Source organism: Rhodopila sp. (assembly GCF_035548095.1).
Taxonomy (GTDB): Bacteria; Pseudomonadota; Alphaproteobacteria; order Acetobacterales; family Acetobacteraceae; genus Rhodopila.
On sequence record NZ_DASZUV010000030.1, the window covers coordinates 1 to 115,343 of the forward strand.

Here is a 115,343-nt window from a genome sequence, read left to right on the forward strand (position 1 = left end):
GGAGATCCGAGGCCTCATCGCCAAGCTGTTGTTACGATCGCCCTGGCGCGCCGTTCGTCTTCGCATGGTCTGGCTGGCGACAACGTCACCAGTCCGGTGCCGCCAAGGCCCATTACCATGCGCATAAACCCACCTGTAGTACTAGTCTGACACCCTCTCAAGACCCGCGGCAGCTTTCCATCCGACGAAGCCGCGCTGAAGCTGCTCTATCTGGCGATCCAGCACGCCGGGTTACGCTGGAAACCCGCCATCGCCTGGCCTGAAGCCAGGCTGCAATTCCTGATTTTGTTCGTGGATCGTATCGCTGTGATCAAGCCACGGAGCTATTTATGGAGCTATTTATACAGATTATACAGACGTTCGGACACTCCCGGACGAACGGCGGATCGAGGCCCATATCCGCATCGCATTCCTGGCCTATTGCCTACAGGTCACCTTTGCAGCGCCGTCTGCATGCCCTGGCGCCAGGACTGACCGCGAGCAGCGCCCTGGAGACATTCACCGCCGTATAGCTGATCGATGTCCATCTGCCGACCACCGACGGACGCGAACTGCTGCTGACCCGCTACACCCCAGCCCGAGCAGGAACTCCAACTTCTGATCCGGCAACCCAAGCTCCAGTTGCCGCCCCAGCCACCCCCAAAATCGCCACCACCGCTGTCGCCTGCGCCACCTGATGTTGTGAAGACTTTTGCATCCAACTCGTTGATAAACAATGAGCAGCCCCCCTGAAAACCGCGAATCCGCGGAGACGGGCTAACGGCATCGATCATTGAGTTCGATACCGCCAGCGTGTCCGTCGTACCCGCAACCTCCCGAACAGGTCACGAACGTTTCGGACATCTCGTGCGCTACGTCAGGCGGACAAATCACGCGCTCCCGACAGAGTATGTGCACGATCTTGATTCGTGCCGCGCGTTCCGCTCTGTTACCGGTGTCTATCTACACCGAATTGTTTCCCTGGATGAGGGATTATCGCTGGCCACGAGTGTTCGCTGGTCACGGATCTGGTGGAACAGAGTCTCAGAGCCTGAAGCGCGATCGCCCTGGATGAAGGGCGAAACACGTGAATGACATTCTCGAATAAGACTTGCGGAGCATGACGGGGGTTAGCTTTGACCCCGTCGTGCCCCAGCTGGAGGCCAGTATGACTCTGCAACTCGCGATAATCCTGATCATGCTGGCGGCCTCGGTCGTCATGTTTGTCGTTAACCGTCCGCGCATGGATGCGGTCGCACTGCTGATGCTGGTCCTGATGCCGTTCACCGGCGTTGTGACGATGAACGAGGTGCTGGCTGGTTTTGCCGATTCATCCATCATCCTGATTGGCGCGCTCTTCGTTATCGGTGAGGGGCTGGTGCGGACCGGCGTGGCGCGGCGTCTGGGTGATTGGCTCGACGCCAAGGGCGGCGACAGCGAGATGCGGCTGGTCGTCCTGTTGATGGCCTCGGTTGGGGCGCTGGGATCGCTGATGAGCTCCACTGCCGTGGTCGCCATGTTCATCCCGGTGGTGCTGCGGATCGCCCAGAACCGCCGGATCCCGCCTGGTCAGTTGATGATGCCATTGAGCGTCGCCGCACTGATCAGCGGCATGCTGACTCTTGTGGCGACGGCACCGAACATGGTGGTGGACGCCGAACTGATCCGACAGGGCGCTGAGGGCTTCCGTTTTTTCAGCTTCGCCCCGTTTGGCGTTCCGGTGCTGGCCCTGGGCATCCTGTATATGCTGGCCGCGCGGCGCTTGCTGCGGGCTGACGCCGCTGCTGCGGACACCAGTGGCGGCCGGCCGACCTTGCGGGATTGGATCGAGCGTTACCATTTGGCCGGACGCGAGCAGCGGGTGCGAGTCCTGGCGCGCTCTCCGTTGGTGGGGATCGGTTTTGGCCAACTCAAAACCCTACCGCGAGGCATCAGCCTGCTGGCAATCGAACGCGGCGGCGCCCGCGCGGCCGAGATGTTGCGGCCGACGCCGGAGACTAGGTTCGCCGCAGGCGACGTTCTGCTGATGGATGTCCGGGTATCGGAGGCCGAGGCCGCCGCCCTCCGATCGAATTATGGCCTGGAGGCGATTCCGTTTGGAGGGCACAACGACTACCTCAGTGACCGTACCCAGCAGCTCGGCATGGTCGAGGTCATCCTGCCCTCGGAATCACCATTGATCGGCCAGACGATCCGGCAGGCGCGGGTGCGGTCGGAATTCCGAACGACGGTGATCGGCCTGCGCCAAGGCAACAAGGTGATCACGGACGACCTAGCGGAGCGACAGCTGAAGCTGGGGGACACGCTGTTGCTGACTGGCTTCTGGTCCGATATCCGCGCTCTGCGCGACGATTGGGATGATCTGGTCGTGCTGAACATGCCGGCGGATTTCGATGAGGTGCTGCCGGCCGCCAGCAAGGCGCCATTCGCGCTGGGGACGTTGGGGCTGGTTGTCGTGCTGATGGTCACGGGCATCTTGCCGAACGTGCAGGCGGCGCTGATCGGTTGTTTGCTGATGGGACTGTTCGGCTGCGTGGACTTCAACAGCGCTTACGGCTCCATCAGTTGGAAGACGCTGATCCTGATCATTGGCATGCTGCCATTCTCGCTCGCGCTACAACGCACCGGCGGGGTCGATCTGGCAGCGAACGCGGTGATCAATGCGGTGGGCGCGGCGTCCCCCCGCATCGTGCTGGCGACGCTGTTCGTCGTCACCGCTGGGCTGGGCCTGTTCATTTCGAACACGGCGACGGCGGTGCTGATGGCACCGGTCGGACTGGCGGTGGCGAAGGACCTGGGGCTGTCACCCTATCCGTTCGCCATGGTCATCGCGCTAGCCGCATCAACCGCGTTCATGACGCCGATTTCCTCACCGGTGAATACGCTAGTGGTCGGGCCCGGCCGTTACGTGTTCGCCGATTTCGTGAAGATCGGCGTGCCGTTTTCCATCGTCGTGGCGTTCGTCTGCGTGTTGTTGGTGCCTCTGTGGCTGCCGTTCCGTCCATAAGCGCCGGTAGGGTCACCCCGACGCGCTGTTATTGCTTCGGCGGATCCAAGCGTGACCCCTCGGCAGTGGTGCGCTGAGCCCGGCCATCTGGCCGTGACGAAAAAAAGCGAGCGGCGGGGTGGGAGCAATCAGGCGCTGCGGGCCCGGTGGAGGAGCCCGCCTGTCTCCCCGCCCATGCCGGAGATCAGCCGCCCAGGATAGTCCCGACTTCCAATCCCGCCTCGACGGCAGCGATCTTCTTGCCTCCGTCCCAGCGCAGGCGATGTACCTCCAGAAAACCACCCTGACCGTGGATGGTGACCCCGGATGCATCAACCTTCACCACCTGGCCGATCTTCTTGCCCCTGACCGAGCTGAAGGTGCGGGCGATCCGCTTGCGGCAGTCGAACAGGAACAACTTCTTGCCGTCCAATGTAGTCCAGGCTCCCGGCGCGGGGTTGCAGCCGCGAATCAGATTGAAGGTCAGGTCGACATGGCTTGCCCAGTGGATCCGGGATTCCGCATCTCGGATGATGCCTTCGTAGCCGGCGTTCGGTTCATATTGTGCGATGGCCGGCGCCGTCCCCCGCACTACTAGGTCCGCGACCTCCAGCAATCCGGCCACGCCCATCGGGAAAATTTTGCCGAAATATAGGCTGCCCAGCGTGTCCTCAGGCTCGATCGGCACGCGATAGGTTCGAATGACCGGGCCTTCGTCTAGCCCGTCGGTCGGACGGAAGATGCTGAAACCAGTTTCTTGCCGGCCTAGAATGATCGACCAGCTCATGGACGACGCCCCGCGATGCAACGGCAGCAGGCTGGGATGGAACTGGATCGTCCCGAACTTCGGGATGTCGCAGAAATCCTGAGGCACGAGCTGGGTGACATAGGCCATGACGCCAATATCCACGTTGGCGGCCCGCAAGGCATCTCGCGCCGCCAGATCAGTCAGCTTGGGGAACTGGTGCGTTGGCACGCCCGCCGCTTCCCCGGCTAGACGCAGCGGGTCCGGCCGCCCCTTTTCCGGGGCGCAGAACACAGCGGCCACAGTGTCGCCGCGCGCCAAAAACGCCTCAAGAGTGGCCTTGCCGAAATCCTGCTGGCCGATGATCGCGACGCGCATCCGTTCCCTCCGTTTCTTGCCACAACCAGCATGCGGGGTCGGCGGCCCGGCTGTCGAGAGGGCGGCCGACCCCGTTGCCCGCGGACAGGCGGCATGAGACGGTGTCGCCGGGGTGAGCGGGCCATGTCGGAGCCGGAATGGCGGCGTGCGCACCATGCCAATTGGGATAAGCGGGTGCCGCTGCACGCTGTCAGCACCCCGCGCTATGGGCGGATGGCGCTGCGGGCCGGGCGCGGAAACCTCGGCCCGATCGTCACCGAGATCCTGGGACCGCTGCAACGGCTGACGGTTTTGTACCTGCAATGTCATTTCGGCAAGGACGCTCTGACGTAGGAGCTCGACCTAACAGACCGGGCGCTTCGTCCCGTCGAACGTATATCAGGCGCCAGCCACGCTGAGGTCGGTGCGACGTTTTGATCGGGCCTCGTTTCTTGGGGCGCCCCGGATTGTGAACGCCGTATTCGACCGGGCACTGCGGATCGAGGACAAAGGCTCTGATCATGTCGACCCTGATGCTACGTTGGCCAACGTCCAGACCTATAAGTGGTTGCATCCGCTAGCCGATGTCATCGGCGCCCCCAACAGACTAACCTAATCCTGAATCGTTTCAGCGCACCCGACATCGTTGCATGGCAAATATGTGATTCCCTGGTCTGGGACAGAACGGCTTCCACCGCTGGTCGCACCGCCGTGGCTGCCGCTGTCTTTATTCGCTGTGGGCGCGGCGGCTGTCCCGCTGATCGTCGTCGCGGACCGAGGTGCGTAACCGGAATGCACGGGCGGAGCGGAAGTGGGTTGGGCAGCCTTCACATCGGCGCACGGTGCCGCTAACACGCGAGCCAACGCCAGGAGATCAGACCGCATGACCGCAGAACCAACCGTGATCGCCCGCCGCGATGGCCGGGTGGGCCGCATTCTGCTGAACCGCCCGCGTGCGCTGAACGCGCTGAATCTAGACATGATCCGAGCCTGCGATGTCATCTTGCGCCAGTGGCGGGACGACCCGCATGTTCATGCAGTGATCATTGAGGGCGCGGGTGAACGCGCCTTCTGCGCTGGCGGTGATATTATCGAGCTGCGGGAGGCCCAGATAAGTGGCAATCGCCCCGTCGCGGATGCCTTTTTTCAAGAGGAATACGCACTGAACCTGCTGATCGCGACCTATCCGAAGCCGTATATAGCGCTGATCGACGGCATATGTATGGGTGGCGGCATCGGCATGTCGGTGCACGGGGCGTATCGCGTCGCGACGGAGCACGCGAGCTTCGGCATGCCGGAGACTGCCATCGGCTTCTTTCCCGATATCGGCGCCACTTTCCTGCTGCCGCGCTTGCGCGGACATCTGGGCCTGTATCTGGGCCTAACCGGCCTGCGGCTGAGTGGCGCCGATGCCGTGCATGCTGGTTTGGCGACGCATTTCGTGCCGCACGCCAAGCTGGTCACCCTGTCGGCGGCGCTGGCTCAGGACGGGCCGAGCGTTCTGGCCGAACACTCCGAGGCACTGCCTCCCTTCTCGTTGGCGCCGCATTTAGCCGCGATCGAGCATTGTTTTACCGCCGACACTGTCCCAGGGATCGTCGCTCGGCTGGAACAGCAGGAAGACGATTGGGCCAAGAGGGCGCTAAAGGCGCTACGTACGGTCTCGCCCTCGGCACTGTTCTGGACATTGCAGGCGCTGCGCAATGGCGCCGACCTGACCTTGCCTGCGGCGCTGGACGCCGAATTCCAGCTAACCCGGACGACGATGGCCCATCCCGATTTTACCGAGGGCGTGCGGGCTATGGTCGTGGACAAGGACCGTAAGCCGGCCTGGAAGCCGGCACGGATCGAGGACGTAGATCCGGCGTCGATCGCTGGGCTGTTCACCGGTTGATGGCGTCCGCCAGTCTGCATGCGGATTGGGTGGGCCTTCGCCTGGAGCGGCGTAGTCGCCGGCATCGGCCGTTCCTTCAACGTTACGCTTACGGCCTGTCTCAGTCTCCGAAAGCGGCATGTCGTTCCCGATCGCCTGCGTTTGCGTACGCCATGACGAAGGACGCGTGGCCAGGTGATCCGTCGGAAGCGCGATCGCCGAAGGCTGATCATGAGACTGATGGCTGGTGGCATCAACCGCGCGTGCCCGTCGAGAAGGCGTGAGGGATGTTGGTACGGATCCGACCTGCCTGCCCCCGCGCCAAGCTTATGCGTGCTCGGTGTTCCGCGATATGCACATGTGGTCTACTGTGGCAACCATCGATTGCGAGGTTGTATGCCCGCCTTCATCTGCACGACCTGCGGCGCCCAATACTCGAACACGCAGCAGCCGCCAGACGGCTGCCTAATCTGCACGGACAGCCGTCAAAACGTTAATCCGGCCGGTCAAAGTTGGACGACGATGGATGCGTTGCGGAAGACGCATTTCAATGCATTCCGCCGCCTGGAACCTGGCCTGATAGGAATCGGCACTTTCCCCGCTTTCGCTATCGGTCAGCGTGCGCTGTTGCTGCGTACATCGGCCGGCAATGTGTTGTGGGACTGCATCAGCTTTCTGGACGACGCGACGATCACGCTGGTTACGGCGCTGGGGGGGCTGGCGGCCATTGCCTGTTCGCACCCCCATTTCATTGCCTCGGCGGTGGCTTGGAGCCACGCGTTCAAAAGCGTCCCGGTCTTTGTCCATGGTCGTGACCGCAAATACGTGCCGCGGCAGGACGCGGTGATCCGGTATTGGGTCGAGGACCAGGTGCCGCTGGCCGACGGGGTCACGCTGATTCGTTGCGGCGGGCATTTTCCTGGCAGTGCCGTGCTGCATTGGGCAGCGGGTGCGAGCGGTGCCGGCGCGCTGCTGACCGGGGACACGTTGCTGGTCCGGCCGGACAAGAAGGCCACCTTCATGCACAGCTATCCGAACCTGATACCGCTGGACCCCGGATCGGTGCGGCGCATCGCCGACAGGCTGGATCCATGGCCGTTCGAAGCAATTTATGGTGGTTGGTGGGAGCGAGTCATTCCGTCCAACGCCAAGAGAGCGCTGGCAGAGTCGGTGGCGCAATATCTCAACGCCATCGGAGGAATGCTGGCGGAGGATTGACGTCGCATACGCGAAAATCGATTCCCGCGACCGCCGCAGCGGCCGCGGGAACGAAACCATCAGCGAACCGACGTAGTGGCGTTACGATTCTGCGCCCAGGCTTCCTCGTTGCTACCCAGCGCGACCGGCCGGCTCTTGCCATAGCTGATCGTCGCGATTCGCGCGCCGGCGACGCCCTTTGCGCGCAGATAGGCGGCGGCCGAATCGGCCCGGCGCTGACCAAGCGCGAGGTTATATTCCTCGGTGCCGCGTTCGTCGGTGTTGCCGGCGACCTGGACGTTCACACTGGGATACTTCGCCAGCCAAGCGGCCTGCTTGTCGAGCGTATCCTTGGCATCCTGCCGTAAGTTGGAGCGGTCGAAGTCGAAGAAGACCCGATCGCCCACATTCGCGACCAGATCCTCCTGGCTGCCCGGCACGATGGTGGAGGCCGACGTTGCGGCGGAGGTATCGGTGGTGGGTTCGGGAGTCTTGGCGCAGGCTGCCAGCAGGGCAAGGCCGGCTACCGCGCCAAGGATCTTCATGCTGCTCATAGATCTACGTCCCTGTACTGTGATGCTCACAGGAGCACAGGCGAGCCTGTACGAACGGAAGCGGGCATCCGTTCCATCTCCGCGAGCGATTAACGCGCGCCTTGTGCTGCGGTCAAGGTCCAGCGCGCGGTCTGCGGGCCAAAGTCGCGAAACGTTCTGCGTAAATACGGCGAGCAATGTCCCGTTACGCACTCAGTCCTGCCCGAGGTCAACAGCGGGATCGGCGAAGCGGGAGAAGGCTCGTCCGGAACGCCGACGTGCTCGGTGTCCATCCCGCCCCATCAGGGTGAAAAGCCATTCGGCGTGAGCGGCGGTTCAGCCGCCGAGCGGTGACCAGGCGGGCGCCGACGCGTCGGTCGGTGTCGGCACCGGACGCTCATTGAAACCAGTGATATCGACCGTCACAAGCTGCTGACCGAACCCGCCGCCCCGCGCGTCGCGGGAGCGGGATTCACGATAGAACATCAGCACGCGGCCATTGGGCGCAAAGGTCGGTCCCTCGACGTCCCAACCCTCAGAGAGGATTCGTTCCCCTGACCCGTCGGGGCGCATGACGCCGATCGCGAAGTTCGATTCGCTGCTGCCGTAGCGAGTGAAGGCGATCAGGTCGCCGCGCGGCGACCAGACCGGCGTAGCGTAATTGCCCGCCCCGAAACTGATCCGCCGCGCCCCGCCGCCGCCGGCGCCCATCACATAGATCTGCTGATTGCCGCCGCGGTCCGAGGCGAAGACGATCTGGGAACCGTCCGGGCTGTAGCAAGGACTGACGTCGATCGCACCCGACTGGGTCAGCCGCCGCGAAGACCGGCTACCTAGGTCGACCGAGATGATATCGGAGCCGCCGGCCCCGTTGGTCAGCGCCATAATGACGCTGTTGCCGTCCGGGGCGAAGCGCGGGGCGAAGGTCATGCCGTTGAAATCGCCCAGCAGCGTCTGCCGTCCCGAGGATAGGTCGAACAAGTACACCCGCGGCTTGTTGTTGGCATAGCTCATGAAGGCGATAATATCCTTGGTCGGGTGGAAGCGCGGCGTCAGCGCCATCCACGACCCGTCGGTTAGCATCCGGTTGTTGGCACCGTCTTGATCCATGATTGCCAGCCGCTTGGTGCGTCGGTCGCGTGGACCGGTGGAGGAGATGTAGACGATGCGGGTATCGAAATAGCCCTTCTCTCCCAGCAGCCGTTCATAGATCACGTCGGCAATGATGTGGGCAATGCGGCGCCAGTTGGCCTCGGTGGTCGTGTAGGCGGTGCCCTGGATCTGCGTGCCGGGCAGGATATCCCATAGGCGGAACTCTACCTTTACTTGGCCGCCGCCGCCCGAGACGCCGCCGGTCACCAGCGCCTGCGCGCCGGTCACTTTCCAGTTCTGGAAGTTCGGGGTGGCCCCCGCCAGCGGGGCACCCTGGATGAAGGCAGCCTTGTCGATCAGGCGGAACAGGCCGCTATTGGCAAGGTCGTTGCGGATGACGCCGGCGATCTGCGTGCCCAGGTCGCTGCCGGGGAAGTCGGGGACGGCGATCGGGATCGGCGCCGACCGCGCGCGATTCACGTCGATAACGGCTGAAGGAGCCGACTGTGCCAATGCCTCCGACAGGACCGGCACCGGCGCAGTGCTGGCAAGCAGACCTGCCGCGCCCGTTGCCAGCAGATCGCGCCGCCGGACGTTCGGGTTCGGAATATGGATCATGCGTATTTCTTCCCTGTGCGAGGTGTGGCAGGCGCCGGTCCTGCTGCATGGCGGCGGCCCGGCATGGTCCGGTTCGCGTCATGGCGAGAACCGGAAGGTGAGCGTGTTAACCTTGCCGAGCTGATTGTTCGGCAAGGGCAGACTGGCGCACCGCACGTCCATCACCGCGCGGATCGCTCGTTCGGCGAAGGCCCGGAAGCGCGGATCGCTCATGCGGCCAATGTCGGGACCGGCGACCTCTGCGTGGCGGGCGACACCGGCGTTATCGGTCATCACCGTCAGCAGCACGCGCTGCTTATCAATATCCAGCGCGCCGGCGTCCTTGGTCCAGCACTCTCGCACATGGTCGCCGATCGCCGCCCGCTGGCCATCGGTCAGTGCGCCAGTAATGTCACCACCCGGCACACCACCTCCCCTGGGGGCGCCACCCGCCTGCGGGTTGTAGCGCGCCTTCGGCGGCGCCGACTGGGCAAGTTGCTGGCGCAGCCTGTCCAGCGTGTTCTCCAGCGCGGTACTGTTCGGAGCCGGATTCTTCGTAAGGTTCGGCTGCGATGTCGTCGATGGCGGGGTCGGCGGCGGCGGGGTCGGCGGCGGCGGGAGCGGCAGGGGCGGCTGCTCCTGCGGCGGCGTCGGGGTGGGCGGCTGCGGCTTCGCCGGCGGTGGCGGGGCCACCTGCGTGGACTCCGCCGACGGAGTGGGCGGCGGTGTGAAGATGGGCTTCGGCTGCGGTGGCGCGGGTTCCGACGGAGGCGGCGGCGGAGGCGGTGGAGGTGGCGGAGGTGGGGGGGGCGGTTCCGGCGGCTGCGGCTTCGGCGGTTCGGTGGTGGGCGGAGCGGGCGCCGCTGCCTCGGTCGACGGGGCGGCGACCTCGCCTGGGGTCTCGGCCTGCATTGCGCTCTTGGCGGAACCCTGGAACACCATAGCCACCTGGGTTTCCGGCAGGATTTCGTCCTTGATCTCTCGTGTCGGCAGGCCGATCAGAATCACGACGATGACCGCAATGTGCAGCGCGACGGAGACGCCAAGGCAGCGGCGCATTCCCGGGGTCATCCCACTGATGCGATCGGTGGTCCGTTCCGCTGCCTTGTAGACGCGCTGCAGCATAAAGACGACGACCTATCGGGTCTTGCCGGAAGCGGGTTTCGCGGCAGGGCGGGCGGCTTGCACTGGGACCGCTCCGCCGGCGGGCTGCTCCGCCAGCAGCGCGACCTTGGTGAAGCCGCCCTGGGTAATCGTGCCCATCACCTCCATGATCCGGCCGTATGCCAGGTCCTTATCGCCGCGGACGAAGATCCGGCGGTCAGGGTTGTTCTGGGCGATCGCCTGCAGCTTGGTCACTAGGTCGGTCAGGTCGGCGGCCTGGTCCTGCAGGAAGATAGTGCCGTCGGCCTTGATCGATACGGTCAGCGGTTCGCTGTCTGAATTCAGTGGTTGGGCCGAGGTCTTCGGCAGGTCCACCGCCACGCCGGACGTCATCAGCGGCGCCGTCACCATGAAAATGATCAGCAGCACCAGCATGACGTCGACTAGCGGGGTGACGTTGATCTCGGCCAGCGGCCGATAGCGGCCGCGCCGCCCCCGTTCGCCCTGATTCATCGCGAAGGCCATGGCCTAGGTGCGCTCTTCGCTCTGGCGTGAAAGGATGGCGCCGAACTCGCTGCCGAAATTCTCTATCCGGCCGGCGAAGCGGGCCAGCGAGGTGCTAATCTGGTTGTAGGCCAGCACCGCGGGGATGGCGGCCACCAAGCCGATCGCGGTGGCGAACAGCGCCTCGGCGATGCCGGGGGCGACGACCGCAAGGTTGGTGTTGTGCATAGCGGCGATGGCGGAGAAGGAGTGCATGATACCCCAGACTGTGCCGAACAGGCCGATGAATGGCGCGGTGGCGCCGACGCTGGCCAGAAACACCATCCAGCGCTCCAGCCGCTCCATCTCTCGCTGCACGGTCACGTTGATCGCGCGATCGATGCGATCGCGGACGGATGTGTGGGAGATGTCGGCGCCCGCCACTTTGAGGGAACGACGCCATTCGCCCATCGCGGCAGCGAATACGGATGCCATCGGATTGGACGGATTGACGCCCTCGCGGTCGAACAAGTCGTCTAGGCTGCCGCCGGACCAGAACCGGTCCTCAAACCCATCGGCTTCCTTATTGATCTTGCGTAGCGTCGTCCATTTCTCAAACACGATCGCCCAGACCCAGACGCTGGCGCACAGCAGGCCGACCATGATCAACTTAACGACGATATCCGCCTGCACGAACAGGCCCCAGAGCGACAGGTCGCCGCCAGCCGCCGCCAGGTTTGCCGCATCCACTGCCCGATCCACTGCCCTTTATCCCCCGTCAGGTATCCTCGTCATCGTCACGGCGCATCGAATCCAGCACGCCCCGCCACCGTGGCGGAATTCGGGCTGGCTTCTGTCCTCCGATTTGCACGCAGGCGAGCTTGATCCGCACCACGACGCGGATGCCGTCGGAGCCCCGCATCGTCTGGCGCAACGCCACCGTCGCGCCGCCCACGTCCGTCACTCGCGTTTCGATCACGAGCGTATCGTCGAGCCGCGCTGGGCGCATGTAGTCGATTTCCGCGCGATGCACCACGAACATAAGGTTATGATCGGTTACCAGCTTCGCATGGGGGATTCCCGCCTCTCGCAATGCTTCGGTACGGGCGCGTTCCGCGTAGCGCAGATAATTCGCGTGGTAGGCGACCCCGCCAGCATCGGTGTCCTCGTAATAGATGCGGATAACGTAATGGTACGTGGAGGGAGGATTAGGGTTCATTCATCCGGCTCCGGCGTTGAAGGGCGGATGGAGCGGCGAATCGCAGGCGGACATCACGAGGTGAACGGACGGCGGCCTGTCCTCTCAGGCATTGATCGACGGTGGTCGGCTTTTTCACGTTCATGCTTCGGACTCCAGCCCGTGCAGCAGCGGCAAGGCGGAGCAGGGCGGATTCAGTCCCAGATGCCGCCATGCCGGCTCGCCCAGCATGCGGCCGCGGCTGGTCCGAAGGATGAGGCCCTCCTGGATCAGGTAGGGTTCGACCACGTCCTCCAGCGTGTCGCGAGCCTCGGCTAGGGCCGCGGCCAAGGTGTCCACGCCAACCGGACCGCCGGCGTGTTGGTCGGCGATTCGGCGTAGATAGCGGCGGTCCATCGCGTCCAGGCCCAAACGGTCGACCTCCAGGCGGGTCAGGGCCGCATCGGCGACGGCGCGGTCCACCGGTATTTCGCCCTGCACCGCCGCGAAGTCACGCACCCGACGAAGCAGTCGGCCGGCGATGCGCGGCGTGCCACGCGAGCGGCGGGCGATCTCGGCGGCGCCTTCGTCGGTCAGGGCGAAACCCAATAGGTGCGCGCCGCGGGCGACGATCAGGCGCAGTTCCTCAGGCGTATAGAACACGAGGCGCAGCGGGATGCCGAACCGGTCGCGCAGCGGTGTCGCCAATAGCCCGGCCCGGGTGGTCGCGCCCACCAGGGTGAAAGGTGGCAGGCCAATGCGCACGCTACGCGCCGCCGGCCCCTCACCGATGATCAGGTCGAGCTGGAAGTCCTCCATCGCCGGATACAGGATCTCCTCGATCGCCGGCTGCAGGCGGTGGATCTCATCGATGAACAGTACGTCGCGCGGCTGCAGGTTGGTCAGGATGGCCGCCAGTGAGCCCGCCTTATCGATCACCGGTCCCGACGTGGCCCGGAAACCCACCCCCAGCTCATGGGCGACGATCTGCGCCAGCGTAGTTTTACCAAGGCCGGGCGGCCCGTGCAGCAGCACGTGGTCCAGCGGTTCATCACGAGCCTTGGCGGCAGCGATGAACACCGCCAAATTCTCGCGCGACGTCTTCTGGCCGGTGAACTCGGCCAGGGTCCGCGGCCGCAGCGGCGCGTCCGCCGGATCGTCTGGTAGCCGTTCGGTGGAGACTACGCGCTTTGGGTCGCTCATGTCCGCGTGGCTCCCGCTCGGCCCTTCATGTTATTCCCTTCGGCGCGAGGTCTTTCAGGCTGTCACGAATCAGCGCGTCCAGTGTGGCGGCGTCACCCAGCCGGGCATGAACGCGGGCGACAACAGACTGCGCCTCCGGCCGGCGATAACCCAGATTGGTCAAGGCCGACAACGCGTCCTCAGCGATGCCGGTCACGAGGGCCGGCGTGTGCGTGATCCCGGCGATGCCGTTGGGTATGGCGCCCGCCTTGTCCCGCAGTTCCGTGACCAGCCGGACCGCGAGCCTGGGACCGACCCCAGACGCCCTGGTCAGGCTGGCCTTGTCGGCGGCGGCGATCACGCCGACCAGTTCAGCCGGCGACAGAGCGGATAGGATCCCCAGCGCGACTTTGCCGCCGACGCCCTGCACGGTGGTCAACAGGCGGAACCAGTCGCGTTCGGCCGGGTCTAGGAAGCCATAAAGGATGATCGCATCCTCTCGCACATGGGTCTCCACCAGCAGCCTGATGGCAGCGGGCGGCGATGGGAGCGCTGCCAAGGTGCGGGAAGATGCCTGCACCAAGTAACCTACGCCGCCTACGTCGATGACGCACGCACCGTCGGACAACTGGTCGACGCGGCCGGTGAGCTGGGCAATCATGCCAGGCTGGAAACCCCGTTGCCCGCGAATCGGGCTTACAGCGCAATATACCCTGTCTTCCGCGAGAAGCCGTTCGCGTTTTTGTTCGCAGGCTGGCAGCCTCGGAAAACTGCACCCGATTGATCCGGATCAAAGTGACCAAGCGGCTCTGTGTCTATCGTTACCTTCGTCAGTGGAGGTGACGGAAAAAGACGATGACTCACGGTAGTATGCTGTATCTTCTTATGTGCGTAGCGACATTCGCCGCCTTCTCAGTGGTGCTGGCGTATAACTCATGGCAGCAGTCCAAGCTGGGGCCGGAAACGGTGCCCGCGCCAGAGCAACACCCTGAGACCACAGCGCAGTCCGTTCACGCCTGATTCCGAATAAGACACCAAGCTGGCCGCGGGCGGCCGGTCTCCCCACTGTGTCGCCCGCGTACTTTGTTTATCTGCTCTCCAAGACACCACGTTCCGCCCCCGCTGCCGGCCGCGGTGTCTTTTGACTTTGTGTGAAAGGGCCCTTGTCAAACGGCCCTTCAATGCAGCGGAAAGCCCATGGCATGCAGCGCCGCGACCATTTTGTCGCGGCCGCTCATGGCGGCAATTTTGCTCATCCGGTTGATCACTCGCTTCGTCCAGGTATCCGCTGTCATCTCATTACGGGCCGAGAAGGCCGCCATTAGATGGTCATATGCGGCTCGATGTTCGGGCTCTCCTGCCGTGTCGTAGATCTCATGGTGCAGCACGACAGCCTGCGGTAGGCGCGGCTTCACCTCATTCGCCGCAGTCGGTGCCGCGTAGCCGATGCACATCCCAAAGACGCCAAAAGCTCCCTGCGGTAGGCCGACTACCTTCGCGACCTGTTGCGGATGATTGCGTAACGCACCAATATAAACAGTCGATAGCCCAAGGGATTCTGCCGCCACCACGGCATTCTGAGCTGCTAGGGCCGCGTCGATCACGGCGACCAGAAAGGTCTCCTGATACGGCATCGTTTCCAGTTCCACCCTTTCCTGCGCGCCCAGGCGTTGGTTGCGGGAGACGTCGGCGACCCAGACCAGGAACAGCGGGCATTGTTCAATATGCTTCTGGTTGTTGGCCAGCTTCGCTAACTCCGCCTTCTTGGCCGGATCGGTCACCGCGATCACCGACCAAGTCTGGAGGTTGGAGCTGGTCGCGGCGGATTGCGCTGCAGCGATCAGAGTTTCCAGTGTCCCTTCAGGCAATAGATTCGGCCGGTAGCCACGAATCGAGCGGTGCGACAACAATAGCGCAATATGCTCATTCCAGGGACCGTGGGTCGGGGCTTGTTCCGCGCCATAGCGTAAGGCAAGAGCGTCCGCCGCTGATAGAGCGGCGTGGGGGGACATATTCATAGGATGTTCCTGTATATAGGACTTTGCGAGTCCACAGATCCGGCAACCAATTATTTCCTACCGCAATGTGCCGCTCGGGCCTCAGCGGCTGCGCCCGTTGCAAGAATTAAGAGGCAAGATGATCAACTACGGTACATCACCGGCACTGCCTGCATTGGGGCTGCCCATCGCTCCACCGGGATTAAACCGGCCGATGTTGCCGAGCAATTGCTGTAGGAATGATGCTTCGGTACCTGGTGATGGAGTTGTACGAGATACTACGCGCACTGGTAGGGCGTCCTCCTTGGTCTTTTCGTCGATCGACTTAAGCACACCGTTCTGATCGAATGTCATAACCACCACGTGCTGCGATAGGTCGCCAAGCGTCCGGCCAATGCGGGATTGTGTCATTTCGCTTATATAAATCCATGTGTTGTCATCAAAAGTAGCTCTCGCAGTTGGCGAGCCGGCAACCGCGGTCACGTCGGCCTTGGTCGAAACCCCGGGGGTCAACTCCTTCATTTGATCAGGATCGATCTTGTTCCCGCGCAGTTGGGGAGGGTTCATGAGCCAGCTACATCCTCCTAAAGTGAGACAAACAACGAGGGTCAGGTGGCGAATGGTTGGCCAGAAGGACATGGGCGGAGGTGGTTCTCGCGAATGGCTTGTTATAAGGATCGTCGGGCCGGCCAGTTGGAGGCGCCAGGACAACGTTCTATAGCTGTGCGTGTCACGGTCGGCCATGCCGTGTCAATCGGCGCAGCTTCTTCATGATCGAGGTGTCATTGGCGGGATTTCTTTCTCTCGGCCGCAGGGGCCTCTACGAGCGCACCGGCTTCGTTCTCTACGGAGCCGCAGTGGCGGCCGGACGCGACCCGTATCTTTATGCAGAGGTGGGGATACCTGACACACTCGACGGACGCTTCGATGCAATCTGTTTGCACGTGATCCTGGTAATCCGTCGGTTGAGCCGAGAGCCCGAGCCAGGCCCTTCATTAGCGCAGGCGGTGTTTGACGCCATGTTTTCGGACATGGATGTGAACTTGCGGGAAATGGGCGTTGGCGATATGGGTGTTGGAAGGCGTAATAGAGCGATGTGGGAAGCCTTACATGGCCGTGCCGCCGCATATCAGGCGGCATGGGAGAATGAAGAAAAGTTAATTATCGCTTTAACGCGGAACATTTGGCGCGGTACCGAGCCTCCAATGGGAGCGCCAGTTGCGTTGTATCGACTAACTAGAGCACAGGACGCGACGTTAAGTAAGCAAGATATGGCGTCACTCGAAGCTGGACGAATTAGCTTTCTGCCCGTCCGCTTGGCGATAGGTGGGGTTTATCAGCATGATAACGCCTGAACTGAGCCGGCCTGTCTTCTTGAATCAGATAGGGCCATCGGACTTGTTCTTTGGATCGGCGAACCATGCGGCCACCTCGGCGTGCTGAAGCGGCCGGTTGGCCTTTAGCGTGAAGAGCCATTTGCCGCCGCGCTGTTCGATCAGCCGGGCGGTTTCGCCCTGACAATGCAACGCATCGCCGGTGACCAGTATATCGGTCAGGTCGAACAGGCCCAAAAATGTGCGGGCCGCGGTGATCTCGCTTTCCTTGTCGCCGGCCGCCACTTGGCCGATCGTCACCCGAGTGCCAACGACGAACGCGGTGACGACGTGCAGGGCGGATCGCCCGGCCGCGCTCCTCGAAGGAGCGGCGCAGTGTCTTGCCGTCGATGGCAACAACCCGGGCGCCGTCCTCGCCCAGAGCGTCAAGGAAGCTCTGAAAGCAAGTCGCGAAGGCGGACGGATCAAGCAGCCGAAACACACGAGAGAATGTGTCGTGGCTTGGCTGGCCAGCGGGTCATTCCAGGAATTCGCGAAACAGCGCCTCGCGATCGCGCGCGAAGTCGGCGAAATCGACGCAACTCTCGGCGCCGGAGATCCAGGCGATCAGCTCGATGCTCAGGATATCGAGCAGCTTGTGCCGCTGCGCATTGCCGCTTCGCGGCTCTGGTACGTCGGCGAGGCTCGACCAGATGAATGCCATCGGAGGTCCTCCAGACAATAGGAGGACAGACAAGAATCCAGCTTTGCGAGCCGTGTCGAGGAAGAAAATTCCTTATGCGATTCGCCTGGCACCAAATGGCGCGGTATGCATTTCATTTAATTCGCGAAGACCAGCACCACTCTGCCGCCCAAGGGAGATTGTATGCAAGGATCGTTCAAACATGCATCATAAAAGCGGAGGATTTTGAGGTGAGCGTCGAGGAGGTCTTCCGCATTCGGTCTATCCCGAGCGGAGAAGAGACCAAGGTTGTCATCGATCCAGATGCGGATGACGACCTTCCTTATGAAAGGAATGTCATTGATCTAGGTGAAATTACTGCCGAACAGCTCGGATTGGCTATAAATCCGTAGCCGCGCATACCGGAAGCCGAGTTTTCCCCAGATGCTAGCGAACCGGCTACGAGTTCGGGTCCCTCTACCGTCCTGAAAACACGGCGCACATTGAGATCTGAATGCCAGTTGTCAGGACGTCAGATTTCCGAGGAACCGCTTTGCCGTAAAAGCAGCTAACGCGTCGGGGAGCGCTCCGTTCATGATTGCTGGAGCGAGGGCCAGTGCATGCGCTCCGGCAAGAGTGACGCCACTATGGCATGTAGCGGAAAAGGCGCCAGGGTAGCGTATCGATTGATCGTAGATTGGCAGCCCGTCCGGCGACATAACCCGCAATGCGGCCCAAGCCCGTGTGACCGATGCTTCGCGCAATGCCGGAAAGACCCTCATGTTGCGGTCTACGATGGTTCGCAGCGTCCTTACGCGGGTAGTAGTATCGAAACCAGCGTCCTCAATGCTGTCACCGAGCATGACAGTGCCCTCATCAGTCTGTCGAAGAGTGTGGGTAGGAAAGTCAAGGAGTTTGCGCAGGCGCTCGGTGATTACTATTTGACCCTGCTGCGGCACCACAGGCACCTTCAGTCCGACAGTGGGTGCAAGATTCCGGCTGCCAAGGCCCGCAGCGATCACGAGCTTCGGAGCAACATAAGAAACGCCCGCTGCATGGACGGTGAAATCCTGGACTGTCGCGTCAATGCGTTCCACGCTCTTACGTGGGTGATAGGCGGAGCCCAACGCTTGATGAAGTCCGCGCAGAAGATATGACGGGTTGGCATGGCCATCGATTGGGCAAAAAGATGCGCCGGTCACCTCGTCACCGAGACCGGAAACCATGGTTCTTAGTTCCTCACGATGGACCATTCGTGTGCCAATATCGCCGCTCTCCCTCTGCATGCGGCGCAGCATGTCGTCTCGATAGTAGAATTCTTCATCTGATAAGCAGAAAGCCAAACCGCCTGGCTGATGTAACGCTGGTTCAATTCCGACCGTCCCTTGGATGGCTGCAGCCAGTGCTGGCCAGCAGGCAGCAGAGCGGCGGGTCCAGAGCGCGTAAGGCGCCACGCCATCTCCTTTACTCTGAACCCAAACTAAGCCAAAATTTCCACGGGCGGCCCGGTAAGCATCGTCGCCTTCGTCCAACAGAATGACCGAGGCACCTAACGCATGCGCTCCCCACGATATGGCTGCACCAACCAAACCGCCACCGATGACAATCAGGTCGCATACGCGGAGCATAGGTGAGCCGGCCCTTTATTGAGAAGTATGAACTATCGCAGAGCGTGTAGTCGAGGTCGATGTTTAGTGTTGCAGTTGCGCTGAGATCCGATCCCCGAATTGATGCAGAATCGCGGTTCGGATATTGTGGTATCAGGTGTTGCATCGAGCCAGACGCAGGGCTGGCAGTGTTTATCGGCCGGTAGTGGCGTCAGGTGCTGCGTTTGGATGATTGATGTTATGTAGGACTTCTCGATCTTGCCGCTGGCTGGCATGGCAGCAACGAAAGCGAGATCTGGATACATAGCTTGCCAATTCGTCGTCATATTGCTGACACCACGCAATGCCTTTCTCTATATAATGTCTCGCTGGCGCGTTGATTTTGACGCTTATTAGCTACAGAATCAGCGTGCTGCGGCCGGGGCACTGGCGGGCGCCGGTCAATACTGATGCGGCGCTATCCGGCGGCAGAAATGCGGGCAGCGAAGTGGACAACGTGCGGATAGCGCCGCATCAGCGGCATGGCGAGCGCAGTTGATCTGCTTGACGTTGCTACTACTGGCGACGTTTTTCTTCATATCGGAATGATCGACAGCGACGGACTCCTGGCGCATAGGATAGAGCTGGCGCGGGATTTTTTGATATCAGATGACACCTTGTTCCCGTAATCGATTGATCTCGGTATCGGACAGACCAAGCTGACCCTGATAGACTTCCTCATTGTGCGCGCCTAGAGCGGGGCCGGCCCATTTTATCGATCCAGGCGTCGAAGATAGGCGCGGCACCAGGTTCGGCAGCACCAATTCGCCCGCCCTCGGGTCAATGACCCTGATCAAGTTGTTTCGCGCTGCATAGTGTGGATCCTCAAAAATTTCATCGATCGCGTATACGGGACCACACGGCACCTGGGCTTGCTCGCATAGCATCATCAACTCAGCCCGGTTCATCGTTGCGGTCCAAGCCCCAACCGTCTCGTCCACCAGCGCGCGGTTCGCCTCCCGAGCCGCCAGTGTCGCCCACTCGCAGGCAAGGTCGGGGCGGTCCATTGCCTCGGCGAGGCGCGCGAAGATCTTGTCATTGGTGCAAGCGATGGCCACCCAGCGCTCGTCTTTCGTCGGGTAGTGGCTGTGCGGCACAACGTTTACCGTGCCGGGTCCCATACGCTGCCGGACATAGCCCTTATAGGCGAACGCGGGTGCCAGCTCATCCAGGATACGAAAGATCGGCTCATACAGGCTTATATCGACGACTTGACCCTCCCCGGTCCTCTCTCTGGCTTGCAGGGCTAGCAATGTTCCCAACGCGCCGTATAGTCCAGCCATATAGTCCGGGATCGTCGCCGATCCCGGAGTCACCGGTGCCCGATCCGGGTAACCCGCCAGGAAGGATAGGCCACCGAATGCATTGCCGATCCGACCGAAACCGGGCCGATCCTTATAAGGACCAGTTTGTCCATAGCCCGTAATTCGTACCATGATCAGGCGCGGGTTCACCGCTGACAGCACGTCGAAGCCCAATCCCCATTTCTCTAGCGTACCAGTCTGGAAGTTTTCTATCAGCACATCCGCATCGGCTACCAGCCGCTTCAACAACGCCGCGCCGTCCGGCTTACGCAGATCAAGCGTGATACTGCGCTTGTTGCGCGCTTCCGACAGCCAAGGCAGTGAGTCCCCGCACTCCGTCATAGTACCAAAACGGCGTGTGGCATCGCCGACGCCAGGCAATTCCACTTTGATAACATCGGCACCGAACTCACCGAGCTGAGTCGCGCAGAACGGGCCGGCAAGGAAAGTGGCGATGTCCAGGACCCTACAGCCTTCTAACGCTTGCGTATCGATCATCGATGGTCTCCTTGCGCCAACACCCGCTTGGCCCGTTCGACGATCGGATAATCAATGAACTGGCCGTCGAGTTGGATCGATGCCAAACCTTGTGCCTCGGCGGCGTCGAAGGCCGCAACAATTCGCCGCGCCTTGTCGACTGCCTCCTGGTCTGGTGTAAAGGCAGCATTCGCGCCGGCGATCTGATCCGGATGAATGCACATCTTGCCTTGGAAACCCAATGCCGCGGCGTGGCGGGCGGATGCGATGAAGCCATCAGGATCACGCAAATCAGCCCAAATGGTATCCAGCGGTGGTTCCAATCGGGCGGCACGTGATTCCATCACGCAGGCCGATCGGAACGGCAATAGCTCGGCCTCTCCTCGCGTCCACACCATGCCCATGTCCAGGGTAAAATCACCTGCCCCGAAAGCCAGCCGGCGTACGCGCGTGCCGGAACGGCAGAGTCGCGCTAGTCGAGATAGACCCAAAGCCGTTTCAACAATAGGAATCAGATCCACGCTTCCCACAGGTAGTCCACGCTCCCGTTCCAGATTGGTAAGCAGCCAGTCTGTCATGCGGAGCTCATGTACCTGTTCGATCTTCGGCAGTATTATCCCGTCCAGGCCCGGCCGGACTATGGCTGCAATATCGCCGTGGCACCACTCGGTGGTCATACCATTGACCCGGACGTAGAGCTTGCCGGTCCGCGGCTTCGTCAACGCCTCTACCACGATCGAGCGGGTCGCCGTTTTTTCGCTGATGGCAACGGCATCTTCTAGATCCAGAATAACGCCGTCCGCTAGCAGGCTCAGCGCGTTCTCGACACGACGTTTATGGTTGCCGGGGGCGAACAGCAGGCTTCTCATTCGGCAGTCCTCCGCGCGTGATAATCGACGGCGCGCGGGATCGGCAGGCCCAGGTTCTCCCGCAACGTGGTGCCGCGATACTCCTTCTGGAACAGACCGCGCCGTTGCAGTTCCGGCACCAAAAGGCGCACCACATCTTCATAGGCTCCGGGCATATGGGTTGCGGCCAGAACGAAGCCGTCGCAGGCAGGCGCGGTGAACCACTCCTCCATCTGATCGGCAACGGATTTCGCAGTGCCGCAGAACACTTTGTGCTCTTTGATCGTCCCACGTCCAGACACCTCTACGAAGTCACGCACGGTGGGGTTCTTCTTGCCGGAGAACTGCACCACCCGCTCCCGGAATCCGTGCCAGGAAAAGCTGGCAAGCTCCTCATCGGTGAACGGCTCATCGTAGCCTTTACTGCCAAAATCGTAGTTCAGCACCTCGGAAATCAGAACCAGCGCATCAACGGGCCGAGCGGTAGCCTCGATGGCGGCGCGCTTCGCCTGTGCCGCGTCTTCGGATTCCCCGACGATAACATAACAAGCCGGCGCAACCGCGACGGAATTCGGGTCGCGTCCGTTGGCTGCCACCATGGCCTTGAATCGCTTGTAGTGCTGCTTGCCGGCTTCTAGATTGTGGTGGATTACGAACACCAGCTCCGCCCAGCGCGCCGCGAAGGCTTGACCGCGACCGGATTGACCGGCTTGAATCAGCAGCGGATGGCCCTGCTGTGAGCGCGGCACACTAAACGGCCCACGGGAGCGGAAATTCGCTCCGGCATGATCCAGCCGGTGCACCTTTGTGGGATCGGCGAAACGGCCGCTTTCCTTGTCCAGGACCAGTGCATCATCTTCCCACGTATTCCAGTGGCCCAGCACGACTTCCATGAACTCGTCCGCCCGATCGTAGCGGGAATCATGTTCCATGTGTGTGCCATGACCGAAATTCAATGCCTCGGCGCTATTGAGCGAGGTCACGATATTCCAGGCGACACGGCCTTTCAGCATCAAATCCATCGTTGCGAAGACGCGCGCCACATGAAACGGCTCGAAATAGGTGGTAGAGTAGGTTGTTCCCAACCCCAGCTTGGACGTCGCCATCCCCATTGTCATCAGGATCGTGGAAGGGTCCATCTTCACCGCGCGCACGCCACCCGCGATCATTTCATGATGGTTGCCGGTGTAAAGATCAGGCAACGCCAGCCGATCATCGAAGAAAGCAAGCTGGATCTTGCCGTCTTCCAAGGTTCGGGCGATCCGCTGATAGTATTCAGGCGTGAAAAAATCAAGCTGTGTCGACGGGTGCCGCCATGAACCCGGTAGGTTGGAGCAATTCTGCGCCTGAAGGAAGGCAACCAGGGTCATCATGCGATTCATCGAATTGTCTCTCTTTCAGATTGGAATCTCAAGATCCAGTAGCGGGGCATGCTGCTGGCAGCCATAGACATCGGTGTCACCGAACTCACCCGCAGGCACCAGGCGCGGCAAGGTCGCTTTGAAGGCAAAAGCGGCGTCATAAGGCGTGAACAGCACATATTCCTTGGGAACGTTATACAACCGGGCAAACAGCGCCGCGCCCAGCACGCCAGTTTCTTTTACGCGGTGGAACGTGTCGGCATCCTCGAACACCACATCGATTGTCAATTCGAATGGACCAGCATTTTTGCTTTTGCAGACCGTGGCAATGGATTTAAGCTGCGGCATATCACAGTATCTCATACTGAATAGGGAATGGTTCACATGGATCGTCCAGTTCCGCGACATGGTAGATGCTGAACCGGTAGACAGGACCAACTTCGATATCTGATGGGGAGAACGGAAAGGCCATGTTGCCTTCTCGACACAACCGGCCGGGGAAGTCGGTGTGCAACATGTTGGTCCGCACCATGGCCAGCACTGCGCTCGCCATTTCCTGACTTTGTCGCGACACTACTTCCAGTACGAATCCCAACTCATGCGGCAGGGCTGCGCGCAGTGGCTCCCGCTCTGCCATCACGCCGTCCCGGCCATAAACACGCAGACCCACCCTGTACGACTCAGGATCGGCGCCAAACGCCGCAGCCTTGATGGCCACCTCTGTGCGCACAGTCTCCAAAAAATCGTCGAGCCTCGCGATCAACAGCGGGTCGCGCGTGCCACAGAGGCAGATGGAGCGGTAGCCGGCCATTTCCACCCCTTCCAGCTTTACCGTATACCGATCTGCCGCCGTCCACCGCATCCCGGAAATCCGCACCGCTCGATCTGTTACCGCCTCGAACCGGCAATCCGATGTGTCCAGCATACCACCCGGCTCGATGTGGTGGATTGGGCTACTATTCTCGTGCAGGGAATGATTGGCGATCGACAGCGGGGTGCAGCGACGGGCTGGGTTCAACGGCTCGCATTCCACATGATCCTCTCGCACCGTCACGAACAGGCAATCATGGCCTTTCGGGATTGAGGGGGTGGCGCCGCATTCCAGCATCTTTCCAGCGTACCAGGCTGGGGCCGGCGGCAATTGCGCGCGGGTCGCGGCTGCCGCCCAACTGGCCGGATCGCTTGCCCGACCTGCCAGCACTATCTGTGCGCCATTGTCCAGCGCGGCAATGAACGGTTCCGGCCCCATCATGCCGACGATGCGCTCCGCCCGATCGACCGTGGCATCGGTCAGCACCGGTTGATGCGCCAGCGGGGAAACCCTTCCGGCGGCGATACGGCGCTTAACGGAGCTTTTGTCCTGCTCCGCCTGGATCAGCGCCATCTTGAAGTGCAAACCATCCTCCCGCGCAATCTGCCGCGCCATATCCGCGACCATCGCCAGATGCGGCGCGCCACCGGCCCCGCCGCTGGTACCGATCACCACCGGCACGCCCGCGCGAATCGCGGCGTTCAGCATCAGGCGTAGATCGCGGCGGATGGCGATGGGAGAGCAGAATGGCTTGCCCGACCCCAAATAATGTGGGCCGGGATCGACGCTGCCACCATCCACGCCGATGACATGGGGCTGACGATGCATGCCAGCGTTCAGCGAGGCTTCCGGGAAGCCGTATCCCAGGATCGCGCTGGTGGACAGCAGGCGGATCTCTTTTTGCGGTGTCGCCATAAGCACTCCCTCCTGCCTTGCAGATGCACCGTTCCGCGCGTTCCGGCAAGCGAAGGCGATCCTGGTCAGGCCGCGCCGGACGCGGTAAGCCGGATCCCGTCCGCATCACCGGGCGCGCATGCGGCGTTCCGGGGGACAATGAAGATGGCGCTCTACGAGTTGCGGACCTACACGTTATATATGTGGGTAAGAGGGCGGAAGCGGTGAAGCTGTATCAGGAGTTCGGCTACCCGGCGCTGCAGAAGGGTGGACAGGACAAGAAGCTGATCGGATATTTCCAAAGCGACACCGGCATGATCAACCAACTTGTGCATCTGTGGAAGTTCGATGACGACGCGGACAGGCGCGCGCATTGGACTGGTGTCTTCTCCAACGGCGATTTCGTAGACGGGTTCGCCGCCAAATTCCGGCCGCTGGTGATGTCGCAGGAAGTAAAGCTGCTGCATGCTGCCCCCTGGGGACCGCATCTGTAACGGCCACCCCAAAACAGTCAGATCGAGGCTCGCCGGTAGAATCCGGTTTCCGCCGGCGCGTTGACGATCTCCTCAACGATGCTGACGACCTCGGCCAACTTCGGGCCTCGTCGGCACAAGCGGGCCATTTCCTCGACTGCGTCGACATCGCCGAATATCAGCGCCTCCACCATGTCGTCGGCCTTGTTGCGGACCCAACCGGACAAGCCCAGCGTTCCAGCCTGGGCTACCATCCAATCCCGGTAGCCGACGCATTGCACTCGCCCCTGGATCAGCAACAGTTTGGCGATCATCCGCCACCCTCCCGGCTCAGTGCCATGAAGCGCCCCGCCAGCGCGATTTCAGCCCGCACGGCGCCCCGACGCCGCTGCGCCTCCTCATCCTCGCCCCATAGCTCCACTTGGAACAATTCATCCAGCGCGCCCAGGTCTGCGGCCGTATCCGCATCTAGCGCGCCTTGCGCCAGGGCCAATCCGAGCACCAGGCTGCCCAGCGCCGGCACCGCAATACCCAATCCGGCAAGTACGTAGGCATCCTGTGCGGCCACGATCCGCTTCAGCGTATCGATACTGTCGTGGTGCTGTTTGATATAGCCCACGCCTGCAGTGACACGCAGCGGCGCGCCATGGGCGCGGGCTATCCAATCCAGCCATGGCTGCCAGGATGCGGCCTGGCGATCCACCAGTGCCTGTGGTGACTCTGCGCGGTAGCATAACAGGTCGCTCTCCCCGTATCGCGCGATAGCATCGATCGTCGGGTCGGGGTTGGGCGCGATGCGCTCCTGCGCTGTGCCGGCCAGGCGAGTTAGCGGCGTGTTTTCAAATGACATCTCGCCACCCTTCGCCAGGCCGGCCTGTTGCCATTCGTCAGCGATGGCCCGCGCCAGGCGTTCCGGCCGGAGGGTGAGGACGTTGCCACCCGGCAGGCGTATCGGCCGTCCATCCAGATGGATGCTATAACCGTCGGCTTCGGCCTCTATCGTGGCCACCTCCCAGAAACGTTTCATCGCAGCAGGTTCCGTAATGTCTTGGTGGGATCCGGGAGGGCGGGGTGGGGCAGCTTTGACAACGGCTCCAACGGCTTTGCCGCGGCCGGTGCTCTGGCGGCTGGTGCGGCTTGGCCGCGCGCGGCGGCTAGAGCACTTGGACAAGCGGCAGCACCCGCGCCGTCCACGCGACCCGACGCCAGCAGGCCGCCGATGGCGCCCAAGGGCGTGGCGCTGCCCAGCAGCGCCCCCGCAATCGTGCCGGCATTCGCCTCTAGCGACTTGATCTCATTCACCCGGGCCGCCGGCTTGCGCATCGGTCCGGTTAACCGGACCGGCACGACGATGACGTTGCGACCGATCCGGGCCTCGGGACGCAGGGTGAGGTCAAGGGTCTCGGCTCCGAGATTCACTGTGCCGGTGCCTGTAACCGTCGCCAGCGAGGAACTCAGCACCAGCGCGGAGAGGGTGGCCACGCCTTGGCGTATGTCCATGCGTGCAGCCAGACAGTTCAAGTCGCTGGCGCCGCCGCGACCGACAAGGTCCAGAACGTTGATCTGACTCATCACCTGGCCGAGGATGCTTCCCAGCAGGCGATTGTCGATGGTGCCGCCGGGCATGGCGATGCCCAACGTACCGCTGACCGTGCTGGCCAAAGCGCGCGGGGATGTGCCAACGCCGCTCAGATCGGCATAGATCTCAGCATTCCCCGAGATCACCGCCGGCTGGTGGAGCGCCGTCAACACTGGCCGCAGCGCTAACCCGGGCGCACGCAGACGCAGCCGCGCCGGTGGTGCTGCTTGGCTGGCATCGATGGTTAGTGTGCCTTCCATCCGCCCCTCCGGCAGAGTGCCGGATAGGGGATCAATCATCAGCTTCGCGTCATGCAGGACGATATGCGCATCGATGTTGCGGTAGGTCTGGTCGCCGCTGAGCAGTGTGCCGATAGTTAGACGCAGATCGGTATCCGCTAGCCGCAGCCGATCGAAAGGCAGCGGCTTATCCGGAAAAATCCAATCTGGTTGGACATGCCGATCTACCGGAGTCGGCACGGCACCCCTCGCTGTCCCAGGGGGTAATGCATCAGGGGCTGATCCCCCAGGAGGCGCCGGCTGGATGGTCAGCTTGTTGGATAGCGCCAGCAACCCGTTCAGGTCGGCGTGGTCGGCGTTCACCGAGCCGGTCACGGTGGGAAGAGGGGATGGCGCCAGGCTGACATCGCCGCTCAGCGCCAGGAGCTTGCCGTCGATCGCTAAGTCTCGCAGCGCGACGCCGCTGCCGAACCCGTTCGGCGCTGCCGTCAGGTTGCCCTTCGCCGAGAAGGAATCGTCGGCCACGCGCAGCGAAAGATCAAACGCAATGGGTTGGCGCAGCCAGGATCCGACGATACCCCTGACTGCGACGGGTAGGCCGTTCATCGTCCCCTCGGCGTCCAGCATCACCGGCTGATCGATTGCCGTCGTCGCGAGGTCCACCTTGGTCACCACCAGACCACTGCCGAGTTCGCTGCTGCCGGTCCGCACCGTGACGTCAGTGATACGTGGATGGTCACGATCGTCGGCTGCGGCCTTGAACGCGAAACGGACGTCGCGGATCGAGGGCAGCGTAGCGCCCGGCATTAGCTTGGCGAGATCGGCGGTATCGCCGACATGGCCACTCACGGCCAGATCATAGCCGCCGAGTTGGGTCGGACGCCGCAGGGTCCCTTGTGACTCGATCCGGGCAGAGGCGACTTCCAGGACCGTGTGGACAGGCCAGGGAGCGGTGTCAGCAGGATTTTGCAACCGCCCCAGCGCCCCGAGATCCGCTGTGAACGACACCGGCGAAGCGTTATAGACAGCGGTGCCCTCGATATGGACCGGGGTCTCCAAAGAGTCTGTGCTCATGATGGCCGACACACTCGCGAGCGTGGTCACCGCAGCGGATGCATCGTCGCGATACGCCAAAGTGCCGTTCTCGATCGAGACGGTCTGCGCACCGATCGTCACCCGGCGGCGCGGCGACGCAGTGTTTGCCGCCCCGCCGGGATTGTTCGAAGGATTGGTTTCGCGCTTAAAGTGCCAATTGGCTTCGCCCGCGGCGGTCCGCTCCAGCAGGATGTTCGGGCTTACAAAAGTGAGGCTGCCGATCTCCACCTCGCGCGATAGCAGCGGCAACAGAGCGAGCGATAGGCGCAACCCCTTCAGGGTCGCCATCTGTGGGCGGGAAAAGCCTGGCGGGTTGGACAGGCTGACATCTGATATTTCCACGGTCGGCCACAATGACGCGCGCAGATGGATGTCGCCGGCGATAGTCAGCGTCCGTCCTGTTGCCTGTTGCACCGCCTCGGCGATACGCGGCTTAAGGCTGTTCGGATCGAAACGTAGGGCGGTGATGCTGATGCCAGCGGCACCCAGGACCACGACCCCGGCGGCGGCCAGCAGGCCGGCCCGCAGCGATCTTCTCACCGCGATTTCCCCATCGCGATCTCCTCAGGGTGATTTTCTGGGCGGCTGTGCTGGCGGCGCATGAAAACCCAGGGTCTGAAACGTCGCTCTCATGTGGGGAGCCAAGTCCGCTTCCACCACCAGGCGCCCGCCTGCTGGATGCGGCAATTCCAGACGGCGGGCATGCAGGTGCAGATCATTGGAAAGCCCTTGGATGACCGCTGAAAAGGCGTTGTTCTGATCCGGCTTCTCATACTTCTCATCGCCCAGGACCGGTGTACGCAGGGCAACGCAATGCACGCGCAATTGGTGGGTGCGACCGGTCAGCGGCTTTAGCTCCAGCCAGGCCAGTTTGCGGGCGGCGTGGTCCAAGGTGCGGTAATCTGTAATCGCGCGTGCGGCATCGGGATCGTCGCGATCGGCTGGCGCGGTGCGCTCGCCGCGGACGCCGCCGATGCGCTTCAGGGGTAGATCGATGCGGCCCTCCGGTGGAACCGGTCGGCCAGCGACGATCGCCCAATAAGTCTTATCGACATCGCGACCGCGGAACAGCGCCGCCAGACGAGCGGCGACGCCCGGCGTGCGGGCCAGCAACAGCGCGCCGGTAGTGTCGCGGTCCAGCCGATGGACAAGGCGCGGCCGGTGTTCGCTGCCAAAACGCAGTGCATTCAGCATACCGTCCAGATGGCGCTTGATGCCGGGGCCGCCCTGCACCGGCAGCCCATAGGGCTTATTCAGCACCAACACCTGGTCGTCGCAATAAATCACCAGCCGTTGCAGGTCGCGCGCATCCTCGTCCGAAACCTCAGCCACCGGTTGCGCAGCCGATATCTGCTCCGCCAGCGGCGGGACCATCACGGTCTGGCCGGGCGCCAGCCGGGTCGCGGTATCGGCCCGTTGACCATCGATCCGGATCTTTCCAGTGCGGCACAGTTTCTGGATCGCGCTTTGAGGCACGCCGGAAAAGTGTCGGCGCACCCAGCGGTCGAGCCGAATGCCGGCTTCATCCTCGGTTACGATATGCGGTTCCTGCGCCATGTGCCGGGGTGTGGAGCGCGTAACGCGGGGGGTCAAGGCACTTTGCGCGGGCGAATTCCGCGCGACGAAACTCCGTGACCAACATCCTCTGGCGCAGCGGATGGCGATACCTATCTCTTCAACCGCCCTGACACGGAGGATCGCTACCATGAAGGCCACCCTGAATGGCCGCGTAATCGCCGATAGCGACGATATCGTCGAAGCTGCTGGCTACGCCTATTTTCCTGCCGCCGCCACGCATCTGGATTGGCTGGAGAAAGCGGAGAAGACCGACAGCGACAAGGCCTGCCCCCACGGCGTGCAATTTTATGACGTTGTGGTGGATGGTGCGCGGCATCCACGTGTAGCCTGGAGCTACGAACGGCCGTTGCCGGCCCTCCAGGCAGTTGGCGGTCGCTTCGGCTTTTGGAAGGATGTGCATGTCGGCTGAAATGTCTTCCTCTTGGCCGCCATTGCGTTTCGCGGATTGTTGACCTTCATCTTGCTGATGCAAGCTCGGAACGGTGTAGTCGTATCCCGCGCCGGCGGGGTCCCGATGAGCGTTTGATGCAGGTTGCGCTGGCGGGATTCGCCGCCACGTCCTGGTCGACCTGGATCGTTGCCGGGATCGCCACGGCTGGGGTAATCCTGCGGCCGTTCGCCTGGCCGGAATTCATCTGGGCAGTCGCCGGGAGCGGCGCCCTCGTCATGCTGGGCCTGCTGCCGTGGCGCGAGGCATTGCACGGCGTTGCGCGCGGCACCGACGTTTATTTGTTCCTGGTCGGCATGATGTTGCTGGCTGAAGTCGCGCGGCTGGAGGGCTTGTTCGACTGGCTCGCGGCGAAGGCGGCCAGGCTGGCCGAAGGTTCCGCGCCTCGATTGTTTGCGTTGATATTCGGCGTGGGCACTCTGGTGACGGTGTTTTTGTCCAACGATGCCACCGCCGTGGTCCTTACTCCGGCGGTCGCCGCGGTGATCCGGGCCGTCGAGGCCAAGCGGCCGTTGCCCTATCTGCTCATCTGCGCGTTCATCGCCAACGCGGCAAGCTTCGTATTGCCGATCTCCAACCCGGCGAACCTGGTGATTTATGGCAGCCAGATGCCGCCTCTGTTGCGTTGGCTGTCGTTCTACACGCTGCCGTCGGCGTTTGCGATTGGCGCGACCTTTGCCGTTTTGCGCTGGACGCAACGGACGCAGTTGCGGGAAACCCTGGTGGCGGCGGTGACCGTGCCAGTCTTGTCAGCCGGCGGTATGATGGCGGCGACGGGGATTGGCCTGACGGCGATAGCGCTGCTGGCAGCCTCGGCAGCAGACTGGTCGCTGGGGCTATCGACCTTTCTGGCCGGCATCGCGACCCTATTCCTAGTGCGCATCCGCGCCCGTATCGGTCTGTTTGCCTTGGTGCGCGACATTCCCTGGGGTGTGATACCACTGGTGGCGGGGCTGTTTGTGCTGGTGCAGGCATTGGACCGGACTGGGGTGACCGGTGAGTTGGCAAAGCTGGTGGCAGCGCTGGTGCAGCGGTCAGAGGTGGAGGCGGCATGGCTGATCGGGCTGACGCTCGGGTTCGGCTGCAACCTCATGAACAATCTGCCGGCCGGATTGCTGGCCGGACGGGTGGTTGAGCTGGCACAGGTGCCGGAGAGCGTGCGTGCGGCGGTGCTGATCAGCGTCGATGTCGGTCCCAACCTGTCGGTGACCGGGTCGCTGGCGACGATTCTATGGCTGACAGCCTTACGACGCGAGGGCTTGCATGTTGGCGCGTGGCAGTTCCTGAAGCTGGGTGCGTTGGTGATGCCGCCCGCCTTGGTGCTGGCAATCGGCGGCATGCTGCTGGTCCGTTGACCCTGGACGACCTGGACCCTTGAACTGTCCGGCCCCGCGCTGATCCGTCCCGAGCGGATTCCGACAACCCGGCACGCCAATGTTGACGGGACGCCACCACGGCGTCATAAGCCGCCGATCCGGGTCAAATCGTCGCCCGGTCCCCACACGTACCGGGGACTACGCCGCTCCGCGAGGGTTCGCGCAGCGGCGCGTCATCGTTTGGAGCCATACTGCCGTGTTCGAAGCCCTTTCGGACAAGTTATCCGGCGTCTTCGACCGCCTGCGTGTCCGCGGACGGCTGAGCGAGGAGGATGTGTCTGAAGCGCTGCGGGAAGTCCGTCTCGCGCTGCTGGACGCCGACGTGGCCCTCCCGGTGGTACGTGACTTTATCGCCAAGGTGCGCGAACGCGCGGTGGGCGCCGAGGTGCTGTCTTCGGTTACGCCCGGCCAGCAGGTGGTCAAGATCGTCAACGACGTGATGATTGACGCCTTGGGCGGCGCCGGCGCGGTGCCGATCAATCTGAACGCGGCAGCGCCGGTGCCAATTCTGATGGTGGGCCTGCAGGGCTCCGGCAAAACCACGACTGCAGGCAAGCTTGCCCGCCGGCTGAAGGAGCGGGAACGCCGCAAGGTACTGCTCGCCAGCCTGGATACCCAGCGCCCGGCCGCGCAGTTGCAGTTGGCGCAACTGGCCGATCAGGCCGGCGTGCCTAGCCTGCCCATCGTCGCCGGCCAGACGCCGGTGCAGATCACCCAGCGCGCCATGGAGACGGGCCGGCGCGAAGGCTATGACATCATCATCCTGGACACCGCCGGCCGGCTGTCCATCGATGAGGAGCTGATGCAGGAGGTGCGGGACGTCCGCGCCGCCAGCAGCCCGGCTGAGACGCTGCTGGTCGTTGATGCCATGACCGGTCAGGACGCGGTAAACACCGCCAAGGCCTTCAACGATGCTTTGACCGTCACCGGCGTGGTTCTCACCCGCATGGACGGTGATGCCCGCGGCGGTGCGGCGCTGTCAATGCGCGCGGTCACCGGCGCTCCGATCAAGCTGATCGGCGTGGGAGAGAAGCAGGACGCGCTGGAGGATTTCCACCCCGAACGCGTCGCAGGCCGCATCCTGGGCATGGGCGACATTGTCGGGCTGGTAGAGCGCGCGACCGAGAACATAGACCAGGAAGAAGCCGAAAAACTTGCCCAGAAGATGATGAAGGGCAAATTCGACCTGGAGGACTATGCGGCCCAGCTCAAGCAAATCAGCAAGATGGGCAGCATTTCGTCCATTCTGAGCATGCTGCCGGGGGCAGGGAAAATCGCCCAACAGCTCGAGGGCAAGGACCTGGATACCAAGGTGTTCAAGCGTCAGGCGGCGATCATTTCGTCCATGACGATGAAGGAACGCCGCAATCCCGACATCATCAAGGCAAACCGCAAGAAACGCATTGCCGCCGGGTCGGGGACATCGGTGCAGGATGTCAACAAGCTACTGAAGCAGTTCGACGACATCTCCACCATGATGAAAAAAGTCGGAAAGCTGGGCCAGAAGGGTCTGATGCGCCATGGCCTAAACGCCCTGATGCCGAAGGGCATGATGCCGGGTGGTGGCAACCGCCGGCCGTACTGAAACCATGAACCGTTTCGATAGACAGGAGAACACACTTTGGGCCTGAAAATCCGCCTCGCCAGGGCCGGCGCTAAGAAGCGCCCCTACTACCACATCGTCATCGCCGATAGCCGTAGCCCGCGCGACGGCCGCTTCATCGAGCGCGTCGGCAGCTACAATCCCATGCTGCCGGCTGAGCATGCGGACCGCGTGCGCCTGCAGGAGGAGCGGCTGGTACACTGGTTGGCACATGGCGCCGTCGCGACGGACCGTGTGGCGAAGTTCCTGGGCAAGGCCGGGATGATCCCGATGCCGGACTGGAATGAGCAGCCGAAGCAGTCGGCGCCGAAGAAGAAGGCGCAGGAGCGTGCCAAGGCCGCCGAGGCCGCTGCCGTCGCTTGAGATCGACCGGTGCCGGACAACCGCATCCAGCTTGGAGTGATCGGACGGCCACATGGTGTGCGGGGGCTAGTGCACGTCACCAGCCATACCGCCAACCCGGCCGATCTGACAGCCTATGGCCTGCTCTCCAATGGGAGTGGGCGGCACTTCCTGCTGCGCTGGAAAGGCAATGGCATAGCCGAAGTGTCCGAACTGATTGGCGGCACCCCGGTGAAAATCGCCGACCGTACAGCCGCCGAGAAGCTGACAAATGTGCGACTGTTCATCGACCGCGCCGCGCTGCCGGCGCCGGATGCAAGCGATGAATTTTATCTCGCCGACCTGATCGGCCTGCGCGCCGAGGACAAGGACGGCGGCCGTATCGGTACTGTCACCATCGTGCACGACTATGGTGCCGGTGCGTCGCTGGAGATCGAACCGCCGAACGGCGGCGAACCGCTGATCCTGCCGTTTACCAAGGCCTGCGTGCCGGTGGTGGATCCAGTCGGTGGAAGGGTGGTCGTGACGCCACCCGATGAGGTGGTTGTTGCACCATCGAAGGAGGGTGCAGCGGCATGAGTTGGCGCGCCTCCATTCTGACGCTATTTCCAAGCATGTTCCCCGGTCCGCTGGGCCAATCACTCGCCGGCCGGGCGCTGGAGAACGGTGTCTGGGCCCTAGACGCGATCAATATCCGTGACTTCGCCCGGGATCGGCATCGCACGGTCGACGACACGCCGTTCGGCGGCGGTGCCGGCATGGTGCTGCGGCCCGACGTGGTGGATGCGGCGGTGGCTTCGGTTGCCGATGATCGGCCGGTCGTTTGCCTGACGCCACGCGGTCGCCGGTTCGACCAGACGGATGCGCGATGTTTCGCCACCGGTTCGGGTGTCGTGCTGGTCTGCGGCCGTTATGAAGGTATCGATCAGCGTGTCATAGACGCACGCGGCATGCTGGAACTGAGCATCGGCGATTATGTGCTATCTGGTGGTGAACTCGCCGCGCTGGTGCTGCTGGACGCGACTGTCCGACTGCTACCCGGCGTGATGGGCGCGGCGGACAGCGCTGTGGAAGAAAGCTTCTCCGCTGGATTGCTCGAGTATCCGCATTATACGCGTCCGGCCGAATGGCAGGGCAGGACAGTGCCCGAGGTCCTGCTGTCCGGCCACCATGCCGCCGTCGCCGCGTGGCGGCAGGCGGAAGCAGAACGCATTACCCGCGAGCGGCGCCCTGACCTATGGGCCGACGCGGCTTCAATCCATCGCGCGGCGCAGGCCGCATCCTGATACAGATGAGAGGATGAATAGCATGAATATCATTCAGCAGTTTGAGGCGGAGCAGATGGCGCGCCTCACCAGCAGCCGTCCGGTGCCGGAATTCCAGCCGGGTGACACGCTGCGCGTCTCGGTGAAGGTGGTCGAAGGGGAGCGCACCCGCACCCAGGCGTTCGAGGGCGTGTGCATCGCGCGCTCCAACAAGGGGCTGAACAGCAACTTTACCGTGCGCAAGATCAGCTATGGTGAGGGCGTGGAGCGCGTATTCCCGCTCTATTCCCCGACGATCGCCGAGATCAGCGTGGTTCGCCGTGGTGATGTGCGCCGGGCCAAGCTGTATTACTTGCGCGGTCGTAGCGGCAAATCGGCTCGTATCGCGGAGAAGGCCCGCACGGTTGGGACGGCGGCCCAGGCAGAGGCGCCTGCGGTGGCGGAGGAAGCCGCGTCAGAGTAATTTGATCAACCGTGCGGTCGATGGTGCAAAACTTGGGTGTCGGCCATTTCCGGCCGACAATCCGCATATCCAATCCATGGTTCCGGCCTAAGGAAAACCATAGATTTGCGGACGCTTTCCCGCGCTCTGCGTGCAGGCGGCAGCCATAGACTCCGCCTCCCACTGCTTGGACGACAGCCCAACTCCTACTCGCCAGCATCGGCTTGATGCGGTCATCAGGGTACGTCGGTCGTATCAGCCCTAATCCGAGATGGCGCGGTGGATGGCATTGTCGGGGTTGCCGCGGTTGGCACCACGCCGGCCGTCGCCCATTCATTCATCAGCGTGAATCCAATGCCCAGCAGCACGGGGCCGAGGAAGATGCCCAGAAAGCCAAACGCGATTGCACCGCCGAGTACACCCAGGATCGTAAGCAGGAATGGCAATTGCGCGCCGCGCGCAATGAACCAGGGGCGAATCAGGCTGTCCGCTCCCGAGATCACACCGGTTCCATATATGGCCAGGAAGATCCCCCACCCCAGATGACCGCTTGTCATCAGCCAGATCGCGGCTGGGATCCAGACCAGCGGCGCGCCCACGGGTAACACAGCCAGCAGGCCGGCAATCGTTCCCAGCAGGACTGGCCGCGGAACGCTGGAGATCCATAAGCCAAACGCAGTCAAGAAGCCCTGTACGACGGCGGTGCCGAGGATGCCGAAGACCACACCGCGCACGGTTGCGCCGGTAACCCGGATCAGGCGGTCTGCCCGCGGCCCAGCGATCCGCTCCAGGATCAGGCGCAGCCGAGCAGCAATGTTGTCTCCATAGAAGTAGAAGAAGAAAGCGATAAAAAGCGCCAGCAGGAACATCAGGACGCCGTTGGCGATCCCCACCAGCAGGTTGAAACTGCCTTCCACCACAATGCCATAATAAGGACGCAACGCCTCCAGCGCCTGACTGATGTCAGCCGACCAGCGGTTGAGCAGATCACCGATTGTCGGGCCGATCAATGGAATCTCGAAGACCCATTGCGGTGCGTCGGGTAGACCGGCGTGCAGCCAATCCATCACCATCTTCCGCAGCGTGGCAGCGTCCGAGGCGCTGTTGGGCACGGCAACCGCAATCGGCAGCACGAGTACCACGGCGGTGAGTGCGACCATCAGCGCCGCGGCCCAGCCCCGGCGCAGATTGAGGTGGTGGCGGAACCAGCTGAACAGTGGCCAGGTGGTGAATACCAGGATCGCGGCCCACAGGAGGGAGGACCAGAAGGGCAGCAGGACCCAGACGCACCCGATCGCCACGCCGCCCAGCAGCAGCCCCATCAAAATTCGCTCGGCGATCATGGTTCCCCTGTCTGTCGCCGCCTCGCCTCAGGCAAGATGAGGCCGGCGGGTCGAACGGTGTCATCGGCGCGGTCCGCGTGATCGCGTCTCCGGCGGCGTCCCACTTCCGATGCACATACTAGCCAATCCGGAGGGAGGTCTGTAGCCTGCTGGTAGCCGACTGAAATGCCGATCATAATAGAGGGAGGGTTCCAGTGCCCCGCTTCGCCGCGAACCTGTCGATGATGTTCAATGAGGTACCGTTCCTGGACCGCTTCGCTTCCGCGCGCGCGGCAGGGTTCGAGGGCGTAGAGTTCCTCTTTCCATACGAGTTCCCGGCCGACGAGTTGCGCAAGCGACTGAATGGAGAGGGCCTGACCCAGGCATTGTTCAACCTGCCACCGGGTGACTGGGCCAAAGGTGAACGCGGAATGGCGAGCCTGCCCGGTCGGCAGCAGGAGTTTCGAGATTCGGTGAAAAAGGCTTTGGACTATGCCGCGACCCTGAATTGTCGGCTTCTCCACTGCATGGCCGGCTTAGTGCCGGCTGAGGTATCGCTAACAACGGCAACATCTGTCTATGCGGCGAATCTCGCATGGGCAGCCGAGCAAGCTGTGCCCGCCGGCGTGAAGCTGGTGATAGAGCCGATCAACCACCGGGATATGCCCGGCTATTTTCTGAATACTCAAGCACAGGGAGCGGACATTATCGCCGCGATCGGCAGCGACCGGATCGGCTTGCAGTTCGATGTCTACCACGTGCAGGTAACGGAGGGCGACATCACCAAGCGGATGGAGCGCTATATGCCTGTCATCGCTCACATGCAGATTGCCGATGTGCCGGCTCGCAACGAGCCAGGGACCGGCGAGATCGGCTGGTCATATGTTTTTCATCGCATGGACGAACTGAACTACCAGGGGTGGGTCGGCTGCGAGTACCGGCCCGCCGGGGACACTGTTGCCGGACTGAGCTGGCGGGAGCGCTTTGCCCGCTAAGGCGCAGCACGGCGCTTCGGCCCGCGCTGCTGCCATCCTGCTCCGCACTCCGCCAATTTCCTGAGGCATTCGCTGCTCGGGTGGACATCATCAGCATGGATTGCCGCAACCGTACTTGAGGGGAGATCAGACATGAAAATCGGTTTCATCGGACTGGGCATCATGGGGCGCCCGATGGCGCTGCACCTGAAGAACGGCGGTCATGAGCTGGTCGTGCCGGAGCGGGCAAGCCTGACCGGGGAAATCCGGGCAGCAGCCAAGGTTGTCCCGAACGCCAAGGCGGTGGCAGCGGAATCCGAGGTCGTCATTCTGATGGTGCCGGATACACCGGATGTAGCCGCCGTATTGTTTGGCCCCGGCGGGGCCGCGCAAGGCCTGCGTCCCGGCAGCCTGGTGATCGACATGTCCTCGATCAGTCCGATCGAAACCAAGGAATTCGCCGCGAAAATTTCGGAAAAAGGCTGCGACTATGTCGACGCGCCCGTGTCGGGCGGGGAGGTGGGCGCGAAGAACGCCGCACTGACAATCATGGTAGGGGGCACAGAAGCTGCATTTAACCGCGCCAAGCCGCTGTTCGATCTGATGGGCAAGAATATCACCCACGTGGGAGAGGTGGGCGCCGGACAGGTTTGCAAGGTTGCCAACCAGATCATCGTCGCATTGAACATCCAGGCGGTATCCGAGGCATTGGTGTTTGCCTCCCGCGCTGGTGCTGATCCGGCAAAGGTGAGGCAGGCGATTTCGGGCGGCTTCGCCTCTTCGCGCATCCTGGAATTGCATGCGGAGAGGATGATCAACGGCACCTTCAATCCGGGCTTCAAGATCAACCTTCACCAGAAGGATCTGAACCTGGCTCTGTCTTCAGCGAAGGCACTGGGGCTGGCACTGCCGAATACCGCGGTTGTCCAGCAGATGTTTAGCGCCTGCGTGGCACATGGGCATGGAGAGCTGGATCATTCTGCGATGATCATGGCGATCGAGGGCTTGGGAAATCACGATATACGGAAGAACAAGAAATAACGGGTCAGGTCACTGATGCCGCACACGCGCACGTTGTCGCCATTCTGGCCAGCCCGGGCATGGCGGTGGCTGTACGCTTCACTGTGCGCGAGCGAGCGGATCCGAGGCATCCAGCCTGATCTCCGAAACCATGGTGGAGCCTCTGCTGGGCAGGATTACAGGGCTGCTGCGTGTTGTGGCCAGGGATCGGTCGGATAAACGCGCGGCACGATTGCGTGCCGTGGCGTTCAGGAGATTGGCTCAGGCGAACTCCAGCAGATACAGCAGACTATTTCGAGCATATCAAGGTTGTTCTCGATCATCTCGATGAGAGACGTTCCGCGTGAAGTGTAGCCGGCTCGTACTGGGTGGAGCGATCCTGGTGGCCATTGTGGCGGGTGTCGTCGCCGTCGGTAGACTGGGCTTGTTTGGCAGCACACGCTCCGGGACTCTTATGCTGTCGGGCAATGTGGACATCCGTCAGGTTGATCTGGGATTTCGCGTACCTGGTCGAATCGGATCGATCGCGTTCGAAGAGGGAGCGCATGTGACCGCGGGTGCCGTTCTTGCCCGTCTGGATGCCGCGCCCTACCAAGCGGCGGCCGCTGCCGCGCAGGCCCAGGTAGAAGTGGATAAGGCCCTGCTTGACAAATTGCACAATGGCAATCGCAAGGAAGATATCGATCAGGCGGCTGCCAGCTTGACTGAGGCGCAGGCGACGCGTGAGCAGGCCAGGTTGGACTACGAGCGTAACAGCGCTTTGGTGAAGAATTCCGCGGTCAGCCGGCAAAGCTTTGATCAGGCTAGGGCGCAATATCAGGTGGCGCAGGCGCGGGAACAGGCAGCCTCCGCCGCACTGACACTGATGCGGGCTGGAGCCCGGATAGAGGATATCGCCGCTGGAGAGGCACAGCTGCAACTCGCGCTGGCGCAGCAGCAAAAGGCGGAGACTGACCTTGCCGATACGACCCTGCGTGCGCCGAATGCCGGGACGATTCTGGTGCGGGCGCGCGAGCCCGGCGCGACAGTCGCCGCCGGTGAAACCGTCCTGACCCTGACAATAGACCACCCGATGCGCATTCGCGCCTATATCGATGAACCGAACCTGCACCGCATTTCTCCCGGGATGACAGTCGAGGTCACGGCTGACAATAATCCCAAAGTCTATCATGGTACCATCGGCTTCATTTCGCCCACAGCGGAGTTCACACCGAAGACCGTACAGACGCAGGCGCTGCGTGCCGATCTTGTGTTCAGATTGCGAGTCATCGTCGATCATCCGGATGATGCGTTGCGCCAGGGGGCACCGGTCACCGTGATGGTGCCAAATGCCCGGCCGCCGGGAAGCTAATCGTGGACGAGCCAGTTGCGACGGCCGAGGGGATCGTCAAACGCTTCGCCAGCGGAAAAAGACCGGTACTGGACTCCGTATCGATACGCATAGAGGCTGGTCGGATGACCGGATTGGTTGGCCCCGACGGCGCCGGCAAGACGACGCTGATCCGGATTCTTGCCGGCCTGATTGATCCCAATATAGGCCGAGCGCTGGTGTTCAGTCTTCCGGCGACTGCGACCGACCGCAGCCGCATCGGGTATATGCCGCAGCGCTTCGGCTTATATGAAGATCTGACGGTGCTGGAGAACCTGCGCCTGTACGCCGACCTGCGGGGATTGCCGGCGGCGGAACAGTCGGCAACTTTCGCGCGCCTGCTGGATTTCACCGACCTCGGCCACTTTAGGAACCGCCTCGCTGGTAACCTGTCCGGCGGCATGAAGCAGAAGCTGGGTTTGGCATGCGCCTTGGTGCGCACACCCTCGCTTCTGCTGTTGGATGAGCCCAGCGTTGGTGTTGACCCGCTGTCGCGCCGGGAACTCTGGAGCATGGTGCGGCAACTGGCCGATACCGGAATTGGCGTCCTTTGGTCCACGGCTTATCTGGATGAGGCAGAACGTTGCGATAACGTGACACTTCTGGATGATGGGATTTGCCTGCATGCCGGGCCGCCGGCCGACCTCATGAACACGCTGCAGGATCGGGTATTCCGATTGCGGGGTCTGGGGAAGGATCGCCGAACGGTTCTGCGTCAGGCGCTGGATGCGCCGGAGATCGCGGACGGCGCCATCCAGGGATCCTCTATCCGGTTGATGCTGAAACAAGAGGCACGTATTCCGGCACCCGAGGCGCTAGGTGCCCCACCCGCTGTGAGGGTGGAATCGGTATCGCCACGCTTCGAGGACGCTTTTATCGACCTGTTAGGAGGCGGCCCTCCGGGTACATCGCCACTTGCCCAGGCGTATCGCACCATCCCGGAAACCGAACGCCCGGCGATCGAAGCCAACGGACTGACAAAGCGCTTCGGTAATTTCGTTGCCGCGGACACAATCCGCTTCAGCGTGTCACGTGGCGAAATCTTTGGCCTGCTTGGCCCAAACGGTGCGGGCAAGTCAACGACGTTCAAGATGCTGTGCGGGTTACTGACACCCAGTAGCGGCAGCGGCGCGGTAGCCGGGTTCGACCTTCGCTCCGCCAAGGCCGATGCTCGGCAATCCCTAGGCTATATGGCCCAGAAGTTTTCGCTCTACGGCGACCTGTCGGCGCGTCAGAACCTGAATTTTTTTGCCGGCGCATATGGCTTGTCGGGTAGTAACGCGCGGGCCGCGATCGACCTGGCCATTTCGGTCTTCCGATTAGGGCAGTACCTCCGCCAGGACGCCGGCACGATGCCGTTGGGCTACAAGCAACGTTTGGCCTTGGCCTGCGCTGTCCTGCACCAGCCACCGGTGCTGTTTCTTGATGAACCGACTTCCGGTGTGGATCCTATCGTACGGCGGGAGTTCTGGACGCACATCAATGGTCTGGTGGAGAAGGGCGTGACCGTGCTGGTCACCACCCATTTCATGGATGAGGCGGAATATTGCGACCGCGCGACGCTGATCTATCGTGGGCGGCAGGTGGCGACGGGCACACCGGATGCGTTGAAAACGCATGCGGGCATATCGAACGCAACGATGGAGGATGCCTTTGTCGCCCTGATCCGGGAAACCGATGCCACGCAAGGAAAGGCGGCGTGAGCGGCCGCTTCCGGCGATTTGGCGCGTTGCTGACCAAGGAAGTCCGCCAGATCCTGCGCGATCCGTCGACCTTTCTGATCGCATTCGTTTTGCCAATGATTCTATTATTCCTTTTCGGCTATGGCGTGAACCTGGATACAGCCCGTACGCGCATCGGCCTGTCGGTGCGCGACGACAGCGAGTCTGCCGCGAGCCTGGCGCACGACTTCACCAATTCCCGCTGGTTCGACGTTCGCGAGACCGGCTCCATGGAACAGCTTGGTCGAGACATGGTTCGTGGGCGCATCCGCGGTATCATCGCAATCCCGAATGGATTTGGCCGCGATGTCGCCGCGGGGCGCGGTACGATCCAGATCGTTACCGACGGCTCTCTACCTAACATGGCTGGCTTCGTCTCCGGCTATGCGGAAGGGGTCCGAACGAACTGGGCAGCTCAGCATGCTTTTCTGCATGGTATAAATCCCGATACGTCACGCCTGGATGCGGCGCGGGTCGAAGTCACGCACCGCTTCTGGTTCAATCCGGAATTGGCAAGCCGTTTTTTCCTGGTACCCGGCTCGATCGCCGTGGTGATGACCATGATCGGTACTCTGTTGACAGCCCTCGTCGTTGCCCGTGAGTGGGAACGGGGCACGCTGGAAGGATTGATGGCAACACCTGTCGGGATGGGAGAATTTATCGCGACAAAGGTGGTACCCTACTTCTTCCTGGCGTTGGGATCGATGGGACTATGTACGCTGCTTGCCGTATTTGTGTTCGGCGTGCCCTTTCGCGGGTCGGTGCTTGGCCTGCTTGCGATCGCGTCAACCTTTCTTGTCCCGGCCTTGGGACAGGGTCTGCTGATCTCGGCTGCCACCAAGAATCAGTTTGTCGCCAGTCAGCTTGCACTGATCACGGCCTTCCTGCCGACAATGTTGCTTTCAGGATTCATCTTCGAAATCGCGTCCATGCCGCGTCCGATCCAGTGGCTGACCTATATCGTGCCGGCCCGCTATCTGATCCCGTCGCTCCAGACCGTGTTCGTCGCTGGCGACGATTGGGGGCTTTATCTGCCCAATATGGGGGTTCTGCTCTGCTTTGGGACGGGATTTTTTCTGGCCGCGCTGGCCGTGACGCGCAGGCGGATCGCGTGACCGGGGCACGGCTGCTGGCGATTTGCGTCAAGGAGTTCTGGGCTATCCTCCGCGATAAACGAATACGCGCGACCCTGCTTGCGATGCCGATCCTGCAATTTTTCATCTTCGGGCTGGCCACGACCCTGGAGGTGAAAAACATCGACATCGGTGTTTTGAACCGCGACGTTGGGGCCTGGAGCCAGGAAGTGATCCAGCGTGTGCAAGGGAGTCCGAATGTCGCACGGGTGATCATGTTGCCCGATGGCGCGGCGGTACGTCGGGCGATCGATCATCAGCAAGTGATTGCCGTTCTTCGCTTCGAGCCAGACTTCTCGGCCAACGTGGCGAGCGGGCGAGGGGGAACGGTCGGCGCGATCTTCGACGGTCGCCGTTCCAACGCGGCCCAGATCGTTGCCGGCTATCTCGATCAAATCGTGACCGGAATAGGAATGCACTTGGCTCCAACGGCGGGAGACGCGGCGGCAGCGGGTTCCGTGGCCGTGAACTGGTTCAACCCGAATCTGGACTATGTCTGGTTTACGATGCCAGCGCTGATCGCAATCATTCCGGCGATCACAACGTTGTCGGTCGTCGCCCAGTCGGTAGCGCGAGAAAAGGAACTGGGAACATTCGATCAGCTTATGGTTTCGCCCTTGCGAGTGCACGAAATCCTGATCGGCAAGATGGTGCCGCCGGTGCTGGTCGGCCTATTTGTCGCCAGTATCTACATCGCACTGATTCCGCTGGTGTTTCACGTACCGCTGACCGGACCGCTGCAGATGCTGTATGTCGCGCTGGTCCCCTATTTGATGGCCCTGACCGGGATCGGAATGCTGATATCGGTGTTGTCGACGACCCAACAGCAGGCGTTCCTGGGAATGTTTCTCGTCGCGGTCCCAACCATCCTGCTGTCGGGGTATGCCAGCCCGATCGACAACATGCCGGACTGGCTCGCCTTCATCGCACGAGCGGATCCCGCTGGCTACTTTCTGACCGTCAGTGAGGGCGTTTTCCTGAAGGCAATGACGGCTGGGGATGTGCTGGCAAATGCCTGGCCTCTGGCTGTCATCGCGACCGTCACGCTGACCGCGGCGTCGCTGCTGTTTCGCTCCCGGATGACATGACGCTGTGATGCCCGGGAAAGCTCGGCGTAGGTGCCGGCGCGAATGGTCCGGCACCCGTGTCGTCTATTCCGCCGCTTGCTTGAATCTCTGTGCGTAGCGCAGCAACGCATCGTCGTCCGTCGGGATGATCGGTGAGAAGTCCGTGTGCGCGATCCATTCCGGACGGGTCGGCTTGCGGATGTAATTGGAAACGGCGTTCAATGTCAGATAGACGATCTTCCGTGGATATGGCGTGATGTTGCCCGCAGACCCGTGCACCAGATTGCCGTGGAACATGAGCAGACCACCTGCCTTACCGGTCGGTGCCACGATGCCGCCTTGGTCGACCAGTTTGGTCACGGTGTCCTCATCCAGGGTCCATAACGGATAGGAAGTCGTGCTGATATCGTGTCCGGCTTCCAGAACGCCGTGGGTATGGCTGCGCGGTACTAGCATCAGCGGACCGTTGATCGGCATCACCTCGTCCAGGAATACCGCGATATTCATTGCCCGCGGCTCCGGCATGCCGTCATCGCGTGCCCAGGTGCCGTAATCCTGGTGCCATTGCCACACGTCGCCGGTGAAGCTGGCCTTCGCGTTGATCTTGTATTGGTGCATGTAAAGCTGTTCACCGAAGATCTGCTCGATCGGGCGGATCATGCGGGGATGGCGGGCCAGCAGGCCGTGCGCCTCATTGTACAGATGGGCAGCAAATGCAGTGCGTGGCGCACCGGATTTCTCCCGCCATACCTCCGGGCGCTGCTGGCGATAGATCGCTTCTGCTTCGGATTTCAGGACAGCGATTTCTTCCGGCCAGAAGGTCTCCGGAAGGAACAGATAGCCCTCCTCGCGAAATTGGGTGAGCTGGGTGTCCGTCAACATCGTTCGTTCCTCCTGTTATCGCGTGATCGTCAGGATCAGGCTGCCTGGGTCAATTGGGCCGCGGTGCGCTGTCCAGCGGCCTCGGCATGGGCGTGGGCGGCTGCCTGGGCGGCCCCGGCATCACCAGCGCGAATGGCGCGCAGGATGGCCGGATGCTCTTCCTGCCAGATGCGCGCTGCGTAGCCAGGTGCATGGAGCAGCGTCGCCATCGACCGCATCATGTGCGGCCATAGCGGTTCCATCATCTCCGAGATCACCGGATTGCCGGACAGTTCATACAGGCTCCGATGGAAGTCGGCGTCCGCCCGGACCCGCACTGCGATCGGCGTGCCAGGACTGAAGGCCGCGGCATCGGCGATCTGAGCCGCCAGGCGATCCAGGATTGACGCTGGCGCGGCATGGGCGGCGACCTGCCGCGCGGCCAATTCTGCCGCCAGCATATCGATCGCGGCCCGCACCTGATAGAGCTGCAGGACCCGCCCCGCATCGATGGGAACCACGCGCAGTCCGCGGCGGCCGGCATCCTCCACCAGTCCCTGTCGTTTCAGCAGATGCAGAGCATGGCTAATGGGTTGGCGAGAGACCCCCAGTGTCTCGGCGAGCTCCGCCTGCCGAATTCGTTGGCCAGGTGCCAAGGTGCCATCCGTGATTGACTCGAGCACCCGCAGATAGGCCTGGTCGATGAGGCTTGGCGTCGCGGCAAGGGCTTCCAGCATGGAATTCAGAATTCCGTATTCCTGACTGCAGCCGTATTAAGGACAGCTATTGCGGGTGTCAACATTCTGAAGTGCCCGCAACCGGCATTGTCAGGGGCTTGCCGCGACATGGGGTTCGGGCACGGTCGCAGATGCGGTTTCCGCGTTTCGGGTGACGAGGATCTATGTGCCGACTCTGCCGATGCAAGTCGGCAGGGGCGTGCGTCCACCCATTGAGAGATTGCGTAAAAGCGCCGCCAATCAGCAAACACCGATCACGACCGTAAGCCGCAGCCCCGCGCAATGCGCACGGTCTCGACCGTTAGCTGCCGCAGGACTGCCGGAACCTCGCCTATGGGAAGAAACGCGGTGGAAGAAATGCGGTCAGGCGTCCATCTTCAAGGCCGCCAGGAAGGCGGATTGCGGGATTTCCACCTTGCCGAACTGCCGCATCCGCTTCTTTCCCTCTTTCTGCTTCTCCAGCAGCTTCCGCTTACGCGTGATGTCGCCGCCGTAGCATTTTGCGGTCACATCCTTGGATAGCGCGCTGATCGTCTCCCGCGCCACCACGCGTCCCCCGATCGCAGCCTGGATGGCAATCTTGAACAACTGCTTGGGGATCAGATCCTTCAGCCGAGCACAGATTGCCCGGCCGCGGGTTTCGGCCGCGGCGCGGTGGGCGATGAAGGACAATGCATCGACAGCATCGCCATTCACGAGGATCGAGATGCGGACGAGATCGCTTTCAGCATAGCCGTCCATCTGATAGTCGAAGCTGGCATAGCCGCGAGAGATCGACTTCAGGCGGTCATAGAAATCGAACACCACTTCATTCAATGGGATCCGGTAGACCGCCATGGCTCGATTGCCGACATAGGTCAGGTCCACCTGCTGACCGCGCCGTTCAGAACATAGCTGGAGCACATTCCCCAGATAATCGTCGGGAACCATGATGGTCGCCTTGATCCATGGCTCCTCGATATGGTCGATCACCGATCCGTCGGGCATATCGACCGGGTTGTGCAACTCCTGCATGTCCCCATTGGTCTTGTAGATATGGTACACGACCGACGGCGCCGTGGCGATCAGGTCCAGATCGAACTCACGTGTCAGGCGTTCCTGGATGATTTCCAGATGCAGCAGGCCGAGGAAGCCGCAGCGAAAGCCAAATCCCAGCGCTGCCGAGGTTTCCGGCTCATAATGAAACGAGGCATCGTTCAGTCGCAGCTTCGCAAGGCTGTCGCGCAGCTTCTCGAAATCGTCCGCATCGATAGGGTATAGGCCGCACCACACCACCGGGATGGAGGGTTTGAAGCCGGGCAGCGGTTCGGTGGCTGGAGCGCGGTCATCGGTAATCGTGTCGCCAACGTTGCAGTCTGCCACCGTCTTGATGGCGGCTGTGATGTAGCCCATCTCGCCCGGCGCCAAGTCGTCCACCGGGACCATCTTCGGCGTGAACACGCCGACCTGCTCCACCGTATGGACCGCGCCGGAGGACATCATGCGGATGCGCTGTCCTTTTTTCAGGCGTCCGTCCTTGATGCGTACGAGGATTACGACGCCCAGATACTGGTCATACCAGCTATCAACCAGCAGCGCTTTCAGCGGCGCGTTGGCATCGCCGCTGGGTGCCGGCAGGCGCGTCACCAGCGCCTCCAGCACGCCTTCGATGTTCAGCCCGGTCTTGGCGCTGATCTCGACCGCATCCGATGCATCCAACCCGATCACGTCCTCGATCTGCTGCTTCACACGCTCCGGTTCGGCGGCCGGCAGATCGATCTTGTTGAGGATCGGGACGATCTCGTGATTCGCCTCGATCGCCTGATAGACATTTGCCAGGGTCTGCGCTTCGACCCCTTGAGACGCGTCCACCACGAGCAGGCTGCCCTCACATGCCGCCAGACTGCGGCTGACCTCATAGGCAAAGTCGACATGACCGGGCGTGTCCATCAGGTTCAGTTCGTACGTCAGGCCGTCCTTCGCCTTGTAGGTGAGGCGGACGGTCTGCGCCTTGATGGTAATCCCCCGCTCCTTCTCCAACTCCATGTTGTCCAGCACCTGGGACGTCATCTCACGCGCGCTCAACGCTCCCGTGTGCTGGATCAGCCGGTCGGCGAGCGTCGATTTCCCATGATCGATATGAGCGATGATCGAGAAGTTGCGGATGCGGTCGATAGGGGTGTCGGTCATGAGCCTGCGCTGTCAGACGGTCGCCGGAACGGCGCTGCGGAAGCGGGAGAGATAGTGTGTCCTCCCGGTGCTGTCACCTGATTCACGACGCGTTCGGCTTGGGCACGGACTTGGAGGCCGGCAAATAGAGCAACCTGCCGGCCACGCTTTCCGCGCGTTGACGCAGGCGATGAACCTGAGCGGATGCAGCCAGTCGGCGGTCGAGGAAAGCGAGCGTGTCCGTGTCGTCCTCGGAGGGATCGCGGAGCCAAAACAGTATCGTGGCCGTGTAGATGACTGTGAGATGTGCACGTTTTGTATACCACGCGAAATCGGCGGAACGATCGCCGGCGGCATGCCAGATCGCGTCCACGGTACGCGCCGTGCACGCCGCCGCTGCCCGAGCGTTGCGCGGCATCGCCAGAAGGGTGACCGCGCGCCTGATCGCCGCCTTGAATGGCCGGTTTTGCTCCAGGCGCAGTGCGATGACCGCGCGTACCCGTTGGGATAGCCGCATCGGTGGCAATGCGCCGGCTGCATCCTCCATTCTACGGTCGGCCAGGTCGCAGAACGTCTCGATCATGTCCACGGGCCCTCCCGGGAATAGAAGATCCGCCTCATCGGCGGGCATGCCGGCATCCGCCAGACCAGCCCGCAGCGCCCTGGTGGTCCAGCCGTCAAAGGTTACATGGGGCAACATGGCCATGATGGCCTGGTCGCGCTCCGGCATGCGTTCCGGTGGGCGGATCATTCCTACGCTCCTGTCTGCGCCTGCGTGGCGGCGGCGCGGTTGAGTTCTTCGTTGAACCCGAAGTAGCGGAAGTCGGTCATCCGCATCGGGTAGAGAATGCCATCCAGATGATCGTATTCATGCTGCACCACGCGGGCGTGAAAGCCGAAGGCTTCTCTTTCGATGACATTCCCGTCGCAGTCGACGCCGCGATACCGGATATGTCTGGCTCGTGGCACGGCGGCACGCAGGTCGGGGATCGACAGGCAGCCCTCCCAGCCGATTTCGCGCTCATCGCCGACCAGTTCCAGGGTTGGGTTGATCAGCACCGTGTTGGGTTGTGGCGCATCCTGCGGGTCGGAGGAGACGCGGCCGCCAGGAACGCGGAACACGAACAGCCGCAGCGGCTGATAGACCTGCGGCGCGGCCAGCCCGACGCCGGGCGCATCCTCCATCGTCTCCATCATGTCCGCTACCAGCCGGCGGATCTCCGGGGCTCCGGGCTCCGCTACCGGCTCGCACTGCCGCAACAGCACCGGGTGGCCCATGCGGGCTATTTTCAGGATGGCCATGTCCGCTCCTGCTTGTTCAATTAAAAGAAATCTGCTTGCGGCGCCGGACCGTCGTGGTAAAGACGGCGCTCCCCGCGTCGGCTATCCGACAGCGGGCGTTTGGTGCAACCGGTGGGCGGCGGCACATCTGGAAAGGAGCAGGCGGCCAAGTGCAAGTCCTCGTGCGTGACAACAACGTTGATCAGGCGCTGAAAGCGCTCAAGAAAAAGATGCAGCGGGAGGGTATTTTCCGCGAGATGAAGCTGCGGCGGCATTATGAAAAGCCGTCAGAGCGCCGGGCTCGCGAAGCCGCGGAAGCCGTACGCCGGGCTCGGAAGCTGGAGCGTAAGCGGCTGGAGCGGGAAGGCTTCTGACAGAACTATTGAATTCGTTCCAGAAGTCCGTGCCGCTGATTTCATCATGATGAAGCGGGTGTTGCCGGAGCGAATTTCCGACACCCGCTGATCAGGGACGGGCGACGTTTGCAACGCGTCGCCCCTCAGGCAAGGCGCATGTCGGTGAAGCGCGGCGCCATGCGACCCGCCCGGCAATGACCGGCTAATGCGCCTCCGCCCAGCTGGGCCCGATACCCGTCTCGACCACCAATGGCACCGCCAGGGTCGCGGCGCGTTCCATGACGTCACGCGCCAGGCCGGCCAGACGCTCCGCCTCATCTTCTGGCGCCTCGAACAGCAATTCGTCGTGGACCTGCAGCAGCAGCCGTGATCGCAGGCCGGCCAGGCGCATTGCTTCGGGCAGCCGGACCATGGCGCGCTTGATGATGTCCGCCGCTCCACCCTGCAACGGTGCATTGATCGCCTGCCGCTCCGCATAGCCTCGCCGTGCGGGGTTTTTGTCAGCGATTCCGGGTACCCAGCAGCGGCGGCCGAACGGTGATACGACATAGCCGCGGATTCGCGCGTCTTCCTTTGTACGTTCCATATACAACCGGATACCCGGATACCGCTCGAAATAGCGGTCGATATAACCGCGTGCCTCACCGGGCGTGATACCGAGTTGCCTGGCAAGCCCGAAACCCGAGATCCCATAGATGATGCCGAAGTTGATGGCCTTGGCGCGCCGGCGGGTCATCGGATCCATGCCTTCCATCGGCACGCCGAATACCTCGGACGCTGTGCGGGCATGGATGTCCTCACCCTTGGCAAAGCTCTCACGCAGCTGCGGGATGTCTGCGACATGGGCCAGCAGCCGCAGCTCGATCTGCGAATAATCGGCACTGACCAGGACATGCCCCGGCTCCGCGATGAAGGCGTGGCGGATGCGGCTGCCCTCTTCGGTTCGGATCGGAATATTCTGCAAGTTGGGATCAGTCGATGACAGCCGCCCGGTCGACGCGATTGCCATGGCAAAGGAAGTGTGAACCCGACCCGACTCCGGGTTGATCTGGTCTACAAGCGCGTCGGCATAGGTGCTTTTGAGTTTCTGCAGCTGCCGCCAGTCCAGCACCCGTTGTGGCAATTCGTGTCCCTGATCGGCCAGCGCCTGTAATATCGACGAATCCGTTCCCCAGGCACCCGTCTTCATTCGCTTGCCGCCCGGTAGTTTCTGCTCGTCGAACAGTACTTCACCAAGCTGCTTGGGGCTGCCGACATTGAATGGATGTCCAGCCAGACGGTGGCAGTCCTGCTCCATTACCGCCATGCGCGCCTCAAAATCCACCGACATTCGTTTCAGGTCGTTGGCATCGACCTTCACGCCGGCGCGTTCCATCTCAAGCAGGACGGGCAGCAGACGGCGTTCCACCTGCTCATACAGTGCAAGACCGCCATTCAGCCGCAGGCGTGGGCGCAGCGCATGCCACAGGCGCAGCGCGATATCGGCATCTTCGGCGGCATAGGCCGTAGCGCGGTCGACCTGAACCTGAGCGAAGCTGATCCGATTGCGGCCGGTACCCGTCACCTCATCGTAGCTGATCGGCGTGTGCCCCAGATGCAGACGGGAGAGCTCGTCCAGCCCATGACCGTGCAGCCCTGCGTCCTGCGCGTAAGAGATCAGCATGCTGTCATCCACCGGCGTCGGCATGGGAAAGCCCGCCCGGTTCATCACCAGCATGTCAAACTTCGCGTTTTGGAAAACTTTCAGAATGGACGCGTCGGTCAGCATCGGTCCGAGGATGGCGATGGCGTCATCCAGCTTGATCTGATCACCGAGTACCTCGTGCGCCAGCGGGACATAGCAGGCGCAGCCGGGTGCGGTTGCGAGGGAGATCCCCACCAGCCGCGCCCGCATCGCGTCGAGACCATCGGTCTCGGTATCCATGCCAACGACGCCGGCGATGCTCGCCTTGGCGACCCAGTCTCGCAGGACATCGGCTGAGGTGACGCTCTCATACGGTCCAAAATCGGAACTGATCGGCGGCGGTGCCAGACCCAGATCCGGCTGCAACACGGGTTTGGGCGGTGCATCCGCCGGGCGCGTCTCTTCGGCCGGCTTTGCGGTCGCCGCGGCGTCCAGGCCCAGCCGCGCAATGATGCTGCGAAATCCCTGGAATTGCAGCCATGCCTTCAGCTTGTCGGGCTCCATGTCCCGCTGCGCCAGCGCCGCCACCGGCAGCGGAAGCGGCGTGTCTTCACGCAGTTTCACGAGCTCGCGGGACATGCGGGCCTTCTCGGCATGCTCGATCAGCATGTCGCGCCGCTTCGATGCCTTCATCGTGGGAGCGGCAGCCAATACGCCTTCCACATCGCCATATTCGTTGATCAACTGTGCCGCGCCTTTCGGACCGATTCCCGGCACGCCCGGCACGTTGTCGACGGAATCCCCGATCAGCGCCTGCACCTCGATCATCTTGTTGGGTGTGACGCCGAACTTCTCCATCACCTCGTCCGGGCCGATCGGCTTCTGCTTGATCGGGTCCAGCATGCCGACGCCCGGCCGGATCAGCTGCATCAGGTCCTTGTCGGAGGAGACGATGGTGACTTGTCCGCCATCCGCCGTGGCGGCGTGGGCGTAGGCGGCGATCAGATCATCTGCCTCCCAATCCGCCAGCTCGATCGCCGGGACATTGAAGGCTTCGGTCGCCTCTCGTACCAGGGCGAACTGCGGGATCAGCTCATCCGGTGGTGGTGGCCTGTTGGCCTTGTAGGCCTCGTACAGACGGTTGCGGAATGTCGTGCGACCTGCGTCGAAGATGACGGCAATGTGGGTACCGACATGCTCCTTCAACAGCTTGGCCAGCATGTTGGTGAAACCGAATACGGCGTTCACCGGCGTCCCGTCCGGCCGCGTCATGGGTGGCAGGGCATGGAAGGCACGGAAGATGAAGCCGGACCCGTCGATCAGGACCAGACGAAGCGCCTTGGTCTCCGACGGGGTTTCAATGTCCGCTGGCGTGGCCGGCTCCCGGGTTCAGGACGTACAGGCGCGAGCAATAGGGGCACATGACCTTCTCACCTGCGATCCGCAGGAAGACGCGCGGATGGCCGAGCGGCCCGTCCCCTCCGTCACAGGCGACCGTACGCTCGTTGACGCGAATGATCTCGGTCGGTGTCATCGCGGGTGCGCCGGCTGGCGCGGGACTGTCATGGAGGGCGCCGTCCGGCATCGTGATCCTCTGTCTGGTCGGAAAAGTGTCGGGATGATAGCGATGCGGAGGATGCTTTCAACCATGATCCCGTGATCCGACGCCTGGGCTGTTTGTTGCTGGCTGTGTTCCTGCTCGCCGCATGTTCGGTCCAACTGGCGCCGCCGGGCCCCGCGATCAGGCTGCCAGCCGAAACTGCCGACGCTTTCATGATGCCGGACGGCGCCATACTGCCGTACCGTGCCTGGCTGCCTGACGGGAGGGTGCGGGCTGTCGTACTGGCATTGCACGGCATGAACGACAGCCGCGACGCATGGGAGTATCCGGCTCCCGATTTCGCTGCCCAGGGGATCGCGGTGTTCTCGCCCGATCAGCGCGGATTCGGCGCCACGTCCAGTCGTGGACTTTGGCCGGGAACCGCCGGCCTGGTCGCAGACGCCCGCGTGATGATCCGCCTGCTGCGTGCTCGGTACCCGGGTATTCCGCTCTTCGCGATGGGCGAAAGCATGGGGGCGGCTGTCCTGATGGTGCTGGATACCCAAGCGGATGCCCCGCCGGTCGACGGTACTATTCTGGTAGCGCCGGCGGTCTGGAGCCGCTCGAAGATGAACTGGTTTCTGCGCGGCTCTCTGTGGCTTGCTTATCGGACTGTGCCTGGCCTGACCTTGACCGGGCGGGGGATCGTGCGGGTGACCGCCAGCGACAACCGCGACGCCTTGAGGCGCCTGTCAGCCAATCCGCTGACCATTCATGGTACTCGCGTCGACGCGATCGACGGCCTGGTGGATCTGATGGACCAGGCCGCGGCTGCGGCGCCCCGGCTGCACGGCCGGATGCTGTTTCTGTATGGTGGCAAGGATGAGCTGGTCCCGCCTCGCGCCACGGTCGCCGTCTGGCGGACGCTGCCACTCGGGAATGTGACCCTGGCCTATTATCCGGCTGGTTACCATCTGCTGCTAAGGGACAAGGAGCGTTCGGTGCCGATCAACGATATCCTGGCATGGATGCACGACCCCTCGGCGCCGCTGCCGTCCAGCGCTGATGAGGCTGCGGCCGTCTGGCTCAAGCAGCAGCCGCAGGATTAGGAAAGGAGGCCGATGCCACCGCGTCGTAAACCAAGACCGAAATTGCCGCCGGAGATTCCGGAAACGGCAAAGCCGGATGTGCCGAAGCCGCCGGACTGTGTGGCTGATGACTTGCCGGACGAACTGCGAAAGATGCTGGAGGCGGCGTATACCTGAACCCCTGGGAGGGTCAGGGCATCGCGCCATTCCGGAGCGGGAGCGACGCCGTCCGGTCTTCAATCCCGGGGGATCGTGCTCCAAGCCCTGCGCGCCGCGGCGAAGCGCGTTCCCGGCATCGGTGGTTCTTCCGGCGGACCGGCGAAGCATTGCGCAATCTGCATCCAGGAATGCGCAGCGGCGCCGATGACGCACAATGCCGTATCGGACACGTTCCGGACCTGGGTGACCACCTGGCAGAAATCCAGTGCGTCGCCTTCGATCCGGTCATTCGTGGCAAGCGGATTCCACTCCCATATCCCACCGGAGGGAGCGGTAAGACGGACGTAGGGCGGAGGCCCCGGTTCCTGAAGGCCACGATTGGCGAAGGTCCAGCCATAGGTCCGCACTCCGATCTCGGCGATGTTGCGAAGCCGGTCGGTCGGTCGCCGGGTGCGGCCCAATACGTCGAAGACTTCCTGTCCGTGTGCCCATGTCTCCATCTGGCGCGCCGTGGTGAACATGCGCAGCCCCATGTCCGGGCCTGTCCATTTGAGACGTGTGGACGTCGGCAGGGTAGCCAGTCTCTCACAAAGCGCCAGCACACTCCCATGCCATTGCTGGCGCAGACGCTGTCCCGTCAGATGGCCAAGCCGGTAGCGGGTCTCCTGAAGCCGCGTCATGCCGCCGTCGCGCAGTGCCCGGATCTCGGCGTTGAGACGGTCGAAGGCAATTGGCCCCTCGGCTGACGCGGTGGCCAGCATGTCCCCTGAATGCAGGTGCTGCACGACGTCGTTGATGGTCCAGCCCTTGAACCCAGCCCTTGAACAAGGTGACCTGGTCCCAATCCGCGTCAGGGAGGTCGCGCAGCAGGGCGCCCAACGCGTCGGCCTCGGCCCTGAAGGCGTCGATCTGGGGCAGCACGGCAATCTTCTGTCCGTTGTCAAAAAAATGGGCGATCCACCTGGTATTCCGCATTGCGTGCTTCGCTTGCTTGGACCATCCTGCTGATGTGACCTGAAGCTGCAAGCAGAGGTTCGACCATGACAGGACTTGTCGTCAGCCGACGCACCACTCTCCTGATGACGGCCGCGGTTGCCGCCTTAGGGTCCAGTGCCAGAGGGCCTCTTGCCCGAGCGGCGGACAAGACTGTTTCGGTCGGGGTCAATCTCTCGTTGACAGGTGCCGACGCCGACTCCGCCAAGCGGATGGAGAACGGTGCCATCATGGCGTTTGACGAATTCAACGCGAAAGGCGGTGTCAACGGCTACAAGATTGTGCTGGTCCCCTACGATGACGGCACCGCCACATCGGGTCAGTACGATCCCGCGCAGGCCGCGACCAATGCCCGGAAGATGGTCGCTGACAGAGCCACCGTGGCAGCAATCGGCCCGCAAATGAGCGGTGCGGGAAAGGCCATGGCGCCCATTCTCAGCCAGGGCGGGCTTGCCATCATCACCCCATCCTCGACCAACCCGGACATCACCGATCCGAAATATGCCGCGCAATACAGGCCGGCGGGGAAGCCGATCTATTTCCGCACGGTGGCGACGGATGCCTATCAGGGTCCCTATATGGCGAATTTCTACGCCGATGTGCTGCATGTGAAATCGGTCTACATCCTTGACGACAGCGGTGCCTATGGCGTGGGGCTCGCCGATTCGTTTCAGGCGCAGGCCGAGAAGAAGGGAATCAAGGTGCTGGGCCGTGATCGGCTGGATCCCAAGGCCGCGGATTATACCGCGGTGCTGACAAAGATTAAGTCGCTGAATCCGGACGCATTATATTACGGGGGTGTTCTCCAGGCCGGTGTGAAGCTGGCAAAACAATCATATGACATCATCCCCAAAGTCATTAAAGGCGGCGGAGACGGCGCCTATGGGCCTGAGATGCTGACGGCTGTGGGTGCGCCGGCAAATCAGGGGTGGTATGCCACGATTGCTTCGCCGCACGTCACGGATGACGCCAAGATAGCGGACTGGGACAAGGCTTATACGAAGAAGTTCGGCATCGGCCCGGACGATTATGCGGTCACCACCTATGACGCGGCCCTGGTTATTATCGCAGCCCTGAAACGGATTACTGATGCCGGTAAGGTCCCGACGCGGGAAGCAATGCGCGATGCGATCCAGGGGATCAAGGTCGACACGCTGCAAGGCCCGGTTTCATTCGACGCCAATGGCGATCTGACAGACAAGACGATCAGCATCTTCCAGATCGGGCAGAACAAGGAATTCCCCGACGACGACATGCGTCAATACAAGTATATTGGCGTGGCACCATCTTCATAATCGCCGGCCCATGACCGCCGGCGGGTTGCTGCTGCAGCAGCTGATCAACGGTCTGAGCCTCGGCGCCATGTACGCGCTGCTCGCACTGGGCTTTACCTTGGTCTACGGTATCCTGGAGCTGATCAACTTCGCCCATTTCAACGTCTTCATGGTCGGCAGCTTCGTCGGGATGTGGACCCTACAGGCGATGGGGTTGAAGGGGCAGACGGTCATCCTCACAGGCCTGCCCTTGGCCGGCGCCTTGCTGATGGCATTGATCGTCACGATGGTGGCGTCCGGCGCGCTGGGCGTGGCGATCGAGCGGCTGTCGCTCCGCCCGCTGCGCAATGTCCGCGGGCCGGCGGCGATGATTACCACCATCGGCGTGTCCTATGTGCTGTTCAACGTCGTCCTGCTGGGCGTCGGCGCGGACGCAAAGAATTACCCGAACCCGCTGCCTCCGGTGACCTGGACGCTGGGTGATGCCGTTCTGCGGCTGCGGGAGGCTCTCATCTGGATCGTCGCCCTGCTGCTGATGCTGGCCCTGCAGATGTTCGTACAACGGTCCAGGCTGGGAAAGGCCATGCGGGCTACGGCCCAGGATCCCGAGGCTGCCAGGATGATGGGCGTCGAGGTCGATCGGGTGGTGGTCATCGCCTTCTTCGCCGGTTCCGCGCTGGCCGGCGCTGGTGGATTGATCTTCGGATTGTACTACAACTTTACCAGCTTCATCATCGGGTTCACTGCTGGATTGCGCGCCTTTACCGCCGCCGTGCTGGGAGGCATCGGCAACGTGCCGGGGGCGATGCTGGGCGGTGTGATCATCGGTCTGATCGAAGCGATGGGCAGCCAGTTCATCGCCGCCGCCTGGACCGATGTGATCATCTTCTCGATCCTGGTTCTGGTGCTGGTGTTTCGGCCGGCGGGGTTGCTGGGGCGCGTCGCGCCAAACAAATCCTGATGTCGATCCGCCTGTCAGCGATCACCCGTGGCAAGGTTCTGATCCTGTTGCTGGCGATCGCGGCCGTCGCGTTTCCGCTGATCCATGACAACGATGCCGATATCGATTCGGCTGCCAACGCCGCCGCCTATGCGACACTCGCGCTGGGTCTGAATATCGTGGTCGGCTTTGCAGGGTTGCTGGACCTGGGTTACGCGGCGTTCTTCGCGATCGGCGCCTACGCATATGGCATCCTGACATCGTTTCAGGTGATGCCGCACTGGTCCTCATTCTGGGGGCCGTTTGACTGGCTCGATCTGGTGCAGCGAATGCCACAGCCGGGCGGTGACGTCGTGCACTTCACCGTATCCTTCTGGATCATGCTGCCGGTATCGGCGCTGATCGCTGCCTTCTTTGGCATTTTGTTCGGCGCCCCGACCCTGCGGCTGCGCGGTGATTACCTCGCCATCGTCACTCTGGGGTTTGGTGAGATAGTGCCAATCGTTGTACGCAACACCGATTCGTTGACCAATGGCGCGGCCGGACTGAACGGTATCCAGGCGCCGTCGCTGTTCGGCTTCAACTTCGGTGTTGATGCCCTGCCATACTACTATGTTGCTATCGCAATGGTGGCGTTGCTGATCTTCATCAGCGTACGTCTACGCGATAGCCGCATTGGGCGCGCCTGGATGGCAATCCGCGAAGATGAGACGGCCGCCATGGCGATGGGTGTCGATCGCACGCGCACGAAGCTGCTGGCTTTTGCCATCGGGGCGGCCTTCGCCGGCGCGACCGGCACCTTCTATGTCGCGAAGTTGCAGACGGCGACGCCGGAAATGTTCGGCTTTCCTGTTTCGGTCATGATCCTCGTCATGGTCGTGCTGGGCGGGATGGGCAGCGTCTGGGGCGTCGTGCTGGGCGCAGCCATTCTGCAATTGCTTCAATCCTGGTGGTTACCGGATCTCAGCTCCTGGCTGCATATCCTTGGTAACGGACTGAATATCATCTGGTTGCAGCAAGTTGATCTGACGCACGCGATCGAGCTGATCTTTGGCCTGATCCTGGTGCTGATGATGTTGTATCGGCGGGAGGGCCTGATACCGGCAACCCGCAAAGAACCAGAGCTGGATGTGATGCAGCAGCACGCCCAGGTAGAGCGTGGGACGGCAATCGCCCTGTCCGGCCTGCATCATGACGGGGACGCAACACTGTCGGTCCGGGGCATCACCGTGCGGTTCGGCGGCCTGACGGCGCTGAATGCGGTAGACCTGACCGTTCCGTCGGGTGGTGTCGTGGCGGTGATTGGCCCCAATGGGTCCGGCAAGTCCACCCTGTTCAATACCATCACAGGGCTGACGCCGGCTGACCATGGAACGATCCGGTTCGGCGATGATGACATCACCTGCCTGCCGCCGCACATCATCCTGCGCCGCGGCATCGCCCGCACCTTCCAGAACATTCGTCTGTTCAACACGCTGTCCGTGCTGGACAACGTGCTGATCGGGCAGCATGCGCGCCTCCGCACCGGCCCACTGGGGGCGGTGCTGCGCCTGCCAGCGGCGCGGCATGAGGAGGCGACGGCTCGTGCATGGGCGACCGAGATCGTTTCGATCTTCGGTAACCGCCTGCTGCCGCGCCTGACACAGACGGTCAGTCACCTGTCCTATGCCAATCGGCGTCGCGTGGAGATCAGCCGAGCACTTGCATCGCGGCCGAAGCTGCTGTTGCTGGATGAGCCGACGGCGGGCATGAACCCGGCCGAAACGCTGGAACTTGCGGAGCAGATCAAGGCCTTGCATGCACTGGGCGTGACGATCCTGCTGATAGAGCACAAATTGGACGTCGTGACCCGCCTGGCTGACACGGTGATCGTCCTGGATCACGGTGAGAAGATCGCCGAAGGCCCACCGGATGAGGTACGCCGAAACGAACAAGTGTTACGAGCCTATCTGGGCCGCGGCGCTCTGGCGCGAGCGACTGCCGATGCCTGAAATCGAATTGTTGCAGTTCCGGGGTGTCAATACATTTTACGGCGACCTGCACGTCCTGAAGGACGTTGACTACACCATCATGCGGGGCGAAATCGTTTCGCTCCTTGGTGGTAATGCCTCCGGCAAGTCGACGACGATGAAGACCATCATGGGTGTTGTGCGACCTGCCAATGGCAGCGTCACCTTCGACGGTCAACGGATCGACACTCTCTCCACCGCCGAGCGCGTTCGCCGAGGAATCGCTCCGGTCCTGGAAGCTCGGCGGCTCTTCCCCCGCATGACGGTGTTCGAGAACCTGGAGATGGGCGCCTATACGCGGAAACGCGGCATGGAGTTCGATCAGGATCTCGATCGCGTCTACCAGTTGTTTCCCCGCGTCAAGGAGCGCCGCAACCAGCTTGCCGGCACGCTGTCGGGTGGCGAGCAGCAGATGGTGGCGATCGGACGCGCCCTGATGGCCCGCCCGCGGCTGATCTGCATGGATGAACCATCAATGGGCTTATCGCCGCTTTATGTGGAGCAGGTGTTTGAAATCATCCAGCAGATCAATCGCCAGGGCACCACCATCTTCATGGTGGAACAGAACGCCAACATGGCGCTGGCGATTGCCCATCGGGCCTATGTTCTGCAGACCGGACGTGTCGTGCTGTCCGGCACCGCGAAGGAACTGCGGCGCGATAAGGCGATCCAGGAGGCTTACCTGGGGGAGATGCAGGTCGACTGATGCACTTTCAGGCTCCGACGGCCCCTGTTGACGCGGGACCGTCCCACTCGTCTGATAGGTATCTCCACCATCATGGAATCTGCCGCCCGTGTCCCACGCCGAAATCGTGCTTGTCCACAGTTCCGATCTTCACGTCGATGCCGATCCACACCAGGGACCATACGGGGATGATGGAACAACCGGATTGAGGGTGGTGCTGGACGCCGCAAAGGCCCATCAGGCGCATTACGTCCTGCTCGTCGGTGATGTTTTCGATAACAACCGCCAGCCGCCAGCGATCATCGACCGGTGCGTCAACCTGCTGCTGGATGCGGGCCGGCCGGTCGTCGTGCTGCCGGGCAACCATGACCCCGTGACGTCCGGTTCCGTCTGGATTCGTGGCGGCCTCAACACGCTGCCGAATGTGCACATCATCGGTGTCACGCACGATCTGGCGGTCCATTTTCCGGACCACGACCTGGAGATCTGGGGCCACGCCCATGTCGATTACAGCAATATGGTCCCGCTTCGGGAGCCGCGTCCCCGCTCCGCCCGCTGGCATATTGCCCTCGCGCACGGACATTATGAGGATGACGGCGTAGTGCCGCTGCGTCCGTCATGGCTGATCAGCAATGCCGAGATCGAGGCCACACGCGCCGATTACCTTGCACTGGGGCATTGGAACCGTCCGGCGCAAGTCGGCACCGGGACGAGCGTGCCGGCTTATTATTCCGGATCACCGGACCTCGCCAAGACGGTCAACGTCGTGCGGCTGCGCGGCAACGGCACGGTGGAGGTGACGCGCGAACCGATCTCATGGTGATCTCTCCGGCGGTGGAGCCATAGTCGCATCGGGGTTAGGATGGCGGCATGTCCAGTATTCCCTCCATTGCAGAGAATCTGCGCCGCGTGCGCGACCGTATCGCCAACGCCGCCATCACCGCTGGACGCAAGCCCGAGGATGTGACGCTGGTCGCGGTGTCGAAGACCAAGCCGGCCGAAGCGGTCATCGCCGCGATCAAGGCCGGCCAGACGATCTTCGGTGAGAACCGCGTGCAGGAGGCCGAGACCAAATTCGCGATGGTGCGTGCCGCGCATCCGGCCACCCTGCACATTATCGGCAGCTTGCAGACGAACAAGGCACGCGATGCAGTGCGGATCGCCGACGTGATCGAATCGCTCGATCGGCCAAAACTCGCGGATGCCCTGGCTGCCGCGATGAGGAAGGAGGGACGGACGCCCAAGCTGCTGATCGAGGTCAATGTCGGGAATGAGACCCAAAAGGCTGGTATCAGCCGTGAAGATGCCGATGGTTTCATCGACGATTGCAAAGGCCGTTTCGGATCGGCGCTGATCGGGCTGATGTGCGTCCCGCCGGTCGATCAGGACCCGAGGCCGCATTTCACGTGGCTCGCGGACCGTTCCGCGAAGCACGGGCTGACCACGGTATCGATGGGCATGTCAGCGGATTTTGAAGTGGCGATCGCCTGCGGTGCCACATGGGTGCGGGTCGGTAGTGCCATCTTCGGCCACCGGTAGTGCGGCGAAACGAGCGGCCCGAGGCGACAGTGCCGCCGCGAGCCGCTGCCGATATTACCGCTTGATCGGCGCGAAGGCGGCCGGTGTCATCAGGTTATTCCGCTGGCTGATCAGGTACCCGGCCTCGCCCGTCTTCTGCAGATAGGCCTGCCATTCCGGATCCGCCTGCATCGCGGCCCGCCTTGCGGCGCGGTCTGCAGCATCCTTGTAGACCCAGATATGGACGAACGTATTGATCTCTCCGGATTCGGTGACCAGGTACGCCAGCGGTTCACCCAGATGGCGCTTCTGCGGCTTCATCCCGAACTCCTCGTACAGAGCCAGTTGCTTGGCCATGGTGCCGGGCTTCACGGTGTAGGTACGGTGATCGATCAGCATTGATGTCCTCTCCCCAAACTGGTTTGCCTCAGACCGCGAAATCACCCAGATGGCGGAGCAGTACCGCCACCAGGGCCTCGCAGCCGGCCTCGTCGCGCGCATCGAAGCGCGACGGGATCGGGCTGTCCAGGTCCAGCACGCCCAGCACCGCGCCATCGCGGACCAGCGGTACCACGAGCTCAGAACGTGAGGCCGCGTCGCAGGCTATATGGCCCGGAAAGGCGTGCACGTCGGGTACGAGAACCGAGGCGGCGCGCGCGACCGCGGTGCCGCAGACGCCCTTGCCGATCTCGATCCGTACGCAGGCTGGTTTGCCCTGGAACGGGCCCAACACCAGAACCTCACGACGCATCAGATAGAAGCCAGCCCAATTCAGGTCCGGCAGCCCATGATAGATCAACGCCGCGGTGTTCGCGAGATTGGCGATCGGGTCGGTTTCGCCAGTCAGCAACCCGTCGAGTTGTTCCGCCAACTCCTCGTATGTGGCCGGGCCGAAGGTCATCGTGTCGGTATGCATGGCGCCTACCTGTAGCGGCAGGCGCTGTGCGCCGGCAAGATCACCGCAGTGACCGCCCACGGTTGACCGCCTTGTCGCCGAAGCGGCTGCGCAACGAGTCGATCGCAGCCTGAGCTGCCGCCAGGCGTGGTGTGGCCTGATCGGCAAGATCGCCCTTGTCGGCTTGAGATCGAGGTACCAGGGGTTGCGCACCGATACCGATCAACCGGAACGGAGTGCCGGTCGCTTCGGCGGCCAGCAGGCCGCGCGCCTGTGCGAAAAGCCGGTCCGGCAGCACGGTCGGGTCGGACAGTCGGGCGTTGCGGCTACGCGTGGTGAAGTGGGATGTCTTCAATTTCAAAACCACGCCCGCTGCCGCCAAATCCGCGGCTGTCAACCGCCGCGCCAGCTTTTCACACAGGCGCCACAGGTGCTTTTCCAGATCACCGATGGTGGTCAGGTCCCGGTCGAATGTCGTCTCCGCGCTGATCGACCTGGTTTCGCGGCTTGGGTCCACGCGTCGGTCGTCGGTCCCCCGTGCGCGCCGCACCAGGGCCAGGCCGTCTTCGCCCAGCATACGCATCGCTTCCGCATCGGACAGGGTCTGCAATTGACCCAGGCGGGTGATGCCGAACGCCGCCAATTTGCGTGCGGCTGCCGCGCCTATACCCGGCAGCAGCCGGACCGGTTCGGGAGCCAGCAGCTGTGGTGCCTCTTCGGCATCGATGATGGTGAAGCCGCGCGGCTTGTCGCGGCCGGCCGCGATCTTGGCCATCAGCCGGTTGGCGGCCAGACCGATCGATACCGTGACGCCGACCTGCCGTTCCACATCCAGTGCGAAGCGCGCCAGCACGGCGGCGGCCGGTGCACCATGCAGCGTATCGGTGCCGGCCAGGTCCAACACGGCTTCATCGATGGAGATCGGCTGCACCAGCGGTGTCAGCCTCTGCATCAGACCCCGTATCTGACGCGAGGCAGCGCTATATTTGGAAAAATCGGGCTTGATGATCACCGCGTCCGGGCACGCTTTCAGTGCCTTGAACATGGGCATGGCACTGTGCACGCCATACATGCGCGCAACATAGCAAGCAGCAGTGACGACACCGCGCACGCCGCCACCGACTATGAGCGGCCGAGCCGCGAGTTCGGGCCGGTCCCGCTTCTCGATGCTCGCATAGAATGCGTCACAGTCTATATGCGCGATGGTCAGGCTGGTCAGCGAACGGTGTTGCAGGATTCGATGGCCGCCGCAGCACGTGCAGCGCGGTGGCAAGGTATCCGCCACCAGGCTGCAATCGCGGCAAAGGGCGGGCATCAGTCTGCCTCCGCTGGCCACAGCCAGGCGGCGCCGCGCACCCCGGATGAGTCCCCATGCTTGGCGCGGAGCACGGGCGTGGCGATGACGTCGCTGAAGGCATGGTGCGGGATCAGGCGCGGCAACTCGTGGTACAAATGCGCCATGTTGGACAGGCCGCCGCCCAGCACGATCACGTCGGGGTCGAGGATGTTGATGACCACGGCCAGGCCGCGGGCAACCCGATCGGCGTGCCGAACCAGGGCGGCGGCGGCACGCTGGTCGCCTGCCGCGGCCCTGGCCGGCAGGTCCGACGCGTCCCATGCCCGGGGCCCGTCGCAATCGCGAGCCAGGGCGGGGCCCGCGACATAGGTCTCCAGGCATCCGTGCTTGCCGCACCAGCAAGGATGGCCGGGATATTCGTCCGGCGTCGGCCAGGGCAGCGGCGTATGGCCCCATTCGCCGGCCACACGGTGCGGGCCTTGATGGACCTTTCCGTCGACCACGATGCCGCCACCGCATCCTGTACCCAGGATCACGGCGAACACGCAGCCATAGCCGGCACCCGCCCCGTCACTGGCTTCGCTCAGCGCGAAACAATTGGCGTCGTTTTCAACGCGCACCGGCCGGTGCAGCAGGCCACCGATGTCAGCGTCCAGTCGGTGACCGTTCAGCTCCAGCGAGTTGGCATTTTTCACCAGTCCCGTTGCCGGGCTGATCACGCCAGGAATGCCGACGCCGACGGTGGCTTCAATGCCAAGCCGGGATTCGGCGTCGCGGACCAGGCCGGCAATGGCAGCCACCGTTGGACGGTAGCCGTCCGGTGTCGGGATTCGCTGCCGCAGGACTGCCACACCATCGGCGTCCAGAACGATGATCTCGATCTTGGTGCCGCCGAGGTCGATGCCGATTCGGTGCCGGGTCATGACCGGCACAGGATGCCGATCCTCAAGCACGTTCTCAAGCAGGTCGGGTCAAGACGGAGAACATCTGCCTTGCTGTGCGCGCCGCTTGCCGATGCGGGGCATCAGCCGCATGTTGCAATGCATGAGTGAGACTCTGCTCGATGTGAAGGGGATGAACTGCCCGCTACCGGTCCTGCGCGCCAACCGCGCGCTTCGGGGCATGGCACCTGGCGCACGCCTCCGTGTGCTGGCGACAGACCGGGCGGCGGTGGCGGATTTCCAGGCCTTCTGTCGTGAAACCGGTCATGCGCTGCTGGCGTGGAGTGAGGAGGCTGGCGTATTCAGCTTCGTTATTCGGCGGCGGGCCGATGCGCCACGCGCCAAGGGGGAGGATGGCTGACGTGACCACCGCCTTGATCACACACCCGGCGTGCCTGGAACACGATACCGGTCCCTATCATCCCGAAACGTCGGAGCGGTTGCGTGCTGTCCTGGCTGCGCTGGAGGCGGAGGAGTTCGCCGTTCTGCTGCGCGAGGAGGCGCCTGAAGCCACCATCGAACAGCTCAGTCGCGTCCATCCACGCGATTACGTGGAGGCGATTCTGGCGATCCATCCTGACCTGGGCGAGCCGGTCCAGCTGGATGGCGACACAGTCATGAGCGCCGGCAGCGCCGAAGCCGCGGCGCGTGCCGCCGGCGGGGCTGTCAAGGCCGTCGACGCCGTGATGGAAGGCTGGGCTCGGGCCGCCTTCGCGGCGGTGCGGCCGCCGGGCCACCACGCGGAGCCGGCGCGTGCGATGGGCTTTTGCCTGTTCAATAACGTTGCGGTCGCGGCGGCGCATGCGCGAGCGCAATGGGGTATTGAGCGAGTCGCGGTCGTCGATTTCGATGTGCACCATGGGAACGGCACGCAAGCCATGTTCGCTGCCGATCCGAACCTGTTTTACGCCTCCTCTCACCAAAGCCCGTGCTACCCGGGCACCGGCATGCCGTCGGAGCATGGCGTTGCCGGCAACATCGTGAATGCGACATTGCGGGCCCGCGACGGGAGCCAGGCATTCCGGTCGGCGTGGGCAGAAACGATCCTGCCGACACTGGACGCATTCGCGCCCGGGCTGCTGATCATTTCGGCCGGGTTCGACGCGCATGTAGCCGACCCGCTGGCACAGCTGCGGCTGGAAACCGCCGATTTCGCCTGGATTACCGATCAGCTCGTGAAGATCGCCGACAGGCATTGCGGCGGCCGCGTCGTCTCGGTTCTGGAAGGCGGTTATGACCTGGATGCATTGGCAGCCAGTGTGGCCGTTCATGTACGTGGCCTGATGCGGCTTTGATGGAGACATCGATGGTGGCGGATGCCCTGGCTGAGGATATCAGCACCCTGTCGTTTGAAGATGCCCTTTCGGAATTGGACCAGATCGTGCGTGGCCTGGAAGGCGGCGCGCTGAAACTGGACGTCGCCATTCAGGCGTTCGAGCGTGGCGTGAAGCTGCGACGACACTGCGAGGCCAAGCTCGCGGAGGTAGAGGCGAGGGTCGAGGCCCTGGTGCAGCAACCCGACGGTTCCCAGGTGACCCGGCCGCTTGAGTAAGCAGCGCGCCGACCTGCGACTGGTGGAACTGGGCCTCGTCGAGAGCCGTGCGCGTGCACAGGCCCTGATCCTGGCAGGAAAGGTCTTTAGCCGGGAGCGGCGGATCGCCAAGGCGGGTGATTTGCTGCCCGATGACGCACCACTGGAACTCCGCGGTCAAGACCATCCCTGGGTGTCGCGCGGCGGGCTGAAGCTGGCACATGGGCTGGCTCATTTCGGCTATGATCCGTCCGGGCGCGTTTGCCTGGACATCGGTGCGTCCACGGGCGGCTTTACCGACGTATTGCTGGCGCACGGCGCAGCAAAAGTGCACGCGGTCGATGTCGGTCATGGACAACTGGCGTGGAGGCTGCGCCAGGACCCGCGGGTCGCGGTGCACGAAAAGACCAATGCGCGCTATCTGGACGCGTCAGCGGTCCCGGACCCCATCGATGCGCTGGTTTGCGACGCCAGCTTCATCGGCCTGGCGACGGTTCTACCGGCATCGCTGACCCTGTGCGTGCCCGGCGCCTGGGCGATCGTGCTGATCAAGCCGCAATTCGAAGCACCGGGAGTTGCGGCAAAGGGGAAAGGTGTCATTCGGGACGCGGCAGTCCATCAAGAAATCTGCGCGCGCATCGGCGGCTGGTGGAGAATCCAGGCCGGCTGGACCGTCGATGGCATCATCGAAAGCCCGATTACCGGCCCGGAAGGCAACAAGGAATTTCTACTGGGCGCTCGTTTCGCTCAGAGCTGACAATCGCTGCCGACCGGTGCCAGCTCATGGCGGGAAACCTCGGCCAGCAACGACCAGATGCGGTCCGGCTGCATCGGCAGACTAGGGTCGTTCAGCAGGCGGTCCAGCTCCTCGAGCGTTCGCGTGTACTCGACGTCGGTCATCTATCTCCTCCTGACTGGGCAGGCGCCATCGCAAAGAAGCCGAGGAAATACGGCATCATTGCGGTGCGTCTATGTATAGGCGGAGTATATGCGGCCGCGACGACGAAGCGCTGATCACGCGTGCGTGCCAGCCGACCGGTACGCGTCACATAGACGAGAGCACCGCCGGGGCCAGCGCGACAAGGCCGGCAGCAGGATGATTGGGATTGCGGAACCGGATTTCGCCGTCGGCTGCGGCATCAGGGGCACTCAGGCCGAATAGTTCCAGGCGCGATGCGAAGCTGACCGCGACGACCGGCCGAGCGTCCCGGTGGGTCATGAATTGACGTGCCTCGCCCTCCAGTTCCAGCCGTTCACGCAGCCCGCGCCATTCCGTCTTGTCGGTGTCCTCTACGAAGATTGCGAGGATGCCGGGGTTCTCCCCTGTCAGCCGTTGAGGGGCGATTGCGCCCAGGCGGCGCCGGATGGCAATTGCTACCTCGTTTTCCTGCCCGGCCCGGGCAGCCATGACGAACACGGCGTTGCCGGCGGTGGTCACGGACAGATGCGCCTCCGGACCGAACTCGCGGCGCAGGCGGGAGATCAAGCCATTGTCTTCGGCCTGCGCCCCGGCCAGGAGCAGCGGATCAAGCCGCAGTACGATCGCCTCGTCATGGTCCTGCCGGGTCGCAGAGCGAAGCATCGCGCGGATTCGCTCATGCACCTGGGCCAGCGCGGTCAGATCTGGTTCAGCATCGTGCAGGCCACCGCGCAGTCCCTGTGGCAAGGTCATCTTCAGCAGGTAGCGGCCGGGATGCGCGGCGAGCCAGGTCTGCAGGTCTGGATCGATGCGATCCGCGAGGCGGAACCAGGCGCCGCGGTGGACGCCGCGACCTTCCTCAGCCGTGATCACGTCACAGGCGACTTCGGCCGTGGCACCGTTGCGTTGCAGCAGCAAGTCGTGCGGCGTTCCGTCTTCCAATCCAGAGAAGCGGACAGTGAACCCCCGCGCCTGCTGCATCATGGCCGTACGAATGAGGTGGAAAATCGACACCAGGGTGTTGCGGCCGGTGAGCGCGGTACGCACCTGCTCGACCAGGTTGGCTCGGCCCGCCGCCGACAGGCTCTCGGCAATGGGCTGGATTTCCGATGCGATTCGCTCGACGAGGCGCTCGCCCTGGGTCAACGCCTTGTCCCTGGGGCGCCGCAGCTTGTCGATCGTCAGTTCCAGGCTATGTCGCTGCCGAATCGCCAGGCCGGACCTGGGCCCGGAACTGGCCAGATCCCGAATTTCAGTCATCCGCTGGCGCCAGAAATCCTGGCCAATCAGCCGTATCAGCGGTTCAAGCGCTGATGGGCCGGGGTCAATGGCGTCTGCGGTCATCCGTCGTCCTGTGCAGCTTTGATGCGCTGCATCATTCAGGCGCGTTTATTCCCGACCGTCAAGGTTGGTTATTTTGGTCGATCGCAGGTCAGTCCTGCGCGGTCTCGATTCGCAGCCTCAATTCCGGGGCAGCCGCGCGGCGGATGGCGCATCCGGATTCTGCGCCCTGTGGCGCAGCAGGTGATCAGTCAGAACGCAAGCGAGCATGGCTTCCCCCACCGGCACCGCGCGAATTCCAACGCAAGGATCGTGCCGCCCTTTTGTCATGACCTCGATTTGATGGCCCTGCCGGTCCACGGAGGCGCGTGGTGTCAGGATCGAACTGGTCGGCTTGACCGCGAACCGCGCGATAATGGGTTGGCCGGTGGAAATTCCGCCTAGAATGCCGCCAGCGTGATTGGACTCGAAGACCACCTGCCCTTCCAGCATATGCATTTCATCGGCATTTGCCTCGCCGGCCAAGGCGGCGGCGGCGAAGCCGTCACCGATCTCCACCCCTTTTACGGCATTGATCGACATCAGCGCCGCCGCGATGTCGGCATCCAGCTTGCCGTAGATCGGTGCCCCAAGCCCCGGCGGCACACCTTCGGCAATCACCTCGATCACCGCACCGGCGGACGAGCCCGCCTTGCGGATGCCGTTCAAATACTCTTCCCATACTCCCGCTGTGGCCGGATCCGGGCAGAAGAACGGATTGGCATCGACCGCGCTCCAATCCCAGCGCGTCCGGTCGATCCGGTGTGGGCCGATCTGCACCAGCGCACCACGGATACGGACATTGGCGCCCAGAACCAACCGCGCAACCGCGCCGGCAGCGACTCGCATCGCTGTTTCCCGCGCGGACGATCGGCCGCCGCCACGGTAGTCGCGGACGCCGTATTTCAGCTCATAAGTCAGGTCGGCGTGACCGGGGCGAAATTGCTGCGCGATTGCCGCGTAGTCGCGGGAGCGCTGGTCCTGATTCTCGATGACCAGGCTGATCGGAGTGCCCGTGGTCACGCCCTCGAACACCCCGGACAGGATGCGAACCTGATCCGGTTCCTGTCGTTGGGTGGTGAATTTGGACTGGCCAGGGCGGCGGCGGTCAAGCCAGGGCTGGATATCGCCCTCGCTCAGCACAAGGCGTGGTGGACAGCCGTCGACGATGGCCCCGATCGCGGGGCCGTGGCTTTCACCCCAGGTGGTGACCCGGAACAGGTGGCCGAACGTGTTGTGCGACATTTGCTCAGCCCTCGGCGAGGGCGATGTCCGGCGCGTCCGGGTGCTTCATGCCGACGACATGGAAACCGCAATCCACGTGGTGGATCTCCCCGGTTACACCGCCAGACAGGTCGGACACAAAATACACGCCGGCACCGCCGACATCCTCGATGGTTGCGTTGCGCTGCATTGGGGAATTCAACTGGTTCCAGCGCAGGATGTATTGGAAGTCGCCGATGCCACCATAAGCGGCCAGGGTCTTGATCGGGCCCGCGCTGATGCCATTGACGCGGATGCCGACGCTGCCCAGGTCGGCGGCCAGGTATCGCACCGAGGCTTCCAGTGCCGCCTTGGCCACGCCCATAACGTTGTAATGTGGCACCCAGCGTTCCGCGCCGAGATAGGTCAGCGTCAGCAGGCTGCTGCCCCGCTTCATCATCGGGACCGCGCGCTGCGCCACGGCCACGAAGGAATAGGCGGAGATGTCGAGTGCTTGAAGGAAGGCCTGCCGCGGCGTGTCCAGGTAACGGCCCCGCAAATACTGCTTATCGGCATAGCCAATCGCGTGAACCAAGAAATCCAGGCCGTCCCAGTGCTGCGCCAGCTGCGCGAAAGCCCCATCGATGCTGGCATCGTCGGCGACGTCACACGGGAACAGGAGATCGGACCCGGCCTGTGCCGCAAGCGGCTTCACGCGGCGCCCCAGCGCCTCGCCCTGATAGGTGAAAGCGAGGTCGGCCCCCTGTGCCGCACAAGCGGCGGCAATGCCCCAGGCGAGGGAACGGTCATTAGCCACCCCCATGATCAGACCGCGCTTTCCTTTCAATAGGGTGCCTTCAAAGGGGGGGGATGCAGCGGGGGCGCTGTCGGCCATTTCTATCCTCTTACGCGCGAGCGACGCGATGTACAGTCGGACCGTGGTGGCACAAGGCGGTGTCGGGGGGCAAGAGGCCCTTCGAGTCGCCCGCTCGCCGGTTCAGGCGATTTTCCGTCGGAGCTTGCGGGATTCATCGATCAGATAGAGGGATCGCCTGGTCGCAACTCTTGCGCAGCGACGCAACTCTTGTGCAGCGACTGGCCTGGTGCCAGCCAGGCGACAGTTTGGCGCAAAGGTCGCATCCTGCCAGCCCGCGCGCATCTCACGGTGTGCGATGCGGCAGATGCAAGGCACAGGCTTTCCGCGTTCCGTGGCGAGCGCCTGCAAGAGGTCGATCACCTTCTCGGCATCGTTTTCCGGTAATGCCGTACTGTCCCCGCTTCCAGCCGGCGCCGCGGCAGCGTCACCCTGCCAGGCCTGCCCCCCGGAGGCGGCGGGGGTGGTTTCTGGAGTCTGGCGCGATGTCACGCTAGTCCGGCTGGGTATGCCGGGTCACCTCTGTCCAGCGCACCTCGTGGATCATCGCCTTCAAACCGGGATGATCGCTGGCGACAACGAATTCAGCGCAGTGCAAGCTGCGCTCGTTAGCGCCGGCAGCGACACGCGCGAATCAGGCAGCCTTCCGACGCCGTACCGCAGCCGTGGGCGCGACCTCGACAGGGATCGTTTCTTCCACAGGGATGGGAAGAGGGTTCTCGCCGGTCAGGCGTTCGATTGTACGGCCATATTCGGCAATGTAGTCCGCCATTGCCAGGTTTTCCTCGGCATAGCGACGCGCCTCGATCCGGAGCCGGCGGGACAGAGCCTTGTCCTCCAGCAGCAGCAGGATCTTGTCCACCAGGGCATCAGTGTCGAAAAACGACGTAAGCAAACCGTTCTTGCCGTCAGTGATGAATTCCCGCACCGGTTCAGTATCGCTACCGATGACCGCACAGCCGGCGGCCAGGGCCTCACGCAGCGACCATGAGGCAACGAAGGGGTAGGTCAGATAGACGTGGGCGTCGGACCGGCGCAGCAACGATATATAGACGTCATAGCCGACACGGCCTGGGAACGCGACCCGGTCCGGGTCGATGCGATCGCTCAGCTCTGCCAGCATCACCTCACGCCAGGTGCCTCCCTGGCGCGGAGCGCTGCCGTAGCTGATGCCGTCGCCACCGACCATGACAACCTTGAGATCCTTGTGCGTTGCCATCAGTCGCGGCAGAGCGCGCATCATCCGGTGGAAGCCGCGGTAAGGTTCCAAATCGCGAGAGACATAGGTCACCAGCCTGTCGGAAGGCCGGACCGTCATATTCCCGATCTTCAATGTGGTTCGGCGTGCGCGGGGATCCGGGCTGCATACGTCCAGGTTCACACCTTCCCAGATCAGGTCGATCTTCGGCCGAGCCCAGTCGGGATAGGTGCAGCGTTGCCATTCGGTCGGGGTTTGGCCTGACTTGCCCAGGTTCAGTGCGATGTGGTTGATCGCGTTCTTGGCCCTGATGCGCGGGAAATCGAGTGGGTCATGGGGAAATTCGGGATCAAATCCGACATCGGCGGCATTATGCTGATAATAGAATTCCATGTAGCCAAGCATCGGCGCGTCGGGCCAGACATCGCATAAATTCAGCATTTCACCCCAGCCGTGATGGCCGATGATGATGTCGGGCGTGAAGCCCAGGTGCCGCAGGCCATATGCAGCCTTGAACACGACTTCCGCCCTGCGAACCCCATCATCCAGTTCGCGCGCGGCAATGTGGGTTTCTTTGATCGCCAGCGGCGGGCGCGTATATGGAATTTTGCGGACGCCCCGGATTTCATTCTGATTGGGTTCACATATAAAAAGCACCTCGTGTTTCTCTGTGGCCACCAGATGGCGGACGATGTGCAGGAATTGTCCTGGAAAGTTCTGGTGAACAAACAGAAATCGCACGCTCGGATTCTCGCCTTGTCGATCCGCTTCCGATAGGCCGCCGCGCAAGGTGGCGATCCCGCCCATCCTGCGCCGCTCCTGCCACAAAGGCCATCAGGGAAGACGGGAATGCAACTGAGCGATCCGACCGGAACGGGATGACAGGGCCGGCTGGATCGCGTGAACGTGCGAAGATACCGTCTTCAGCGCTTCGATGGTGTCTTGGCCTTTGCCCTGGCCGGCACTTTCACCTTTGTGTCGGTGGCCTTGGGCTCTGCGGCAGACTTGCGTGGTGCCGTGGCGCTTCCGCGAGGCCGGATATGGATCTGAAATGCCTCCAGCGGCGCCAGGCTTTCCGCCTCACATGTCTCACCGCCGCGAACCGGGCCAATTGCAGTACCATCGATGAACGTTGCCGAATAGCTGCACTCGAAGGCATCGGCCGCTTCGCCCTTCAGGCGAACTTTGATACCCAGCAACGGCAAAGCCATGCCACGGCTGCCGCAGTACTTACCGCCTTCCACCCATGGAGATAGCCAGTTGCGGCCCAGAACGCCCTGATATTCGATGTCTTCCGGCTTGACAGGGCCGTGTGGCGCCATGCCGAAGCCTTCGATCCAGTTCTTACTGCCCTTGGTGCCAACCCATTCGCCCAGCATGCGGCCGACATCCCCAATCCGCTGGACGTGCGCCATGACTTCCGGTTCGGCACTCGAAGCTGGTTCGGCAGCCTGGGCGGGACTGGCATCGACAGGCTTCGCCGCGGCGATGTCCTGCGGGGCGGCGGCTCCGTTCGGCTCCTTGCTCAGACGCAACACCTGCAGCCGAGGGGCTGCGTCCGCGGCGTGGCGCGGGTTCTGATAGATCGACACCAGAATTTGCGCACTGCCGTCGGTGACGCGAACCAATGCCGCGGTCCCGTTCAGCCAGCCGTCCTCGCGAAATGTTGATACGCTGACCGCTTCCGGTCTGCCCGCCAAGCCAGGGGCCGGGGTAACGCGAACGCCGGGAAGGCCGGTGCGCGGATCAGCCTCAGGGCTGCCGGGCGTCGGAAAAATGCAGTAGAGGCCGGTCTCCAGCGTCATAAGATGCGCGGTGACGCGAAGCTCTGCGATACGATCTGACGATGCGGAGGCTTCCGGCACTTTTGGTTGATACGGTCGGGCAGCCGCCACTTCGGCGCTCACGGCTTCGGACATGCGATTATTCTGACCTCTCGATCTGGTTTGGTTGGTTTGTCATGTGTCAGATGGCGCCGGCGGCGCCGCGATCGCTAGAAATATGGAATGAGCTTAAGACATCCTTAATGATCCGCTCCTGCTGCCGCAAGCAGCGCCTTATTGATGGAACTCGAAATCAAGCCGAACGGTAGCACGAAGCCCCGACCTGTGCGGCGAATTCTTTCAGCCGGTGCGCCAAGGTCGAAGGCGACCGCGGGCAAGCCGGCGCGCCAGATATCGCCCAGGCTCAGACACCAGGTCTCGGGCCAGACCGATGGCACGAACCCCAGATCCGCATGTTGTGCCCGGATCAGCGCGACGATTTCCTCAGGACGGAAGGGTCCGGTGATGAATACCCGTTCCGTGGCCAGAAGGCGCGCATCGTCGATGCTGTGACCCACAAGAACGAATTCCAAGGGCAGACTGCGCCTCGCCGCGTCACGGGCGCACGCGAGCAGTACGTCGTAGCCTTTGTGCTTGCCGATCCCCCCCACCACGCAGATGCGGATTCGCCCGTTTGACCGACCTGCGCGGCGCCGCGTTGGCGGAAACGGGGTAGCCTCATCATTCTCGTGCGGGACGACGGTAGGCGACAGAGTTGGAAAATGTCGCCGCATCCGGGTCGCAGTGTCTTCCGACGGAGCAATGACGGTTCTGGCCGCCGCGAAAAATGCCGCCGATCGGGCCCGCAGCGCCTCCACCGACAGGTCCTCATTCATGTAATGGCCAAGGTCGGCAATGCAGGAGGCACAGTCCGGTAGCTCGGGCTCACCGCAGTAACGGTCCTGCTGTCCCAACAAGGACAGGCGAGGGCAGAACCACGCGTAGTCATGAATATGTACGTCATACGGCGCGGTCAGGCCGGCAAGGAACCGCTCGATCGAGCCGACATGGTGATCGAGCAGGTGATGAACCTCCGCCCGTATCACGCGCGTGCCCCGCAGCAGATGCCGCAGGGCGGGCAGTTCACGCGGCAGGGCGTAGACCAGATTCGGATAATCGTGAGCGAGGCCATCATGCACCGTCACGGCCGTTTCGCCGTCGGACCGCACTGCCGGGCGCAGCACGATGGCGCGCTGTCCATACGCCTGGCAGTCACGGATTGCCGCGATCACCCGCTGTTCGACACCGCCTCCATGGTCGTGGGTGACCAGGATGACAGCGCTTTGGCCGCGCCGATTTGCCGCCCGCCAGCGGACCTCGTCCAGCCGCCGGCGTGCATCGGCCAATGGATCCCGCGAGAGGAAACGGGTCACCAGCGCGTCGTAGCCGGGATGCAGCCGGTCCAGCAATCGTGCATTTCGCCGCCGTAGGTGCAGTGCCATCGGGTCGAAGCTGATGCTGCCATGGTGACCGACGAACAATCCGGTCAAGGCGACATGACGCCATCCAAGGCGGCGGGCGCGGAGGCAGAAATCATTTTCCTCGCCGTACCCCTGGGCAAAAATGTCGGGGCGCAGAGAGCCGGTGGCCGTCAGGCAGTCTCGCCGAAGATAAAGGCAGAAGCCGACCCCGACAGGAAGATCCACGATCTGGTCGGCGTTCGCCTTGCGTGCAGCGGCATCGATCCGGTCGACGGATGCCTGGTCGGGCGGCGGGTTGTCGCCATCCCGGTGCGGATAGCTGAGGATGGTCGCGTCGTTTGAAAAAGGTGTCACGGTGCCGATATCGGCGGCCCTGTAGGCGGCTTCCCGCAGGCGTTCCAACCAGCCGGACGGCACCAGGGTGTCACTGTTCAGCAGGACGACATCGCGACCTGCGGCTGCGGCAATGCCTGCGTTGGCACTGGCCGGAAAGCCCAGGGCGGTGCGATGCCGGATCAGGCGGATGCTCTTGTCGGCAGCGAGAGCGTCGAGAGCCGCGACGACGTCCTCCTGGGTCGAGCCGTCATCGACGACGATGATACGCGCATCCTTGCCGGTGCCAGCGAGGACGCTGTCCAGGCATTCGATCGCGATCCGTCCGCCATTATGCACCGGAATCACGACAGTGACGCCGCGACGGCGGCGATCGGCACCGATCGGCGCGCATGGAACCGGCGCATCAACCCGTAGCGGAACGAATACTGGAGCGTGGAGCCTTGTCTTCTTTCTGCTGGCCCGTGGCCCTGCGGCCGGGTAGCGCATCGCCAAAACTGTTGCGGCCTCGGCGTGCCACGTTCCCTCAGCCGATGGATCGATCGGACTGCCGAGCAGGTCCCGTCCATCAGCCCCGGTGACGTGGATCGGTCCCCTCGCCCAGGCCAGCTCCGACCTCGAAACGGCAAAGGCGCGCGGCCGGGCAAGGGGACCGGCATGCGGCACCTCACCGGATTCCGTCGTGGCCTGAATGACATGTGTGCGATGGGACTTGTCGCAGCGCAGCGTGAGTGTCACGGGGCGGTCCGGGTCGGCCGGATGCCACGCCCAGCCGGCCAAGCCGCCATCCACCGCTTCGACGCAGCCGGCAACCCGGGTCATTCGATCGATCAGGATTGGGCTGCCGAGAGCCGGCGTGCCCTCGATGCTGACATCCAGCCTGGCATGCCGCTGCCAGCCCCTCGGAAGGTGCTGGTTTGCCACCACGCGGCCATCCAGACGGATCTCCACGTGTGTCGCGGTCGAGGATGCTGCTCCGACGACAACCTTGCCGTCCGAACTCAGGCCGCACCACCCGGGCGCGATCGGCGGCACCGCGATCTGGGTGCCGAGCGCTTGTATATCGGACACGAAGATATGGCGCGAAAGTGCGGTTGCCAGGGCCTCGGCCGCGGCCGCAGGTCCGGCCTGCCGCAAACGGGCTGCGGCCACCCCGAACCAGGCGTGACGGATGTCGTGCTGGTCCGCGACATCCTGGAAGAGTCGGGCCGCTTTGCCCGGATCGCAATCGAGGCACGCACTGGCCAGCGTCAGCTTCACATTGGGATCGGCCGGAACCAGGCGGTGCGCGCGGTCCAGCCAACGCAGGGCGTTTTCGATGTCCCCGGTCGCCAGGGCGGCATGGCCCAGAGCAACGGCGGCGTGCGCAAGCTCCGCCCGGGAATCCTCGGTGCGGGACGACGGTCGGTCAGCCCGCCGGGTCATCGCCGTCAGTCGCCGGCGACCTGGGTTGCAACCTCTCGGGATTCAGCGGGCGCCGCTGCCGGCAGGGCGGCGAGATCACCCTTCGCGTCCTGCATGCCCTGCGCCAGTGCCCGCTCCAGCCAGCGGCGTGCTTTCTCGATATCCTGAACGCCCGCCAGGTTGCGGGCGAGGTAGCGTCCCAGCATCATCTGGGCATAGGGATGGCCGCGTTCGGCCGCGGTTTCGAACCAATGCTGGGCGACGACCCGATCCATCGGCACGTCGTGACCGCCGCCATACATGGCGCCGACAGCAAACATGGCGCCCACATGCCCCCGTTCCGCCGCACGCATGAACAGCGTCAGGGCGGTGGCGTGGTCTTTGGTGCCGCCCCGCCCCGTCAGCATCATGTCGGCCAGCATGACTTCGGCCTCGATCATGCCGGCATCGGCTGCCTTGGTGATCCACAGGCGCCCTTCCTCGGGGTTCGGCTCGACGCCCCTGCCCTCCACCAGCATACGGCCGTACCAATATTGTGCGTTGACCACTCCGTCGGCGGCGCGCCGCAACCACTGGGCCGCCTTGCGGTCATCGCGCTCGATGCCTACGCCCTCGGCGAGGCAGACGCCGAAGTTGAATGCAGCGATCAGGTCGCCCGACGCGGCAGCCTGCTCGAACCATTCGCGGGTACGGATCGAGTCCTGCTCGTTGCCGTGACCCCGCAGCAGCAAGTTACCCAGATCGGCCTGGGAATGACCGTCGCCGCCGTCGGCGGAAATGCGGAGCAGGCGCGCTGCTTCATCGTGGTCGCGCGGAACGCCGGCGCCAGTGAGGTACAGCATCGCCAGCGCCCTGGCGGCCCCTCGATGCTGGGCATCAGCGGCCCGCCGGAACCAGGATGCGGCCTCGGCATAATTGGGCGGCAAGTGACCGCCCTTGGCGTAGATATCGCCGACCAGTGCCGCCGCCTCCGCATCGCCTGCCAGTGCGGCGCGGCGCAGCCAGGACTCGCCCTCGATCGGATTGGGATCGACACCATTGCCTTCCAACAGTGCATATCCCCAGCGCGCCTGGCCGCCGCGATGGCCTTTCAGCGCGGCCTGGCGATAGCAATTGGCCGCGACCACCCGATCCTGTGGAACACCCATGCCCCGCTCGTTCACCATGCCCCACAAATAGAGAGCGGTGGACAGACCCTTCTCCGCCGCTTCGCGCAGATGGCGCAGCAGTTCGGCCTGGGTTTCCGGCTTGCTGGTATCGCGTGCCAGGATCATCGCGTAGCCTAGCTGACCCTGTGGACAACCGGCTTCGGCGGATTTCTGGTACCATACATCGCCTTCGGCCAGGTTGCGGAACGCTTCCGGGCCGTTGGAGAGGATGTAGCCCAGCACGGCCTGACCCTCAGCCGACCCGCCCTCGGCCGCGAGGCGCGCCCATCTGGCGGCATTCTCGAAATCGGCCTCACCGTTTGCCTGGTTACCGAACAAGCCGGTGCCTGTCGTTTCAGCAGCCATGCCGTGCAGACAAAGCGTGGAGAGCAGTGCCTGCGCCTCCACGTAGCCCTTGGTTGCGGCACGTTCGACCCACCTCACCCCTTCGGCTCGGCTTGGCGGTACGCCGGAACCCTCCAGGTAGCAGCGGCCGATACGAAATTCGGCTTCCGGAATCCCCGCCCGCGCCGCCTTCGACAACAAGGGGAAGGCGCCTTTGACGTCCCCTTCCTCGATCATTTTCACCGCCCGCCGCAAGGATGCGGCGGGGGAGAAGCCGGCAGTCAGTTTGTCGATCAACGCCATGCGCGTGTGTCCGGACTAAGCGATGGAGCGGGGCCTCACGGCTCCCGCATGCCCTCGGTGGCCAACGGTACGATACGGTTCAGAACCGCCCCAACCAGCGTGCGCTTACCGACCCGAATATCCGCGGTAATCGGCATGCCGGGCACCAGGTGGAAATGCGGGGGTGTGTCATGCAGGTCGATGCTGTCCAACGTGATCCGAGCACGGAAATAGACCTCGGTGTTCGAGCCGCTGGTGATCGGCAGCGCACCGGTCGGGTTCCGTTCATCGTCCCGCGGCGTGAAGCTGTTTGCCGAGATCAGGCGAACGACACCGTGCGCGACGCCATACTGCGTGTAGGGGAAGGTGTCGAACTTGACGGTCACCGGATCGCCGACATGGACGTAGCCGTCGTCACGGCCAGCGATGTTGGCTTCGATCTCCAGCGGCGCATCGGACGGGACGATGGTGATGAACTGTTCGCCCGCTTGCAGCACGGAGCCGACGGATACCTTGCCGATCGTCAGGACGGTGCCGTCGCGCTCCGCACGCAGCTCAACCAGCTGACGGCGGAGCTGGGCCTTGTTCAGCTGCTCGCGCGCGTCCGACAATTTCTGCAGCACGTCGGTCAGCTTCTCCGCCACGTCGTTGTGCCAGCTCTGCACAAAAGCGTTCCGCTCGGCGATCAATGCGGCCAGATCGCGCTGCGCGCCCGTCGCGGTGTCGCGCGCATTGTCCAGATTCCGCTGCATCTCAGCCCGGTTGTCCTGCGCGGCCAGCGTGTTGAGTTTGGAGCCGACATTCATGCGCTCCAGATCCCGGCGCATGTCCTCCAACGTCTTCGCGTATTTCAACCTGTCCGTATAATTGGTGATGTCGGCATTGGCTCGCTGGATCGTAGCCGCCAGGCTTTCGGCCTTCTGCCGATAATTCTCCATCTTGAAGTTGAATTCCGACTGCCGCTGCGCATAGACGGCGGCCTGGAAGGTCAGGTTCGGGTCCATGCCACTGTAAGTGAACGGCCGATTATCCAGTTCCGCCTGCATGCGGGAGGCCTGCGCTTGCAGCGCCGACACCTGCGCTGTCAACGCACCCATGTCCGCGGCGGCGAAGGTGGGATCCAGCCGCGCCAACACCTGCCCGGCGTGAACCGTTTCTCCGACCGTGACCTCGATCGAGCGGACGATCGATGTTTCCAGTGGCTGCACCACCAGGGTCGGCGCTTTGGAAATGACGATGCCCTGCGCGACAACCACCTGGTCGACCTTGATCAGTCCCGCCAGGGCCATCAGTACCAGGATCATCGAAGAGATCGTCAACGTGATGTTCCGCGCGATGGCGGGCATCGGCATGTTGATGATCGCCGTCGACGGCGACTGGTATTCCAGGATGGCGGGAAGCGTCGGGTCCGTCCGATCCGTTGGGACCGTGCTAACTGCCTTGGACGAGGGACGGGGCAAGAGCGGCATGGCCTGCATTTTCCGAATAAAGATGGCGGTTCTGCTGGTTCCACAGCGTGCGGTAGACCGCGCAGCGCTCCAGCAGGATGGCGTGTGGTGCCATGTCCAGCACCCTGCCGCGCTCCAGCACCAGGATGTTGTCGCAGTCGACCAGTGACGACAGGCGGTGAGAGACGATGAACATCGTCCGGCCGCGGGAGATCCGCGCCAGGTTGGCATTCACCAGCGCCTCGGATTCCGGATCGAGCGCGCTGGTCGCCTCATCCAGGATCAGCAGCCGCGGATCTGTGATCAGCGCGCGGGCGATGGCGAGGCGCTGGCGTTGTCCGCCCGACAGGTTAGGCGAACCTTCCTCGATATAGGTCTCATACCCGTTCGGCATCCGCTCGATGAATTCCTCGGCGCCGGCCAGGCGGGCGGCGCGGATCGCGTCCTCCAGCGTCAGGCCGGGCCGGCCGGCCAGGATGTTTTCCCGGATCGAGCCGCGGAACAGGAAGTTCTCCTGCAGCACGACGCCGAAGCTGGAGCGGAGGTGGCGCAGGTTGATCTCTCGCAGGTCGGCGCCGTCGATCTTCACATAACCGGAATATTCGCGGTTGATGCCCTGCAGCAGCCGAGCCACCGTGGACTTGCCGGAGCCGGACCGTCCCACCAGGCCCAGCGTGGTCCCGGCCGGCACCGAGAAGCTGACCCGGTCTAGGGCGGGGATCTTGGTGCCGGGGTAGGTGAAGGTGACGTCCTCGAACGTCACCGCGCCGGAGAATTTCGGACGGATGCCGCCGGACGCCGCGTCGAGTTCCAGCGGGCGGTTCAGCACCTCGCCGGCCTGGCCCATGGCGGCACCGATCTCTTCCCAATCCTCCACCAGCCGGGCAAGGCCCACCAAGGGGGAGCTGACGCGCTGGGACAGCATCATGAAGGCCATCATGGCGCCGACCTGGTAGGACGTGCCCAGGGAGAGCGCGAGGTAGGCGTTTACCAGCAGGATGCCGACCCACATGAACCGTTCCAGCGGCGTCACCAGGGTCTGCGGCCAGTTGGAGATTTTGCCCAGCGCGGTGCGCCACTTGCCGACCTCGGCGACCTTTTCGTCCCACAGGGCCTTGCGTTGTGGCTCCAGCGCCAGGGCCTTTACCGTTTTAATGCCGAAGATGGATTCTGCCAGGACGGCATTCCGCTCTGTCTCCGCGCGGATCACACGCATGAAGACCAGGCGGATCGGCCGCAGGAAGGCCAGGATGATCAGCATGATCGCCGTGGCGCAGACCAGCACGATCCAGGCCAGGGTGGAATTCAGGTAGAACAGCAGCGGCAGGAGCACGACGAGCGTAATGAAATCGAGCAATGTCGTCATCAGCTTGCCGGTGATGAACTGCCGGATCGTATTGATCTGCGCGACCCGGTACATCGTCTCGCCGGCCGGATGCCGTTCGAAATAGTCCAGCGGCAGGCGGATCAGCCGGTTAAACACGTGGATGTTCAACGTCGCGTCGATCCGGGCACCCAGGACCACGATTATCAGCCGCCGGGCAAAACCCAGCAGTGTTTCATAGAAGAACAGTACCGCGACGACAGCAGAGATCAGGAACAGCGTCGAGTAGCTCCGATGAGCGATCACGCGGTCGAAGACCTGCATGGCAATCAGCGGCGGCACGATGGTCAGCATGCTGATCGAGAAGGAGGCGATCAGCAGGTCGCGCAGGCTTTTCTTCTGCTTCATCACCACGCTGAACAGCCAGCGCAAGGTGAAAGGCGGATCCGCCTCCGCTTGCGAACGATCGGCGCGCAGCAGGATCGCCTCACCGCTCCAGACCTCGGTCAGCCGCATCTCATCGACCGGTATCGGCGGTTCGGCGTCAGGAGCCCGTGGGTCGCGGACCAGGACGATCTTGCTTTCGACGTTGGAGCCGGTCAGCAGTCCGGCGGACCCGTCATTGAAAAGCAGCACAACCGGGCCTGCGCCGGTCACGCTGAACAGATGCTTCCAGCGCAGCCGCAGGGCACGTGACCACATGCCGGCATCCTGCGCCCATTGCGACAAGGCTGCCGCTGTCGGCACGGTTTCCCCGGTCCCGAGGCGGAATTCGGCAGGGTCAAGCTCCAGCCCATAATAGCGGGCGGCCATCATTATCGCGAGCAGGCGCGGATGGATCGGCCCCGAACCCGCCCCGCCAGCGGCCGAGGACATGCCGACACCCGCTCCACCGCCATCGGCACTCGTCCGTGCCACCTGATTGGCGGACCGATCGTTGCCCAAGGGTCCGGGCAGATGACCGTCAGATATGTCCACGCGCGAACCCTTTGAATAGTACGCCGGGCAACGCCAGCCAGTCCCGAGTCCGATCGAGACAGGATGCCGTTCCACCCTTGGTTGTTATCACGGATGCCCCACCGCCGCATCCGGCAGCACAATTGCCGATGGTATAGTCCTAAAAATTCAGCATCCCCGCGGCCGTCGACCTTGGATGGCCTGTCGATGGCCCGGATTATGTCGGATGCCCCCGCTGGAACCAACAAAAATGTTGCTCACGGCACCGTGGGCAGGCAGTGCAGGGGATGCTTCACCAGAACTGAGACGCATTCCGCCTGTCGCCATGTGGAAGGAGTCCGCCTATTGTCCCCGTGCTCAGGACAGGCGGAGTCGGCATGGACATACGCAGCGCAACGGACGCCGATGTGGCGGATATTCAGGCAATCTATGCTCATCACGTGCTGCACGGCACCGGCACGTTCGAGGAAGAGCCGCCTTCGGTGGAAGACATGTCGCAGCGCTTCCACAAAATCGTCGACAAGGGCTTTGTCTGGCTGGTGGCCTGCGATGCCAGCGGCGTTCTGGGCTACGGCTATTATGGGCCGTTCCGCGAACGCTCTGCCTATCGGTTCGCCGTGGAGGACAGCATCTATGTCAGGGACGATGTTCGTGGCCAGGGTGTGGGCAAGGCGCTGGTGAGCAAGCTGATCGAGCTGGCCACCGCGCAGGGACTTCGCCAGATGATCGCGGTGATCGGCGACTCGGAGAATGTCGGCTCGATCGGGGTGCATGCCAGCCTGGGGTTCCACATGGTCGGCACCATGAAGTCGGTCGGCATCAAATTCGGACGGTGGATCGATGTCGTGACGATGCAGCGGCCGCTTGGACGTGGGGACTCGACATTGCCGAGCTGATCGATGCGGAGACTGGATCGCCGCCTGGCGGCGATGACGGCATATGGGTTCGTGTCCGGGCTGCCGCTGCCGTTGTCGGGCTTCACGTTCCGCTACTGGCTGTCCGAGGTCGGCGTCGGCTTGACGGTGATCGGGCTGACCACCTCGATCGGGCTGGCCTATTCGTTGAAGTTCCTGTGGTCACCGCTGCTGGATCAAGCGCCGCCACTGGGCCTGTCCGGCCGGTTCGGCCGCCGCCGCGGATGGCTGCTGCTGGTGCAGCCGCTGCTTTGCATCGCCGCGCTTCTGCTGGCTTTGTCCGATCCGAGCCGCACTCCTTTGGCGGCCGTCGCAGCCGCCGCTGGCGTTGCCATTTTGTCGGCGACGCAGGACATCGCCATCGATGCGTGGCGCATCGAGACTTTTCCCGAGGAGCGGCAGGGCGTCGCGCTGGCCGTTTATGTCTGGGGTTACCGGCTCGCCATGCTGGTATCGATGTCGGGCGTCATCGCGATGGCCAGCATCGCCGGCTGGCATGCGGCGCTGGTTGTCGTGGCGGCAATGATCGGCGCCGGGGTTCTGGTAACCTTGGCCGCGACCCGGGAGGAACAGGCGGCGGCGCCAAGGCCTCGTTTGCGAGATGCGGTGGTCGAGCCGGTGTTGAGCTTCTTCGCCCGGCCATCGGCCGGGCTGGTTCTGGCCTTCGTTGCCCTGTTCAAGCTCGGTGAGGCGCTGGCCGGCCTGATGACCGCGCCATTCTACCGCTCACTGGGTTTCGACAAGCCCGCCATCGCCGGCATCGGGCCGTTTTCCATGTTTGGCACGCTGGCGGGGATCAGTCTGGGCGGCTGGTTGGTCGCGCGGATCGGCGTGGGGCGGGCTTTGCTGGTCACCGGATGGACGCAGACGCTGGCGATGGCCATGTATGTGCTTCTGTCATTGTCGCCGGGCAATCTGGCCATGCTGTATGGCACGGTCGCCGTGGAGGCGTTCGCTCAAGGCATGGCGGACGCCGCCTTCCTGACTTTCCTGTCCGCCCTGTGTGTGCGTGCGTTTGCCGCGACCCAATACGCCTTGCTGTCCTCGGTGCCCCAACTCGCCATTCACACGATCGGCAACATTTCGGGTGTCATGGCCAAATCCTTGGGCTGGACCCTGTTCTACACGGTCTGCATGGCGGCGGCGGTGCCGGGCATGCTGCTGATGCTGGTGCTGCTGCGGCGGGAACGCACGGCGGCCGTGCCGAAGCCGGCCCAGTAATCGCGCGGGTGGCTAGCGGGCCGGGCTGACTGTCAGCCGCTCTCCAGCCGAAGGGCGCAGTCGGATCACCAGCAGTCCCAGCAGCAGCAGATTGACGGCATTGAAGGCCCCGCCGATGGCAAAGGCCATCATGTAATTGCTGAACAGATCGTAGAGCCAGCCGGCGAACCAGCTGCCGAACGCCATCCCCGCCATCGAGGTGAACAGCAATGTGGGAATGCGCCAGGATGCCTCCCGCGATGGGAACAGATCGCGTACTGTCACCGAATAGGCGGGAATGATCCCGCTGAAGCCCAGCCCGTAGATGGCCGCCACCGAGAACAGTCCCGCCTGCGTGTGCATGAGGGCAAAGGCTCCATTCGCCAAGGCTTGGGCGGCTGAACCCGCCAGCAATGTCCAGAGTCCGCCAAACCGGTCGGCGAAGACACCCCAGGCCTGGCGTGAAAAGAACGCGCAGAACAGCATCACCGACAGCATCGCCGCGGCGCGCGATGGAGACACGCCGCGATCGCCCGCGTAGGCGACCAGGTGTGAGGCGGGCAGTGCCATGGGTACGCAGCAGCAGAACGCGGCGATGCACAGCAGCACCATGACCGTGTTTGGCCGCAGGCCCAGCACCAGGCCGCCGGTCAGCGCGCCGCCGCGCGCGGGCCCGGCCGACAGCGGCTCCGGTGCGCGGCGCAGCAGCAGAACCAGCGGCAGCAGCGCCAGCACCATTCCACCGAAACAGAACATGGTCGGCTGCCAGCCGAACCGGGCAATGCCCTGTTCCATCAGTGTCGGCCAGATGATACCCGCAACATATTGTCCCGACGCGATCAGCGCCAGCGCCGTGCCGCGCCGCCGGTCGAACCACCGGCTGACATAGATGGTCAGGGGCGCATAGAGTGCGCCATTGCCCAGGAAGCCGATCAGCAATCCGTGGCCGACACACAGTGCCCAGACCGACCCCAGGCTGGACAATGCCAGGCCACCGGCCATCATGGTGATCCCGCATGTCACCACGGCGCGCAGCCCGATCCGGTCGGCCAGCCATCCCATCAGGATGCCGCCCGCGCCGTTGCCGAGCCAGACCAGGGCGCTGGCCAGGGACAGCACGCCGCGATCGATTCCGGTCACTGCCTGTATTTGTTTCAATCCAACAACAATAATCAAGGGCGCGCCGAAAGACACCGATAGAATTGCCAAGGAAATCATGGCGATACGCCAAGATCCGCGGCTTTCTATCGTGTCGTAATTCATTCTTTTCCTGTTCTGGTCATGCCGTCGAGTGCCCAGACTATCATGGGATTGGTTCTTTGAAAGAGGCTGATTTATGATCGGCGGGCATCAAGCCGGGCAAAAACCGCCGGCATCTGGAGAAGAACATGACAGACCCGACCGGCCCATTGAAAGGCTTGCGCATATTTGACCTCACCCGCGTGCTGGCAGGACCGACCTGCGCGCAGATGCTGGCCGATCTGGGCGCTGACGTCATCAAGATCGAGCGGCCTGGCAGCGGCGACGACACGCGCGGTTTCGCCCCACCTTTCATGGCGAACACCAAGGAAAGCGCCTACTTCGTCGGCGTCAACCGCAACAAGCGTTCCGTCACTCTCGATATCGGCCAGAAAGAGGGTCAGGACATTGCCCTGAAGCTGATCGCGCAGTGCGACATCCTGGTCGAAAATTTCAAGGTCGGCGCGCTGGCCAAGTACGGCCTGGGCTATGAGCAGTTGCACGCACGGTTTCCGCGGCTGATTTACTGTTCCATTACCGGCTTCGGACAGACCGGGCCTTATGCTCCGCGTCCGGGCTATGACAGCCTGATCCAGGGCATGGGCGGCGTGATGAGCCTGACCGGGGAGCCGGACGGGCTGCCGCAGAAAGTTGGCGTCCCGGTGGCGGACCTGTTTGCCGGCCTATATGGCTGTATCGGCATCCTGGCCGCACTGCGCCACCGTGACCTGACCGGCCAGGGACAGCAGATCGATATTGGCATGCTGGATACACATGTCGCCTGGCTGGCGAACCAGGGGATGAACTACCTGGCGACAGGCGAAAACCCCCCGCGACTGGGCAACCAGCATCCGAATATTGTGCCCTATCAGGTGTTCCCGACCGAGGATGGACATATGGTCCTGTCGGTCGGCAATGACCCCACCTTCAAGCGGTTTTGTGAGGCCTTCGAGCTGACCCATCTGCTGGAGGATGAACGTTTCGCCACCAATGCCGCGCGGGTCAGCAACCGGCAGCTTGTCACCGATACGTTGACCCCGGTCATGCAGCAACATCCGACCAGCTGGTGGATCGAGCGGCTGGAAGCCCTGAAGATCGGCTGTGGTCCGATCAACAAATTGTCCGAAGTGTTTAGCGATCCGCATGTGGTCGCAAGGGACATGGTGCTGGAAATGGCTCACAGTTCCGGCCAGACCGTGAAGGTGATCGCCAACCCGGTAAAACTGTCGGAGACCCCTCCCAACTACCGGCTCGCACCGCCGCTGCTGGGCGAGCATACCGATTCGGTCCTGTCGGAGCGGCTTGGACTCGACGCGGATACGATCTCCGGGCTGCGGGAGAAGGGCATCATCTGATGTTGCAGCCGCGCACGGGATCGCTCGGGCTGACTGGCCGATCCCGTGCGGGGTGATGGAGCGGCCAGCGTCGGCGTGCGTCCCCTGCCGGCCGAGGCGGTCTATCTGCCGTTCCAACCCGGCCCTTACCGCATGGCGATGGACCTGATAACGGTCCCGGAACATGCGTGGCTCGAGGTGGATACACGCTATCCCTCCGAGATGGCGACGCGGCGTGAACTGCTGGACCAACGCCGCCACGACGTGTTTGCTGCGGTTCCCGGCAGCGAGGTCGCCCGAGGCGAAGCCCTTGAGCTGGTTGCCGGCGCCCTGGCGGCGCATTATCCCCAGTGGTTCAGTCGTGCCGGCACGATGTTGCACAACCGCCTGACCGGCGAGTCATGGGATCTGGCGGCGCCACCCATCGATCCGCTGGAAGTGGCCGGACGGCTTGTCCAGGAAGATCTGTGCGTGATCGATATACGATCCGATGTGCCCCGGCTTGCGGCCGCGGTACTGTGCTTTCCCAGTCGCTGGCGCCTGTCGGAGAAGCTGGGCGGGCCGCTGGCCGAGGTTCATGGACCGGTGCCGCTCTATGCCGACCGCCTGGCGCGGCCGGTCGATCGTTTCATGCGCCATCTGAAAGCGGACCGCATCGCCTGCCGGCTCAATTGGTCCGTGCTGGATGACCCGGCGCTGTTCCAGCCGGACGGGAAATGGCGGACCGAGGGTGGCGAGGGCATTACGCCTGCCAACGCGGGTGATCGCCTGTATCTGCGCGTCGAGCGCCAGACGCTGCGGCGTCTCCCTACCAGCGGCGCGGTCTTGTTCGGCATTCGGGTCCACGTGTACAGGTTGAGCCGCATCGTCGACCCGACTTTGGCGCTGGACCTCGCGAGCGCCGTCAGAGCGCTGCCGCCGGCGATCGTTCATTACAAAAGCCTGGGACCAGTCCGGGACGCCTTGCTGGGCTGGCTGACTTCCATGTCGGAGATGAGGGGTGGCTGAGGTCGAGATCGCCGCCGGATATCGACCCGGACTGACCGGCCGCGTTGTCGCGATGCACGCCCGCTTCTACGCGCGCCAGGGTCATTCCACCCCTAACGCCGCCCGCAGATCGCTGATGACCTTGTCCGCGCTCCGCTTGCGCCAGCGTACTCGCTGACCGATTGGCGTGTTCTCCACCTCGGGCCAGACCTTCAATGCCACGAAAACCGGCCCCGCCGCGGCCAGCAGATCGGGCAGCTCCTTCTCGAAGGCCTCAAGTTCTGTAAAGCCGGCCACTCGGGAATAGCCGCAGGCACGCGCAATCGCCGGATAATCCACCGTCTTTGCGTTCGGCACCGGCTGGCCGCCAGTCGTCGCATAGACCTCATTGTCGAGGATGAAGTGATAGAGATTCGGCGGGGCCTGTTCGGCAATGGTCGGCAATTGGCCCAGGCTCATGAGGATGTCGCCCTCGGAATCAAACAGCACCACCCGCCGGTCCGGCTGTGCCAGCGCCAAGCCCAGGGCGAACCCGGCATGCCCGCCCATGGCGGGATCGCCAAGGGGAATGTCGAAAGCGGTGTCCGACTGCGTGATCCAGTGGCGGCCGCCACGGCCCGAGATCACGATGGCATCGCCGCGATGCCGGGAAAAGACGGCCAGCAGGTCTGCCGTATGCATCATGGCGCGCTTCCTACCGGTTGAAGCCGTGATATTCGTCGCCAACCAGCACGACCACCGGCTGGCGGGTCCTGTCCGCGAGCCGGAATGCCTGGCTGATCCGATCGGCGTCTCCATCATTCTCCACGAGGAAGAACGGGATGTTGAAGGCCATCAGGAAACGTTCCGTATAGGTTGCGGCGGTGTCCATATTGATCCCATGCCGGGTGTAACCGCGATAACCGACCATCAGGACAACCGGAATATTCAGCCCCATCAGCCAGCCGCGGATGGAGTCGCCGGATTCCAACATGCCGGTGTTCTGAATCAGCAGCATCGGTCGTCGCCCGCCGGCGAACAGGCCGGCGGCGATCGAGCAGGCATGCCCCTCCCTGGTCACCCCCACCAGCCGCAGCGCCGGATCCGCCTTCATCAGCAGATACAGCCAGTTGGTCTCACTGTCCGGCAGCCACACGACATCGGTCACGCCGTTCTGCCTCATCTGGCGCATCACCGTCTCCGGGCTCAGCGCCGCTGCCATGTCACTCATGCCGGCCTCCCCGCTTGTCGGACCCTGGTTTGCCGGACTCCGGTTTGCCGGATCCCGGTTTGTCGGACTCTTCGGGCGCAGCTAACATCATCCCACTGCACAGAACCAGGGAGCGACATCCATGACGACCACAACTTTCCGGATCGGCGACCTGACGATCCACCGGATCATCGAGATGGAATGCGGCTTCACCCCCGCACTGGAATTCCTGCCGAAGCTGACACCGGACCTGTTGGCGGAAAACCGGGACTGGCTGCGAAAGCCGGAAGCACTGGATGATCAGGACCGGCTGGTGCTGTGCTTCCAGTCCTATATCGTGCGTACCGGTCGCCACAACATCCTGGTCGACAGTTGTGTGGGCAACGATAAGAACCGTCCCACCCGGCCTCTGTGGCACATGAAGAAGGACAATGTCTTCATGCAGGGCCTGGCGGATGTCGGGCTGACCGTTCACGACATCCATTTTGTTCTTTGTACGCATCTTCATGTCGACCATGTCGGCTGGAACACGCGGCTGGAGAACGGACAATGGGTGCCGACATTCCCGAATGCCCGCTACCTGTTTTCGAAGACGGAGCTGGATTTCTGGCTGGCGGAGAACGAGAAGGAGACGGTGTACCCGATCGCCGACAGCGTGATTCCGATCCTGGAAGCGAAGCGGGCGGATCTGGTACGCAGCGATCATTCCTTGAACGACCTGGTCTCGCTGATCCCCACGCCGGGCCACACCATCGATCATTATGCGGTCACCCTCGGCAAGGGCGGGAAGGAGGCCGTGATCACCGGTGACCTGATCCATACGCCGCTGCAGGCGCGGTATCCCGATCTGGCGATGCGGATCGACTATGATCCGTTGCAGAGTTCGGCGACACGGTGGAAGTTTCTGGAGACCTATTGCGACACCAGCACGGTGTGCTGCTTCGCACATTTCCCCTCGCCATCCCGCGGCTATGTGAAGCGCTGGGGCGACGGGTTCCGTTGTGAATATATCACCGGCTGATCGGCCTCTGCATCCGTGATCGTAATGGCGCCGCATAGCTGCGTTGTGCGCGCGGCTGTCGCAGCGCCGCTACCCTCGGGTAGGATGTCCTCCCATGGAGACGTCCGAACCTCGAATCGTTCTCTTCGATCGCAAGATGAAGAGAAATATCTTCCTGTTGATCTGCTGCCAGGCGATCGGCCAGTCGGCTAACACCATGATGTTCACCGCGACGGCGTTGTCGGTGGTGACCTTCGTCTCGAATCATGGCCTCGCGACGCTGCCGATTACGATGCAGCATATCGGCGTCATGCTGTCGGTGTTTCCGGCGGCGTTCCTGATGCAGCGAATGGGGCGGCGTTTCGGCTTCATGACCGGATCGGTCTTCGGCATGGTCGGGGCCACGACCTGCGCGCTGGGCCTCTATCTGGCGTTCCTGCCCCTGATATGCCTGGGCGGCATGATCCTTGGCTATGCGGTCGCCAACCTCCAGATGTATCGCTTCGCCGCCGTCGAACTGGTGCCGGCCCGATACCGGTCCAAGGCGATTTCCTGGGTCACGGCGGGTGGGGTGGTGGCGGGGATCATCGGTCCCTCCGTGGTGGAGTGGTCCTATGACAAGGTCATGCCGCTCTATCTGGCGACATATGGGTGCATGGTTGGCGTCCATGTCAGCGTCTTCATCATCATGTCGTTCATCACCTTTCCCTCGATGCGGGCCGCAACGGCGGGTGCCAGTGGCATCGAGGCCACGCAGCTGCCCGCGCGTCCGTTGTGGGAGATCGCCACGCAGCCCAGGTTCACGGCATCGGTCATCGCCGCCATGGTCGCCTTCGGCACCATGTCTTTTCTGATGGGCGCATCACCCCTCGCAATCGTCGGCTGCGGGCTGCCGCATACCGAGGCGCATTGGGTCATTTTCCTGCACGTGATGGGGATGTTCATCCCCTCCTTCTTCACCGGTCACCTGATCAACCGGTTCGGCGTGCTGCCGGTGATGGCGGTCGGCACGGCAGTGCTGTTTGGAGGGGTCTTCTCCGCCCTGCACGGCATTGATCCGTGGAATTTCCGCATTGCCCTGACGATGAACGGGATCGGATGGAATTTCCTGTTCATCGGCGCGACGTCCCTCGTCACAACCTGTTATCGTCCCTCGGAGCGGGCGAAAGCCCAGGCGATGAATGATTTTCTGGTGTTCGGCACCACCGCCACCGCAAGTTTCCTGGCCGGTTTCCTGCAGGACCGCCTGGGCTGGTTCCCCCTGAACTGGGCATCGATCGGCCTGATTTCGACGGGTGGACTCGCGGTATTCTGGCTGTGGCTGCAGCAACGCCAGCCGGTGGCGGCGCCTTTGCCCGTCGATTAGAGTACGGTCGCCTGAAGCCGGCGGTGAGAAGGCGTGAATCGTGCTCTTGAATCAAAGAGTTGATAAAGCATGCCCGGGTCAGCCTGACCCTATCCGCCCTTCCGATCGATGACCCGTACAGGTCCGTAACCCGCACCGGTCAGTCGTCGCGGTGGACCCGCTCCATCCGCTCATGCCGCTCCTGCGCCTCGATCGACAGGGTGGCGATCGGCCGAGCCTCCAGGCGCTTGATGCCGATGGGCTCGTCGGTTTCCTCGCAGTAGCCGTAGGTGCCAAGCTCGATGCGCACCAGCGCCTGGTCGATCTTGGCGATCAGCTTTCTGGCCCTGTCCCGGGTGCGCAGCTCCAGGGCCCTGTCGGTTTCGACGCTCGCCCGGTCCGTGATGTCTGCCTCATGGATGCCGCCTTCGGACAGGCTTGCAAGGGTTCCGTCGGCCTCGCGCAGCAGGTCACTGCGCCACCGCAACAACTTCTGGCGGAAATATTCCACCTGCACCGGGTTCATGAACTCTTCGTCCTCGGACGGACGATAATCAGGTGGCAGCGTGACCATCATGCGTTTGCAGTCCCAATTATCCTTCCACCCGCCCGGAAGGGTGCGGCTCGCCCTCGGGCGGCCGTCCTGTTCCGGGAAGGGAACGCGGCGGCTTATACCGGGGTGATTGCGTGCCGCCAAGGGTGTGGGACGAAATGTCAATCCATCGAAACACCCGCAAGATTACCTGCAAATCTCCCGGCAGAAATTGCCTGGCGGCACGTTTTGCCGGGGATTGGCGTGTAGGCCTCCGCGATTTCATGCCTCACGGCGGCGTGTGAACGTCGGCGGCCATCTGGCACGGGGCTTGCTGCCGCGATCGAGCCCTTGGTCCGGATGATCGCCTTGCGCAGAATGCGCCTGTTCGTCACGCTGACGCTCTTGCTGCTCCCGCTTTCCGGTACGCCGGCCGCGGAGGTGCGCGTGAAGGATATCACCGATGTCGAGGGGGTACGTCAGAATCAGCTGGTCGGCTACGGCCTGGTCGTCGGCCTGAACAATACCGGCGACAAGCTCGACAACGCGGTGTTCACCCGGGAATCGCTCGTCGGCATGCTGGAGCGGCTTGGCGTGAATACGCGGGATCAGATCACCAAGCTTTCGACCAAGAATGTGGCCGCAGTGATGGTCACTGCGGACCTGCCCCCGTTTGCCCGAACCGGCAGCCGCATCGACATCGCCGTGTCCGCGCTGGGTGATGCGACCAACCTGACCGGTGGCACTCTCCTGGTCACGCCGCTGCTGGCGGCCGATGGAGAGGTCTATGCCGTGGCGCAGGGCGCCTTGACCACGGATGCGATCGCCGTGAAAGGCTCCGCCAGTTCCGTGGTCCGGGGTGTGCCGACCGGTGGGCGCATCGCCAATGGCGCGACGGTTGAGCGGGAGATCCGGTTCTCCTTCGCCGATCAGTCCGCGCTGCGCCTGAGCCTGCGCAACCCGGACTTGACCACCGCCCATCGGATCGCCGCTGTGGTCAACCGATCCTTCGCCGGCACGGCCGCTGTGCTGGACCCGCGGACGATCTCGGTGAACTTTGGCGGCCGTGATCCGCTGGACATGATGGAGCGGATCGGAGAGATGCGCGTCCAACCCGACACCTCCGCCAAGGTCGTCGTCGATGAGGCCAGCGGCACGATCGTCATGGGTGCCAATGTGCGCATCAGCACGGTGGCCATCGCGCAGGGCAATCTGACCGTTCGTGTGACCGAGACGCCCGAGGTCAGCCAGCCCAACCCGTTCGCCGGGGGGCGCACGACCGTTGTGCCGCGGACCGACATCCAGATCGACGACGGTCAGAACAGGAAGCTGGGCGTTCTCAACACCGGAGTCACGCTGCGCGATCTGGTCACCGGTTTGAACGCCTTGGGCGTCAGCCCCCGCGACATGATCAGTATCCTGCAGGCGATCAAGGCGGCTGGCGCGCTGCAGGCTGACCTGGAGGTCCGATGACACAGTCACCCTTATCCCTTCTGTCACAAGCTCCCTTGGCACAAGCTCCCTTGGCACAAGCTCCCTTGGCACAAGCTCCCTTGGCACAAGCTCCCTTGGCACAAGCTCCCTTGGCACAAGGCCGCCTTGCACAGCTGTCGCCGAGCCGGGCAATCCCGCCGACGACGGTCCTGCGTCCGGCTACCGCCGGGGAGTCGGCACGCCTTGCCAAGGCGGCGCAGGATTTCGAGGCGATGGCCTTGGGAGAGTTGCTGCAGCCGATGTTCGATACGGTCGATACTGCCCATGGACTGTTCGGCGGTGGAGACGCCGAGGCGGCCTGGCGCCCATTGCTGGTGCAGGAAATGGCCAGACAGATTGCGTCGCATGGCGGGCTGGGCCTGGCGGCCCCGGTCCAGGCAGCGATGCTGCGCATGCAGCAGGCGAAATCGCGATGATGCACGACCCGCTGAAGGCGGCCGCTGACCTGGCAGATGTGCTGACTCTGGAGAATGCGGCCCTCAGGCGTCTGGATTTCCCGGCCGCGGCGAATTTGTTGCCGGCAAAGCGGGCGGCGCTGGAAGCCTTGTCTGCGGCCGGGGCCATCTCCCAGCCTCTACCGGCCACCGCGACCTCGCTTGGCCGACGCTTGATGACCCTGGCGGCGGAAAATCGTGCGCTTCTGGAACGCGCCATGGCCGTCCAGTCCCGTATCCTTGGGATTGTCGCGCGGGCCTCCCGATCCGCTTCGAATCAGGGCTATGGCCCGAAAGGACAATACCCGTCGCCGCGCCAGGGGGCAGCCGTCGCCTTGTCCACCAACGCCTGACCCGCCTGATCACCGCCGACAGATGTCTGCGCAGGCACGTCTGCGCGGGCGAGTCTGCGCGGGCGAGTCTGGCAGGCACTCCCGAATCGGCTTATCAGCGAAGCGTCTTCGTCCGGCGGTGCCAGGTGTCACCTTGAAGCCGTGCACTCTTGGGAAGCCGCGCACTCTTGGGAAGGGAAGCCAACGTGTCAGCCGTTACTGTCGAGGATCGCGGCGCGATCTCCATTATCCGCATCAACCGGCCGGAAAAGCTGAATGCCATTAATCAGGACGTCGCGGTGGAGGTGCAGCAGGCATTCAAGGCTTTCGACGCCGACCCCGACAAGCGGGTGGCAGTCATGAGCTCCGCCGGAAACAGGGCATTCTCGGCTGGCGCGGATGTGAGCAACCTGCCGGAATTGTGGCGTGCGATCCCTACCGTGGGTTTTCAGACGGACAAGCCGATTATTGCCGCTACCACGGGCTGGGTGGTGGGCGGCGGTATCGTCATGGTCATGATGTGCGATCTGCTGGTGTCCACCGAGGATACGCAGTTCTACTACCCAGAGGCGAAGCTGGGCGTGACGGCCGGGGGCATCAGCTCCCTGGCGTCCCGCATGCCGCATCATTTGGCGATGGAGATCATGCTGCTGGGCAGCAAGATTCCAGCCCGGCGGGCCTATGAGGTGGGTTTCGTCAACCGCGTCGTCCCCAATGGTGAGCATGAGACGGAGGCGCTGAAGATCGCCGAGGAGCTGTTGGACTCCGCCCCATTGGTGATCGGTGCGCTCAAACGCCTGGTCAGCCAGGTGCTGCCGACGGGACCGATTGAGCGGATGGTCGATATCAGCCAGACCATCGCGCGGGTTCGCCAGTCCGCGGATCTTCAGGAGGGGGTCAGCGCCTATAAGGAGCGTCGCAAGCCTCGCTTTACCGGCCGCTGATCTCGATCCGGTCTTTCGGGCGTTACATTGCTTCCGGCCGACGGCCGGGTATCCGCGGCTCGCGGGCTGTCATCCCCGGCGTGCAGTGTGGTGCCAGCCAAGCCCGGAGCATGATAGGGTCAGGTTGACCCTATCATGATCTATCAACTCTTTGATTCAAGAGCGCGATTCTCGCCTTCTCACCGCCGGCTTCAGGCGATCGCGCTCTAACATGGCCAGAATGGCCGGTCAGTGCTGACTTGTGACGTTCCTGAGTGAGGATAACCGCCGCACCATGAGGATTCTGGCCGACCGTTTCCACTGTCCGCGCTGCAAGGGGCGCCTTGCCGCCGTCACGGCCCAGGCGACAGACGGAACGCCCGCCGGTTCCCTCACCTGCACATTATGCGACACGGTCGTTGCCGCCCCGGGCGGGATTCCGGATTTCGCCGATGGACGAGCGGTTGCGGAGACGGACCCGCGCGGTTTGTTTGGTGATCCTTACATCTCCGCCGAGGATGCGGCGGCGCTGTACGAACGGATGCGCGGTACCGCCGGTGCCGACTGGCCGGCCGGATTGGGCGACGTGCTGGACCTTGGGTGCGGTGGCGGCCGACTGACTCTGCCTGTCGCGCTAAGCGGCGGAGCCCATACGATCGTCGCCGCCGATTCGCGGCTGGACGCCCTGCGCGCGTGTCGCGACCGCATCACGCAGATCGAGGATGCAGAGCGGCTCGCATTGGGATTTGCTCGGTTCAGCCTGGCCGAGGATGTGCTGCGCGATGCCTCCTTCGATACCGTCTTGGGACTGGACGTCATGACGCGTGCCAGAGACACACGGGCACTGCTGGATTTGACGAAGCGCGTCCTGCGGCCGGGCGGACGAGCCTTCTTCGTCGTTGCCAACCGGCGGTATTTACGGGCCTTCTGCCGGGCGATGGCCGAAGCTCTGGTACTGCGACACGCCCGGGATCAAGCATGGTCGGATGCGGCACGCACCGCCATTCACATGATCGGAGTGCTGCACCGTCGCGACATCCACCACGATCACGCCGCGGCCGCCCCGGGCCTGATGGATCGCACTCTGTTCGATCCCGAGGAATTGCGGGACATGGCGCTGGAAGCCGGCTTCCAGACAGCCGAGACCAGGCCGGTCGAGCCGGACCCCGTCGGCGGTGAAACTGCCCTGCGCCTGTGCCGGGAGGCCGGGATCGATGATGGCTTCGCCGCCGATGTCGTGCCGCTCGCGGCTTCGGCCGGGGCGCCGTATTTCCAACTGCTGGGCAGGCCGGACGCGGCCGCCACGATGTTGCTATGTCTTAGAAAGGGGATTGGTCCGTCGGTGCGTACCTTTGCCGCGCAACCGAGGCGGACGCCGGTCACGGTCCGTCAGCCTGAAGCGGCTCTAGGCGGTATGCCGCCCCGATGGTCGATCGAGGCTACGGCCCGTGAAACACGGGACGGTCTGCAATTGACGGTTGACGGCTGGTGTCTGGCAAATGCCGACATTGTCTGGGTGCGCTTCACGATTGACGACACCACCCGGGCGACAGCCATCGGCCACCCGCGGCCGGACGTGCACGACGTGCTGAACCGCCAGGGCTTCTACCATAAGCTGAACGCGCTGTGCTCCGGCCTGCGGGCCACTTTGTTGTACGACGGCGTGCATGCTCATGACGGGCAATGCGCGGTGCGGATCGAGGTCGCGCTCGCCAATGGCCTGATCGTGCAGGCACCCGCGTCCAGACAACTGCCGCTGAACGAGACCGTGACCCTCGCGCAGTAGGACCCATGCCGGCAGACGCGCAGCGCCCCGGAAGCATCGCGGACCAGCCTCGGAACCGCCATCCCCTGGGGGAGCGTTGCACGCGGTGGCGGCGTGCCGCGATTCCCGCCGTGATCCTGCTGTTGTTGGGGGTTCACGCCGCCCAGCCCGTTCGAGCCGCATCCAAGCGGGAGGAAGAGGCTCAGCGCAGATTGCAGGCGGCGGAGCAGGCGCGTCAGCAGCAGGCCCAACGCGGCAAGGAGGCGTCGGCGCGGGCGGCCCAGGCTGCCAACGAGGTTGCCCGGCTAGGTCAGCAGCGGGCTCAGGCCGCCGCGAAATTGCAGCAGGCGGATGCCGCGCTGCAGGCTGTGGCTGAGCGGATCGACGCGCTGTCCGCCAAACGGCGCGAAGCGGAGCGGCGGTTGAATGAACGCGCGGCCTCTCTGCGCCCGCTGTTACCGCTGATCGAGCGGCTGTCGCTCTATCCGATGGAGACATTGCTCGCGGTTCCTGAGAATCCGGAAAATGCGTTGCGTGGCCTGCTGGTGCTGAAGGGCCTGTCCCGTCGGATCGAAATCGAGGCCGAGGCGTTGGCTCGCGACCAGGCCGATCTGGATCAGGCGGTGGCGGCCTTGCACGCCGAGGCGCCGCGCCTGGCGGAAGCCCAGGCTGCGCAGACGCGCCAGGCCGCCACCCTCGATGCCCAGATCGCCGCATCCCGCGCGGCGCAGGACAAGGCTGAAGCGGAGGCGCGTGCCGCCGCCGTGCAGGCCGCGCAGGCCGCCGCCAAGGCGGATTCCTTGAAATCCGTTCTGGCCGCGATCCAGGCCGAGGAACGTGCGGCGGCCGCCAAGGCAAAGGCGGAAGCCGAGCGCGCGGAACGCGAGAAGCGGCTTGCCGAAGCCCAGGCAGCCCGGGAACGGGAAGCAACGGCCGCGGCTCCAGCCGGCCCGGCGGCCACCATGACGACCGGGGGCGGCGGCCGCTTGCAGCCGCCTGTCGTCGGGGTCGTTGTGCGAACCTGGGGACAGGCCACCGATGGTGGGCCCGCGACCGGCATTTCATATCAGGCGCCGCCCGGCGCCCGGGTGGTCGCGCCGTGCGGCGGCCGCGTCGTGTTCGCGGATACGTTCCGCAGCTACGGCCTGTTGATGATCGTCGATTGCGGCGGAGGCTATCATATCGTGTTGTCCGGCTTTGACCGGCTGGATGTCCGACTGGGCCAAAGCGTCGTCGCAGGCGATCCGGTCGGGGTCATGCCATCATGGGAGCCGGGCGCCGCCGAGCGGCGCCCTACCCTGTATGTCGAGGTGCGGCGCGGCAGCCAACCGGTGAACCCGGCGCCATTGTTGCGAACCAGCGGGTGACCCTCAATGATATCGACCGATGATGTCGACAGGAACAGAAACTTACCAAAACAACACTGGACGCGGGCACGGAGAGCGGGTGAAAAGATGGGCGACGCGTCCCCGGAACCGGCCGCACCGACATCTGTGCCGGTTGCGGTTATCCAGATCGGACGCACATCAGAAATCCACGCCTGGCAAGGTCGCCGGCGGTTGAGGGCATGACGCATGGGTTTCCGCGCACGGCATTGGCGGTTCGGACTTCTTGTAGGTACGGCTTTCATGGCTGGCGTTGTGGCCGGGCCAAGCATGGGCGTGCTGACACAGGCGCTGGCACAGGACAGCTCGCGCTCCGACATGTACCAGTTGCTGAAAGTGTTCGGTGATGTGGTGCAGCGGGTGCGCTCTGAATATGTGGATCCGGTTGACGACAAGGAGCTCATTGAGAACGCCATCAATGGCATGCTGACGGGGCTTGATCCGCACAGCTCCTACATGAACGCCAAGGCGTTCAAGGACATGCAGATCCAGACAAAGGGCGAATTCGGCGGCCTGGGCATCGAGGTGAACGAGGACAAGGGCCTGATCAAGGTCGTATCCCCGATCGACGACACGCCGGCGGCTCGCGCGGGCATCAAGCCGGGTGACATCATCACGGCCCTGGATGGCAAGACGCTGGTGGGGGTGCCGCTGAACGACGCGGTCGACAAGATGCGCGGACCGCCGAATTCAAAGATCGTTCTGACGGTCAAGCGGCAGGGCGTCGACAAGCCCATCGAGGTGCCGCTGGTGCGTGAAGTCATCCACCTCCAGGTGGTGAAGTCGCGCATGCTGCCTGGCGATATCGGTTATGTGCGCCTGACGCAATTCACTGAGCAGGCGGATGCCGGGTTGAAGCAGGCAGTCCGCAACCTGAAACAGCAGGCTGGCGGCAAGCTGAAGGGTCTTGTCCTGGATCTGCGGAATAACCCGGGCGGCCTGCTCGATCAGGCGGTCGCCGTGTCATCGGATTTCATCGATCAGGGTGAGATCGTGTCGACCAGGGCACGCCACCCGGATGACAGCCAGCGTTGGGATGCGAAAGGTCTTGATGTGCTGGCTGGCGCGCCGTTGGTGGTGCTGATCAATGGCGGGTCCGCCTCGGCGTCCGAGATCGTCTCCGGCGCGTTGCAGGATCATCGTCGGGCGGTGCTTCTGGGTACCAAGAGCTTTGGCAAAGGCTCTGTGCAGACGGTTATCCCGCTGCCCGGCAACGGGGCGATGCGCTTGACCACGGCCCGGTACTACACGCCGTCAGGGCGATCGATTCAGGCGGAAGGTATCGTGCCGGATATCACGGTGCATGAATCGCGGGAAACACCGCAGAGCTTTGGCGGCGATCGCGAATCGGATTTGAACCACGTGCTGAGCAATCGCGGCGGAACCGGTACACAGGCACTGCCGCCACGGACAGACTTGCCGGCGATCGCGAAGCAGATTCCGGACAAGCCACCTGAAGGCTACCCGAAGTTTGATCCGACCAAGCCGGATGATACGGACTTCCAGTTGCAGCAGGCACTGACGGTGGTGAAGGCCATGGCGGCGCAGAAAAGCGCTTCGGCGAACTGACCCCATAGGCGGATGACAGCCGGCGGACTGCTGTCGGGTTGGTCGGGGCTCAGACGATTCTGGCTGGCGGTTCTGTGCCTGCTGGGATTGGGCGTGGCGATATTGCAATGGCTGGGACCACCGGGCCGAATGCCGGTGGCCGATACCAGGAAGGCTTCGGCCGACGCTCCTGGCACCCAGGCTGATACGCCGTCCCGCGCCGCGGCTGAGAGCACATTCTCAGGAGCGGGTCATCCTCAGATCGTGCCACTACCCGCGTCCCGGCACGAAGGGCCGAGGCCGGGACGCGGCACGCCGGGCCCGGTGGCTGATCCCGATCCCGCGCTGCTGGAGCCGAACCCACCACCCGCCAAGGGTTTTCTACCCCGTATCGCGCCTGACGGCCGAGCCCCGATGCACGAATACGCAGCCGGCTTCGATCCGACGAGCCGACGGCCTCGTGTCGGCCTGATCGTGGGTGGCATCGGGATGAATGCAGCGAACAGCCTGGATGCCGCTCGGCGCCTGCCCGGCGGGGTCACCCTCGCGGTTTCGGCATACGCGACGGATGTGGACCGAATCCTGGCGGCGGCACGTATCGCGCAGCATGAGTATCTGCTGGAAGTCCCGATGGAACCTCAGGGCTTTCCGGCCAATGATCCCGATGACCGACATGCGCTGATGACCTCCCTTTCTCAGACCGAGAATATCGGCCGTCTGCATTGGGCACTGTCCCGGATCGCCGGTTATGTCGGTGTCACCAACGCGTTCGGAACGATGCGAGGGGAACGGCTGTCCGGTGCCGCCGACCAGTTCGACGCGGTATTGAAGGAACTGGCATCAAGGGGGCTGCTATTTGCCGATGCCCGGGTCGGCGCGCCATCCTTGCCCTTCGTGTGGAATCGAGCAGTCGATATCGTGATCGACGATGACCCTATCACAGCGGATATTATGGACCAGCGGCTGACCGCGCTGGCAAAGCTGGCACAGGAAAGGGGATCGGCGCTGGGATTGGTGTCGGTGCCGCGCCCGATGACGCTGGAGCACCTTGCCCTCTGGATCGGCACGCTGGTTCAGCAGGGCCTTGTGCTGGCACCTGTCAGCGCCTTGACCGAACCGCCTGGCGGAGAACGCGCACCATGACCGATCTGCCTTATCGTCCGAATGTCGGCGCAGTATTGTTCAATCGGGACGGTCTGGTGTTCGTCGCGCGCCGTGCGGACATGCCGAATGCGGAAGGTCCGGCGGGCGGATGGCAATTGCCGCAAGGCGGCATCGATGAGGGGGAAGACCCGCGCCAGGCTGTGTTCCGAGAGTTGGAAGAGGAAATCGGGACCTGCAACGCCGAGATCATCGGAGAACATCCGGATTGGCTGACCTACGATCTGCCAAGCAATCTGGTGGGCATCGCGTGGCGCGGGCGTTACCGTGGCCAACGACAGCGCTGGTTCGCCATGCGCTTCCTGGGCGGTGATAACGAGATACGACTGGACCTTGATCCACATCCCGAGTTCGACGCCTGGCGATGGGTACGCCTGACGGAGTTGCCTGCGCTCGCGGTGTCTTTCAAGCGGTCGATCTATGGAATTCTCACCCGGTCCTTCGCGCCATTTGCGACGCCCATCAGCGGTTGACGGACGGGACGAACTGTCTTTGTGTGATCCTGATCTGGATGGGATGGGATGGGATCATCACGATGGGTGAGACGATCAAGGTAACGTCGGCTGACGGTTTTACATTCTCGGCGTATGTCAGCGGCCAACCGGACGCCGGCAAGGGCCTTGTGCTGATCCAGGAGATTTTTGGCGTCAATCACCACATCCGCGATATGGCGGACCGTTTTGGCGCGGCAGGTTATTCGGTCATTGCTCCGGCGGTATATGACCGCATTCAGCCCGGTTTCGAAGTCGGCTATACCCCGGAAGATATCGCCAAGGGCCGTGATGTAAGGATGAAGCTGAACGACGCCCAGCTGATAATGGATGTGGAGGCCGCCGCGGCGCATTTGGGTCAAAAGAAGATCGGCATCGTCGGCTATTGTTTCGGCGGTACCGTCTCCTGGTGGGGTGCTACCCGCTCGAAGAGGTTTGCCGCATCCTCATGTTGGTATGGCGGTGGCATTCCAGGCACCAAGGACGAGCGCCCGAATTGTCCTGTGCAGATGCATTTCGGCGAGAAGGATGCCTCCATCCCGATGTCGGATGTGGACGCGATACGGGCGGCGCAACCGAAGGTGGATATCTATGTCTATGCCGGGGCGGAGCACGGTTTCGGCTGCAATGAACGTGGCAGTTATAGCAAGCCGGACTACGATCTGGCTCAGCAGCGGACGCTGGCCTTCTTCGCCAAGCATCTAGGATAGATCAGCCTCAGCCTGACCGGAATCGCGCAACGATCCTCAGATGAGGAAATTGATCGCGGAACAAAATCCGACATACCCCAAAGCCATCCTGAAGACGTATTCAGGGGTCACCTTCGGCTTGAACCTCAACGTATTCGCGAGATTGGGCCGGACCGCGCCAAGGCGGCCGGCCTGTCGCGCCACCCGCCAGGGCGAGGCGCCGCGGCGGTAGCACGCCACCCTTGCAGGTCCTTCGCCATTCCGTGCTCGACCCGGTACATATAGGCGTTCAGGCTAATGCTCATTGCGATGAAGTACCAGAACATCGGTACGAACGCGATGCTGACGAAGGCGCCGGCGGTCAGATAGGCCGCCATCCCGGCCTGCAGCGCATTGGAAAGCGCCCAAACCCATTCCAGCTCCGGGTACTTGCGGGCCCGCCGCGCGGTCCTGAACAAGCGTATGAAAGATACCAGCGCGACGGTCAGGAACATGAACAGGCCGGGGTATCCCAACTCTCCCAGCATCTCGAAATAGATGCTGTGAAATGCGCGGCCAAACTGGATCTGCGCGGGTCCTCCATCCATGGCGGGCAATTCGATGTGGTTGACCAGGAATGCCATCAGACCCCCCCCAAATGGGTGCTCTCCGACAAAGCCCAGTGTCCACTTCCAGACCAGAATGCGGGTATATGCGGAGCTTTCCTGATCAAATGACTTGATTGTGGAAATGCGCTCCACCCATTGCGCCGAGGTAAAGTAGAAAAGGCCGGCGAGAACGAAGGTTGCCAGCATCGTGTAGCCGATTTTGTGCTTCGAGCGAGCGACCATGAAGGCGAGAATTGCCAGCAGGCCGATCAGCGCGCTCCGCTCATAGGTGCCGATCGCGGTGATGAGCGCGAGTGCCGCAACCGCCCAATAGGCAAGCGGCATGACCTTCATGCGCGGTATCAGCTGGCCATGCCGGCTGAGGAACACCGCGAGCGGCACGGCCATGAGGCAGACCGTGGAAAGCTGACCGCCTTCGGCAAGGCCGGCATTGCCGCCCTGCAACCCAAGGTTGGTACCATAGCCGCCGCCCGATATGATCGTTTTTAAGCCAAAAGGAACGAAATTGGCGGCCAGGGAAAACACATACGTGGTCGCCATGGCCTCGATCTGTACACGGGATCGGATGACGAATGGCACGAAGGCGGCAAAGACCATGGTCTTGAAAGCCCAGTCCCATTTCTCCCATGCCGCATCCGGCCGCACTGCCCAGAACATGGAGGCGGTCATATAGACGGCGATGGTGACCTGCAGGATGGTCTCGATGCCGATGGGGGGCGGTGAGCGGCGATCGAACAGCAGATAGGTTCCGAACGCGAGAACGCCCATTACCATCGCGACCGGAAACTGGTTCAGCAGAATATAGGCGACGTTCTGGGGCTGGAATATATCCACCCACACATAGCCCAAGGTCGCGACAAAGGGTGCGGCGGCCCCCAGCACAACGAAGGCCACGTACAGGCCAAAGAGCCAGAGACTACGCAGCATCGAAGGGCCGTCCTTGCGCCGTTAACCGCGCCGCTGCCACGGCTGTGGCTGGCGCTGCTTTTTTTCCGGATCAGGGCGCGTCAGGACCTGGAACCAGGCTTGGACGCGGTCTAACTGTACGGCACGGAAGACGACCAGCATCATGATCGTCGAACTGAACAAAATCCCAAAGAGGTCAAGCATGCGCGTCTCCGCCCCGGAGCATGACAGGGTCCCTTGACCCGGCGATGCCGCGATATTCCATCTGCCGAGGCCGGTTGCATCGATCAGTCACGCGCCGGCGCACCCGGTCACCCGCGAGGTGCTTCGTATAACGCCTCGCACCGGGCCATGTCATTAAAACTTGACGTCGACGGTCAGGTGTCGGCGAGGGCTTTCATGATGGCGTCGCGCGTCGTCGTATCGCCCTCAGGGTGCACGGGCTGGATCGCGACATGGGTTGCGCCGGCCGCGAAGTGGGCACGAAGTCCCTCCTTCACCTTGTCGGCCGTACCCCACAGCACCATCGAGTCGATGAAGCGTTCCGATCCGCCATTGGCCAGATCCGCTTCGGTGAAGCCCAGGCCCAGCCAGCAATTGCGGTAGTTATCGAGCACCATGTAGCGCGACAGCTCGGCACGCCCCAACGCCCGAGCCTTGGCTGGGTCGGTCTCCAGGGTCACCTTCTGCTCGACAGCCAGCCACTTGCCGGGCCCGAGGATTTTGGCGGCCTCGGCCGTGTGCTTCGGCGTGACGTTGTAGGGCAGCGCCCCTCTCGTCATGTCCGCGGACAGTTTCAGCATCAGCGGGCGCAATGCGGCCAGGGCGATCGGCCATGTCTCGGACCCCGGCTGATCCCTGGTGATGCCGTCGACATAGCGGCGCATGGCGGGGATCGGTTTTTCATACGTATGGCCCCGAACGCCTTCGACCATCGGCATGTGGCTGACGCCAAGGCCGAGGATGAAACGGTCGCCATACAGCTCATTCAGGCTGATCATGCCGCGCCGGGCGGTGAACGGGTCGCGGGCATAGATCGACGCGATGGAGCTGCCGAGCTTCAGGGTCCTGGTCTGTCCGAGCATGTAGCCAGCGACCGTGAAGGATTCGAAACCGCGGGATTCAGGGTACCACAGCGTATCGTAGCCCAGGCCCTCCACCGTCTTCGCGAAATCCGCCACGCCTTGGGCGCGACCGATCTTGTCGGGCGAGTACCAGATGCCGAGACGGCCGAGTTGCATGGCGCGCTCCTTCGTTCAGATGACTTTCCTGGTCCGGAACCCGGCGATGTCGGCCGGACTGTATCCCAATTCCGTCAACACCTCATCATTGTGCTGGCCAAACATCGGCGGTGGCCGGTCCACACGTGGGCCCTCATGCTCGAATTTGAAGGCGGCGACTGGAACCGAGAACCCGCCGTCGATCCCTGGCACACTCTCATACCGGTGCAGCACGTTGCGGGAGGCGATCTGCGGATCGGCCAGCGCCTCTCCCATCGTGCGGACGCGCGAAGCGGGGACGTGGCGCGCCTGCAACCACTCCTCCCAATCGGCGGCACTGCGGGTCAGCATGATCTCACGTAATACCGCTTCTTCCCGGTCGTGATCGGCGTCGCGTTCATCATTGGTGCGCTTGATCATGTCCGGCCGTTCCAGCACCGTCCAAAGCCGGCGCTGCTGGCGCAGATTGGAAGCGCCGAGCATGACGTGGCCGTCAGCGGTCTGATAGGCCATGGACGTGGCGTGGCCGGTGCGGTTTCCCGAGGGCTTCGGGTGCTTGCCATTGCGCAGGTAGCCGGTGACGTGGCTGGCCATCAGGATCATCGCCACGTCCAGCATTGCCATGTCGATACGCTGGCCCTGGCCGGTCCGCTCCCGCTGGAACAGCGCGGAGGCCAAGGCATAGGCACCCATCGTTCCGGTCGCGTAGTCGATGGCCGGGGCACCGATTTTGACAGGGTTGACCTCCGGCGTACCGGTCATCGCCATGATGCCAGAGGTGGACTGGATCACGTGGTCATAGGCGGTGCGCTCCCGCTTTGGGCCGCCCTGACCGAAGGCGGAGAACGACGCATAGATCAGCTTCGGGTTGATTTTGCGCAGATCTTCGTAGCCGAGACCCAGAGCCTCGAAGGCGCCGGGGCGGTAATTCTCCACCAGCACATCGGCGGTGGCGACCAGCTTCTTCAGGATCGCCTGCCCTTCGGGCGATTTCAGGTTGAGAGTGATGGCGCGCTTGTTGGACCCCTGTGTGAGGAATCCGGTACCCATCAGGGCGTGGTTCAGGTCGTTATCAGAGCCGGAATCGCGGCTTTGATCCGGGTCGCCGGGGTCTTCCACCTTAATGACATCGGCGCCCATCAAACCGAGCTGATAGGCGGCGAAAGGGCCCGCAAGGACGTGAGTGATGTCGATGATGCGGATACCTTCGAATGGGCGTGGCATCGTTTCCTCCTGCGCAGTCGGTGGGAGGGTGCGGTCTTGGCAAGGTGCCGTCAATCTGTTCGGGCCGCTGCAAACCCGGCGACGGAGAGGCCGGGGCATGCGGCACGACCGTCCGGACGGCTGCGCACCCTTGTCTTGTGACAGCTGTCTTGTGACAGCCGCTCGGCCGGGTGACACTGGCGCAGGCCAGGAAGAATCAGGTCAGGAAGGATACCGCGATGCTGCAACCACCACCCGCCGTCCCAGGCATGCGGGAAGAGGACGTTGATACACCCGCCCTCCTCATTGATCTGGACGCGTTTGAGTACAACCTTGACATGATGGCCGCCAAGCTGGCGCCTACCGGCGCCAGGCTTCGAGCGCACGCCAAGACCCACAAATCGCCGGTGATCGCGAAGTTGCAGATGGCGCGCGGTGCCGTCGGAAACTGTGTCCAGAAGGTCGCCGAAGCCGAAGCGCTGGCCTGGGGCGGCATCCCCGACATTCTGGTCAGCAACGAGGTTGTCGGTGCTTCCAAGCTTGCCCGCCTGTGCGCCCTGTCGCGGATTGCCAAGCTGGCGGTCTGTGCCGACGATCCCGCGCAGGTGTCGGCGATCGAGGCCGCTGCCGCCGATGCCGGCATCCGCATGACGGTGCTGGTGGAGATCGATGTGGGAGCCGCGCGCTGCGGTGTGACGCCCGGACCGGATGCCGTCGCGCTGGCGGAGCGCATCGCCGCGTCGAAACACCTGATCTTCGGCGGCCTTCAGGCCTATCACGGCAGTGCCCAGCACAAGCGCACGCCGAATGAGCGCCGCGCCCTGATTGGAGGCGCCATCGACGCCTCTCGCCGCACGGTGGAGCAGTTGCGCCAGCGTGGCCTGGACTGCGCGATCGTGGGTGGTGCCGGCACGGGCACGTTCGAGATCGAGTCCGCGTCCGGGATCTATAATGAAATTCAGGCCGGCAGCTATGTGTTCATGGATGCCGATTATGCCCGCAATCTGGATGAGGCGGGCCAGCCGGTCGCGACATTCCGCCATTCGCTTTTCGTGCTGGCGACGGTCATGAGCGCATCGCAGCCTGGCCTCGCGGTGCTTGATGCAGGGCATAAGGCGGTGGCGGTTGATTCTGGCCTGCCGACGGTCTGGCAGCGGCCGGATATCCGGTACGTCAGCGCCTCGGATGAGCATGGCAAGCTGAGCATAGGCAGCGAAACGGAATCGCCGAAGCTGGGTGAGAAGCTGAGACTGGTGCCCGGCCACTGCGATCCCACTGTCGACAAGTTCGACTGGTACGTCGGCGTTCGGAACGGCCGCGTGGAATGCCTGTGGCCGGTCGCCGCGCGCGGCGGCGTGACCTGAGAAATAATGGTCGTGGCTGCCGGGGTGTGCCGCCCGGCCGGTACGCCTCACGGGCATCCGCTGGCAGACACCCCCTTGGCAGGCAGCCCAGCCCTGTGTCCCGCTTACAATTTGACCCGAACACCCGCCAGGGCGACCGGTCCGGGCATTTGATAGCCGTTCACCGGTTCGAACCTGGAATTGAAGATATTCCAGACATTCACGTAGAACTCCAATTGCGGCATAAAAGCGTAGTTGATGGCGAGGTTGCCTACCAGGCCGTGCTGCCCGACGCCGTAGCCTATTCCGTTGCCCTGATTATCGTATAGATAATCTTGCGCCGACCCTGTATAGATCAGAGTAGGAATGATCTGCAGCTTTGGTAGCGGCTGCACCCTCATATCGACTGAGAGCTGGTTCTGCGGCCGTCTCAACAGATTTGTTCCCTGGCCGGCGGGCTGGTCATAAGCATGGGTGTTGGTCAGCGTATACGCCGCATGCAGCTCTACCCAGGATGTCGGCCGAAGACGGAATTCGGCTTCCACGCCATGCACGAAGGCCGATCCGACATTCACCGAAGTGTAGACAGGAGAATATACGCCGACAATCAGGTTTCGTACAGTCTGGGCGAAGTAGGTTCCATATAAGGACAGGAAGTCCGGCCGCCCGAATGCCGGCAGATCCGTCGTGAACCCGGTTTCCCAACCCTGGGAATACTCGGGCTTCAGCGCGGGGTTCCCAACATAGCCATATGAGTCGATGCCGTATTGGTCATACAGCGACGGTGCGCGAAAAGCCGTGCCATATGCAAACTTGAAATGGGTATGGATCTCATGGGCGTCAAACACGCCTCCCAGGCGCCAGGTCGCCGCTGAGTCCTGGTTGATCCAGTCCTGGCGAAATTGACCTGTGAAGGCAAGCCGCTGCGCGAGAGTCGTCTGCAAGCCCGCATAGATCGCATTGGTCGCCTGGTAGGCGGACATGGACTGGTTGAACGGATAGTTGGCATAGCTCTGGTTGACGCGCACCTTCGCGGTGACGCCCGTATACTCGTATCCAAAGGTCAGGGCACTGGCGGACAGCACGGGTACATTGATCAGATCGTCCAGGTGCAGCGTATTGTTCCATTGCGCATCTGTCTGGTACGAGTGATATCGGGAGTCCGATTGCACCTGGTTCGGGTCCTGCGGGACCAAGGCCTCCAGGTATTTGCGGTTGCTCTGCAGTTGCCCGATAAACGCGCCCGATTCCAGTGCACCGCCAAAGAGCTTGGTGGTGGCGCCGATACGGCCTTCAAAACTCTCATTCTGGCCTGTGGAGTTCGAGTCATCGAAGGTCGGGCTGCCAAGGTTGTTGAAGCCGAAATAGGCGACCTGGCCACGCAGGAACAAGGATAACCGTGTGCCTTCGACGGGTGTATATCCCAGGTTCAGGGTGGCGATTCGATCGCGGAACCCCAAAGGCGTGCCGGTGTAGATGTTTGTCCAGCGCTGCGGCACGGAGTCATAGCCGGTCTGCGATTGCGACGACAGCGTCAGCGCATAGTCCACCGGACCCTCGATTCCGGTGGCGCCGACGGTGCCGCGGATCAGGGCGGGGTAGCCTCCGGACAGATCGCCGAACCAATGGGCCCCTTGCTCGGAGCCGCGTCTGGAGATCAGGTTGATGACGCCACCGATGGCGCCTGATCCGTAGACCGAGGCCATCGGGCCCCGGATTACCTCGATGCGTTCGATGTCCGACAGCGTGTCGAGGCCGAAATTGAAGGCGCCGGACGGATCGGATGCATCATTGATCGGCATCCCGTCACGCAGGACCAGCACATGGTTGGAATTGGTGCCGCGGATGAACACGCTGGCCTGACCACCCAGGCCGCCGGATGGGCTGACATGCACGCCGGGAAGGTCGGATAATGCCTCGGCCAGGCTGTTGTATCCCTTCGCCTCGATATCGGCGCGGGTGATGACGCTGACGCCGGCCGGGATATCGACGGGGAGTGAGGGTACACGCGTGGCGGTGACCACCTGCTCCGGCAAAGGGACAACGACATCGTCCTCAGCCGCCTGGGCGGCATCGACCAGCAAGAAGACACAGGCTGCGGCGGCAGTCATGAGCGGAAAACGCACGCGGGCTCTCCATCGACACAGTGTCGATTGCTCGCATACGGGTTTCTCCCCGCTGCCGTGGTTGTCCCCGCCCGGCGGCACGCGCGCAGTCTCGATGCCGGCCGGTCTCCTGGCTGGCGGGTCATCGCCCTGGCCCGCCTTCTCGCCACGGGGCAGCCCGATGGCAATGGCATATGGACCGGACTCGCCGCATACAGTTGCGGGGGCAGCCGCCTTTCGGGCGTTCCCGTTTCAGCCCTTGCGGGCCACCGTCATCTGTATGAGATGATAGTGCGGCGACGCCCGGCCTGTGCAGAGCGAAATCGCCGATCTCCTGTCATAACGCCGCCTGCGTGACATTCTGGCCCAATGGCACCCCATCTTCCGCGTATAGTTTGATTCCAAGTTTTGCTCAAAAAACGTACTCCTTGCTCTGATTTAGCATGCGTAAAGTCCGGGCAGATCGGGAGAGGGAGGCGGCTTTGTGCAATTGGCTGAGTCGCCGCGGCTCATCGCCAGGAATACCGCCGTTTTTCGGCGATGCCATCATGCCGTCGGCCGGATATGTGTTTCGCCCGAGCGGCGCCTTCGCCGTTGCCGCTTGGCACGCGACATGCAAACCTTCGGCGCTGTTCATGCTGCTGACCCCAGTAGCGATGCGGGCAGCCTGAACTTGTGGGAGGCTCGGACAACCGAGCTTGTGTGCATGAAGAAGATCGAGGCTGTCATCAAGCCGTTCAAGCTTGACGAAGTGAAGGAAGCCCTTCACGAGGTCGGGCTCCAGGGCATCACCGTGGTGGAAGCCAAGGGATTCGGTCGCCAGAAAGGGCACACCGAGCTCTATCGTGGCGCCGAGTACGTCGTCGATTTTCTGCCGAAGGTGAAAATCGAAGTCATCTGTGAGGATAGTGTGGTCGAACGCGCGGTCGAGGCGATCGTGAACGCCGCGCGCACCGGGCGGATCGGCGACGGCAAGATTTTCATCTCCTCGGTCGAGGAGGTGATTCGCATCCGCACCGGCGAACGAGGGGAGGACGCGATCTAGCTTCACTATTCGACGACCGGACCCGGTTTCACTTCGGCTCCGGGCAGCAACCGGACCTTGCGTGGTGCGGGTCCACCATCTGCCATGCTCCCCCTGTCGTGTCACGCGGTGGGTGGGTTTGTGTGGCATTCTGACAGGTAACGAGGATAACAAGTATGGCAAGCGAGAGCGTCAGCAAGGTGCTGGCGATGCTGAAAGACAACTCTGTCGAGTACGTCGATCTGCGATTCACCGACCCACGCGGCAAATGGCAGCACACGGCGCAGCACGTCTCCACGATCCATGAGGATGCGCTACGGGACGGCATCATGTTCGACGGCTCCTCGATCGCCGGTTGGAAAGCGATCAACGAGTCCGACATGATCCTGATGCCGGACACGACGACCGCGGTGATGGACCCGTTCGCGGCCAAGCCGAGCCTGATTCTGTTCTGCGACATCATCGAGCCGTCGACCGGTCAGTATTACGCGCGTGACCCGCGGGCCACCGCGAAACTGTGTGAGGCCTATGTCAAGTCCAGCGGCATCGGCGACACCGTTTCAATTGGCGCGGAAGCCGAATTCTTCATCTTCGACAGCGTCAAGTTCGGCACTGGCGGTAACTTCGGCAGCTACCACCTGGACAGCGTGGAGGGGCCTGGCTCCAGCCTGAAAGATTATCCGGAAGGCAACATGGGTCATCGCCCGGCGGTGAAGGGCGGTTATTTCCCGGTCCCTCCGGTTGATGGCGACAGCGACCTGCGGGCCGAGATGCTGTCCACCATGGGTGAGATGGGTCTGCCGATCGAAAAGCACCACCACGAGGTGGCTCAGTCGCAGCATGAGTTGGGCACGAGGTTCGCCTCGCTGTGCACCATGGCCGACCAGATGCAGATCTATAAGTATTGCGTGCACAACGTCGCGCACAGCTACGGCAAGACCGCGACGTTCATGCCGAAGCCCATCTACGGTGACAACGGCTCTGGCATGCACACCCACATCTCGATCTGGAAGGAAGGCAAGCCGTTGTTCGCCGGCAATGGGTACGCCGACCTGTCCGAGACCTGCCTGTACGCGATCGGCGGCATCATCAAACATGCTAAGGCGATCAATGCGTTCTCCAACCCGTCGACCAACAGCTACAAGCGGTTGATTCCGGGCTTTGAGGCACCGGTTCTGCTGGCCTACTCCGCCCGCAATCGGTCGGCATCCTGCCGCATCCCCTACACGACCAATCCGAAGGCAAAGCGCGTCGAGGTGCGGTTCCCGGATCCGAGCTGCAATCCATACTTGTCATATGCGGCGATTACGATGGCAGCGCTGGACGGCATCAAGAACAAGATCCACCCCGGCGACCCGATGGACAAGGATCTCTACGATCTGCCGCCGGAAGAGCTGAAGGATATCCCGACGGTGTGCGGCAGCCTGCGCGAGGCGCTGGGTGCTCTTGCGGCTGACCATGCCTTTCTGCTGGAGGGCGGCGTATTCAGCCAGGATCAGATCGAAAGCTATATCGAGCTGAAGTGGAATGAAGTGTACCGGTTCGAGCACACGCCGCATCCGGTCGAGTTCGAGATGTATTACTCGGTCTGACAGACCCACCAGTTCCAGTGATTGCGACCCCGCTGCCTCGGCAGCGGGGTTTTCTTTTGTCCAGGCTGCCCTGTTCGATAGCTGGCGCGGCAAAGCGGCGCATATGCTTCCATCGTAACCTTTCGGTCCTTTGATGGAAGCAAGGCGGGTGCGGCTGTTTCCCCATCGTGATGCCCTATGCTGATCGCGCCTGGGCGATCCAAATCTGGCAGGAAGGGCCGCCAAGGGCGTGGTATCGGGTACGGGTGAACGCTGCTTCCCGCTGTGCAAATGCCATTTAATTAAGCACACGAGCACAACTTCCGCCGGCTCCTATGCGTGCGGCACGGCGAATCTGCCTCTTTTTCAAGTTGGCACGATTGTTGATTTACACAATCCACGTCCCGGCCGTGCTTGGTTCCTGGTGGCGTATCGAAACGAAAATCGGAATACGGGTATGACGCCTTTTTCCATCAACACCGAGATACCGGAGTGCCGGCCGACATGAAACTAATCATGGCCATCATCAAGCCCTTCAAGCTGGACGATGTGCGGGAGGCGCTGACACCGCTGGGCGTGCAAGGACTGACCGTCTCCGAGGTCAAGGGATTCGGTCGCCAGAAAGGGCAGACCGAAATCTATCGCGGCGCCGAGTACCACGTCAGCTTTCTTCCGAAGATCAAGATCGAGGTGGTCGTGCAGGACGACCTGGCCGATCAGGTCATCGAGGCGATCGCCAAGGCTGCCCATACCGGGAAGATCGGCGACGGCAAGATTTTTGTTCTGGACATAGAACGGGCGATGCGCATCCGCACCGGCGAAGTCGATTCGGAAGCACTGTAAGCAACAAGGATAGGGAAACCGGAAGATGAAGAGACTTCCCCGGGCTTGGGGGCTGGGTGCGGCGTTGCCGGCCCTGCTGCTGGCGATGCCCGCATTCGCCGATGACGGCCCGCCGAAACTGGATAGCGGCGATACTGCCTGGATGCTCGCCAGTACGGCGCTCGTTCTGCTGATGACCATACCCGGCCTGGCGCTTTTTTACGGCGGCATGGTACGTAAGAAGAACGTTCTTGCGACACTCATGCAGTCCTTCGTGGTCTGCTGCATCGTGACCATTGCCTGGTGCGTGGTTGGCTACAGCCTGGCCTTCACACCAGGCGGCGCCTATGTCGGCGACCTCTCACGCATCCTGCTGAGTGGCATCGCTGATCATATCAGCAAAGGCAATGACACGCAGGCCTTCGTGCTGGCGTCGGGCATCAAGGATGTGTCCAGCATGTCCACGACGATCCCCGAGACCGTCTACATGATGTTCCAGATGACCTTTGCCATCATCACGCCAGCACTGATCTGCGGTGCCTTTGCCGATCGGATGAAGTTCTCGGCGCTGTGCATCTTCATTACGATGTGGTCCATCCTCGTCTATGCGCCGATCGCGCACTGGGTGTGGGCTCCGTCGGGATGGGCCGCACAGATGGGCGTTCTGGATTTCGCCGGTGGCACGGTCGTGCATATCAATGCCGGTATCGCGGGCCTCGTGTGCGCCCTGGTGCTGGGCAAGCGGGTCGGTTACGGCACGGACAACATGGCACCGTATAATCTGGCTTACGCGGTTATCGGCGCTTCCCTGCTGTGGGTGGGTTGGTTCGGCTTCAACGCCGGTTCGGCGGTCGCCGCCAATGGCCGGGCTGGCATGGCCATGGCAGTGACGCAGATTGCCACCGCCGCCGCGGCCCTCGGGTGGATGTTCGCCGAGTGGATCACCAAGGGCAAGCCGTCGGTCCTGGGTGCGATCTCGGGCGCCGTCGCCGGTCTGGTCGCAATCACGCCGGCCTCGGGCTTCGTGCTGCCCGGCTCCTCGATCATCATCGGCGTGGCCGCTGGCGTCATCTGCTTCTGGTCGGCGACCAGTCTGAAGCACATGCTGGGCTACGACGACAGCCTGGACGCCTTCGGTGTGCACGGCATTGGCGGCATTGTCGGTGCACTGCTGACCGGTGTATTCGCCTATGGACCGCTATCCGCGACCGATGCATCGCCAGACGGGACCTCGGGCGGGTTGGACCAGCTCAAGCTGCAGGCGATCGGCGTGTGTGCCACGCTGATCTATAGCGGGGTCATGACATTCGTCCTGCTGATGATCACCAAGGCCCTCGTCGGCCTGAGGGTAACCGAGGAAGAAGAGCGCGAGGGTCTCGATATCGTCCTGCACGGTGAGCAGATCTTCTAGGCGGCAGGGGGACGTTCCGGACAGCCGGGATGTCCCCCGATCTATATGCGGATATCAAATTCCACATATGGAACGTTTATCCGGATTTCGGCTACTCGGGGACATCCGAACGGTCGTAGCGCCTCGGATCCGATGCAGGGAGCCGGCCTGAAAATGGGATCACAAGAATGACCATCAGCAAGCTTTGGCAAGGCACGTGCCTTGCCGCTGCGGCGACGATCGCCTCTGGCCTGGGAACGGCGTCCGCGCAGACCGCGGCCGCTCCGGCCGACACAACCTCGCCGCCCGCCGCCACCACCCAGGCCGCGCCCACGCCGGCCGCCGACGCCGCGCCTCCCCCCGGCTTCTGGATCGATGGTATTCATCTTTCCGGCCAGATCGAAGGCGGCGTCATCTTCAATCCGTTCCGGCCGAGCACCGGCCTGAACTGGGGACAACTCTTTACCGACCATGCCAACCAGGCGCAGCTCAATCAGGTGCTGCTGACGGCGAACAAGCCGTTAGACCCGAAGGATCCGAATTTCCAATGGGGTTTCAAGCTGCAGGGGATGTATGGCTCCGATGCCCGCTATACACAGTACCTGGGCATCATGAACCAGACATTGCCCGGAGACCGTTATCAGTTCGATATAGTCGAGGCGAACGCGCTATTCCATCTGCCGGTGCTGACCGACGGCGGCGTCGATATCAAGGCCGGCCTGTATCCAACCCCGATTGGCTTCGAAACGATCGATCCCTCGACCAATCCGTTCTACTCGCACAGCTACATCTTCCAGTTCGGCCTGCCGCTGAAGCACACGGGTGTGCTGAGCACGACGCATGTCAATGACATGCTGGATATCTATGCGGGCCTCGACACCGGCACCAATACCACCATGGGCATCCTGGGGGAGAACAACAGCGCCATTGGCGGGATTGGCGGTTTCAACCTGACGTTGATGGGTGGCAATCTGACCATCCTGGCCCTGACCCATGTCGGGCCGGAGCAGGCGTCCCGTGTCCTATCCCCGCAGGGCGTCAATGCGAACGGCGAGTGGCGCTCCTACAGCGATGTCCTGGTCACCTACAAGATCAACGATTCGCTGACATCCACCACCGAGTTCAACTGGATTCGCGACGCCTATGGCTACGTGAACAAGCCGGTGAACGGGTTCGGCGTCGCCCAATACCTGTCCTATGCGTTGACCTCGAACATCACGTTGAACGGCCGATATGAAATCTGGCGCGACGATAACAACTTCTTCGTGGCGTCCTACTCGGGCAACAATGATCCGATACGGGTGCAGCAGGGTCTGTCGCCGGTGTCCGGTGTCTACGTGGCACCCGGCGGTGGCGGCACCACATACGGCGCGTTGACCCTGGGTGTGACCTGGAAGCCGGATATGCCGAACCCCGTCTCGGGGTTGGCGGTGCGACCGGAAATCCGCTGGGATCACGCATTCACCAGCAACAATCCGTTCAACCAGAACCCACCTTATTACACCAAGGGTACAGCCAACAGCTTCACCTTTGGCGCGGACGTGATCCTGACTTTCTAGGCGTAAACACCGGGATTCAATTTGAATCCCGGTGTCCCTTTCCAGAATACGATCGCCCGGACCGGCGGTC

General features: G+C 62.9%; 109 protein-coding genes, 2 pseudogenes and 1 riboswitch. Of the genes and pseudogenes, 56 read left to right on the plus strand and 55 right to left on the minus strand.

The annotated features are described in order from the left end of the window. Positions 1-376: 376 nt before the first annotated feature. Positions 377-645 (plus strand): annotated as a pseudogene (locus VHC04_RS21015) (IS1634 family transposase); the annotation flags it as partial. A gap of 502 nt (positions 646-1,147) precedes the next feature. Next, positions 1,148-2,986 (plus strand): SLC13 family permease, encoded by a 1,839-nt coding sequence (locus VHC04_RS21020; protein ID WP_325684700.1) that lies wholly within the window; start codon positions 1,148-1,150, stop codon positions 2,984-2,986. Positions 2,987-3,170: 184 nt separating this feature from the next. On the opposite strand, the gene VHC04_RS21025 is transcribed toward VHC04_RS21020, so the two are convergent. Continuing rightward, a complete protein-coding gene (locus VHC04_RS21025) occupies positions 3,171-4,088 on the minus strand; it encodes a methionyl-tRNA formyltransferase (RefSeq protein WP_325684701.1) in 918 nt (305 codons plus the stop codon). Between the two features lie 123 nt (positions 4,089-4,211). On the opposite strand from VHC04_RS21025, the gene VHC04_RS21030 reads away from it, so the two are divergent. The 3 genes from VHC04_RS21030 (at position 4,212) to VHC04_RS21040 (ending at position 7,158) form a co-directional block, all read left to right on the plus strand. Beyond that, positions 4,212-4,421: a hypothetical protein gene (locus VHC04_RS21030; protein WP_325684702.1), complete on the plus strand. Its 210-nt coding sequence runs from the start codon at positions 4,212-4,214 to the stop codon at positions 4,419-4,421. 529 nt (positions 4,422-4,950) lie between these two features. Beyond that, a complete protein-coding gene (locus tag VHC04_RS21035) occupies positions 4,951-5,961 on the plus strand; it encodes an enoyl-CoA hydratase/isomerase family protein (RefSeq protein ID WP_325684703.1) in 1,011 nt (336 codons plus the stop codon). 210 nt (positions 5,962-6,171) lie between these two features. Then, positions 6,172-7,158 (plus strand): MBL fold metallo-hydrolase, encoded by a 987-nt coding sequence (locus tag VHC04_RS21040; protein ID WP_325684704.1) that lies wholly within the window; start codon positions 6,172-6,174, stop codon positions 7,156-7,158. 59 nt (positions 7,159-7,217) lie between these two features. Here VHC04_RS21040 and pal read toward each other — a convergent pair whose 3' ends face one another. From pal to VHC04_RS21090, 10 genes are all read right to left on the minus strand, one after another. Then, positions 7,218-7,691 carry a peptidoglycan-associated lipoprotein Pal gene (pal, locus tag VHC04_RS21045; RefSeq protein ID WP_325684705.1) on the minus strand — a complete coding sequence of 158 codons (474 nt, stop codon included), beginning with the start codon at positions 7,689-7,691 and terminating at the stop codon, positions 7,218-7,220. 315 nt (positions 7,692-8,006) lie between these two features. Then, positions 8,007-9,380 (minus strand): Tol-Pal system beta propeller repeat protein TolB, encoded by a 1,374-nt coding sequence (gene tolB, locus VHC04_RS21050; RefSeq protein WP_325684706.1) that lies wholly within the window; start codon positions 9,378-9,380, stop codon positions 8,007-8,009. A gap of 78 nt (positions 9,381-9,458) precedes the next feature. After that, positions 9,459-10,484, minus strand: coding sequence for a hypothetical protein (locus VHC04_RS21055; protein ID WP_325684707.1), 1,026 nt, complete (start codon positions 10,482-10,484; stop codon positions 9,459-9,461). 12 nt (positions 10,485-10,496) lie between these two features. Then, complete coding sequence (tolR, locus tag VHC04_RS21060) at positions 10,497-10,988, minus strand: protein TolR (RefSeq protein WP_325684708.1); 492 nt, start codon at positions 10,986-10,988, stop codon at positions 10,497-10,499. A 3-nt stretch (positions 10,989-10,991) separates the two neighbouring features. Continuing rightward, on the minus strand, positions 10,992-11,708 hold the full coding sequence (tolQ, locus tag VHC04_RS21065; protein ID WP_325684709.1) for a protein TolQ: 717 nt from the start codon (positions 11,706-11,708) through the stop codon (positions 10,992-10,994). A 16-nt stretch (positions 11,709-11,724) separates the two neighbouring features. Then, entirely contained in the window at positions 11,725-12,165 is a 441-nt protein-coding gene (gene ybgC / locus VHC04_RS21070) for a tol-pal system-associated acyl-CoA thioesterase (protein WP_325684710.1), read from the minus strand. A 120-nt stretch (positions 12,166-12,285) separates the two neighbouring features. Next, positions 12,286-13,326, minus strand: a complete 1,041-nt coding sequence (gene ruvB / locus VHC04_RS21075) for a Holliday junction branch migration DNA helicase RuvB (protein WP_325684711.1) — start codon at positions 13,324-13,326, stop codon at positions 12,286-12,288. 25 nt (positions 13,327-13,351) lie between these two features. Then, complete coding sequence (gene ruvA / locus VHC04_RS21080; protein ID WP_325684712.1) at positions 13,352-13,966, minus strand: Holliday junction branch migration protein RuvA; 615 nt, start codon at positions 13,964-13,966, stop codon at positions 13,352-13,354. A 517-nt stretch (positions 13,967-14,483) separates the two neighbouring features. Then, positions 14,484-15,323 (minus strand): NADPH-dependent oxidoreductase, encoded by an 840-nt coding sequence (locus tag VHC04_RS21085; RefSeq protein WP_325684713.1) that lies wholly within the window; start codon positions 15,321-15,323, stop codon positions 14,484-14,486. A 126-nt stretch (positions 15,324-15,449) separates the two neighbouring features. Beyond that, positions 15,450-15,869 (minus strand): outer membrane protein assembly factor BamE, encoded by a 420-nt coding sequence (locus VHC04_RS21090; RefSeq protein ID WP_325684714.1) that lies wholly within the window; start codon positions 15,867-15,869, stop codon positions 15,450-15,452. A gap of 203 nt (positions 15,870-16,072) precedes the next feature. Between VHC04_RS21090 and VHC04_RS21095 the strand changes: the two genes are divergently transcribed. Then, a complete protein-coding gene (locus VHC04_RS21095; RefSeq protein ID WP_325684715.1) occupies positions 16,073-16,657 on the plus strand; it encodes a ubiquinol-cytochrome C chaperone family protein in 585 nt (194 codons plus the stop codon). Positions 16,658-16,705: 48 nt separating this feature from the next. Here the strand turns inward: VHC04_RS21095 and VHC04_RS21100 are convergent. Further along, positions 16,706-17,339: pseudogene (locus VHC04_RS21100) on the minus strand (ISAs1 family transposase); the annotation flags it as partial. A gap of 74 nt (positions 17,340-17,413) precedes the next feature. On the opposite strand from VHC04_RS21100, the gene VHC04_RS21105 reads away from it, so the two are divergent. Further along, positions 17,414-17,710, plus strand: a complete 297-nt coding sequence (locus VHC04_RS21105; RefSeq protein ID WP_325684716.1) for a hypothetical protein — start codon at positions 17,414-17,416, stop codon at positions 17,708-17,710. A gap of 111 nt (positions 17,711-17,821) precedes the next feature. Here the strand turns inward: VHC04_RS21105 and VHC04_RS21110 are convergent, their stop codons facing one another. The 6 genes from VHC04_RS21110 to VHC04_RS21135 form a co-directional block, all read right to left on the minus strand. After that, positions 17,822-18,925, minus strand: a complete 1,104-nt coding sequence (locus tag VHC04_RS21110; protein ID WP_325684717.1) for an NAD(P)/FAD-dependent oxidoreductase — start codon at positions 18,923-18,925, stop codon at positions 17,822-17,824. Positions 18,926-19,548: 623 nt separating this feature from the next. Next, positions 19,549-20,745, minus strand: a complete 1,197-nt coding sequence (locus tag VHC04_RS21115) for a CaiB/BaiF CoA transferase family protein (RefSeq protein ID WP_325684718.1) — start codon at positions 20,743-20,745, stop codon at positions 19,549-19,551. Further along, positions 20,742-21,593 (minus strand): HpcH/HpaI aldolase/citrate lyase family protein, encoded by an 852-nt coding sequence (locus VHC04_RS21120; protein ID WP_325684719.1) that lies wholly within the window; start codon positions 21,591-21,593, stop codon positions 20,742-20,744. The genes VHC04_RS21115 and VHC04_RS21120 overlap by 4 nt, the downstream gene beginning before the upstream one ends. Then, positions 21,590-22,942 carry an LLM class flavin-dependent oxidoreductase gene (locus VHC04_RS21125; RefSeq protein ID WP_325684720.1) on the minus strand — a complete coding sequence of 451 codons (1,353 nt, stop codon included), beginning with the start codon at positions 22,940-22,942 and terminating at the stop codon, positions 21,590-21,592. The genes VHC04_RS21120 and VHC04_RS21125 overlap by 4 nt, the downstream gene beginning before the upstream one ends. A gap of 27 nt (positions 22,943-22,969) precedes the next feature. Beyond that, positions 22,970-23,281, minus strand: a complete 312-nt coding sequence (locus VHC04_RS21130) for a DUF4387 domain-containing protein (RefSeq protein WP_325684721.1) — start codon at positions 23,279-23,281, stop codon at positions 22,970-22,972. A 1-nt stretch (position 23,282) separates the two neighbouring features. Then, positions 23,283-24,659, minus strand: coding sequence for an acyclic terpene utilization AtuA family protein (locus VHC04_RS21135; RefSeq protein ID WP_325684722.1), 1,377 nt, complete (start codon positions 24,657-24,659; stop codon positions 23,283-23,285). 23 nt (positions 24,660-24,682) lie between these two features. On the opposite strand from VHC04_RS21135, the gene VHC04_RS21140 reads away from it, so the two are divergent. Then, positions 24,683-25,132 carry an NIPSNAP family protein gene (locus tag VHC04_RS21140; RefSeq protein WP_325684874.1) on the plus strand — a complete coding sequence of 150 codons (450 nt, stop codon included), beginning with the start codon at positions 24,683-24,685 and terminating at the stop codon, positions 25,130-25,132. Between the two features lie 17 nt (positions 25,133-25,149). Here VHC04_RS21140 and VHC04_RS21145 read toward each other — a convergent pair whose 3' ends face one another. From VHC04_RS21145 to VHC04_RS21160, 4 genes are read right to left on the minus strand one after another with little or no spacing between them, the layout of a single operon-like run. After that, the gene (locus VHC04_RS21145) at positions 25,150-25,425 is read right to left on the minus strand and encodes an acylphosphatase (protein ID WP_325684723.1); all 276 of its coding nucleotides are present in this window, start codon (positions 25,423-25,425) and stop codon (positions 25,150-25,152) included. Then, positions 25,422-26,138, minus strand: coding sequence for an ATP12 family chaperone protein (locus VHC04_RS21150; protein ID WP_325684724.1), 717 nt, complete (start codon positions 26,136-26,138; stop codon positions 25,422-25,424). Before VHC04_RS21150 ends, VHC04_RS21145 begins: the two co-directional genes overlap by 4 nt. Then, the gene (locus tag VHC04_RS21155) at positions 26,135-28,564 is read right to left on the minus strand and encodes an AsmA family protein (protein ID WP_325684725.1); all 2,430 of its coding nucleotides are present in this window, start codon (positions 28,562-28,564) and stop codon (positions 26,135-26,137) included. The genes VHC04_RS21150 and VHC04_RS21155 overlap by 4 nt, the downstream gene beginning before the upstream one ends. A gap of 24 nt (positions 28,565-28,588) precedes the next feature. After that, the gene (locus tag VHC04_RS21160) at positions 28,589-29,581 is read right to left on the minus strand and encodes an RluA family pseudouridine synthase (protein ID WP_325684726.1); all 993 of its coding nucleotides are present in this window, start codon (positions 29,579-29,581) and stop codon (positions 28,589-28,591) included. Between the two features lie 148 nt (positions 29,582-29,729). Between VHC04_RS21160 and VHC04_RS21165 the strand changes: the two genes are divergently transcribed. From VHC04_RS21165 to rplS, 7 genes are all read left to right on the plus strand, one after another. Next, positions 29,730-30,011 carry a DUF427 domain-containing protein gene (locus VHC04_RS21165; RefSeq protein WP_325684727.1) on the plus strand — a complete coding sequence of 94 codons (282 nt, stop codon included), beginning with the start codon at positions 29,730-29,732 and terminating at the stop codon, positions 30,009-30,011. 116 nt (positions 30,012-30,127) lie between these two features. Next, positions 30,128-31,405, plus strand: coding sequence for an arsenic transporter (locus VHC04_RS21170; protein WP_325684728.1), 1,278 nt, complete (start codon positions 30,128-30,130; stop codon positions 31,403-31,405). A gap of 217 nt (positions 31,406-31,622) precedes the next feature. Continuing rightward, a complete protein-coding gene (ffh, locus tag VHC04_RS21175; protein ID WP_325684729.1) occupies positions 31,623-33,011 on the plus strand; it encodes a signal recognition particle protein in 1,389 nt (462 codons plus the stop codon). A 36-nt stretch (positions 33,012-33,047) separates the two neighbouring features. After that, positions 33,048-33,392 carry a 30S ribosomal protein S16 gene (rpsP, locus tag VHC04_RS21180; protein ID WP_325684730.1) on the plus strand — a complete coding sequence of 115 codons (345 nt, stop codon included), beginning with the start codon at positions 33,048-33,050 and terminating at the stop codon, positions 33,390-33,392. Between the two features lie 9 nt (positions 33,393-33,401). Next, positions 33,402-33,950 carry a ribosome maturation factor RimM gene (gene rimM / locus VHC04_RS21185; protein WP_325684731.1) on the plus strand — a complete coding sequence of 183 codons (549 nt, stop codon included), beginning with the start codon at positions 33,402-33,404 and terminating at the stop codon, positions 33,948-33,950. Beyond that, entirely contained in the window at positions 33,947-34,657 is a 711-nt protein-coding gene (trmD, locus tag VHC04_RS21190; protein ID WP_325684732.1) for a tRNA (guanosine(37)-N1)-methyltransferase TrmD, read from the plus strand. Before rimM ends, trmD begins: the two co-directional genes overlap by 4 nt. A 22-nt stretch (positions 34,658-34,679) precedes the next feature. After that, a complete protein-coding gene (gene rplS / locus VHC04_RS21195; RefSeq protein ID WP_325684733.1) occupies positions 34,680-35,099 on the plus strand; it encodes a 50S ribosomal protein L19 in 420 nt (139 codons plus the stop codon). A 215-nt stretch (positions 35,100-35,314) separates the two neighbouring features. Here the strand turns inward: rplS and VHC04_RS21200 are convergent, their stop codons facing one another. Further along, a complete protein-coding gene (locus tag VHC04_RS21200) occupies positions 35,315-36,421 on the minus strand; it encodes an AI-2E family transporter (RefSeq protein ID WP_325684734.1) in 1,107 nt (368 codons plus the stop codon). Positions 36,422-36,615: 194 nt separating this feature from the next. Between VHC04_RS21200 and otnI the strand changes: the two genes are divergently transcribed. The 6 genes from otnI (at position 36,616) to VHC04_RS21230 (ending at position 43,705) form a co-directional block, all read left to right on the plus strand. Next, positions 36,616-37,395 (plus strand): 2-oxo-tetronate isomerase, encoded by a 780-nt coding sequence (otnI, locus tag VHC04_RS21205; protein WP_325684735.1) that lies wholly within the window; start codon positions 36,616-36,618, stop codon positions 37,393-37,395. Between the two features lie 132 nt (positions 37,396-37,527). After that, positions 37,528-38,415, plus strand: a complete 888-nt coding sequence (locus VHC04_RS21210; protein WP_325684736.1) for a 2-hydroxy-3-oxopropionate reductase — start codon at positions 37,528-37,530, stop codon at positions 38,413-38,415. A gap of 361 nt (positions 38,416-38,776) precedes the next feature. After that, the gene (locus tag VHC04_RS21215) at positions 38,777-39,745 is read left to right on the plus strand and encodes an HlyD family efflux transporter periplasmic adaptor subunit (RefSeq protein WP_325684737.1); all 969 of its coding nucleotides are present in this window, start codon (positions 38,777-38,779) and stop codon (positions 39,743-39,745) included. A gap of 2 nt (positions 39,746-39,747) precedes the next feature. Further along, positions 39,748-41,466: an ATP-binding cassette domain-containing protein gene (locus tag VHC04_RS21220; protein WP_325684738.1), complete on the plus strand. Its 1,719-nt coding sequence runs from the start codon at positions 39,748-39,750 to the stop codon at positions 41,464-41,466. Beyond that, complete coding sequence (locus tag VHC04_RS21225; RefSeq protein WP_325684739.1) at positions 41,463-42,599, plus strand: ABC transporter permease; 1,137 nt, start codon at positions 41,463-41,465, stop codon at positions 42,597-42,599. The genes VHC04_RS21220 and VHC04_RS21225 overlap by 4 nt, the downstream gene beginning before the upstream one ends. After that, complete coding sequence (locus VHC04_RS21230; RefSeq protein ID WP_325684740.1) at positions 42,596-43,705, plus strand: ABC transporter permease; 1,110 nt, start codon at positions 42,596-42,598, stop codon at positions 43,703-43,705. The genes VHC04_RS21225 and VHC04_RS21230 overlap by 4 nt, the downstream gene beginning before the upstream one ends. Positions 43,706-43,768: 63 nt before the next feature. Here the strand turns inward: VHC04_RS21230 and VHC04_RS21235 are convergent, their stop codons facing one another. The 5 genes from VHC04_RS21235 to def form a co-directional block, all read right to left on the minus strand. Then, the gene (locus VHC04_RS21235) at positions 43,769-44,566 is read right to left on the minus strand and encodes a phytanoyl-CoA dioxygenase family protein (RefSeq protein ID WP_408903844.1); all 798 of its coding nucleotides are present in this window, start codon (positions 44,564-44,566) and stop codon (positions 43,769-43,771) included. Between the two features lie 35 nt (positions 44,567-44,601). Further along, positions 44,602-45,282: a GntR family transcriptional regulator gene (locus VHC04_RS21240; protein ID WP_325684742.1), complete on the minus strand. Its 681-nt coding sequence runs from the start codon at positions 45,280-45,282 to the stop codon at positions 44,602-44,604. Positions 45,283-45,645: 363 nt separating this feature from the next. Then, complete coding sequence (gene lepA / locus VHC04_RS21245) at positions 45,646-47,451, minus strand: translation elongation factor 4 (RefSeq protein WP_325684743.1); 1,806 nt, start codon at positions 47,449-47,451, stop codon at positions 45,646-45,648. An 82-nt stretch (positions 47,452-47,533) separates the two neighbouring features. Beyond that, positions 47,534-48,181: a COQ9 family protein gene (locus VHC04_RS21250; RefSeq protein WP_325684744.1), complete on the minus strand. Its 648-nt coding sequence runs from the start codon at positions 48,179-48,181 to the stop codon at positions 47,534-47,536. Positions 48,182-48,183: 2 nt separating this feature from the next. Beyond that, positions 48,184-48,732 carry a peptide deformylase gene (def, locus tag VHC04_RS21255; protein ID WP_325684745.1) on the minus strand — a complete coding sequence of 183 codons (549 nt, stop codon included), beginning with the start codon at positions 48,730-48,732 and terminating at the stop codon, positions 48,184-48,186. A gap of 149 nt (positions 48,733-48,881) precedes the next feature. Between def and rpsU the strand changes: the two genes are divergently transcribed. Beyond that, positions 48,882-49,085 (plus strand): 30S ribosomal protein S21, encoded by a 204-nt coding sequence (gene rpsU / locus VHC04_RS21260; protein WP_048860545.1) that lies wholly within the window; start codon positions 48,882-48,884, stop codon positions 49,083-49,085. A 184-nt stretch (positions 49,086-49,269) separates the two neighbouring features. Here rpsU and polA read toward each other — a convergent pair whose 3' ends face one another. Beyond that, the gene (gene polA, locus VHC04_RS21265) at positions 49,270-52,053 is read right to left on the minus strand and encodes a DNA polymerase I (RefSeq protein ID WP_325684875.1); all 2,784 of its coding nucleotides are present in this window, start codon (positions 52,051-52,053) and stop codon (positions 49,270-49,272) included. Continuing rightward, positions 52,049-52,276 carry a zinc-finger domain-containing protein gene (locus VHC04_RS21270; protein WP_408903845.1) on the minus strand — a complete coding sequence of 76 codons (228 nt, stop codon included), beginning with the start codon at positions 52,274-52,276 and terminating at the stop codon, positions 52,049-52,051. The genes polA and VHC04_RS21270 overlap by 5 nt, the downstream gene beginning before the upstream one ends. A gap of 191 nt (positions 52,277-52,467) precedes the next feature. Here VHC04_RS21270 and VHC04_RS21275 point away from each other — a divergent pair, with 191 nt between their 5' ends. Then, a complete protein-coding gene (locus tag VHC04_RS21275) occupies positions 52,468-53,340 on the plus strand; it encodes an alpha/beta hydrolase (RefSeq protein ID WP_408903849.1) in 873 nt (290 codons plus the stop codon). A gap of 12 nt (positions 53,341-53,352) precedes the next feature. After that, the gene (locus VHC04_RS21280) at positions 53,353-53,496 is read left to right on the plus strand and encodes a hypothetical protein (protein ID WP_325684747.1); all 144 of its coding nucleotides are present in this window, start codon (positions 53,353-53,355) and stop codon (positions 53,494-53,496) included. A 59-nt stretch (positions 53,497-53,555) separates the two neighbouring features. On the opposite strand, the gene VHC04_RS21285 is transcribed toward VHC04_RS21280, so the two are convergent. Beyond that, on the minus strand, positions 53,556-54,422 hold the full coding sequence (locus VHC04_RS21285; RefSeq protein WP_325684748.1) for a TIGR03084 family metal-binding protein: 867 nt from the start codon (positions 54,420-54,422) through the stop codon (positions 53,556-53,558). A gap of 96 nt (positions 54,423-54,518) precedes the next feature. On the opposite strand from VHC04_RS21285, the gene VHC04_RS21290 reads away from it, so the two are divergent. From VHC04_RS21290 to VHC04_RS21315, 6 genes are all read left to right on the plus strand, one after another. Further along, positions 54,519-55,766, plus strand: a complete 1,248-nt coding sequence (locus VHC04_RS21290; protein ID WP_325684749.1) for a branched-chain amino acid ABC transporter substrate-binding protein — start codon at positions 54,519-54,521, stop codon at positions 55,764-55,766. 10 nt (positions 55,767-55,776) lie between these two features. Continuing rightward, complete coding sequence (locus tag VHC04_RS21295) at positions 55,777-56,706, plus strand: branched-chain amino acid ABC transporter permease (RefSeq protein WP_325684750.1); 930 nt, start codon at positions 55,777-55,779, stop codon at positions 56,704-56,706. Continuing rightward, the gene (locus VHC04_RS21300) at positions 56,706-58,676 is read left to right on the plus strand and encodes a branched-chain amino acid ABC transporter ATP-binding protein/permease (protein ID WP_325684751.1); all 1,971 of its coding nucleotides are present in this window, start codon (positions 56,706-56,708) and stop codon (positions 58,674-58,676) included. Before VHC04_RS21295 ends, VHC04_RS21300 begins: the two co-directional genes overlap by 1 nt. After that, positions 58,597-59,400 (plus strand): ABC transporter ATP-binding protein, encoded by an 804-nt coding sequence (locus VHC04_RS21305; protein ID WP_413789128.1) that lies wholly within the window; start codon positions 58,597-58,599, stop codon positions 59,398-59,400. The genes VHC04_RS21300 and VHC04_RS21305 overlap by 80 nt, the downstream gene beginning before the upstream one ends. A 106-nt stretch (positions 59,401-59,506) precedes the next feature. Beyond that, positions 59,507-60,202: a metallophosphoesterase family protein gene (locus VHC04_RS21310; protein ID WP_325684878.1), complete on the plus strand. Its 696-nt coding sequence runs from the start codon at positions 59,507-59,509 to the stop codon at positions 60,200-60,202. 47 nt (positions 60,203-60,249) lie between these two features. After that, positions 60,250-60,918 (plus strand): YggS family pyridoxal phosphate-dependent enzyme, encoded by a 669-nt coding sequence (locus tag VHC04_RS21315; RefSeq protein WP_325684752.1) that lies wholly within the window; start codon positions 60,250-60,252, stop codon positions 60,916-60,918. A gap of 54 nt (positions 60,919-60,972) precedes the next feature. On the opposite strand, the gene VHC04_RS21320 is transcribed toward VHC04_RS21315, so the two are convergent. The 4 genes from VHC04_RS21320 to VHC04_RS21335 are packed head-to-tail and all read right to left on the minus strand — an operon-like array spanning position 60,973 to position 64,012. After that, complete coding sequence (locus tag VHC04_RS21320; RefSeq protein WP_325684753.1) at positions 60,973-61,296, minus strand: NIPSNAP family protein; 324 nt, start codon at positions 61,294-61,296, stop codon at positions 60,973-60,975. Between the two features lie 28 nt (positions 61,297-61,324). Then, complete coding sequence (locus tag VHC04_RS21325; RefSeq protein ID WP_408903846.1) at positions 61,325-61,813, minus strand: GAF domain-containing protein; 489 nt, start codon at positions 61,811-61,813, stop codon at positions 61,325-61,327. 40 nt (positions 61,814-61,853) lie between these two features. Continuing rightward, positions 61,854-63,107: a DNA polymerase IV gene (locus VHC04_RS21330; RefSeq protein WP_325684754.1), complete on the minus strand. Its 1,254-nt coding sequence runs from the start codon at positions 63,105-63,107 to the stop codon at positions 61,854-61,856. Continuing rightward, on the minus strand, positions 63,107-64,012 hold the full coding sequence (locus VHC04_RS21335) for an ROK family protein (protein WP_325684755.1): 906 nt from the start codon (positions 64,010-64,012) through the stop codon (positions 63,107-63,109). The genes VHC04_RS21330 and VHC04_RS21335 overlap by 1 nt, the downstream gene beginning before the upstream one ends. Before the next feature lie 121 nt (positions 64,013-64,133). Here VHC04_RS21335 and VHC04_RS21340 point away from each other — a divergent pair, with 121 nt between their 5' ends. The 4 genes from VHC04_RS21340 to VHC04_RS21355 are packed head-to-tail and all read left to right on the plus strand — an operon-like array spanning position 64,134 to position 66,318. Continuing rightward, entirely contained in the window at positions 64,134-64,391 is a 258-nt protein-coding gene (locus VHC04_RS21340) for a sulfurtransferase TusA family protein (protein ID WP_325684756.1), read from the plus strand. A 1-nt stretch (position 64,392) separates the two neighbouring features. Then, entirely contained in the window at positions 64,393-65,325 is a 933-nt protein-coding gene (locus VHC04_RS21345; protein ID WP_325684757.1) for a histone deacetylase family protein, read from the plus strand. Further along, entirely contained in the window at positions 65,325-65,582 is a 258-nt protein-coding gene (locus VHC04_RS21350; protein WP_408903847.1) for an exodeoxyribonuclease VII small subunit, read from the plus strand. The genes VHC04_RS21345 and VHC04_RS21350 overlap by 1 nt, the downstream gene beginning before the upstream one ends. Further along, positions 65,575-66,318, plus strand: coding sequence for a TlyA family RNA methyltransferase (locus tag VHC04_RS21355; RefSeq protein WP_325684758.1), 744 nt, complete (start codon positions 65,575-65,577; stop codon positions 66,316-66,318). Before VHC04_RS21350 ends, VHC04_RS21355 begins: the two co-directional genes overlap by 8 nt. Here VHC04_RS21355 and VHC04_RS21360 read toward each other — a convergent pair. The 10 genes from VHC04_RS21360 to VHC04_RS21405 all read right to left on the minus strand — a co-directional run bounded on the left by VHC04_RS21360 (position 66,309) and on the right by VHC04_RS21405 (position 81,479). Next, the gene (locus VHC04_RS21360) at positions 66,309-66,461 is read right to left on the minus strand and encodes a peptide chain release factor 1 (protein ID WP_325684759.1); all 153 of its coding nucleotides are present in this window, start codon (positions 66,459-66,461) and stop codon (positions 66,309-66,311) included. The two genes, VHC04_RS21355 and VHC04_RS21360, sit on opposite strands and share 10 nt — an antisense overlap. A gap of 145 nt (positions 66,462-66,606) precedes the next feature. Continuing rightward, entirely contained in the window at positions 66,607-67,824 is a 1,218-nt protein-coding gene (locus tag VHC04_RS21365) for a hypothetical protein (protein ID WP_325684760.1), read from the minus strand. Positions 67,825-67,941: 117 nt separating this feature from the next. Next, positions 67,942-69,045, minus strand: a complete 1,104-nt coding sequence (gene aroC / locus VHC04_RS21370; protein ID WP_325684761.1) for a chorismate synthase — start codon at positions 69,043-69,045, stop codon at positions 67,942-67,944. A 4-nt stretch (positions 69,046-69,049) separates the two neighbouring features. Further along, positions 69,050-69,898, minus strand: coding sequence for an SDR family oxidoreductase (locus VHC04_RS21375; RefSeq protein ID WP_325684762.1), 849 nt, complete (start codon positions 69,896-69,898; stop codon positions 69,050-69,052). A 613-nt stretch (positions 69,899-70,511) separates the two neighbouring features. Continuing rightward, positions 70,512-71,882, minus strand: a complete 1,371-nt coding sequence (locus tag VHC04_RS21380; RefSeq protein WP_325684763.1) for a glycosyltransferase family 4 protein — start codon at positions 71,880-71,882, stop codon at positions 70,512-70,514. Between the two features lie 116 nt (positions 71,883-71,998). Next, complete coding sequence (locus VHC04_RS21385) at positions 71,999-72,994, minus strand: hypothetical protein (RefSeq protein ID WP_325684764.1); 996 nt, start codon at positions 72,992-72,994, stop codon at positions 71,999-72,001. A 104-nt stretch (positions 72,995-73,098) separates the two neighbouring features. Further along, positions 73,099-76,077: a glycosyltransferase gene (locus VHC04_RS21390; protein WP_325684765.1), complete on the minus strand. Its 2,979-nt coding sequence runs from the start codon at positions 76,075-76,077 to the stop codon at positions 73,099-73,101. A gap of 5 nt (positions 76,078-76,082) precedes the next feature. Then, the gene (locus VHC04_RS21395; protein ID WP_325684766.1) at positions 76,083-77,852 is read right to left on the minus strand and encodes a tetratricopeptide repeat protein; all 1,770 of its coding nucleotides are present in this window, start codon (positions 77,850-77,852) and stop codon (positions 76,083-76,085) included. Positions 77,853-77,887: 35 nt separating this feature from the next. Further along, positions 77,888-79,300, minus strand: coding sequence for an HlyD family type I secretion periplasmic adaptor subunit (locus VHC04_RS21400; RefSeq protein WP_325684767.1), 1,413 nt, complete (start codon positions 79,298-79,300; stop codon positions 77,888-77,890). Continuing rightward, positions 79,263-81,479, minus strand: a complete 2,217-nt coding sequence (locus VHC04_RS21405; protein WP_325684768.1) for a peptidase domain-containing ABC transporter — start codon at positions 81,477-81,479, stop codon at positions 79,263-79,265. Before VHC04_RS21405 ends, VHC04_RS21400 begins: the two co-directional genes overlap by 38 nt. Before the next feature lie 458 nt (positions 81,480-81,937). Between VHC04_RS21405 and VHC04_RS21410 the strand changes: the two genes are divergently transcribed. Further along, positions 81,938-82,456, plus strand: a complete 519-nt coding sequence (locus VHC04_RS21410; protein WP_325684769.1) for a GNAT family N-acetyltransferase — start codon at positions 81,938-81,940, stop codon at positions 82,454-82,456. 3 nt (positions 82,457-82,459) lie between these two features. Continuing rightward, a complete protein-coding gene (locus tag VHC04_RS21415) occupies positions 82,460-83,695 on the plus strand; it encodes an AmpG family muropeptide MFS transporter (protein WP_325684770.1) in 1,236 nt (411 codons plus the stop codon). 12 nt (positions 83,696-83,707) lie between these two features. Here the strand turns inward: VHC04_RS21415 and VHC04_RS21420 are convergent, their stop codons facing one another. Then, positions 83,708-84,937: an MFS transporter gene (locus VHC04_RS21420; RefSeq protein WP_325684771.1), complete on the minus strand. Its 1,230-nt coding sequence runs from the start codon at positions 84,935-84,937 to the stop codon at positions 83,708-83,710. A gap of 125 nt (positions 84,938-85,062) precedes the next feature. Between VHC04_RS21420 and VHC04_RS21425 the strand changes: the two genes are divergently transcribed. After that, positions 85,063-86,268 carry a CaiB/BaiF CoA transferase family protein gene (locus VHC04_RS21425; RefSeq protein ID WP_325684772.1) on the plus strand — a complete coding sequence of 402 codons (1,206 nt, stop codon included), beginning with the start codon at positions 85,063-85,065 and terminating at the stop codon, positions 86,266-86,268. 75 nt (positions 86,269-86,343) lie between these two features. Then, complete coding sequence (locus tag VHC04_RS21430) at positions 86,344-87,255, plus strand: heme-dependent oxidative N-demethylase family protein (RefSeq protein ID WP_325684773.1); 912 nt, start codon at positions 86,344-86,346, stop codon at positions 87,253-87,255. Positions 87,256-87,336: 81 nt separating this feature from the next. On the opposite strand, the gene VHC04_RS21435 is transcribed toward VHC04_RS21430, so the two are convergent. Both VHC04_RS21435 and VHC04_RS21440 read right to left on the minus strand, forming a co-directional pair. Further along, complete coding sequence (locus VHC04_RS21435) at positions 87,337-87,918, minus strand: thiamine pyrophosphate-dependent enzyme (RefSeq protein WP_325684774.1); 582 nt, start codon at positions 87,916-87,918, stop codon at positions 87,337-87,339. Positions 87,919-87,928: 10 nt separating this feature from the next. Then, positions 87,929-88,444, minus strand: coding sequence for a thiamine pyrophosphate-binding protein (locus tag VHC04_RS21440; RefSeq protein WP_325684775.1), 516 nt, complete (start codon positions 88,442-88,444; stop codon positions 87,929-87,931). A gap of 121 nt (positions 88,445-88,565) precedes the next feature. Here VHC04_RS21440 and VHC04_RS21445 point away from each other — a divergent pair, with 121 nt between their 5' ends. Next, positions 88,566-89,444: an MBL fold metallo-hydrolase gene (locus tag VHC04_RS21445; RefSeq protein ID WP_325684776.1), complete on the plus strand. Its 879-nt coding sequence runs from the start codon at positions 88,566-88,568 to the stop codon at positions 89,442-89,444. A gap of 94 nt (positions 89,445-89,538) precedes the next feature. Continuing rightward, positions 89,539-90,789, plus strand: a complete 1,251-nt coding sequence (locus VHC04_RS21450) for an MFS transporter (RefSeq protein WP_325684777.1) — start codon at positions 89,539-89,541, stop codon at positions 90,787-90,789. Between the two features lie 139 nt (positions 90,790-90,928). Here the strand turns inward: VHC04_RS21450 and dksA are convergent, their stop codons facing one another. After that, the gene (dksA, locus tag VHC04_RS21455) at positions 90,929-91,342 is read right to left on the minus strand and encodes an RNA polymerase-binding protein DksA (protein WP_325684881.1); all 414 of its coding nucleotides are present in this window, start codon (positions 91,340-91,342) and stop codon (positions 90,929-90,931) included. A gap of 336 nt (positions 91,343-91,678) precedes the next feature. Between dksA and VHC04_RS21460 the strand changes: the two genes are divergently transcribed. From VHC04_RS21460 to VHC04_RS21505, 10 genes are all read left to right on the plus strand, one after another. Then, positions 91,679-92,773 (plus strand): flagellar basal body P-ring protein FlgI, encoded by a 1,095-nt coding sequence (locus VHC04_RS21460; RefSeq protein ID WP_325684778.1) that lies wholly within the window; start codon positions 91,679-91,681, stop codon positions 92,771-92,773. A gap of 95 nt (positions 92,774-92,868) precedes the next feature. Then, positions 92,869-93,210 carry a rod-binding protein gene (locus VHC04_RS21465; protein WP_325684779.1) on the plus strand — a complete coding sequence of 114 codons (342 nt, stop codon included), beginning with the start codon at positions 92,869-92,871 and terminating at the stop codon, positions 93,208-93,210. Continuing rightward, positions 93,207-93,581, plus strand: a complete 375-nt coding sequence (locus tag VHC04_RS21470; RefSeq protein ID WP_325684780.1) for a hypothetical protein — start codon at positions 93,207-93,209, stop codon at positions 93,579-93,581. Before VHC04_RS21465 ends, VHC04_RS21470 begins: the two co-directional genes overlap by 4 nt. A 185-nt stretch (positions 93,582-93,766) precedes the next feature. Further along, entirely contained in the window at positions 93,767-94,504 is a 738-nt protein-coding gene (locus VHC04_RS21475) for an enoyl-CoA hydratase/isomerase family protein (RefSeq protein ID WP_325684781.1), read from the plus strand. Positions 94,505-94,778: 274 nt separating this feature from the next. Further along, positions 94,779-96,269: a class I SAM-dependent methyltransferase gene (locus tag VHC04_RS21480; RefSeq protein WP_325684782.1), complete on the plus strand. Its 1,491-nt coding sequence runs from the start codon at positions 94,779-94,781 to the stop codon at positions 96,267-96,269. Positions 96,270-96,379: 110 nt separating this feature from the next. Continuing rightward, positions 96,380-97,615 carry a murein hydrolase activator EnvC family protein gene (locus VHC04_RS21485; protein ID WP_325684783.1) on the plus strand — a complete coding sequence of 412 codons (1,236 nt, stop codon included), beginning with the start codon at positions 96,380-96,382 and terminating at the stop codon, positions 97,613-97,615. A gap of 261 nt (positions 97,616-97,876) precedes the next feature. Continuing rightward, a complete protein-coding gene (locus tag VHC04_RS21490) occupies positions 97,877-99,202 on the plus strand; it encodes a S41 family peptidase (protein WP_325684784.1) in 1,326 nt (441 codons plus the stop codon). A gap of 303 nt (positions 99,203-99,505) precedes the next feature. After that, entirely contained in the window at positions 99,506-100,324 is an 819-nt protein-coding gene (locus VHC04_RS21495; RefSeq protein ID WP_325684785.1) for a divergent polysaccharide deacetylase family protein, read from the plus strand. After that, positions 100,321-100,815, plus strand: a complete 495-nt coding sequence (locus VHC04_RS21500; protein WP_325684786.1) for an RNA pyrophosphohydrolase — start codon at positions 100,321-100,323, stop codon at positions 100,813-100,815. Before VHC04_RS21495 ends, VHC04_RS21500 begins: the two co-directional genes overlap by 4 nt. 23 nt (positions 100,816-100,838) lie before the next feature. Beyond that, positions 100,839-101,543, plus strand: a complete 705-nt coding sequence (locus tag VHC04_RS21505) for a dienelactone hydrolase family protein (protein ID WP_325684787.1) — start codon at positions 100,839-100,841, stop codon at positions 101,541-101,543. A gap of 125 nt (positions 101,544-101,668) precedes the next feature. Here the strand turns inward: VHC04_RS21505 and VHC04_RS21510 are convergent, their stop codons facing one another. From VHC04_RS21510 to VHC04_RS21525, 4 genes are all read right to left on the minus strand, one after another. Then, the gene (locus VHC04_RS21510) at positions 101,669-103,057 is read right to left on the minus strand and encodes a putative O-glycosylation ligase, exosortase A system-associated (RefSeq protein ID WP_325684788.1); all 1,389 of its coding nucleotides are present in this window, start codon (positions 103,055-103,057) and stop codon (positions 101,669-101,671) included. 21 nt (positions 103,058-103,078) lie between these two features. After that, positions 103,079-103,240 carry a hypothetical protein gene (locus VHC04_RS21515; protein ID WP_325684789.1) on the minus strand — a complete coding sequence of 54 codons (162 nt, stop codon included), beginning with the start codon at positions 103,238-103,240 and terminating at the stop codon, positions 103,079-103,081. 173 nt (positions 103,241-103,413) lie between these two features. Continuing rightward, positions 103,414-104,277, minus strand: coding sequence for a TIGR03620 family F420-dependent LLM class oxidoreductase (locus VHC04_RS21520; protein WP_325684790.1), 864 nt, complete (start codon positions 104,275-104,277; stop codon positions 103,414-103,416). Between the two features lie 15 nt (positions 104,278-104,292). After that, the gene (locus VHC04_RS21525) at positions 104,293-105,480 is read right to left on the minus strand and encodes a CaiB/BaiF CoA transferase family protein (protein ID WP_325684791.1); all 1,188 of its coding nucleotides are present in this window, start codon (positions 105,478-105,480) and stop codon (positions 104,293-104,295) included. 218 nt (positions 105,481-105,698) lie between these two features. Here VHC04_RS21525 and VHC04_RS21530 point away from each other — a divergent pair, with 218 nt between their 5' ends. Further along, positions 105,699-106,823, plus strand: coding sequence for a DSD1 family PLP-dependent enzyme (locus tag VHC04_RS21530; protein WP_325684792.1), 1,125 nt, complete (start codon positions 105,699-105,701; stop codon positions 106,821-106,823). Positions 106,824-106,927: 104 nt separating this feature from the next. Here the strand turns inward: VHC04_RS21530 and VHC04_RS21535 are convergent, their stop codons facing one another. Both VHC04_RS21535 and VHC04_RS21540 read right to left on the minus strand, forming a co-directional pair. After that, entirely contained in the window at positions 106,928-108,886 is a 1,959-nt protein-coding gene (locus VHC04_RS21535) for a TonB-dependent receptor plug domain-containing protein (protein WP_325684793.1), read from the minus strand. A gap of 124 nt (positions 108,887-109,010) precedes the next feature. Then, positions 109,011-109,196: riboswitch (cobalamin riboswitch) on the minus strand. A 123-nt stretch (positions 109,197-109,319) separates the two neighbouring features. Then, positions 109,320-109,544: a hypothetical protein gene (locus tag VHC04_RS21540; RefSeq protein WP_325684794.1), complete on the minus strand. Its 225-nt coding sequence runs from the start codon at positions 109,542-109,544 to the stop codon at positions 109,320-109,322. 69 nt (positions 109,545-109,613) lie between these two features. On the opposite strand from VHC04_RS21540, the gene VHC04_RS21545 reads away from it, so the two are divergent. The 5 genes from VHC04_RS21545 to VHC04_RS21565 all read left to right on the plus strand — a co-directional run bounded on the left by VHC04_RS21545 (position 109,614) and on the right by VHC04_RS21565 (position 115,273). Next, positions 109,614-109,952, plus strand: coding sequence for a P-II family nitrogen regulator (locus tag VHC04_RS21545; protein ID WP_158925853.1), 339 nt, complete (start codon positions 109,614-109,616; stop codon positions 109,950-109,952). A gap of 155 nt (positions 109,953-110,107) precedes the next feature. After that, complete coding sequence (gene glnA / locus VHC04_RS21550; RefSeq protein ID WP_325684795.1) at positions 110,108-111,523, plus strand: type I glutamate--ammonia ligase; 1,416 nt, start codon at positions 110,108-110,110, stop codon at positions 111,521-111,523. A 483-nt stretch (positions 111,524-112,006) separates the two neighbouring features. Then, positions 112,007-112,345 (plus strand): P-II family nitrogen regulator, encoded by a 339-nt coding sequence (locus VHC04_RS21555; protein WP_325684796.1) that lies wholly within the window; start codon positions 112,007-112,009, stop codon positions 112,343-112,345. Between the two features lie 25 nt (positions 112,346-112,370). Then, a complete protein-coding gene (locus VHC04_RS21560; RefSeq protein WP_325684797.1) occupies positions 112,371-113,735 on the plus strand; it encodes an ammonium transporter in 1,365 nt (454 codons plus the stop codon). A gap of 167 nt (positions 113,736-113,902) precedes the next feature. Further along, the gene (locus tag VHC04_RS21565; protein ID WP_325684798.1) at positions 113,903-115,273 is read left to right on the plus strand and encodes an outer membrane beta-barrel protein; all 1,371 of its coding nucleotides are present in this window, start codon (positions 113,903-113,905) and stop codon (positions 115,271-115,273) included. The last annotated feature ends 70 nt before the right edge of the window (positions 115,274-115,343 follow it).

Coding starts and splice junctions, on each gene's coding strand:
- VHC04_RS21240 (WP_325684742.1), bottom strand. CDS start 45,282: ATGCTGGAAGCCCTTGCCGCGACGCCAAGCCTCATCGACCAGGCCTAT.
- VHC04_RS21445 (WP_325684776.1), top strand. CDS start 88,566: ATGACGACCACAACTTTCCGGATCGGCGACCTGACGATCCACCGGATC.
- VHC04_RS21165 (WP_325684727.1), top strand. CDS start 29,730: ATGAAGGCCACCCTGAATGGCCGCGTAATCGCCGATAGCGACGATATC.
- VHC04_RS21170 (WP_325684728.1), top strand. CDS start 30,128: ATGCAGGTTGCGCTGGCGGGATTCGCCGCCACGTCCTGGTCGACCTGG.
- VHC04_RS21515 (WP_325684789.1), bottom strand. CDS start 103,240: ATGCTTGACCTCTTTGGGATTTTGTTCAGTTCGACGATCATGATGCTG.
- VHC04_RS21020 (WP_325684700.1), top strand. CDS start 1,148: ATGACTCTGCAACTCGCGATAATCCTGATCATGCTGGCGGCCTCGGTC.
- VHC04_RS21375 (WP_325684762.1), bottom strand. CDS start 69,898: ATGGCCGACAGCGCCCCCGCTGCATCCCCCCCCTTTGAAGGCACCCTA.
- VHC04_RS21030 (WP_325684702.1), top strand. CDS start 4,212: ATGTCGGAGCCGGAATGGCGGCGTGCGCACCATGCCAATTGGGATAAG.
- VHC04_RS21130 (WP_325684721.1), bottom strand. CDS start 23,281: ATGCCGCAGCTTAAATCCATTGCCACGGTCTGCAAAAGCAAAAATGCT.
- def (WP_325684745.1), bottom strand. CDS start 48,732: ATGGCCATCCTGAAAATAGCCCGCATGGGCCACCCGGTGCTGTTGCGG.
- VHC04_RS21325 (WP_408903846.1), bottom strand. CDS start 61,813: ATGCATACCGACACGATGACCTTCGGCCCGGCCACATACGAGGAGTTG.
- VHC04_RS21415 (WP_325684770.1), top strand. CDS start 82,460: ATGCGGAGACTGGATCGCCGCCTGGCGGCGATGACGGCATATGGGTTC.
- VHC04_RS21360 (WP_325684759.1), bottom strand. CDS start 66,461: ATGACCGACGTCGAGTACACGCGAACGCTCGAGGAGCTGGACCGCCTG.
- VHC04_RS21470 (WP_325684780.1), top strand. CDS start 93,207: ATGATGCACGACCCGCTGAAGGCGGCCGCTGACCTGGCAGATGTGCTG.
- VHC04_RS21140 (WP_325684874.1), top strand. CDS start 24,683: ATGCACCGTTCCGCGCGTTCCGGCAAGCGAAGGCGATCCTGGTCAGGC.
- VHC04_RS21420 (WP_325684771.1), bottom strand. CDS start 84,937: ATGAATTACGACACGATAGAAAGCCGCGGATCTTGGCGTATCGCCATG.
- VHC04_RS21055 (WP_325684707.1), bottom strand. CDS start 10,484: ATGCTGCAGCGCGTCTACAAGGCAGCGGAACGGACCACCGATCGCATC.
- VHC04_RS21120 (WP_325684719.1), bottom strand. CDS start 21,593: ATGAGAAGCCTGCTGTTCGCCCCCGGCAACCATAAACGTCGTGTCGAG.
- VHC04_RS21115 (WP_325684718.1), bottom strand. CDS start 20,745: ATGATCGATACGCAAGCGTTAGAAGGCTGTAGGGTCCTGGACATCGCC.
- glnA (WP_325684795.1), top strand. CDS start 110,108: ATGGCAAGCGAGAGCGTCAGCAAGGTGCTGGCGATGCTGAAAGACAAC.
- VHC04_RS21480 (WP_325684782.1), top strand. CDS start 94,779: ATGAGGATTCTGGCCGACCGTTTCCACTGTCCGCGCTGCAAGGGGCGC.
- rplS (WP_325684733.1), top strand. CDS start 34,680: ATGAATATCATTCAGCAGTTTGAGGCGGAGCAGATGGCGCGCCTCACC.
- VHC04_RS21160 (WP_325684726.1), bottom strand. CDS start 29,581: ATGGCGCAGGAACCGCATATCGTAACCGAGGATGAAGCCGGCATTCGG.
- VHC04_RS21250 (WP_325684744.1), bottom strand. CDS start 48,181: ATGATCCGCCCACCGGAACGCATGCCGGAGCGCGACCAGGCCATCATG.
- VHC04_RS21510 (WP_325684788.1), bottom strand. CDS start 103,057: ATGCTGCGTAGTCTCTGGCTCTTTGGCCTGTACGTGGCCTTCGTTGTG.
- ruvA (WP_325684712.1), bottom strand. CDS start 13,966: ATGATTGCCCAGCTCACCGGCCGCGTCGACCAGTTGTCCGACGGTGCG.
- VHC04_RS21110 (WP_325684717.1), bottom strand. CDS start 18,925: ATGCTCCGCGTATGCGACCTGATTGTCATCGGTGGCGGTTTGGTTGGT.
- lepA (WP_325684743.1), bottom strand. CDS start 47,451: ATGACCGACACCCCTATCGACCGCATCCGCAACTTCTCGATCATCGCT.
- VHC04_RS21395 (WP_325684766.1), bottom strand. CDS start 77,852: ATGGCGTTGATCGACAAACTGACTGCCGGCTTCTCCCCCGCCGCATCC.
- VHC04_RS21405 (WP_325684768.1), bottom strand. CDS start 81,479: ATGTCCTCGGCCGCTGGCGGGGCGGGTTCGGGGCCGATCCATCCGCGC.
- dksA (WP_325684881.1), bottom strand. CDS start 91,342: ATGGTCACGCTGCCACCTGATTATCGTCCGTCCGAGGACGAAGAGTTC.
- VHC04_RS21565 (WP_325684798.1), top strand. CDS start 113,903: ATGACCATCAGCAAGCTTTGGCAAGGCACGTGCCTTGCCGCTGCGGCG.
- VHC04_RS21410 (WP_325684769.1), top strand. CDS start 81,938: ATGGACATACGCAGCGCAACGGACGCCGATGTGGCGGATATTCAGGCA.
- VHC04_RS21085 (WP_325684713.1), bottom strand. CDS start 15,323: ATGAATATGTCCCCCCACGCCGCTCTATCAGCGGCGGACGCTCTTGCC.
- VHC04_RS21210 (WP_325684736.1), top strand. CDS start 37,528: ATGAAAATCGGTTTCATCGGACTGGGCATCATGGGGCGCCCGATGGCG.
- VHC04_RS21200 (WP_325684734.1), bottom strand. CDS start 36,421: ATGATCGCCGAGCGAATTTTGATGGGGCTGCTGCTGGGCGGCGTGGCG.
- VHC04_RS21525 (WP_325684791.1), bottom strand. CDS start 105,480: ATGCCACGCCCATTCGAAGGTATCCGCATCATCGACATCACTCACGTC.
- VHC04_RS21540 (WP_325684794.1), bottom strand. CDS start 109,544: ATGAACAGCGCCGAAGGTTTGCATGTCGCGTGCCAAGCGGCAACGGCG.
- VHC04_RS21300 (WP_325684751.1), top strand. CDS start 56,706: ATGTCGATCCGCCTGTCAGCGATCACCCGTGGCAAGGTTCTGATCCTG.
- VHC04_RS21390 (WP_325684765.1), bottom strand. CDS start 76,077: ATGACCCGGCGGGCTGACCGACCGTCGTCCCGCACCGAGGATTCCCGG.
- VHC04_RS21295 (WP_325684750.1), top strand. CDS start 55,777: ATGACCGCCGGCGGGTTGCTGCTGCAGCAGCTGATCAACGGTCTGAGC.
- VHC04_RS21090 (WP_325684714.1), bottom strand. CDS start 15,869: ATGAACCCTCCCCAACTGCGCGGGAACAAGATCGATCCTGATCAAATG.
- VHC04_RS21340 (WP_325684756.1), top strand. CDS start 64,134: ATGAGTGAGACTCTGCTCGATGTGAAGGGGATGAACTGCCCGCTACCG.
- VHC04_RS21040 (WP_325684704.1), top strand. CDS start 6,172: ATGAGACTGATGGCTGGTGGCATCAACCGCGCGTGCCCGTCGAGAAGG.
- VHC04_RS21490 (WP_325684784.1), top strand. CDS start 97,877: ATGGCTGGCGTTGTGGCCGGGCCAAGCATGGGCGTGCTGACACAGGCG.
- VHC04_RS21560 (WP_325684797.1), top strand. CDS start 112,371: ATGAAGAGACTTCCCCGGGCTTGGGGGCTGGGTGCGGCGTTGCCGGCC.
- VHC04_RS21150 (WP_325684724.1), bottom strand. CDS start 26,138: ATGAAACGTTTCTGGGAGGTGGCCACGATAGAGGCCGAAGCCGACGGT.
- ruvB (WP_325684711.1), bottom strand. CDS start 13,326: ATGAGCGACCCAAAGCGCGTAGTCTCCACCGAACGGCTACCAGACGAT.
- VHC04_RS21235 (WP_408903844.1), bottom strand. CDS start 44,566: ATGTTGACGGACACCCAGCTCACCCAATTTCGCGAGGAGGGCTATCTG.
- ybgC (WP_325684710.1), bottom strand. CDS start 12,165: ATGAACCCTAATCCTCCCTCCACGTACCATTACGTTATCCGCATCTAT.
- VHC04_RS21275 (WP_408903849.1), top strand. CDS start 52,468: ATGCCGGACGGCGCCATACTGCCGTACCGTGCCTGGCTGCCTGACGGG.
- VHC04_RS21035 (WP_325684703.1), top strand. CDS start 4,951: ATGACCGCAGAACCAACCGTGATCGCCCGCCGCGATGGCCGGGTGGGC.
- VHC04_RS21555 (WP_325684796.1), top strand. CDS start 112,007: ATGAAACTAATCATGGCCATCATCAAGCCCTTCAAGCTGGACGATGTG.
- VHC04_RS21025 (WP_325684701.1), bottom strand. CDS start 4,088: ATGCGCGTCGCGATCATCGGCCAGCAGGATTTCGGCAAGGCCACTCTT.
- VHC04_RS21365 (WP_325684760.1), bottom strand. CDS start 67,824: ATGACCGCAGACGCCATTGACCCCGGCCCATCAGCGCTTGAACCGCTG.
- aroC (WP_325684761.1), bottom strand. CDS start 69,045: ATGTCGCACAACACGTTCGGCCACCTGTTCCGGGTCACCACCTGGGGT.
- VHC04_RS21460 (WP_325684778.1), top strand. CDS start 91,679: ATGCGCCTGTTCGTCACGCTGACGCTCTTGCTGCTCCCGCTTTCCGGT.
- VHC04_RS21135 (WP_325684722.1), bottom strand. CDS start 24,659: ATGGCGACACCGCAAAAAGAGATCCGCCTGCTGTCCACCAGCGCGATC.
- VHC04_RS21320 (WP_325684753.1), bottom strand. CDS start 61,296: ATGCTGATCGATCACCGTACCTACACCGTGAAGCCCGGCACCATGGCC.
- pal (WP_325684705.1), bottom strand. CDS start 7,691: ATGAGCAGCATGAAGATCCTTGGCGCGGTAGCCGGCCTTGCCCTGCTG.
- VHC04_RS21105 (WP_325684716.1), top strand. CDS start 17,414: ATGCGATTCGCCTGGCACCAAATGGCGCGGTATGCATTTCATTTAATT.
- VHC04_RS21290 (WP_325684749.1), top strand. CDS start 54,519: ATGACAGGACTTGTCGTCAGCCGACGCACCACTCTCCTGATGACGGCC.
- VHC04_RS21330 (WP_325684754.1), bottom strand. CDS start 63,107: ATGCCCGCCCTTTGCCGCGATTGCAGCCTGGTGGCGGATACCTTGCCA.
- VHC04_RS21270 (WP_408903845.1), bottom strand. CDS start 52,276: ATGCCGGACGGCGCCCTCCATGACAGTCCCGCGCCAGCCGGCGCACCC.
- VHC04_RS21125 (WP_325684720.1), bottom strand. CDS start 22,942: ATGACCCTGGTTGCCTTCCTTCAGGCGCAGAATTGCTCCAACCTACCG.
- VHC04_RS21280 (WP_325684747.1), top strand. CDS start 53,353: ATGCCACCGCGTCGTAAACCAAGACCGAAATTGCCGCCGGAGATTCCG.
- VHC04_RS21315 (WP_325684752.1), top strand. CDS start 60,250: ATGTCCAGTATTCCCTCCATTGCAGAGAATCTGCGCCGCGTGCGCGAC.
- tolB (WP_325684706.1), bottom strand. CDS start 9,380: ATGATCCATATTCCGAACCCGAACGTCCGGCGGCGCGATCTGCTGGCA.
- VHC04_RS21425 (WP_325684772.1), top strand. CDS start 85,063: ATGACAGACCCGACCGGCCCATTGAAAGGCTTGCGCATATTTGACCTC.
- VHC04_RS21450 (WP_325684777.1), top strand. CDS start 89,539: ATGGAGACGTCCGAACCTCGAATCGTTCTCTTCGATCGCAAGATGAAG.
- VHC04_RS21530 (WP_325684792.1), top strand. CDS start 105,699: ATGCTGCAACCACCACCCGCCGTCCCAGGCATGCGGGAAGAGGACGTT.
- VHC04_RS21400 (WP_325684767.1), bottom strand. CDS start 79,300: ATGCCGCTCTTGCCCCGTCCCTCGTCCAAGGCAGTTAGCACGGTCCCA.
- VHC04_RS21095 (WP_325684715.1), top strand. CDS start 16,073: ATGATCGAGGTGTCATTGGCGGGATTTCTTTCTCTCGGCCGCAGGGGC.
- VHC04_RS21545 (WP_158925853.1), top strand. CDS start 109,614: ATGAAGAAGATCGAGGCTGTCATCAAGCCGTTCAAGCTTGACGAAGTG.
- VHC04_RS21305 (WP_413789128.1), top strand. CDS start 58,597: ATGAGGTACGCCGAAACGAACAAGTGTTACGAGCCTATCTGGGCCGCG.
- VHC04_RS21500 (WP_325684786.1), top strand. CDS start 100,321: ATGACCGATCTGCCTTATCGTCCGAATGTCGGCGCAGTATTGTTCAAT.
- VHC04_RS21335 (WP_325684755.1), bottom strand. CDS start 64,012: ATGACCCGGCACCGAATCGGCATCGACCTCGGCGGCACCAAGATCGAG.
- VHC04_RS21435 (WP_325684774.1), bottom strand. CDS start 87,918: ATGATGCATACGGCAGACCTGCTGGCCGTCTTTTCCCGGCATCGCGGC.
- VHC04_RS21520 (WP_325684790.1), bottom strand. CDS start 104,277: ATGCAACTCGGCCGTCTCGGCATCTGGTACTCGCCCGACAAGATCGGT.
- trmD (WP_325684732.1), top strand. CDS start 33,947: ATGAGTTGGCGCGCCTCCATTCTGACGCTATTTCCAAGCATGTTCCCC.
- VHC04_RS21385 (WP_325684764.1), bottom strand. CDS start 72,994: ATGTCCGAAGCCGTGAGCGCCGAAGTGGCGGCTGCCCGACCGTATCAA.
- VHC04_RS21350 (WP_408903847.1), top strand. CDS start 65,325: ATGGAGACATCGATGGTGGCGGATGCCCTGGCTGAGGATATCAGCACC.
- VHC04_RS21440 (WP_325684775.1), bottom strand. CDS start 88,444: ATGAGTGACATGGCAGCGGCGCTGAGCCCGGAGACGGTGATGCGCCAG.
- VHC04_RS21145 (WP_325684723.1), bottom strand. CDS start 25,425: ATGATCGCCAAACTGTTGCTGATCCAGGGGCGAGTGCAATGCGTCGGC.
- tolR (WP_325684708.1), bottom strand. CDS start 10,988: ATGGCCTTCGCGATGAATCAGGGCGAACGGGGGCGGCGCGGCCGCTAT.
- VHC04_RS21380 (WP_325684763.1), bottom strand. CDS start 71,882: ATGGGCGGGATCGCCACCTTGCGCGGCGGCCTATCGGAAGCGGATCGA.